Genomic DNA, 115,343 nt, shown 5'->3' with positions numbered 1-115,343 from the left:
TGCATTCGTAACTACATCGGTACCTGTAAGAACTGAATATTCTGCATTTACAGTGTAATCACCCGCTGTATTGATAGCCAGAGTATTACCATTTCCAGTTTTAGGGCCAGTCCAAGTCGGAGAAAGTACGATATTGAAAGAGCTTTTAAGAGCAGCCAAATCAACATTCGCTTGTAAGGTCAGCTCTGTACTAAACGCACCAACGCAAAAGTTATCTTTACCGCCAGTCGTTGTGATGCTCAACTGAACTTTGGGAAGTACAACAATTGTGTGTTCCACAACCTCGGAAATACAAGTTGATAACTCTTCAATTACGCCCAACGTCAAGGTATGTGTTGCAGGAACAAGGTTATTGTTAGTTGGCAGGTTAAATGTTCTTGTGAACTTACCAATTTTATCGGTAAGAACTGGTAGAGCGACACCATCCACGGTCCATATGATGGATGAGAAAAGATTAGTTCCAACCTGAGGTAACAGATTAAACTCTTGTCCGTCTAAAACATAGTAGGTTGCCGCTTTTGAAGGCATAGCAGCAAAAATTAGCATAAAGCCAAGGCACAAAGAAGTAATGATCTTTTTCATAAAAGACTGCGTTGAATTTTTGTTTAAGATTTTTGATTTAAAATTTAAAGTTTTGGTTCTGACATTTAGCAGACACACCTCTCCCGGAACCGATTTCGGCTCAACAGTAAAACAGTATGTATACCACGCGTTCTGACTAATCTGTCAAAACGATGTCCGGTAGATCAGAACAAATTGGATTCTGGTTGTTTTAATAACATATTACACTGATTTGATTAGAGGAATTATTAATTTTTTAGGGTTCTTTAACGTAATGCAAGCTTTAATTTTCCAAAATTCAGAAGGAACGATAACGAATAAACGTTAGAGAAATTCACCTTCTTATTCTAAGTAATTTTCTTCTGATAAAATCCGGGACATACTTATCCCAGCTCTGCTTTCCAAAATCACGTTCATTTCAGAAGGAGAAAAATTCATTTGAAAATATTCCGAGCACGACTTTTGCCCAATATTAATTTTGGATGATACTACTGCCATTTCAAAGCTCCTGTTTGCTCATGACATTGAAGACTAACCGACTAGCCGATCGAAGAGTACATTTTGATCATAGAAATAAATTAAGTGGTGAGAAATATTTAGAAAAGTGAGTTTATCTTTTAAGGTGCTAATGCAACGGGCGGCGATACGGGTGGATTTACAACTGATATATTGACTTTTATCCTACTCGACGGATCTCCATTCGTAAAGTTAGCTGTAACACAATTCGTTTTTTGAGTATCAACATAGTAAGATCGCTGCCCTGCTGATGAAAGATTATTTACAGAATAAGTCGATCCGGTAGCAACTGCAGAGCCCCCTGTTAAAGCTGTGTACCATTTATAGGTAAAGGCTGTAAGTACTCCATTAATATTTGCCTGTGAAGTTAAAGCATTGAGAGCTGCGGTACCTATGTTTGTGCAAGCTGTGGCATCACTTGAAGCCGGTGCACTCGGCACTCTGCGAACATCGTAAACATTTAACCCGTTTCCATTTAATCCCGTTAATCCATCCAGTGACAGGTTTGTTGCTAACGTAAAACTCACAACCACTCTATCGAATACGGCAGGACTATTTCCATTTTTGGGCGTCAGATAAGCCGTTATAACTGTTCCTCCTGCACCTCCCAGCAAATCGGAAGACAGCAAATTAAGTGTCAGCAGTGAACTAAACGGCGTAGCAGTTCCAACTTCTGTGTTCCCATTGAAAGCCTGAATTGTTAAATTTGAGGCGATATCAACATTACCAAGTGCTGCTGCGGTACCTTTGGAGAACATGATCCTCACAGCGTCACCCAAATTTGACGGTCCATTGAAATAATATGTTTGGGTCATCTTTCCAAGCAATGCCAATGTTGTCGTAAATGCCGTGGCTGTACTTATCGAATTATCAATCGCGTAGGATGGATTTACGAATGAAGACAATGTAACAGCGCCAGACGTGTTTACTTCACTTACATTTGGAAGGCCGCAATCAGCTATATTGAACGGAAACGGATTTGTATTATTTAATGCATTCCTTCCATAAAAAGCATAAAAAACATCTATTGTACCTAATCCGGCTACGGCTGCTGACACTAAACTTATCTTTATCGATTTAAAAGCACTTGCCGGAGTAACTGCCATATAAATGTTTCCATCAGCAGTATAATAAGTTTTAATTCCAGCTGGATTAAGCGCTATTGCCGAACCAGTTGCTGTTGTATTGAGATATGGTTCAACTTTAATCGCTGCTCCGCCAATTAAATTTAATAATCCAAGGGCACTGGTTGTTGTTTTAATATAAACAGTAGTGCCTCCGGGAATAACCGGGTCGGAGCTTGTTGCCAAGCCAAGTTGCAAATAAGCTGTTGATACCCCGGTTGTACTTTTTACATATAATGTGGTGGAATTGCTATTCGGTTTTACATTCGTGCTTGAATTCGCCGCACCAATGGCATTAGTTACCTTGTGATCACCGCCTACTAAAGCATTGTCTCCCCCACTTCCAATGTAAGTTCCATAAACAGCATCCGATGGCTGGCTGAGAGCCTCCAAATTCACAACGCTAACGATAAAAAAAACTGATAAGTAAAAAATTCTTCTCATAAACACTTTCAAGAACAAGAGAGCGTAGAACTATTTCTAATTCGATACAATATTATAGAATATTTACTACGCTACAAATTTTTTTTAAATATTTTTTTCGCTGATTTAACTTCGATTTTTTTTATCAAAATCCTTTATGTTAAAACCAGGTAATTTTACGTAGTCAGTTTATTTAATAGAAACACGCCTATAAAACAATATTTTATAGAAGTAAGCGTGAGAATTACCGTTAGATTGTATCAAACTTCCAATTTAATTATTTACTTCCCGAAATCTGGATCAGCTGTCTTTGCTAACAAAACGACTACTACATGATCTGGATATTATAAAATTAAACCTAAAATTGATTCGTAGTATAATACCGTAACAATATATGCATAAAATAAATATTTGTAGAATTGTTTCTAAATATTTTTTAGTAAAAAAGCCTCAATCATTCGATTGAGGCTTCGATTATTTGTTTATACAGTTAACGGCTTCCGCCAGCATCCTTAATTCTTGCCAACTCTTCTGCCATCAGCTTTATTTTGGCAGGATATTGAGATGCCACATTGTTACGCTCTCCGGGATCTTTGTTTAAATCATAAAGCTGTGGCTTAGGGTCGTTCCCAAGCTCCGTACCAGTAAGTTTGTTAAAAGGTTGATTTGTGCTTGGTTCAATATATTTCCAATTTCCTTTTGTATAGGATAAAGCTCCTCCCTGTTTGACGATACTTTCCCGGCCGATTTTCGATTTTCCGATCAGCGCATCCATAATTGCAAAGCTGTCGGTAGCTTCCGTGTCTTCAATCTTTTGCTGGAAATATTGCGCGAAAGAAGACAATAGGTCAATCTGACACACCAGTGCGTTAGAAACAGTTGCCGGTTTGATCGTCCCGGTCCAGCGGACCAACCAGGGAACCCTGCTTCCACCTTCAAAGGCGCTGTATTTTCCTCCCCGCAACACGCCAGCTGGCTTGTGTCCTTCTGATAATTCAACCGCCTTATCCGCGTAACCATCATCCAGAACCGGGCCATTGTCGCTTGAAAAAATGATCATTGTGTTCTCTTCCAGGCCCAGCGATTTCAATTTTTTAAGGATCTCCCCGACCGTCCAGTCCATTTGCAGGATTACATCACCTCGAAGTCCCATTTTGCTTTTTCCTTTAAATTCCGTGCTTGGCATGCGCGGAACATGTATGTCGTTCAATGAGAAATAAAGAAAAAAAGGATTTTTCTGGTTTTCTTCAATAAACTGTTCGGCCTTATCTAAAAATACATGTGCGATTTCCTCATCTGCCCAACGGGCACGTTTCCCTCCGCTCATCCAACCAATTCGCCCGATACCATTTACAATTGTATTACTATGTCCGTGATCCGGCGAAGCCAGCAATTTCAGCAACTCAGGATTCTCTTTTCCAGTTGGTTCCTTTCCTATTTTTTCTACGTAATTAACTTCAATAGGATCTTCTTTTTCATACCCGACAATGTCATGATTTTCAATAAAAACTGTTGGAACACGATCTGAGGTTGCAGGAAAAAAGTAGGCGTAATCGAAACCAACCTCATTCGGACCAACTTTTAACGGTTTGTTCCAATTAATATCCTTTCCAGGACTTCCCAGGCCAAGATGCCATTTACCAACAACGCCGGTCTTATATCCTGCATTTTGAAAAACCAGTGGCAACGTAATTTTATCAGTCGGAATAATCAGCGAAGCATTGCCGGGTAAAACTCCGGTGCCCTTTTTTCGCCAGGGATAATTCCCTGTCATCAGCGCATAACGTGATGGCGTGCAGGTTCCCGACGTTGCATGTGCATTTGTAAATTTCAAACCTTCCTTTGCCAGTCGGTCTATATTGGGTGTGCTGATTTTTGTGGCGCCATAAGCACTCAAATCTCCATAACCCAGATCGTCGGCATAAATAAAAATTACGTTGGGTTTTTGAGATTTCTTTTGCCCGACAACAATATGCCGTGTAGAAAGTAAGAGAAGGATTACAAAAAAGAGTTTTGTACAGTTGTTTATGGTGTTGAATAACAGGCGAATCATGGTTCAGGAAAATTACTGATGATGGGTTTAGTTATATAGATTTCAACGTCTCATCAAATATAGTGGTAAACTGTTTGAGAATTTCTGTGCTGAACTGTACAAAAAATCCCGAAACAGTCTCAAGACCGCTTCGGGATTGAAATTACTTCTGTACAGATTATTTACGCGCAGTCAGTTTTTTGATCAGATCCACCTCTGCTTGCTTGTAAGGCGTTCCGTCTTTTCTGAAAATATCGTGAAACCAAAGCGGTGGTTCGCTGGTGTAAGTTTTTTTCCAGCTATCCCAGGGATAAATTGTCTGCGATTTTCCATCCACCAGCCCCCAGTTAATGGCGCCAACATTATATTTTTTTGCGATCGGCAATGAGCCTTCAAAAAAACTTCCATTTCCACGCGACATATATTCCGTGCAAATCATCGGGCGGTCGTATTGCTGCAGTTGCTTGATCCGTTTTTCAAATTCCTGCGCACTGTCGTAATTATGGAAAGAAATCACATCAGACTCATCGATACTAGCTTTTTCGATTGGTTTCAAGGTTTCGTAGGAAGTCCAGTCGCCAGCCCAAATACCAGCCGTAAGTGGTTGCTCTGGATTTTCTGTTCGTGCCCATGCAAATGCTTTTTTCATCAAGGGCAGAACGTAATCAACTTTATTGGGAAGCTCTACTTTGCCGTAAGAACTGTTATTGGTATTGTCCGGTTCATTCCAGATATCCCAGGCAAGCACGCGGTCATCATCAGCGAATTTGCCGACAACACCTTTCACATACCGCTCCAGACGTGGATATTGAGTACTGTCTTTTAAGGCATTAAATCCTGGACTTTGTACCCAGCCAGAATTATGAACCCCGGGTTTGGGTGCGCGCTGTGTCCCTAACTTTGGAAAAGGATCCCAGCAGGAATCAAAAAGTACAAGAACGGGCCTGATTTTATGTTTATCAGCAATAGAAAGGAAAGTATCCAAACGTTTTAAAAATCCGGTTGAATCTTGTTGCCAGAGTAAGTCGTGCAAATAAACGCGCATGGTATTCATGCCGATTCCTTCTGCCCAGCCAAGTTCTTTATTTATCGTAGCCGTATCAAAGGAAGCTTCCTGGAACATTTCAAGCTGGTTGATGGCCGTGCTTGGCAAAAAGTCAGCACCAACGATCCATTCCTGTTTGCCATACCAGTCTTTTGCCTGCTCTTTTGTCCAGATTTCCCTGGCTGCTGTTTTCTCTTCTGTGCTTGTTTCTTCCTTTTTGTCCTCCGCTTTCTTGGCACAGTTTTGGAAGGAAAGGCCAATAAGTAATGCCCAGACTGTTTTTCTTAAATATTTCATTTATTAAGGTTTAAAGTTAAGCTTTGTTTTTTTCACGCAAAGAGGGGAAGACAAGTGCAAAGAACGCTAAGCTTTTTCCTTGCGAACTTAATTTTAACTTCCCTGCTTTGCGTGGAAAACCCTGTTATTTGAAAAAAGGAGCTTCCCGCTCATCCATACTTGGTTCTGCATTCAAAATTTCCGGCCAGCCGTTTTTCCAAGAAACTTTATCCAGCATTAAAAACCGACGGTTAGCTCCGGTTGGTACCTTTGGATTTTTGACATCTATCGCGTGATACAATATCCAGTCGTTTCCATTTGAATCTGTTATCAATCTGGAATTATGCCCCGGACCGGCGATGGTTTGAGTACGTTGAAGGAGGACGGACCCCGACTTTCTTTCGCGTAAATCTTTTCCGTCCTTATCAACATAAGGCCCAAACAGATTTTTTGACCTTCCGACACGGACATTGTATTTACTATCGGCAGCTTCGCAGCAACTTTCCTTGGAGCCAAGGAAGTAGTAAAATCCGTCGCGTTTGTGAATCATGACCGCTTCAAAATCCCCGGCTGCTACTTTTATTTTTTTGCTCGGATTTGGTACGGATTTTCCGTCCTCCGACAGTTCTACACCATAGGTACCTTGTGTTGGAGCATCACTGAAACTTCCCCAAAAAAGATATTTCTTACCTTGGTCTTCAATATAAAATGGATCAATGGAGTTGGGTACATTTATTTCTTTACTTGAAAACAATTTCCCCTGATCAATAAAAGGCCCGGCTGGCGCATCTGCAACTGCCAATCCTATTCCCGGATCAGGATCTCCCCAGGTAGAAAACGCATAGTACATATGGTACTTACCATTCACCTTTACAACTTCAGGCGCCCAGATACCCCCTTTTTCTTTCCAGCTTGGCTTGGTCAGAAATGCGTCTTTTTCATAAGTCCAGTTAACCAGATCTTTGGATCGGACTATCGCAACCAAATGGGCAGGATTTCCATCTCCCCAGTTATCCTGCGTTCCATATGCATAAAACCAGCCATCATCCGCTTTCACAATCGTCGGGTCTGCGAGGATCGGTTCAAAAACCGGGTTATGATATTTGTGAGAACTGGTCCTGGCCCTCGGGCTTTTTTCCCTGACTTCTACTGTCTGAGCAAAAGCATTTGCCCAAAAAATAGTTAGGAAAGTCAACAATGTAACTTGTAATCTCTTCATATCTAAGTTTATCAATTCGTTATTCTAACCAGATAATTTGCGAAAATGCGCCATTCACGGCCACGTCCCAAACTTCCACCCTCACCCATTTTCTATTTTTAAGATTTTGAGAAAAATGGAAAGTCTTTTGTCCGAAAGCCTGCGTATCGTGCAGATTGACCACTTCCCGAAAAACTTCCTTTCCATCACCGGAAATTATTTCAGCCTTATTTAATGGAAACGTCCAGCTTGTTTCCAGCGTTATGTCAGCGACACCATTCGCATCAAGTTTCGCAGTTTCTCCTGATTTTTTGTCATTTACTTTAAAAGTGGGAATGAGAATTTCTCCGGTTGTCGAAAAAAACTTTCCGGTTTCCATAGCAGTTAACACCGGTTGCCAGCCCTTTTTAAATTCCGGCATTTCGTCGAGCTGCAGATAATTGACATTCAAGTGACCGTAAAGTTCATATCCAGGTTCAATTCTGAATAAATCTGCCTCAGCGATTACATGTTTTTTCTGACCCCAGTTTGCCATATCGTCCATTAAATCCAGTACGCGTTTCCCCAACTTATCTTGTGAAAGATCCGCAGGCATTGCTTTCCAGGCTGAACCTAAAAAACGATCTGATTTATAAAAAGCTTCATCCTTATACTTGTCAGGAAAACCGGTGGAACCTTTGGTTCGCGCATGTGCTGTCCAGGCAAGGCCTTTTTCGATTTCAAGTAATCTGAGCATATCCTCCTTACTTCCAACTCTGTACAATTTTCCATAGATCGGATGATCTTCGACAAAAGGTTCGTCTTTGCCTCTTGTCATAATCCAATAAACAGGTTTGGGGAAAATATTCATCCAATGTCCGCCGAAGAAATTGTTTGGTTCCTCGCCCGGCAACAACAGAAAATTACCGCCGGAAAGTCTTGCACATTCTTCAAACAGCGTTTTTTGCTCCGTCCATCTTTTCACTTCAGGCCCTTTCGGACTGCCCGGACCGTGGAATTCACCCAAGTGAACAATGTTGACTCCCGTATTTCTAAACGCTTTTACAAAACCCGGCATTTCCGGCATTGGTTTATGCGTCAAAACATCGTCCACATGCTCCTGATGAAAATGGCTCGCCATCGTATAATAACCTTCCACAGGTTTGTAGACATCATTATGCGTAAACGCTTTCACTTTTTCCAAAACCTTCCCGTCTTTTTCTGCACTGATCAGACAGAAAAAATTCAGATGTTGCTCCGTACCGGGAGGTGAATTGAACCACGGAACCCAGCGTCTGTCGCCCAGCATATCATTCCGAATTCCGATCCCATAACCGGGAATAAGTTTTCTGTAATTATTGCCAAACCAGGTGTGATTTAAATTATAGCAATTATCCAGCGGATAAAAATATTGATGCGGCGCAGGAAAAACGGCCATACTCCCCTCTTTACTCTGTCCAATAATTGTTCGGTATTTCACTTCAAGTTCCTGTCCCTCCTCTTTGCCATCCAGCTTTTTATCCTGAACATATTGCTGCGTATCCGACCAGAATATTTTTTCCCAGGGAGTCTGTTGACTCACTAATCCTGCGTCATAAATTATGGCAACAGAATCGCGCTTTGTTGTCAGTTCAGCAGCAATATTCAGCAACGGACTTCCATTATACAAGGTGATATCGATGGAGCCTGAAAATGGTCCGGCTGTTGCTCCTTCCATTCTGATTTTGGTATGCGTTCCTGAGGAAATAACTTTCACACCGCTTTTTACCAGCTTCACCGTATAGGTTTCATAGGGCAAATAGGCCGTTTTGTCAAAGAAAATATTCCAGCCATTTTGTGATATAAGATCACGCTTACCAACATTGACGATAAATGCCGGATCCATATCTTTCGAAACAATATGTGAAATATTATTTTCAAACACTTGAATCGTACTGAAAAGAGGTTTTTCGCCCCGAAGATCAAATGAGATTTTCCCGTTTTCTGTTGTTCCGGTGGGCCAGCTGACATTCAGCAGATTGTCTTTTACTTCAACCTGTACATTACTCTTTTTATCAAAACTTTTAAGGTCGACCGAGACCTGGGCAAAGGCTGCGCCGGAAATCGTGATCAACACAAAAAGGATCAAATTTTTCATGGCTAATAGGTTTTAGTTTATCTTTTAGGTTCCGACGAAGTGATTTGTAAATGACTCTTAAAGCAAAGGCAGTTTTTACGAAAAAATACGCTTGTAAAATTCAAGTCCTTCGATAGCCAGCTCATCCGCACTGTTTGCCAGCGGCCGCCAGATACAAGCCGCTCTTGCCAATTCTTTGGAAGGTTGTCCAAAAGTTTCGATTACAACCGCTCCGTCGTAACCAATTTGTTTCAGTGCTACACCGATACCATCCCATTCCAGATGTCCGGTTCCGGGAGTTCCCCGATCGCTTTCATTGCCCTGTACATGGCAAAGCAGATCCTTACCGATTTTCCTGATCGAAGCCGGAATATCTTTTTCTTCAATGTTCGCATGAAAAGTATCCAGCACGATTTTAAGGTTTGGGCTGGAAACTTCATTGACAATTGATAACGCCTGATCCACAGTGTTGACCATATCCGTTTCAAAACGATTCAATGGCTCCAAACCGACATCGACGCCATAATCTGCTGCAACGGTTCCAATTTCTCTTAATGTCTCCACACACCAGGCCCGTTCCTGTTTTTTCTGTTCGTCCGCAACCAGTCGAGTTTTTCCAACAGCCGAATAAACAGGTCCGCCGAATATAGGACTTCCTACATTGGCTGCAATTTTGATACAATCAATAATATATTCTTTTCCAAGTTTCCGGTATTTGGGATCAGTGCTGGAAATATCACGTTCTATGCCAAACGCGCCGCTGATGGTGATTTTCAGATCAAGATCCCGGGCTACGTCTTTTATTGTATCCCAGTCGATAAGGCTGGTATCTTCCACGGCTATTTCAATAATGTCATAGCCCATATTTTTCACTTTGATGAGCAGATCAACGTTTTCTGTTGAAAATGGAGATACCCATATAAATGTACTTGCTCCGAATAACATGGTTTTTGAGGATTGACATGATATATTAATAACCATGGGCGGTGCCCATGGCTAAGATATTTGAGCCGTTGGGCTCATGGCACAAATTCATTTTTTCGCAAAATTTGCAAATTTGGCAGGATGAATTCTCTGTCTGTTTTAGTCGAAAGTTGGAACGTTTACACGGATACCACCATTCATTGCAGACTCATGTGCACAAATTCCGGCACAGGTATAGTTGGCTGCCAGTGCTGCGTCTACTGCCGAATCTCGTCCTTCAATAATTGCCGCCACGAATTCCTGCACTAAATGCGGATGGGAACCGCCGTGGCCTGCTCCCTGCAAAAATGAAACGTGGTTCGGATCGTCTATTTTTTCACGTTTTGTAAAATGTTTGATTGGCTCGATAAGCAATTCATCGGTATCCGGCACGTCGATTCGGACAGCGTTTTCACCGCCATCAAAAATCACGTGACTTTCATCCTGCAACTGTTCCCATTCGAAGGACATTTTGGTACCATAAACATCGTAGCTTTCGCGGTACTGACGCACTACATCAAATAATGAACGAGTGGCTTCTGCAACAACGTCGGAATTTTTCAAGGTGAAAGTTGCAGTTTCTACCGCAAAAGGAGAACCGTAACGACTTGCCAAATCCTCAGAAAGACGACCAGATCCGTGGCATACTACGGTTTCAGCTTTTGTGTTGTTTATTTTTAAAAGAGGCGAAATTGCATGTGTTCCGTTCAACATCGGTGGATATCCTTTCCAGTATTCTCCCCATCCCTCCATACTCATATCCTGAATATGCGAACCGCGAACGAATTGAATTCTTCCCAGATCACCGTTTTCAGCCAGTTTTAATCCGTACAAAAATTCACGAGTATATAGTGCTGTTTCCATCATCATATACACTTTATTGGCTTTGCGTTTTGCTTCGACAATGGCTGTGCAATCTTCTACTGTCATTGCCATCGGGATGGTACAGGCGGTATGTTTTCCTGCATTTAATGAAGCGAGGGTCATTTTTGCATGTTCAGGAACGGGGGTTACGATATGGATGGCGTCTACATCTTCTCTTTTGGGAATGTCTTCGAAATGTTCAAAAACCAGATTTTTGTCCAGATTAAATTTAGCAGTCAGCTCATCACGGGTTTCTTTGCTGCGTGTGCAGATACCGACAGCTTTTATATTCGGGTGACTTTGATAAATAGGAATAAATTCTTTTCCAAAACCCATTCCTACGATAATGACTGTGATTTGCTTCTGACTCATGATTTGCATTTTTTATAGTTGATAATCGATGGGCGCTGCCCACCGTTGAGATATGGCGCCCTTTCAGGGCTTTTCGGATTTTTGCTTCTCTATTTGCCGGCGGCCCATTTTACTGAGTTTCGCAGGATTGTTTTGTAGGGTTCAATCGTATGTGATTCTGCGTCGTGGCCCAGGGCAATTCCTACAATTCTTCCCTTAGGATATTTGACGATGAAAACACTTGGGAATACTTTTTCAGAATCTGCTGCTTTGGCAGTTGCCAATACTTCGATAGGTGTTGCTTCCGGCGCGGCGATATAGTAATATAACTCGTCTTTTAAGCCGAACGTCACTGGAACACCTTTCATAACAGGATGTTTTGTATTGGTGATCGTCACATCGAACGGGCCATATTTATTATGGCCTTTTGATCCTCCGCCTACAAGTTTCTGGTTGTATTCCGGCCAATCATTCCAGTTATACCACAAGGCTGGATGCGCGAGTACCAAGCCTTTCCCTGAATCTACAAAAGCAAAAATCGCTTTTCGTGTTGCCGGATCGCTGATGGGTTGATTATTGCTTAAATATAAGACATCGATATTCGGTAATTTTGATAGAATCATCGATGAATCGCTGGTATATTCCACAGCCGCAAATCCATTTTTTTGTAACGTTGCAACGTCCTCCTGCTTATACCAGCGGTCGAAATCATGGGAATTTCCTCCGCCAACAAGCAGAACACGAATTGCATTCTTTTTAGATAAACTAGCGTCATGATTTTTTGCAAAGCCGAATCCAAAAAAGATTAGCAGCAGAAAACTCAGACTGGTTTTGAAAATTGAATTGGTCATCGGTAATATGTTGAATTGAAAAATGGATAGTTCGATTATTTTGTCACCCGCATGATTCCGTTCATTCCCCGCCAGTGGCCCGGAAATGTGCAGGCATATGGATAATCCCCTGGTTCATTCGGTACCGTAAATTCAAGCGTCGCAGTTTCACCGGTATTGATTAATTTAGTCGAAAATAAAACCTCAGGTATTTTGGGCACATACTGTTTTTCCGCCGCCTTCGGATCTGACAACATTTCATCAGCTGCTTTCCCGACTTTTTGCAATGTTCCCGGTATCAGAATTAACATATTGTGCTGCATGCCATCCGGATTTTCCAGATTAATAACCACCTTCTGGCCCGCTTTTACTGTGATCAGTTTTTTATCATACTGCATTACCTCCTTTTCAACTTTCAGATCAATGACAAGTGCATTTCCAGATTTTGGACTGGAAGCCGTTTTGGCTGTTTTCACTTCGTCTACTTTGTTTGCATCCGGATTACTTAATTCCAGACTTGCTTTCTGAAAATTGCCTTCGAAGCCGTAACGTCCGTCATAATTTCCGATCTTGTCATCACCTTCGCCATCTTCGCCTGTCCTCACCGTACCAGAAAGCGGAGCATTAAACAACATGTGGGCTTTTCCCTCTGCTGCAAGTTTTCCGTCGATCTCAATAGAAATTTTTCCTGTTTGAGTTAAACTTGCAACAACGTCAAATTTTTCAGGAAGTGGTTCCGTGGTTGCTGCCTGGCTCCAGGAACCATGTTGTTTCACAGCCATGATCAACTTCCCATTCTGAATATATAAAGCATATCCACCGTCTTTCCCTCCTTGTCCTGCGATAAAACCTTTTAACTCACGGTCTTTTGATTTCGTAAGGCTGGCCCGGATAATAATTTCCTTGCCAGTAACATCCGGTGGAAACTGCATCGTATTTCTTCTTCCCAAAGGATAAACTTCTTTACGCAAAGCTGCCTCGATCTGATCTGAAAATATTGATTTTGCCGACTGTTTTTCAGCGGCTTCTAAAAATCCCTTTTCATGAACGATGGCCGCCGCAAGTATCGCTTTAGACAACCAGCCGTCTTTCGCATTTTGCTCGTCGAGAGATGCCTGATATAGTGCAGCACCAATTTTTGCAGAAGCTGGAAATTCTACCAATGACGCAAACGCGGTCAGGCGCGTATTCAGGTTCGGGTCTTTCATCAATTTTTCAATTAATTCGAAACTCTGATCGTTTTTCGGCAAAACGTTAGCAGCTGCTTTTCTTACACCAGCTGCCGGATGCGTAACTGCTTTGCTGGCTACCTGCAGGGCTTCTGCATCAGCCCCATTCAGTAACCCCAAACCGTGCAATGTCCACAATGCGTGTACTGCAGGACTATTCAAGCCAATTTCGTCAACCTTTTGATTGTTGATAATTTTATATAATGCCGGAGCGACAGATACATTTTTTGATTCTACCAGTAAACGCTGCGCCGTCATACGCCAGAACATGTTATCGTTTTCAAGCGCAGCAATCAATCCCGGCAAATCCCTTTTGGAAAGTTTTATAGCAGGAGATTTTTTTCCGTTTTTATAAACAACACGATACACACGACCGTGATTTAAGTCCCGCATCGGGCTGCTGAATGCATTACCCGGACCATGTGGTTGTTCTTTAAAAGGCATAATAAATTCTGCGGGAGACTGAGCCGGGACGAAGACATTATGCTGGATAATGAAATTGTACCAATCCGCGATCCAGACCGCTCCATCCGGACCCACTTCTGCCTGCACCGGCCCAAACCATTCGTCGGAACTGGCCATCAGATTCCATCCATCTTTTTCTTTGAAACCGGCTCCATCAGGTTCAACAATGGCATTATGTACCAGACGAATTGTCGGTTCGGAAACAAAGGCTACGCGGTTCCAATATTCTTTCGGGTAATTTCTCGCCGTGTAAAAGTGGTGACCAGCCGCCGAAGTAAAACCGCCTACAACATCCACCTGCCTCAAATTCGGTGTCATCGAGTGAGCGTCATAGTGGCCGTCAATTTTCTGGACAGCCAAAATTGCTGGTTCCTCTGTTGCGATCGAACGCTGAAGATATTTCGCAGGCATCGAATAAAATGCACTGTGTGTGTTGTTGGCGGTTGAAAGAAATACGTTGGCATCCTCAGAAAAGCCTAAACCCCAGGTATTGTTGTTACTAGCCCCCAGATATGCAAAATCTTTTCCGTCTGGTTTGAAATTATAAACGCCTTGTGAAAAATTCAGTTTATCTCCGTTGATCGTTCCCTTAAAACCTGAATAACCATTGACGCCCCAGATTTTATTGTCAAAACCATATTGCAAATTGGATGGTCCGGCGTGCGTATCATTTTTCCCCCAGCCCGTCATGATGACTTCCCTAACATCAGCGACATCATCTCCATTAGTGTCTTTCATAAAAACAAAATCCGGAGCCATGGACACGATGATCCCGTCATTTGAAAAAACCATACTTGTTGGGATATTGAGTTTATCAGCAAAAACGGTGAACTTATCCGCCTTCCCATCATCGTCGGTATCTTCACAAATTTTAATCCGGTCATTTGCGGCGCCGTCCGTTTCCTTGAAGGTATTCGGATAATCCACGGACTCGACAACCCAAAGCCTGCCGCGCTCATCCCATGCCATTGCGATCGGGTTTGTAATATCGGGTTCCTGCGCAAAAAGCTGTATTTCGAAATCAGCCGGAACTTGCGTTAATTTATTCGATTCAGCAGGTGATAAAGCGTCCTGCATTTTTGGAACAATATGCCGTTTTGTATACTTTGAAATTGTATCAGCATTGTAAATGTCAGAATTTGGAATGTTCAACGCAGCGATCTGATTGTTAACATTTTCGCCAACAGCCCATAACACGCCGTTTCTTACGAGATCTAGAAATCCTTTGTTTGTCCAGGTTGCATCATCGTGACCATAGGCAGTATAGAATACACGCCCTTTTCCCTGATTTCTGACCCAGGTATATGGTTCATGATGGTCACCCTCCACCCTTTCTCCCAAAATGATTTTGTCAGGATTCAGATTTTTGTGAACATAGGTTTCATCAAAAGTTTCAAAATCTGTGATCCCTTTCATCACCGGATGGTCAGGTTTCAGGATTGTATTTTCAAAAGTGCCCGTTTTATGGGAAGCGAATTGTCCTCCAATTGTTTTGATATACCAGGGAGAATTTTTAAAACAACCTGTCGCTGAATGCAGCGGAATCAATCCTTTACCACCTTCGACAAATGCCTTCATCGCACTTTCCTGGGACGGAGATAAGGAATCGTGGTTTGCATAGATGATCAATCCGTCATATTTATTTAAATTTCCAGGATTTAAATCTTTGGTATCAACTGTATAAGTCATATTGATCCCACTTTGAAAAAGCTTGATTGCAAGCCAGGGAGCATACTTTCCTGAATCATGATGTTTGCTCGTGTGTCCAAGAAAAAGCACTTCGCCCCGTCTGCCTTTATTTTTCACGCTTCCGGTTTTTGCACTGAGGGAAGTTGTTTTATTGTGCGCGCAGCCAAGTGCAAATAATCCAATAAAAAGCACGCTGATATATTTCCTCGTTACTCCATTCATTTCAATCTGATTTTCATTAACGTGATTATTTCGCGGACCCGTCTTTATCGTTGTCTGCGATTGCTCTTTTTGAGATGTTATTTATTACAGTTACCGAGCCTTTGTTTTGCAGAAAGGGAATTGATAAATGTCCCTTTCTGCAAAACATTTTTTTATAACTGCACCTTTTCAACCGTTGAGAAGACCATATCCTCTACGTCTCTGATTTTAACACCGACACGTGCATATACGTAGTTCTGCGCCGTTGGCAACGCCGGCACTGTGGTGATCAGACTTATTGTATTTAAATCTTTGATATCTGATCCGTTTACGTCTTTTACGGAAATATTAACTCCACGCGAAACAAACTGGGAAGTATTTACATAAAGGGAGACGCGCTCAATCTCTTTCGAATCCACCCCAGTAATAATCTTCTCAAGTTTTAATGAAACTGAAACTTTGCTTTCTCCTCCGCTGAACTTTGTATTACGGATCATGTAATAAGGCAAAACTTCCAAATCCAGTTTTTGATTTCCGGCTACTTTTACAAATAGCGTATCCATTACGGCTGCATCTTTAACAATGGTTTTAAACGGTCCGTCTCCTTTCGGAAAAACTAGTTTGTAGTCGCCGTTAAAAAGCAGGGCAGAATATGCTCCGTCCTGGCTTACACCTGCGTCAATTGCCGCCAGTTTTCCAAAGCCAGGCTGCCAGAGCTGGACTCTTACCTGAGCGAACTCCACGCCCACAGGTTCACCTTTGTAGACGATTTGACCAGCCAGCTCAGATTTTGGAGCCGTATAATTATCTTTATCACAGGAAAAAAACAGCGAAGACAACGCCAGCGTGTATATCAAATGAAACTTCATTTTCATAATATCGTATCGTTTGAAATTGATGATCTAATGATTAGGATTTCTTACAATCCTGGGATTGTTATTAATGATATCATCAGCGATGTAGGAATAATAATTACCCAGCTGGAAACGGTCAGCTCCGGTGACCCGGCTTAACTTTGTTACCTTATAAATCCATTTCCCATTGTTCGCAGAGCCCGGATCATAAATTTTATAGGACCACAACCCCCACGGCTGCGTATTTCTCTTCGTAGCCTTCCCAAGATCTGTTGACAACTCACTGGCAGAAATAACATTTCCATCCATGATCAAATGAGCAATTCTCCACCGCTTCATGTCGTACAGATAATGTCCTTCAAATGCCAGCTCTACACGGCGTTCATGCACGATACGGTCAAATGAGATTTCGGAAGCTGTAAGCGGAGTTAGCAGCCCTGCCCTTGCCCGGACCTGATTCATATACAAAGCTGCGTCAGCCAGGTTTCCAAGCTCAAAAGCAGCCTCTGCAGCATTCAGAAGTACCTCTGCATAACGGTAACGCACAAACCAGACTTCGCTCTGAACACCGCGCTGCCCCGACCCTACAACAGGGTCAAGATATTTTCGGATATAAAATCCGCTTTGGGCTGTAAATTCAAAACCATCAATCGGCCCGTCAAATCCGACTACTTGTTCCGGTACCGTTTTGCCTGGCAATGTTTTTTGCCCACCACGATCGTCGCCGCTGATTATGCTTCCGTTTGCCAGTTGAAAACCTGCCCAGATGTCAACAGGCCGCCCTTTGAAAGATGTACCTGGCAACAACACTGTTCCACCCAGACGAGCATCACGACCGGCAAAAATATCAACCTGATTCGTATAATAAATCGGCGCTCCTGAACTATTAACTGTCGGTATTGGCGCAAAAGTATTATCCAGTTTTTCGAATGCTTCTACAAAATTAAGTGATGGATTGATACGCCCTCCTTCCTCTTCCTCAGCTCCGTACCTAGGCTGATTCGAAATCGTGAACCCATGTACTTTTCCACTTTTCAACTTAAAATCATCAGCAAAAATGACTTCTGAATTGTTCGATTTATCATAGAAAATACTTGCAAAGTTTTCCGACAAATCAGGCTTTTTTGTGTAGAGAGCATATGCACCAGCACTTCCGCTGATGATTTCCCTGGCTGCGGCAAGTGCTTTGGTATAGTAACCTGTTGCTAATGTGGCAGGTATACCAACCTCTCCGCCAGTCAACGCCACCTGCGGCGTGTTAACCCCATATTTTGCAATGGAACCCGCATATAGTGCAGCGCGAGCCTGCATAGCTAACACAGCAGCTTTTGTCACTCTGGATTTTTCACCTGCATTGACGGGAAGTTTAGTTTTTATTTCTTCAGCCTCTTTGATAACGAAATCATAAATCTCGGATTCTTTCGCTCTTGGACGACGCAAATAACTGGGATCTCCACTAAAATCATAAGTTAGCGGTTCCAGAATTAATGGAACTCCGCCCATGCGTTTAACAAGTTCAAAATAGTAGGAGGCCCGTAAAAAACGTGCTTCCGCTAGAAAAAGGTCCTTAACATCTGCGTTTAATTTGTCAGCTGCTGTACATTTTTCGATGAACAGGTTGATATCCCGGATGTATCCATAGTCCCAGGTGCCCCAGTTGCTCACTCCCCATCCGTTATTTTGAAATTCTCCATAACTACCTGCATTCGAGAAAAAAGCCTCATTAAATCCAGCAAGCGAAGCCCAGTCTTTAACCGAGGCGATGTCATAATAGCGGTTATATAAATTCCCGATTAGTGACAAAACCTGACCTTCGTCTGTCCAAACCTGATCATCCGAAAGAAGGCTTGTCGGCGGACGATTAAGAAATTTATCGTCATTACAACCCACACTTAGTGTAAGCATAACTGTCAGTATGCTATAAAATATTCTTTTCATTGTCAGTTCTGATATTTTTATATTGACAAACTAATACCAACGTTAACAAACTTATTCTGAGGGTATTGCAGACCATTCCCATCGGCAATTTCAGGATCAATCCCGAACTCCTTCATATTATCAATCGAGAAGAGATTATATCCGTTGATATACACTCGTGCACGTTGAATTTTCAGTTTTTCCAACACCGATTTTGGTAGTGAATAACCTATTTCAAGGGTTCTGGCCCGGATATACTTTACATTATGCAGCCAGAAAGTTGAATTTCTGTTGTAGTTGCTATGGCCACCATTGTTGTAGCGTAAAGCAGGATATTTACCAGGAATCCATTCGCTGTTCAGGTCAAAAGGATCTTTGCGATGCCATCTGTCCAGGAACATTTTATTTAGAGCACCATCATTCTGGTAGGCCCATCTTTGCTCGTAATCCTGGTTCCAGGAATAAAGTCCACCGCCGGAAAAATCCGCATTAACCGAAAACCCCTTCCAGGTTGCAGACAAATTCAAACCAAAATTGATATTGGGCTGTCCGGCAACTGTATAACCGATTGGCCTGCTGTCTGCATCTGTGATCACATTATCTCCGTTGACATCTTTATAAATTAAGTCTCCCGGAAGTAACGTCCTGTTCCCCTGGCCATCAATACTAACCGGATATTCATTGATCTGCTGCTGCGACTGAAACTGACCAATTGCCTCCAATCCCCAGAAAATATCTTTATAGCGACCCTCCCCCGAGTTTCTGTATTGGTCAAGCGAGTTGTTAAAGATCGGTTTGTATGATGAAACGAATTTACTTCTTGAAAATGAGAAGTTTCCCCCGATCGAATAATTTATATCCCCGGATTTCCCATTATAAGATAACGCGCCTTCCCAGCCTCTTTGGGAATCACTGTTAACGTTTTCATCAGGAAGGTTGTACCCTAATTCACTTGGTACCAGAATGTCGTATTTACGCCCTCGAAGGCCGGTTCTCAATCTCTTGAAATAATCGAAAGATCCCGATAATTTTGTCCCAAAAAATGAGAAGTCTGCTCCAACGTCAGTGATCTTGCTTTTGAACCATGATATGTTATTAATTATCTGGCCTTTATTGACAGATGTCACGACTGCATTTCCGCTTAAAATAGCATTTCCCTGGTTGTAATTGTAACCTGGCAAATAGTCATACGGCCCGATCCCGATATCGTCATCACCAAGTACCCCATAGGAAGCTCTCACTTTAAGATCATCCAGGAAGCTATGATCTCCGATCAGATTCTTGATAAAACCTTCCTCTGTCAGTCTCCATCCGGCAGAAGCGGACGGAAAATAACCGACGCGTCTGTCCGGAGCAAATTTCCAGGAAGCATCACGACGAGCAGAAAATTCAACATAATATTTTCCGCCATAATCGTAAGTCAACCTACCGATATACCCTATACGAGCTTCCTGATCATCCCTGTCTGAATAGGTATCCATATTGGCAAAGTACATCAGCGGCAGCACATTTGTCGATGGTACCGAATGTACCCATTGCTCCTGATCTCTCTGTTCCTGACGTTCGGCAACAAAGGTTGCGCCGATATTATTTTTGCCAAAAGTATTGTTGTAGTTCAATTGTCCCTGGTAAACATTACGCATTATTTTTCGCGTCCGTCTTTCTCTCCATGGATTTGTACTGCCGCCAGTGACTTTGTAACTATCGTCGGTCGGGTTGTAGGTATATGCTTTGTAAGTATACTCATGACCATTTAAAACCTGATCAGCAATGTAATAAGAATACATACCTTTGGCGACCAAGCCTTTGATACCCGGTATTTTATACTCAGCATTCATATTACTCTGCAAAACACGCCAGATATTGGTTTGATAACCACCTAGCTTTTTGTTGTTGTAGGCCCAGTTGGTTTCATTATGTTTGATGTCATTGAGATAGTTCGGGTTGTCATTTGCATAGGGACGTTCGAACGGGCGGTTTCTCAGAATGGCGAAACGTGGCAGCCAGTAGTCGTCACCGCCAGGAATACCCGGGTTGTCCCTTGTTTCGATACGGCCGTTAATTTGTACACCGATTTTAAGATTGTCCGTAATTTTCGCGTCTACGTTACTCTGAATATTATTTCTTTGAAAAGTAAATTCACGGCCTAGAACCGAATTCTGGAACATACGTGACGCGGAAATATAATAAGTAATTTTATCGGAGCCGCCGGTCATATTTAAATTAACAGAGTAAAGCGGTGAATTCTTTTTGACAATAAAATCTTTCCAGTTGAAGGATTGATAACCCATTTCCGTACCTGCTTTATACTTTTCAAGCTCATCCTGCGTGATAGCGGTCTTACCATACTGGTTCATTTCCGCTTCGGCTTTGCCCAGCATCCACTGGTACGAATCGTTCACTACATCCGGGAAGCGCGACCAGTTTTGCCAGCCTGTATATGCGTCGAGATTCACGGTATTTTTTGTACCGTTTTTACCTCTTTTTGTGGTAACAACAACCACGCCATTTGCTGCACGTACTCCATAAATGGCCGCAGACGCATCTTTTAACACGGTAATGCTTTCAATATCATTTGGGGAAATATTATTAAACTGGCCTGCATCCTGCTGGATACCATCGATCACAAATAAAGGGTTACCCATATTACGGATCTGTATGTTGGCGCTTCCGCCCGGGCGTCCGTCAGCCATCCGAAAGGTCACTCCCGGAATTTTGCCAGCTAAACCTGAACTTACCGTTGAACCTCCGTGCACTCGTTCCAGATCTTTGCTGGTTACAGTCGAAATTGCACCAGTCAGAGACTCTTTCTTTTGCGTACCATAACCAACGACAACCACTTCTTCAAGCGCCTTGTCATCCACTTTAAGAGTAATATTTACAACACTTTGATTCACCAATGGCACTTCCTGAGACAGATAACCAACAAAAGAAAAAATCAGTATCGCAGTATCGTCAAATACTTTTAGCGTATATTTTCCATTCTCATCGGTACTGGTTCCGATCTGTGTTCCTTTAACAACAATACTTACGCCCGGCAAACCTGAGCCAGTATCGTCCGATACAGTGCCGGAAATAGTTTTGTCTACGACTTCCGACTCAGAACTCGCAATTGGATTTTCTGTTAAGCCGGACAACTTTTCCGCTTTTACAGGTTTGATTACAATCAGGTCACCACTGACTTTATAAGTAAGTTGTAACGGAACCAACAATTCATTCAGGGCGTCAGAAAGCGTTTGGTTACGGACTTTTAGCGAAACCTTCCGCTGCGATTGTATTATTTTAGAACTAAAAACAAACTTTGCATTGATCTGTTTTTCAAGTTGATTCAATACTTTTTTAATATCCTGTTGTTCAATGCTCAGAGTTACCTTCTGATTCAGTGCAGATTGCGCACTGGTTTCATATGCCAGGGAAACACCCACAAACATGCAGGCTAAAAAACATTGAATGACTGTTATACGCATGAGTGTAAAAAGTAAGTCATCAATCGGTCGATTTTTTTTCATATTTTTGATCAGATTTGTTGGTTAACGAGATTTATTCAACATAATCCTCCCCTGTAGTCCATTTTTAGAAATGGACAGATTTTGCCTGCGAAGCGAATTTTTCGGGGGAGTAATCTGAGATCAGTCGTGCGTCAACATGACTGATCTTTTTCCTTCAGTAATCTTCTATGCCATAGATAAATGTTAGGTTTAACAAGCGTGGATGATATAAGTCGCATCCCGGTAATCCAACTTATATTTTCCCTTTAACTATTTACATCCTTGTCCTGTAATAGTTACAAGGTTGTCTTTAATTTCAAACTCTGCGTCTAAGGCATTGCAAATGACCGACAGCTTTTCATAAATCGGCTGACCAACCAGGGTTGCATTCAGCGGACAGCTTCCCATCTGTTCCCTATTATAAAAAATCCTGATATTATAAGCTTTTTCCAATGCGAGAAAAACCTCTGAAACAGGCGTTTCATCGAACATAAACGATTGGCTGGAAATATCATTTTCCTGTTTCTTCTCATCCACACCTACGACTGTTTTCGTCAATTTTCCATCTTCACGTGAGAAAGTGATTTTTTCAGTAGGGTTAATAATAAAACCTTTTAGCTCTGTTGAATTTATCCTATTTTCACTAGTTTGGGAATCATCCAATGAAAAAACAGAAACCTTACCGGTTGTCACCTCTACTTTTATATCCCGACCGTTTTCCGGCGCATCTATCAGAAAACTGGTACCCAGAACTTTCGTTGCCAGGCCGAATGTGTATACCAGAAAAGGTTTCTCAGGATTTTTTACGATCTCGAAAAATGCCCTGCCTTTTAAGGTCACTTCCCGCGTTTTTGCATTGATTGTATTAACATAACTCAGGCTGCTTTCTGGCTGCAAAACCACAGAACTCCCGTCAGGTAGTAATACCAGCATAGGTTTATCTGTATCGTTATTTTTTTCAATCAATTTTTCGATAGATCGCTCATTTGCATACAAACTGAACTGATCACTATGCCCGGGCTGATTTGTGTAATACCAATAACTGAAAGATGCCATTCCCGCAATAAGCGCCGCCGACGCTGCGATACGTACCCACCGCCAGCCTGATATTACGTTTCCGGGCTCAGGCTCCGTATCCTCTTCGTTTTCTTCCTGCTCTTCCACCAGTTCGCCACGCAAATGTTTTTCAACTGCTTTCCACATCTTTTCGCTTTGCTCAGATGTCGGCTGTGCTTTTCCGGTATCTTCTCCCATGAAAATGATGTAACGTCTGGCAGATTCGACGGTTTGCTTTTTCTTCGGATGTTGTTGAAGAAATTGCCGCCAGCGGGCTTCATTCATTTCATCGGGCTGTCTGACCCAGGCAATAAAGTCATCGTTCCGGATCAGTTCCGTCAGCGAGTAAGGGTCATGCTTCATAGTGGACAGAATTCAGTCTATTGCTCTTTCAAATATAAAGAGTGACGAATTTTGAAAATGACCTCTTTAAAATGTAATTATTTTAGAAAAAAATTTTACAAAATAACTAACAAGCAGAAAATCAAGACTGAAATCAGAAAATTCTGTGGAGATTGGCGGAAGGAAGTGATGGCTTTATAGATAAGGTTGCGGACGGATTTTTCATTGATACCCATAATCCCCGCAATTTCTTCTACGCTGAAATCCTCGAAATATCGCAGGGTAATTACTTCCAGCTGTCTTTCCGGAAGTTGTGAAAGCATTTCCTTTACTTTTCGCGAAATCATTGAATTCGACTCGCTTTGGATCAGCATTGTTTCAGAATTAGAGTAAGTCGAAGGAATTTCCTGATCCGGCAGCATCGTTAATTCTTCAGTGACAGGAAACTTGTCAGAGGCGACGTGAATCCTTCTGCGAAGTGCACGGTAAAGATAAAATTTTACAGAAGTGACGTTTTCAGTAAGATTTGCCCGGAGACGCCAGACATCGATAAATACTTCCTGGACTGCATCTTCGACAATCGCTGAATTACCCGACAACTTACTCCCATAATTATACAAGGTCCGGTGATAGCGTTCAAAAAGTCTGGTATAAGCCTGCTCATTTCCATACCGGATACCCGACCAGAGTTGCTGGTCCGTTGGCTCCAAGATGAAGGTATCCGAAGTTATCACTGCGTGGCTGTTTTTCTAAGAAAGCATAAAGCTAATTATTTATACTTAAAATCATATTTCAATGGTAAAATTAAATAATTCATATCAATAACATTAATTAGAATTTAGTTTGAAAAAGGGACACATTTTGGAATCGATTGGAAAACTGTATCTGTTAACAAATTATTTCAGAACCAATTTTTGTATATTTTTTAGAACCGTAAACAATTGATTTTCTTATGGAGAGGATAGTATTTGAAGTTGACGACGACACCGCAAAAAAAAATGGCATTATACCAATCCCAAAATTAAACAGCGTATTGAAAAAGAAGTAGATCAACTATTGAAGGTGATTCTTGAAAAAGAGGAAGACACACTATGGCCGTTATTAAAAAAAATAAGATTAGAAGCAGAACAGAAGGGTTTCAATGACGAAATATTAGAACAAATACTGAATGATGGGTAATTTTGTATTTGATACTAACACACTCATCAGTACAGCATTATCTCCATTTTCAAAAAATGCCGAAGCAATTATAAAAGCTGAAAGTTTAGGAATAATTGTATATTCTGAAAACACATTGGAAGAATTTCAAAATGTACTCTTTAGACCAAAGTTTGATAGGTATTTCTCTGTTTCCTCTTAGAAGATATTTCCGGTGATTCCGATTTACTTTCTCTTAACCAATTCCGAAACATACCAATTATTAACGCATCCGGATTCCTTGAAAGTTTAAACTTTATTAATCCGGAAAACCTCAGTAACTGAGACTTTCCGGAACAAAATATCTATTCTTCACAGTACCAATTCCCAGCCTTCGCGGTATTCTCTTTTCACAAACTGATTAGCCAGATCATAATTTGTAACTTTCATATTCGCTGCGTCCCATTCCAGTTTTTTTCGGCCATTGTATTTGTCTACGGTTTTCAAAGCTGTTGGATTGTCTCTCAACATCCAGCTTCTAAGTGCCAGATTCCCGATCAGAATACTCTCTGTAAAAGGTCCCGCATATTCGAACGGCGAGCTCGTTTCACCTTTTCCATATCCGGCGATGCAGGCGTCCACCCAGTTCAGATAATGATCCTCATTCGGCACTCGTTTAATCGTCTCTTTTACTTTCAAATTTTCGTTTTTCTTCAACGGCAATAATCTCGGATTTGCTCCGTAGCAATCTGCCATCAATTTCCCTTTTTTACCGATAAAAAGAACTCCTCCATCTGAGTTTCCGAACATTTCTCCCGGTTGTAATTCCGAGGGAAGCTCCGGCAAAATACCGCCATCATACCAGCTCACTTTGATATTTCCTTTTCCGTCATTTCTTGGATAATCAAGGTGAATGGAAGTTGAAAAAGGTGTCCAGTCCGGATTATTATCTTTTTCCCGCAATGTAAAAGTCCAGGTGTTGGCAACGCTGCATTCGACCGAAACAGGATACAAAATCGGCAGAATTCTGTAAACCGGGTCCATAATATGACAGGCCATATCTCCAAGCGCTCCTGTTCCATACGGCCACCAGCCCCGCCAGTTCCATGGTAGATATGCTTTGTTATAACCGACTTTCGGCGAAGGCCCAAGCCACAGATCAAAGTCAAGCTCTTTGGGGATCGGGTCAACATTATCGGTCGGAACTGCTTGCGGCCAAACCGGCCTGTTTGTCCAGCAGATAACCCGATCGACTTTTCCAATTACACCAGAATCATATATTTCTTTCATCCGGCGTACGCCATTTCCTGAACCGCCCTGATTTCCCATCTGGGTGATTACCTTATATTTTTTCGCAGCCTGACCTAAAATCCGGGCTTCATAAATATCATGTGTCAGAGGTTTTTGCGTGTAAACATGTTTGCCCATCTGCATCGCAGCTAGCGTCGCCACCGCATGCGTATTATCCGGTGTGGAAATCGAAACAGCGTCTATACTTTTGTCTTCCTTTTTCAGCATATCCCGGAAATCCTTATAGTATTTGGCGTTGGGGAAATTTGTTCTGGAAGCAACCGCCTGACGGTCATCAACGTCACAGAGCGCGACAATATTCACATTCGGACTTTTGGCGAAATTTGCCAGATCACTTTTTCCTTTTCCACCGACACCGATTCCGGCGATATTCAGTTTGTCGCTGGGAGCAACAAAACCTTTTCCCAGAACATGCCTTGGTACAATAAAAAATGCAGATGCTGCCAATGAAGATGTTTTAATAAATTCCCGCCGAGAAGAGTCTTCAGGTGTTTTTTGCTGATCTTTCATCATGTAAAAATTAAAGGTTCGGTTAAGAAAAGTACGTAATGACCTTTTGTATACTCTTTATCAAAGAAATAGTACCATTTGCTTATGTTAACAATAAATAAAAAGGCACGAAACCAATATCAGATTTCGTGCCTGCAACTATTTTTTCAGTTTTTTAAAGTGCCTTCAACGCGTGAAGTAAAGACTGGATTTGTTCAAGAGATGTCGCCGGGAAATTTGCAATCCGTAATTGTGACGCCTTATATTTACCATAGCCGCTGCCGATAACCATTCCCTTTTCTTTAATGGCTTTGATAATATCAGCCGACGGAGCTTCGGTATTAGCAACCACGACGGTTTGTGAACGATATTTTTTCTCAGTAACAAACGGAGAAAATCCGCTGGTGCTTTCGATGAACTTATAAATAAGATCTGCTTTCTGCTCTGTTTCCTTACGCATTGCTTTAACGCCGATCCTATTAAAATCTTCAGCTACTTTTCCTAACAAGTAAATACCCATAACGTTTGGCGTCGCCGGAGTTTCGTTATTTAAAGCATTTTTCCAAAGTGTAGGCAAATCGTTGTGCGCGCCGATCGAATATTGGTTACGGATATATTCTGCTTTTTGAAGACATTTTTCATTTACAATCCAGACACCCAGACCAGCCGGAAGACCAAATGCTTTCTGAACTGAAAAGAAAGCAGTATCAATCAGATTAAAATCCAGTTCAGGATAAGGCGCAGACGAAACAATATCAACAGCAATAAATTTGTCCGGATATTTCTGCTTCAGTTTGTGAATTTCAGAAACAGGCATTTGAACACCTGAACTTGTCTCATTATGCGTCGTGGCAATCAATTCTGCGTATTCCGGCACAATAACCTCCGAAGCACTGAAACCCTCTCCCATAGGTTTTTCCTGCAAATGTGCGTATTTGCAAAGACCCTGAGAATAATCGTGGAATTTCTTTGAAAAAGAACCATTCACTAGGTGAAAACTTTCCAGTTCTACACAACTGAACAATATCCGCTCCCACGCTTCTGATGCCGAGCCAAGGAAAAGAACCTGGTGCGTTTCCGGAACATTCAACAGCGTACGAACCTGCTGAACTGTAAATTTATGCAGATCACGATATTGCTGACTGCGATGCGAAATTGAACCCAACTGCTCGCTTACGAAAGTCTGCAAATGTTTTTCAAATGTCGGATAAAGCTGTGCAGGGCCCGGCGTAAAAAAGGTTAATGACATTTTTATATAGCTATAAGTGGGGACAATGAATCTTGAAGGCGCTGTCTGGGATGTTCATTTGTGGTCAAGTGTCGTCAGGGATTGTCAATTATCGCCATGTGCTGACTATAAATGACAATTCCTGACTATTTCCTGACAACAATTGACAATCCCTGGCACTTTACTAGTACAACATTCTGAAACGAATCGTACCTTCTACTTCTTTTACTTCCTGGATAAATTCCTCTGTATATCCTTTTGCAATATCAACGATCACATAACCGATTTTTTCGCTTGTTTTCAGGTACTGGCCGGTGATGTTAATGTTATTTTTAGCAAATATATTGTTCAGTTTCGCTAAAACCCCCGGTACGTTTGCATGAATATGCAGCAAACGGTGAGAATCTTTCAGTTTTGGCAACTGCACCTCAGGGAAATTAACGCTTCCGTAAGAGCTGCCATTGTTCATGAATTCCAATAATTTGGAAGGAACGAAATGACCGATATTTTCCTGCGCTTCTTCTGTACTTCCACCGATATGAGGAGTAAGAATTACATTTGGCAAACCACGTAGCGCGCTTTCGAAAGATTCGTCATTTGTTTTTGGCTCTTTCGGGAAAACATCCACACTGGCACCGGCAACTTTTCCGCTTTTTACAGCATCCGCCAGCGCTTCAATATCGACAACATGTCCACGGGAAAGGTTCATAAAAATAACACCGTCTTTCATCAGATCGAACTCACGTTTCCCAATCAGATTTGTATTTTCCTTACGGCCATCCACGTGCATACTGATCACATCGGCGATCGATAGAAGTTCTTCCAAAGAATTCACTTTACGTGCATTTCCTAGAGAAAGTTTTTCGATACCATCATAGAAATATACTTCCATTCCCAGAGCCTCGGCTACCACAGAAAGCTGGGTTCCGATACTTCCGTAACCTACCATACCTAGTTTTTTCCCACGAACTTCAAAACTTCCGTTCGCAGATTTATCCCAGATCCCCTGGTGCATTTGATTACTTTTTGTAACAATGTTACGGATAAGTACGATCATTTCACCAATGGCAAGTTCTACAACAGAACGTGTGTTGCTGTAAGGCGCATTGAAAACAGCAATTCCGCGTTCAGCAGCCGCTTCCAGATCAATCTGGTTTGTTCCAATACAGAAAGCACCGATCGCCATCAGGCGATTTGCATTTTCAAGAACACGTTTGGTAATATTGGTTTTTGAACGGATACCAATAATTGATACATCCTTGATACGCTCGCAAAGCTCGTCTTCGTCAAGCGCACCCTTTACAAATTCAACGTTAAAACCTTGTTCCTCAAAAGCACGTAAAGCTACCGGGTGAACATTTTCTAATAGAAGAACTTTGATTCTGCTTTTAGGATATGACTGGCTTCTGCTTAATTTATTGTCATATAAAAAATCATCGAAAGAAGTAGCGATATGGTCGGCCACAGCAACAACTTTCGGACGCTCAACATTTTCTGTAAACGCATAGAAACGGTTTGCAAAACCTGCCTCTTTTATCTGATAATCGGTATATCCGTCACCAATTGCGTAGACATCGCCTTCAAGTTTCAACGAAGAAAGTAATTTAATTTTGCCTCCATCAGTGGACAGCACATTTTCTTCATCAATCCCTATGATATTTCCTGCTTCATCAAAACGAAATTCATTCGCATAAACATGATCAGCACGAAGACCAAATTCAGTAACAACAGGAACAATAAATTCTTTAAATCCGCTTGAAACAATAAAGATATAGTCGGCGTTCTCTGTCAAAAACTGTTTGTTGCGCTTGAAAGAATCCGAGACCTTCGTTTTCAAAAAAGAAATCAGTTCTTCAATGTTGGCACGGCTAGCCTTCAAAAGATCAATACGCTGGCGAAGTCCTTCTGCAAAAGACATCTCGCCGTTCATTCCCTTATTCGTCAGGTCAACAATTTCCTGAACAATTTTTTCGCGTTGCGGATGCCCGGTTAAAGCAATGGCAGCCAGTTCGTCAAGTCCTTCTACTTTCGTAAATGTACTATCGAAATCGATAATGATATGCGGGGGATTGAGTGTTAATGTCGGCATGAAGCGGGAGATAACTGAATAAGTATCAAATTAAAATGTTAACGATCAGACGGTATATTTTGGTTGCATTCCCAATTTTTGCACAAAATTACGAATCTGTTTTCTATGACCCTAAAAAAAAGTGCGTCTGACGCTTTTTAATATTTTTTACAATGTATTTTCATTTATAAAAAACTGAAAAATGTATTTGAAAACACAGTACAAATATCGTAATAAAAAGTCTTTTAAGGACTATAAACCGATCAGTTTATAAACCTGAAACCGGCATATAATCAATTCAATGACAATTAATTATAGGCAAGAAATTTCAAAGCGCGGGATTCTGACCAATAGGCACCGTCAACGGAAACAGCAGGCCGAAAACCGCAGTGCCCCCCGGACGAAGTTATTTCCAGAAACACCTGGTCAAGTTTTTCAATTGTTTCTATCGGCAGGCTTGCCACTGGAACAATCGGATCGTTTGCCGCATTTACGATCAACGTTGGAATAGCAATACCCTTTACAAAAAACATTGAGCTGCAAGATTCATAATAATGATCAGCGCTATGAAATCCGTGTAGCGGCGCCGTAAAAAGATGATCGAAATCATACAAGGTATTAACGAATTTGAAATCACCAGCATTGATATCCATAGGAAAATGGATGGCTTTCCGGTCCACTTTGGGCTTTAGGGTTTTTAAAAACCGGGATTGATAAATTCTATTTTCCGGTCTGATTATCGCCAGGCTACATGCTTTCAAATTCATTGGCACACTGAATACAACCGATTTTTTAATTTTTTTATCAATAGAATCACCTCGTTCTCCGAGATATTTAAGCGTAAGGTTACCGCCCAGACTAAAGCCTAAAAGCTGAATATCTTCGTATCCTTTAAGTATTGCTTGTTTAACGACCATATCCAGATCCTCCGTGGCGCCGCTATGATAAAACCTGGCCGTATTGTTCATTTCCCCGCCACAGCTCCGGAAGTTCCAGGCCAGACAGTCATAACCGTGTGCATTCAACAGCCGGACCATACCTAATATATATTGCCGCGAACTGTCGCCTTCAAGTCCATGCGAGAGAATAACAAGTTTCTTATTTATCTGTCCAGCTATTTTTCCTTCTGAAAGGGACCAATCCAGATCGAGAAAGTCCAGATCCGGGGTTACGATTCGCTCGCGCTGGTATTTGACTTCCTTAATTATTCTAAAAAGTGCGGGATATATGGTTTGCAAATGTCCATTAGGAAGCCAGAATGGAGGATTATGGGAATTATTTTTTAAAACAGGCATGTACTTCACGGATAGCTTAACATGAAAACAAAGAAACACAAGAAACGTTTTCCTTGCCGTAAAAAAAATCGTTGTAAAAAGTCTCGGTTAATGCATGTTTAAACATCCGAGAAGGCAGTTTTAAATACTCTACAAATTCTATGGAATTCGATTAATTTTTACTTTTTCTAAATAATTAAAATCTTTTCTCTTGCATATCCAAAAGACGTTCGTATATTTGGTCTTCAAAATATATAAGAACAATACTAATGGCAGAAGGTACAGTAAAATTTTTCAATGATTCCAAAGGATTTGGTTTCATTTCTCCATCTAATGGAGACCAAGACATTTTCGTTCACGTTTCAGGTCTTCAAGACGATATCCGTGAAAATGACAAAGTGTCTTACGAAGTAGAAAATGGCAAAAAAGGTCTAAACGCAGTTAACGTTAAAGTTATCTAAGTTTAATCATAATATCATTTGGAAAGCCTGTTACCGAGTAGCAGGCTTTTTTTGTGCCTTAATTTTTCTTTTTATTACGTTCTTCAAAGGCACTCTGAATTTCCGGATTAAGTGGCTCGCTCTGCATCATTTTTCTTCTCAAAACTACATCAGGAATCCATCTGTATATCCAGGAAAAACCAGCTTTCCCATAATAATAAAGCTGAAATTCATAAACCGGATCGCTCATAGCTTGGTCGAGACTGATAAACTGGTATTCCTTTTTCTTTAATTCATCAATTATTCTTGGGAGATAATCCGCGTTTAAACTGTTGTCATGGCAAAGATAAATCTGTTTGATCGGCCGGTTATAAAGTTGCGTAGAAAGACTGTCGAAATAGGAAAATAACCTGACAGTGAAATCGACATATTGATTTCCAATCCATTCAGCCCTCTTTTTATCCTTTGCTGAGATGGCATCTTCATATAAAATCGCGTACAGCCAATCTTCACTTTCAACCGTAAAGGGCGTCGATATATAATTTCTATCCGCAAGAAAATTTAGAGCAGTTACTTGTTCCAAACTATCATTCCCGGCTCCATTAAACGGAAATCTAAAATATTTTGATTCTTTATTCAGCTCTTTTGCAAACTTCCTGGTTAATAATTCACCTTGTACTACATCGTTTTTAAAGGCTTCAAACCCGACTTCCGCATAATTCTTATGCTCAAAACCATGATTTCCCGGGGTCACGTATGGCTTGGAAATCCATGTTTTCAGTAAATCTTTATTCTTGTCAACTTCATTCGTCAACTGCAAATTTCCTTCATTAATAAAAATAGCAACCGGGATTCGGAGTGAATCCAGTTTTCTTTGGAGAAAAGAATTAAAATTTTGCTGCTTGTAAAGATGTGTATTCGGAACGTCGTCAATAGTAACAGAAACACTGCGTTGCGCGAATGACGAAGTTGTCAGAAAAAATAAAGTACAAAAAATGGCTAGATTTTTCATTTAACGGCTAAGGATATCTGATTTAGGAAGTAACCAAGATACTCAAATCGAAACTATTTTCTGTAAAAAGAAAAAGGATCGGGAAGTTGCGAATAATTTCGCTATTGATTCTTCAATTGTTCGCGAAGCCATATTTTGTCGAAGGTTTCGTCCTGCCAGGCAAAAGGCAAATTGACATTTGCAATTTTTTGCAAAATTTCTGCTTTGTAGGGCTCCATCCGAGGATCATTATCTTTCAATAATTCTTTTAAATAAGGAAGTTTAGTTTCATCCAGACTCAACAGATAACCGATATCCAGGAATTCTGCATAATTTGGATTATACCAGGTTATGAGCCTATCCCAGTCGACGAGACAGTAGCTGGAAATCGCGAAATACATCACCCAGGTATTTTGGCGAATCAAGTACCAGTTCGTTTTTAATTTATAGATTTTCACAAGTGTCAAATAGAGCCCGATTGTAGTCAGAAACATACCGATGAATACCCAGATACGCTTGTAAGTCAGACCAAACGAAGTAATGTACAATGTATTTTTATAACATGTAAACAAAATCAGAATACCGTTCAAAGCAATCCAGATTACGGCAAGACTAACAAGTTTTCCCTTTCTAACATAAAAATTCTGATTGCCTCTAAAATAGAACATAATCAATAATATGGCTACTACCACGCTGATAACCAGCGTTTCAAAACCCTGATGAACCTGTTGAGAATAGCCTGCCGGGGAGTGATTCAGCGAAGGCAAAAAGACCTGAAAAATATTAAAAATTAAAAACACCACAATCAGCAGATTAAGCATAGAGAACATAATCACACCTTGCATATTCTCATAAATCAATCCAATTGGTTTTCCAGGATTACTTTTCCGTCTGATTCGCGACAGTAGATCAGGTTCTTCCAAATCTCGCTCTGTAAGATTTTTCAATCCCCGGGAGAAGAATAACGGACAAATAATGATCGCGCCAAAAAGTGTGTAATTGATTAACCCAAAGTCCAGCTCCCAATCAGGTAAATTAATTTCCAGGAAAAAATCGGGGTTTGCCGCCCTGTACAACATATAAAAAATGGCAGTAACCGTGATTGGCGCAACATATAGTGGTATCTTTTTAAAAGACCAGACAAAACTCCTACGTTGTGAAACCTCATCTCGAAAAAGTTTGTATCCGTTAGCTATCGTTCTTAGAAACCCAAGTAAAACTGTGCCGTAAACTCCGTTAGCAAATGCGACAAGCAAACTGCTGCGAGCAGAAAAAACATAACCCGCCAATACAACGAAAGTCAGATTATAAACAGCGGCAATCCCGAAAGTCGAGTGCCATGCGGCGCTTACCGCAATGATTAAATGTCCAGTCACCGCCATCCGCCAGAACTTTTCCCGATACAATCCATGATACCAGGTAGTCAAACCCACAACCATAACGGAAAAAATCAACGCATTGATTCCCGTATTATGACCATAAAATAAAAATGTGTGAACAGCGGTTAATGAAAACCAGAGAAGGCAAGTACGAATTTTGTCCATAATCTCAATATTAAAAGTACTTTGAATTACAAAGTAAATAAATTTAAGATTAGAAAAACAAGGGAACCGAGAACTTATTTTAAAGCACAAAAAAGCGGATAAGATTCCGGGAGAATCCTATCCGCTGCTAAATAGTGTTACCTGTTACTTACCGCGCAACCTCTATTTTAAATTTCTTTCCTTTCATTTTCTCATCGGAAATTAGTCCGAGCATTGATTTTACCTGATTTTTTCTTACTGCCGCAAAGGAAATATTATCCTTCACCTCAATCAAACCCAGATCTTGTTTTTCGAGCTTTCCTTTTTGTAAAAGGAAACCGACAATATCCATTTTGTTCAATTTATTCTTTTTCCCTCCGCTGATATAAATCGTTGTCCATTCTGATGGCTCCGGTAAATTTAGCTTCGCCGGAAGATCGAGAACGGGTGGCTTCCGATCGATATAATTAGGTAATACTTCGTCAGAATTTAATAATATATAAGCCGTACCTTCTGATAACATTCTTGCCGTCCTGCCATTTCTGTGCGTAAACTCATCACTGCGCATCGGCAATTCAAAATGTATAACGTGCTTCATATCAGGAATATCAAGCCCTCTTGCAGCAAGATCCGTTGCAGCAAGATATAACACTGAACCATTCCGGAAGCGAATCAATGTCCGTTCTCTTTCTTCCTGTTCCAGTTTGCCGTGAAAGAATGCACAGTCGATACCTTCTTCTTTCAAGATTGTACTTATCTTCTCAACACTTTCTCTCTGATTACAGAAAATTAAGGTAGATTCTGATCCCAAGAAGCTTAGCAACTGGATTAATTTCTCGGTTTTATCCTTTTTATCCGACAATACAAGCTTAACCGACAATCCGCTGTTTCCTTTTTTATTCTCTATAAAATCAAGCTCAACCGGATTTTTAACACGTGTAAAAGCGGGGACCTTCGTACCTGCCGTTGCGGACACAAGAATCGTTTTTTTCAAGGCACGCAGGTTACTCATGATCTCGGTCATTTCATCCTGAAAACCAAGTTCGAGCGACTTATCAAATTCGTCCAGGATCAGTGTAGCGATTTTGCGGGTTGTAAAAGTTTTACGGAAAATGTGATCCATAAGTCTGCCCGGCGTTCCAATAATCAACGCCGGAGCCTCACTTAAACTTCTGATTTCCGTTTGCATATCGTGGCCTCCGTAACAGCAGGTAACTTTGAATCCGGTTGACATTTTACGCCAGACTGTTTCAATTTGGAGTGCAAGTTCCCGCGTTGGAACAATGACAACAGCCTGTACATCAAGCACATCTTTTTGAAGAATTGACAACAATGGCAGTAAAAAAGCCAGCGTTTTTCCTGAACCCGTTGGCGACAACAATAGTATTTCAGCGTTCTCCTGAATTGCAGTATTCGCTTGCTGTTGCATTTCATTTAACGCAGTTATTCCCAGCGATGAGAGCGTGGTCTCTAAATTTTCGTGATTTGACATAATACAAAGGTACTCCGTTCTGTGACCAAAACCGTATGGCAGAAATTATTTGATTTTTATAGTACCCTTAAACGATTCAGCAGCACTGTGCAAAGTCAAGCCCAGAAATTTCCATTCATGTATTCCATCAGCTTCATATTGTTTTAACCCAGCCTTATCAAAAACGTTGGTCCGTGTGGGGAGCCATTCATGACCGATTACAAAACCAGATTTAATCGTTGTAGCATAAAATCCGGCGTTATTCAAACTTTCACTTTCAAGATAAAGCAGATCCAGGTTGAACAACATTTTATTGTCTACATTTTCCATCACGATAACCTGCTTATTAGCGTCCGTAGTTTTACCCAAATCCGATTGGCTATTGGTAACAGAAGTCTTGATAAATGATAAGCAACAAACCACAAAAATGGCGGCAGAAAGTGTTCCAAGATTTTCCCGAATCGATTTCAAAACGCTGAATGAGATAAAAAGGAACCATACCAGTGCTCCAAGATTCAAAAGCGACCATAAAAAATATATCATTGTAAATTTTAATTAGTGGTGATAAAAAGTGAAAGCAGCCAGATTCCCAGCTGCTTTTCACTTCAAGAAATTTTTAAATTTATTGCGGAATCCGGTCTCTTCCCTGACGCTCGAACATCCATTGCGGGTATTCCGTATTCAGCAGACTGATCTCATAAAGCTGCGCCAGATCAGATTGTGACAGAGAAACCGTTGTGGCAGCGATATTATCTTTTAACTGTTCAGGCTTTTTGGCACCGATAATTACGCTTGTCACGCTTTTTTGACTTAACAACCAAGCCAAGGCAATTTGCGCAACCGATACTCCATGCGCTTCTGCAATGGGTTGTATCACCTCAACGATATCATAAGCTTTTTCTTTGTCAATTGGCGGGAAGTCAAAATTATCGCGGCGATTATCTCCCGAAGTCTCATTACCCCGGGTATATTTTCCCGATAAAAAACCACCTGCCAATGGGCTCCAAGGCATTAAAGCAAGGTTTTGATCTTCCATCATCGGGATCAATTCCCGTTCCAGATCACGGCCGGCGATTGAGTAATAATGCTGACAGGCTACAAATTTTGTCCAGCCATTTTTTTCAGCAATACCGTTTGCTTTCATGATCTGCCAGGCTGCATGGTTACTTACGCCGAGATAACGTACCTTTCCCGAACGAACAATATCTTCCAGACCACGCATGGTTTCTTCAAGCGAGGTATAAGCATCCACACCGTGCACATAAAATAAATCAATATGATCAGTTCCTAAACGGCGCAGGCTGTCCTCTACAGAATCCATAATATGAAGCCTGGAAAGACCAATCTGATTGGCTCCCGGAGCCATTCTACCTCTGGCTTTTGTAGCTACAACAACCTCGCTCCTACTGATACCCAAATCTTTAAACGCCTTACCTAATATTTCCTCTGATTTGCCGTAGGAATAAACATTTGCTGTATCAAAGAAATTTATTCCGCTATCAAAAGCAGTTTTCACCAATGCATTTCCGTCTTCCTGCTGAAGCTTACCGATTGCTTCCCAATATCCATCTCCGCCGAAAGTCATTGTTCCAAAACAAAGTTCCGAAACCAGGACACCGGTACTCCCTAAAAACTTATACTTCATAAAATAGTTTGTTTTTGAATGAATACTATAATCGTCCTTAAATTTAAGGTTTATTTCAGCAGACGGAAATTATTATTCAAACAAATCTTCGGAGCGGTCCAGCATCAAAATTGAACCCTGCGGAACGATCACATATTTTTCTCCATCATATTCCAGGTCGATTGCATTGCGCTGAAGGTATATGGCGATATCCCCTTCCTTGGCCTGCAAAGGCATATATTTCAACTTTTCTTCTGTTTCTTTCCATGGCTCGTCTTCTGAGGCAGAAGGGATTGGGTATCCGGGGCCAACTTTGATCACATAACCACTTTGTACCTGTTCTTTTTCGGTGACTGTTGGCGGCAGATATAACCCGCTGTTCGTACGGTCAGTAGGACTTTTTGGCTTAATCAAAACACGGTCTCCTACAATGATCAATCTTCTTAATCGGTTGTCAGCTGTAACTTCGTACATATATAAATCTGTCGCAGGGCGACTTTATGGTTGATTTGATAAAACCTGGTCTAAAAAATAATACTCGCAGATTTTTCTGTCAGGTTGGCAGAAATTAATAAATACAAGAATCCACCCCTCAAAAAAACTTTGAATTTCTGACAGATGTTTCCGGAAATCAAAACTGGAAATAGATAAACTGATTTGTGATAAACACGCCCAGGAAGTAAGTCGCGAATGAAAGCGTGACAAAAAGAACAAAAAACGCCGTTGTGTTTTTTGTAGGGATATTTTGGTAATAGTGTTCCTTTATCAATAAAAACAAGATCAAAAATGCACAAAACCACATTTCAACATGGTTGAAGGGTGTATTGATTTTATCACTCAGTGAGACAGTCGTTATTTTTTTTAAAATTGTGACTGACTTGGTAATATTATTCCTGAAAAACACCCAGGCGAGTGTCACTAGGCTGAAAGTGATCAACACATTGAATACTCTTATTATTGCATTATTTGGAATGGAAATCCCTGCGTTTTTCATCCATTTATCGCGCAAGGCAGCTGTTACCTGATAAGTCCCGTGAAGTCCTCCCCATACTACAAATTGCCAAAATGCTCCATGCCATAATCCGCTGACGAGAAAGACAATGAATTGATTTCGATACTTTTTAAGTTCTCCGTGGCGGTTTCCTCCTAATGGAATATACAGATAATCCCGAAACCAGGTCGATAACGAAATATGCCACCGCCCCCAGAATTCTGCCACAGATTTCGATTCATAAGGTGACCGAAAATTATCCATCAACGTGAAACCCATCACCCTGGCTGCTCCGATAGCAATGTCAGAATAACCCGAGAAATCGCAATAGATCTGGAAAGAATAAAAGACCATCGCAGTAGCCAAAGTCAGTCCGTTTTGATCAGAAGGCGTCAGGTAGGCATGATCCACAACCTGCGAGAGACGGTCGGCAATGACAATTTTCTTGAAAAAACCGAAAGCCATCTGCATCAATCCGGACTTTACCAGTTCAAAATCATACTTGAAATAGGAATGGAATTGAAACAGCATATTCTGCGGACGCTCAATCGGCCCAGCGACCAGCTGGGGATAAAACATCACATACAGCGCGTAAATCCCGAAATGACGTTCGGGTTTCTGATTGCCGCGATACACTTCAATGGTATAACTCATGGCCTGAAAGGTGTGAAAAGATAACCCAATCGGCAATAATACATGATTCGCGTTATCAACCATCCAGACTAAGACGGACTGAGGAATCACTCTTTCCAGGTTCGGAACTATTGGCCTGAGGCCTATACTTTGAACGACATGATTGACAGAATCTTCAAGGAAATTGTAGTATTTAAAAAAACAAAGTATACCAATATTGGATATCAAACTGATGATCAGTAAAAGCTTTTTCCTCTTTTGGTCCTGTGTTTGTGCGATCCAGATTCCGGCGTAATAATCGATGACAATTGTTCCAAACAGGATCAGGATGAAGACCGGTTTGAAAACCATGTAAAAATAACAACTTGCTGCAAGCAAAAGAATCCATCGTCCACGCCAGGACAAGCTGAAATAAGCCAGCGTAACGACAATAAAAAAGACAAGAAATTGTATCGAATTAAAAAGCATCAGTAACGAACGCGCATAGTGTTATTGAATAATTACTTTCTGGTCGGTTTTAAAAATCCGGGTACCATTTTTTGATACATTCCAAACGCCGACTTCATACGCTCCGGAGCGGATTGTTCCTTTCGGACCGATAGCACCAGAGTTGTTCAACGGAAAAGAGAAGAGATATAGGTTATCTTTTGATTCCAGAATCGCATAATTTCTTTCCCCAGGGTTAGTTGGCATTTCCTGCGTTATACTTAAAACATCAGGTGACAATTCGTTTACTGTAACCTTTGTTAAAACTGCCGAAGAATCTCTGAGTGTTAATTTATCCTCATCCAAATGAATCAGCGGCTTCGGCAAAGAATATATTCTCATTTTATCCACTTTCAATAAAGTCGTCGCCAGCATGGTTTCGAAAGGGTTGTTTTTTGTCGCTCCCAATCCGATTCCATTTCGTTTTTGATTAAAAGCAAAAGCGGTTCTGGCTATCGAAGTTTCCTCAACAATGGGGATATAATTAATCAGGGTCGAAGCCCATACCAGGATCGAAACAAACAAAGTTGCACCGAAAATGCTGAGTTTATTCCTTCTGTTGAATGATTGGATAACCAAAATATATATTACCGACGTCATTACAGCAGGATACATTTTATAGGTGCTCCACAGAATAATATGCGGATCGAAACGGGTCCGGAAAACAACAACGAGCATCATACTGATCAAAACATAAACCAATGTCCCAAGCCAGAAAGCATTCCAGCGATTATTATCGTTTTGAACTTTCGGCAAATGATGGAATCGCTTTGCCAGACTTTCAGGTATCCAGCTGCCCCAAAACGGAGAAGTGGACAATATTCCGATCAGCCAGATTATGAAAACAAAAAATAAACCGAAGCCTGCAAGTGTTGGAATAATCATTCTTTTTGCAAAAGCCGCATTGGCAATAACATCAAAATCTCCACCGAGCATTGTGAAAAATGCAATGAATGTTCGGAAAGGATATTGTAAAATGTAGTCAAAAGCTTTGTCATTTCCCTGGACAAAATCAAATCCATGGAAGTATAGATAAATAGCGATTGCACCTGAAAAGATCCACAAAACGGAATCCCGCCAGCGCGCCTGGAATAATAAGAGTACTAATCCGGAAGGCCATACCATCATGCCGTTTCCCATACTAAAGGTATCGATGTAAGCCAGAAAAATGGCCAGAAAAAATGGCCAGGCTCTTTTTTTTGCAAGAAAATATAAACTTGCTACGGACAACAAAATCACCATCTGATACTGCAATGACATGATCGTCATGAAAGTACCTGCGTAGGATTGAAAGTTGAATATAAAAAAAGCGATCGGGACAGCCAGAAACCATTTACCACCCTGGCGGAGGTAAGTGTATGTGATAAATCCAAATAAAACGAGTACACTCAGATTTCCACAAAATGCCAGATCCCTGAAATTCAGTTTGTTGGTAATGAGGTATTGTCCTAAAACAATCAGACGTGCGGCAAGAACGCGGTGTTCGTTATTCGGAAAAATGATGGTCTGCCATTTTTCAATCAGCGATGGTGCTTCAATCCAGTTGACCAGGAAATAAGGAATATTCTCAATATCATCAAACCACGGAATATTGATACTGTATTTCGCGCAGAGGTAGTAAAAAATCACGATTACGCCCAGCGGAAGCAAACCGAGAAGATACCGGACAGGAAGCGGAATTTCTTTATCGAGACTGTTATTCATGTTTATCAACCATAATTATAGCCTCTTTACCAAAATAACCCGCCATACACTTGTTCCACAAAAACTGTTTATTTTCCTGAATATCATCAAAATAAAGTGACAGCGGCCTTGTCTTGATTGGCGGCAAATATACAACGGCGTCTTTCGAACTTTTTATCAATGCATAACGCTCTTCCGTCTCCTTACTGAAAGCTGCTGCTCTGCCTTTGAATAAATCGCTGTAAATCATTTTTACATTTGTGCTCCTAAAGAATGAAAACGCGATAGAAACGACCAGCAAAGAATACAAAACGCCATAACGTAAGAATGACAGAGGAAACTGACCAGAATACTTTCTATTGCAATAGTGGAAAATTACACCAACGACATAGAACCATCCGATCAGAAAAAACAGATAAACACAATTTACCGCCCTCGACGACGGATCTATTCCGATACCATAATACGATGGAAAAATCTGGGCAGATAAAACACCGATATAAAGCAAAACGGCAAACCAGACCGGCATCGAAAAATATTTCCTGGCACCGACAGATATTTTGGACAGTACAATAAGCCACGCCAAAGAAAAAATCAACAATGGCGTTTTAAAAATCCAGCTGAAACTTGATACAGCCAGATATTTGAAAGACGAAATGAGAGAAAAACTAAAATTCCGGCTTAGGGGATTTCCATCCAGGCGTGCCTGATTGCCAGGAGCCATAAAAAAGAAATAACACGATATACCAGCCACGATCAGCATACTGATCATCAGACCGTCTGTCTTTTGATGAAATACGAGGCGATAAAACCATAATGCAGCGAGCAATACGATCATGATCAACAGATTAGTTTCGCTGCATCCGATAACGGCAAAAATGAAAAAGTTGGCCAGTACAGCCAGCAGCATTTTTTTCGTATCCTGACGGTACCAGTCCAGAACGACCGAAACCCATAAGAGCGTGAAAATATTTGGAACCGTGTAGGTTACGAATGAGGCCATCCAGTAAAAACCTTCCACGATACTCGCCATTTTCAAAATGTAAAGAAAGAAGACGATCCCGGCAAAACCCAGATGAGCTGCCCGGGACAGCGTAGGCGTGAGATGCCTGAATAAATTGTATAAAGCGAAAATCAATCCGGCAAATAAAATAACCGGCAAGACTTTAAATCCAATGATGGAATGAAATAAAAGCGGATTGGAATGATTTAAAAAAATTCCGAAATAACGTCCCGTCCATCCTGAATAGTAAAAATTCATAGCTTCCAGCCAGCTGTATTTAAAAACTGTATCGATGTAACAGTAATCGTCGGCGGGCGAAGGATGGTTGAAATAGGAAAGCGCCAGCAAAGGCAAAAGCACGCTTAACAGAAGCAGCATGTTTATAGAATTGCCAACGGTGCGGTATTTCTTGTAAAATCTATTCATTAACTGTTTTTTCAATAATGTAACGTGGACGGCCTTTTACCTCTTCGTAAATTTTACCGATATACTCTCCTATCAACCCCAGCGCCATCATGTTGGAGCCGCTGAAAAAAGTGAGAGGAAGCATCGTCGACGTCCAACCCGGAACAGTATGTCCGATTAAAAATGAAAAAAATATGTAGGCCACAATCACCATCGCGACCATAAAATTGAAAAAGCCAAAATAAAGCACCAATCGCATTGGGAACGTTGAAAAGGAAGTAATTCCATTCCAAGCAAAAAGCAGCATCTTACTCAGTGGATATTTTGTCTCCCCGGCTACCCGTTCCAGACGGTTATACACGACCTTGTCGTTCCGGAAACCGACCAGCGGCACAATCCCGCGGAGAAACATATTGATCTCCTTAAAATTACCAAGCTCCTGAAGTACGCGGCGATCCATCAGGCGAAAGTCGGCATGATTAAAGACAACCGGAACCCCCATTTTCTGCATCAATACATAAAAACCTTCAGCCGAAAAACGCTTGAACCAGCTATCAGAACTTCGGTCTCCCCGAACGCCGTACACAACCATTGCACCTTCACGGTGTTTTTCGATCATGGAAGTTATCGCATTGATATCATCCTGTAAATCAGCGTCGATTGTAATGAAGCAATCAAAATTATCTATATGCTTTTCAAGACCGGCCATAATTGCACTCTGATGACCAAAATTTCTTGAAAGTTTTACTCCAATAATCGTATCGTCCTGCTGGCACAAATCTTCAATAATGTCCCAGGTCTTATCCCGGCTACCATCATTTACAAAACAGATTTTGCTATTCGCAGCAATAAGTCCCCGTTCTTTAATACCAGCATAATAGGTTTTAAGCGTTGAGTAGGTAAGATTCAAAATCGCTTCCTCATTGTAACATGGTACTACTAAAAGCAGACGAGATGGATTCATGTTAAGTGTTTTGTTGACGCGACAAAAATAGTCGTAATATGTTAATTAAATAGTTTCCGGCCATTTTTGAGCATTCTTTCTGTCTTTTCCCGGCTAAAATTTACTATGCGGAACACGTCAGCGTGGTAATGTCTTGTAAAGCAATAGCCCAATAAAAGAAAAAACCATGTTCGGAAGCCATACCGCAAACAGCGTACTGACCGTCCCTGCTTCTGCCACTCCTTTTGACAGCAGGAAAAACAGGATATAAATAAATGCCAGCATAAAACCAAGGGCAATCTGCCAGCCGACTCCGCGTCTGCTTTTTCGCGCAGAAACAATCACCCCGATCGACGTCAGGATTAAAATGGCAAATGGCTGAGTAAAACGCACATACTTCTCGATCAGATAAACTTCAAGACCGTCCGCTCCTCTGCTTTTCAAGAGGTCGATATAAGCGTTCAGCTCAGGAAGTGTGAAGGTTTCGTATAAATTATAATTACTTTCAAAATCCTTTGGGAACAAATTGATCGTTGTGTCAATATCTTTCGGATAACTTAACTTTTCACTTAAACTGTCGATTGTCCTCACTTGGATATTCTGCAAAGTCCATTTCTGCTTTTTCGGCTGCCAGACGATTTTGTCCGCAGAAAGTTTCTGAGTAAGCTGATTACCCTTTATGGTTTCCATTGTGAATTTATTCCCTGTTTTTGTAGCGTTGTTATAGCTTTCAAGGTAAGCGTAAACGTCCGGTGCGATCGTGATATGCACATTTCGTCCGCTGAAAGTAAATTCATTTTTGACATACGTTTTTTCAAAAGTATTCCTGATTTTATTCGCCTTCGGCAAAATCCAGCCCACCTGAAGAAAAGTAACACCACCGAGAATCGTCGCGCCGACAAGGTATGGAAGCAATATCCTGCCAAAACTTATCCCGCTGCTCAACATCGCTACAATTTCAGTTCTTGCGGCAATTCTTGATGTGAAGAAAACTGTCGCGATAAATACCATCAGCGGACTGATATAATTAATCCAGTAGGGAATAAGATTGAGATAATAGTCAACGAGCACCTCGTTGATCGGCGCCTTTTTTTCGAGAAAGTCGTCAACCTTTTCTGTATAGTCGATCATACAAATGATCAGCACGATCACAAAGGCGACGAAAAAATAGGTAATCAGGAAATTCTTGATCAGGTAACGATCCAATATTTTCAATCTCATGGCTTGGCAAGTCTCATCGGCGTTGTACTAATAAATTTTTGGAAACCTCAAGACTTATAAACAACGTATGGTTTTCATTAATCTGTACAGATGCAGACTTATCATATTCGTTAATTTCTCTTATTTCTATCACCGAACCGAGCGTGATTCCCGCTCTGTCCAGATGCTGTAAAAATGATGGAGCATGATCCAGAACACCCATCATTCTTACTTTTTCACCAATTTGAACATCTGTCAAAACCAGATAATCCGGCTCAGTTAAATTTCCTTTGGCGTCCGGAATCGGGTCTCCATGCGGATCAAAACGCGGATGTCCCAAAAATGCATCCAGGCGCTCTACAAGATGATCGGAAGGGATATGTTCAAGTTCTTCAGCAATATCGTGCACCTCATCCCAGCCAAAACCCAGTTTTTCAACCAGGAAAACTTCCCACAATCTGTGTTTTCGTATCACATTGATCGCAACTTTCTCCCCGGCTTCCGTCAACCGCACCCCCTGATACTTTTTATAATGTATCAATCCTTTCTCTGCTAGCTTCCGCAACATATCAGTAACAGATGCAGCGCGCGTGGAAGTACTTTCTGCCAAAGCATTTGTACTCACTTCTAGCCCTTCACGCCCCGAAAGAGCATGAATAATCTTTAAATAATTTTCTTCTGTGAAGGAGTTCTGCATCATCAATTTATTCCAAAACCTCGATATGTCAGCAAAAGTACAATTTACAAATCGTATTTAAAAAAATTTAGATTAATCTAAAAATTATTTAAAGTTTTTCATATCTTTGTTTTCAATAAACCAAATTGTTTATTTTAGACATTCAAAAAATGTTTGACAATTTAATAGCGAAAGATTCCTTGCTTAAAAATATAACGGACGATACCGATAAACTTGCTTCTCTGTCGGAGGTTCACTCTTCTATAAACGTGCCAGAAGACGCCGGCTTCTGGAAAAAATTACTGGCTTTTACCGGCCCCGGCCTTATGGTGGCTGTCGGATACATTGATCCTGGCAACTGGGCAACAGACATCGAAGGAGGCTCGCGCTTTGGTTATACACTGCTTTCTGTTATCCTGATCTCGAATTTGTTTGCGATGTTATTGCAGCATTTATCGCTGAAACTGGGAATTGCGTCAGGCAGAGATCTGGCTCAGGCTTGCCGTGATTATTATTCCAGGCCGGTTTCGTTTGTACTATGGATATTGTCGGAAATAGCCATTGCCGCAACAGATCTGGCAGAAGTAATCGGATCTGCAATCGCATTAAATCTGTTATTCGGATTGCCGCTACCTGTCGGAATTTTATTTACAGCACTCGACGTATTATTGGTTTTGTATTTTCAAAAGCGAGGCTTTCGGATTATTGAAAGTATTGTGGGGGCTTTAATGGGAATAATTCTACTAAGTTTCATGTACGAAATGATCGTTTCCCAACCTTCGGTTTCAGGCATTGTAGGTGGATTGTTGCCAAAGATGGAAATCGTCACCAATCCAGGCATGTTATACATTGCGATTGGTATCCTTGGAGCGACTGTTATGCCTCACAACCTGTATCTTCATTCCAGCATTGTGCAGACCCGTAATTTCAAACGGGACGACGAGGGCAAAAGAAGCGCAATAAAATTTGCCACAATTGATTCAACCGTTTCACTTGGACTTGCCTTTTTTATCAACGGATCTATATTGATTCTTGCTGCCGCAGCATTCCATCACAATGGACACCGCGAAGTTGCTGATATCACCGACGCTTACCATTTGCTTGATCCGGTTCTTGGCGTCAGTCTTGCTGGGGTATTTTTTGCTCTGGCGCTGCTCGCTTCCGGACAAAGTTCTACCCTCACCGGAACGCTTGCCGGACAAATTGTTATGGAAGGCTTTCTTAATATCCGCCTTAAACCATGGCTGCGCAGACTGATTACCCGTGGTATTGCCATCGTTCCGGCTTTGATCGTAGCATCACTATATGGAGAAAAAGGCACTGCTGAATTACTGGTTTTCAGCCAGGTTATTTTGTCGCTTCAACTGAGTTTTGCGGTTGTTCCATTAGTGCTTTTTACAGCAAACAAATCCATTATGGGAAAATTTGCCAATTCAAAAGCAGTCACCGTTATTAGCTGGTTTGTAACCTTAATCATCATATTATTAAATGGTTATCTATTAATCAGAACACTTTTTTAAGTTCAGACACCTGCTCATAAATTAAATTTTCAGTAGACAAGTATCTACTTTGCCTGCGGTTTCCTAACTTTCGTCGATTTTAAGAAAAGAAATGAATGGAATCCAAACACAATTTTGACAAAATCTCTGCTGCCGGTATTCTTATTGCGTTCGGAATTATTTATGGAGACATAGGTACATCGCCGCTTTATGTAATGCAGGCCATCATCGGAAAAGAGGTTATTACCGAGGAAATTATCTACGGCGCACTCTCCTGTATCGTATGGACACTCACACTGCAAACGACGGTAAAATATGTAATATTAATCCTGAGAGCTGATAACCGCGGTGAAGGTGGAATATTTGCACTTTATGCTTTGGTGAGAAAACACGCACGCTGGCTCACAGTTCCTGCCATTATTGGCGGAAGTACGTTGCTGGCGGATGGTATTATTACTCCACCCATTTCAGTTTCGTCAGCTGTTGAAGGCCTTCGGATACTTTATCCTAATATCCAGACAATCCCGATCGTTATAGCGATCCTGACACTGATTTTCCTGATCCAGGCTTTCGGCACAAAAATCGTTGGCCGCGCTTTTGGCCCGATAATGATAACCTGGTTTTCTATGCTCGGGGTTTTGGGTTTATACCAGATTTTGGAGCATCCTGAAATTTTTAAAGCACTAAATCCAATGTATGGATACGAACTGCTAACCAAACATCCAGGTGGATTCTGGATGCTGGGAGCCGTTTTTCTTTGTACCACGGGAGCAGAAGCACTTTATACCGACCTTGGTCATTGTGGACGTGCAAATATTCGTATAAGCTGGATTTTTGTAAAAATCTGTCTTGTGCTCAATTATTTTGGACAAGGTGCCTGGTTACTTTCTGAAATCGGCAATATGCTTCAGGATCGTAAACCATTTTATGAGGTAATGCCCGACTGGTGGCTTTTACCAGGAATTACCATCGCGACATCGGCCGCCATTATTGCGAGCCAGGCGTTAATATCAGGATCTTTTACTCTAATTTCAGAAGCGATCCGTTTGAATTTCTGGCCAAAAGTAAGGTTGGTTTATCCAAGTGATCAAAAGGGCCAACTGTATGTCCCAAGCGTAAACTGGCTGTTATGGCTTGGCTGTATGGTGGTGGTATTCTATTTCAAAGAATCCTCACACATGGAAGCTGCCTATGGTTTGGCGATAACGCTGACCATGATCATGACAACAATTCTTTTCTCTTATTACCTTTATCTGAAAAGAGTAAATCTATGGATTGTTATAGGATTCATGCTTCTGTATTTGTCAATAGAAGGACTTTTCCTTGGCGCCAATCTTTTGAAATTTACCCACGGTGGCTGGTTTACGATTATGATCGGGGTTTTGGTCGCAGGGTTAATGACCGTTTGGTTAAGAGCTTTTTACATCAAATTACGTTTGACAGAGTATACAAAACTGGCATCATATCTGCCGGCATTGCGCGAGTTGAGCAGGGATATCAGTATTCCCAAATACACAACACATCTGGTTTTTATGACCAACGCTTCACGTGTTTCTGAGATCGAGACAAAGGTAATTTATTCGATCTTCCAGAAACGGCCAAAACGCGCTGATATTTACTGGTTTATACACGTCGATACTACCGATGATCCGTACACAATGGAATACAAAGTGAATACCATTGACGACGATGAAACGGTGATCAAAGTAAATTTCAAACTTGGATTCCGCGTGGAACAGCGCATTAACCTCTTTTTCCGGAAAGTGGTTGAAGATATGGTAATGAATAAAGAAGTTGATATTACCAGTCGTTACGAATCATTAAGCCGCCAGAATGTGACGGGTGATTTCCGTTTCGTAGTACTTGAACGCTTCCTTTCTTTCGAAAATGATCTGCCTTTTTTCGAGCAAATGATTATGAAAGCGTATTTTTTCGTCAAAGATTTTACCACACCGGAAGATAAATGGTTTGGTCTGGACAGTAGTTCTGTTAAAATTGAAAAAGTACCGCTTATTATTCGCCCGGTTGAAAATGTCAAACTAAGACGGGTTTACAGCTAACTTCGCATTAAGTATTTGTTGAAAGGATCAATAACGCAAGGTAAAAAAGCGGTTATTGATCCTTTTATCTTTTCATCAGTTTTTATCTATAATTTTAATTATTGTGCATAAAAAAATTTTCTACTCCCTACTTTTTTCTGCTATGGGAATCGGATCCTTCGCTCAAAATTCGCCCGTTGTTATTCCGATAGAAACAAGCCAGAATGCGTTGGTACTACAAACCGATAGCGAAAATCATCTTGGAATAACTTATTTCGGAAAGAAATTAAGTCAGCCCGCTGAGTACAAATCCATCCCTTCCCAAAGCCGCCAGCGCGATAGTAATGCCGGGATCTACAATTCGGCCTATACGCCCTCAGGAACTTGGAGCGTCTCTGAACCTGCATTGCAATTGACACACAGCGATGGAAATAAGTCGCTGGACCTTATTTATGTAAGCCATTCGACTACGAAGCAAGACAACAATGTGAGTCTTACAAGCATTATTTTGAGAGATCCGGTTTATCCTGTTGAGGTTACACTTTTCTACAAAATTTATATAGCTGAAAACGTTGTGGAACAATGGACCGTTATCAAAAGCCAGGAGAAAAATCCTGTTCTGATGCAAAAATATGCTTCTGCAAACCTGTATTTTGTTGCAAAAGATTATTATTTAACCCATTACAATGGAAGCTGGGCAAAAGAAATGAACCCGGAAGAAGAACTGTTGACAGCGGGAATTCGCGTGCTCGACTCAAAATTGGGAACACGTGCCAACCTTTTCCAGCCACCAAGCTTTTCTTTATCATTTGACAAACCAGCGACAGAAACCGAAGGGAAAGTTTTATTAGGGACACTGGCCTGGTCGGGAAATTTCCGTATGGATTTTGAAGTGGATTCGCACCATAACCTACGCCTTATTGCAGGAATTAATTCATATGCATCCGAATATCCGCTAGCCTCAAAACAAGAATTTAAAACGCCGTCTTTTATCTACACTTTCTCGGAAAATGGAAAAGGTGAAGCAAGTCGGAATCTGCATAATTGGGCAAGAAAATACAGAGTCCTGGATGGTGAAGGCTCACGATTAACTTTACTTAATAATTGGGAAGCTACTTATTTTGATTTCAACGAAGAAAAACTTTCCGAGCTTTTTAAAGACGGAAAAAAGCTCGGCGTTGATTTATTTTTATTGGACGATGGATGGTTTGCTAACAAATACCCCCGAAATAACGATAAAACCGGCTTGGGTGACTGGCAGGAAAATATCAAGAAACTTCCTCACGGGATTGGCTATCTGGTAAAAGAAGCGCAAAAAACCGGGATCAAGTTTGGAATTTGGGTTGAGCCCGAAATGGTCAATCCTAAGAGCGAACTATACGAAAAACATCCGGATTGGGTTATAAAACAACCGCAGCGTCCGGAACATTATATGCGTAACCAGCTTCCGTTGGATCTTTCAAATCCGGAAGTACAGGACTTTATTTATGGAGTTCTTGACAAACTATTTACTGAAAATCCTGATATCGCATACATCAAATGGGACTGTAACGCGATCACTTTCAACGCCTATTCAGCATATCTTGAAAAAAGCAAGCAGAAACAATCGCAGCTTTATGTGGATTATGTAAAAGGACTATATAAGGTATTGGAAAAAATGCGCGCCAAATATCCAAAAATTCCGATGATGCTCTGCTCGGGCGGAGGTGGCCGTGTGGATTATGAGGCGTTGAAATATTTCACCGAATTCTGGCCAAGTGATAATACCGATCCTATGGAAAGAATTTTTATGCAGTGGGAATATTCTTACTTTTTCCCGGCGATCACGCAGAGTGCTCACGTGACGGACTGGGGAAAACAGCCTTTGAAATTCCGCACAGATGTAGCGATGATGGGAAAACTAGGTTATGATATTGTGGTTAGCCATTTAAACGAACAGGATTTAAAATTCAGTCAGCAGGCAGTTGCCGCTTACAATTCCATCAAAGATGTGGTTTGGCAGGGAGACTTGTACCGCTTGGTTGATCCAAAGAAAAATGAATATTCCGCGCTGATGTTCAGTGCGAAAAATAAGAGCAGGGCGGTTCTTTTCTCATATCTGGTCAGTAACCGATATGGTGCAGGTTCAGACACCCCGTTCAGATTACAAGGCCTGGACCCCGCCAAAAAATACAAAGTGAAAGAATTAAATCTGTATCCAGAAACCAAAACCTCACTAAATCAGGAGCAGGTTTATTCAGGAGAATATCTGATGACTGTCGGTTTTAATCCGGCGGTAAATGCAAGAAGAACAAGTGTGATTGTTGAGCTTAATGTTGTGGAGTAAAAAAAATGCAGCATACTTAGCCCAAGTGCTTAGTATGCTGCAAATAATATGTTTAGAATCTAATTTCTACTTCAAATAAACCCCTTCGTCAGAACTGCGGCTTAAAATCACTTCCACCCTTTCACTGATTGTGGTACTCAACGAATATCCGACGTAATCAGCAGATATCGGGAATTTATGATGTTCGCGATCGACAATCACGGCAACCTGTACTTTTTTCATCTGTACTTTAAGAAATGGTTCTAGCGCAAAAGCCAGCGTACGTCCTGTATTCAGAACGTCATCAACCACGACAACAACCTGATTTTCAACCTGAACTGTATCATCATCAAAATGAATTTCACTTTGCTGATTGATCGTTTTATCAAATCGCAATTCAATAAGTTTAACATCCAACGGAGAAATCGATTTTAATTCCTGCGACAGTACTTTGGCAAACTCATATCCTTCCCCAACGATCCCCGCAAGGATAATCTCTTTTTCCTCAAAATTCTGTTCATATATTTCAAATGCAATCCGGCGGATTTTCTGCCTTGTTTGCAGTGAAGTCAATATTTGGCGGTGTGTGGTTATGCTGTTATCCATCATGTGGCTTTGGGTTCAAAATCTAAAATCAACTTCTGACTTATTATTCTTATCTTATTCTTTTGTAAAAATCCTATAATCTTGGATGACAACAAAAAAAATTAGAAATGTTTTGTCATTATTTATTTGCCTGAACAAAATTGACGATCCATCGCGCGATGCTTTTCTCAGCCGTTGGCAGTTCCAGACTCATGATACCAAATTCAACTTTACGTTCGCCTATCCTTTGCACGCGCAATTCCATCAATGCTTTATTGTAATTTTTCGGGAACTCCGGATGGGCCTGAATACCGAGCATCTTCTTCCCTACCCTAAACATAGCAACCGGACAATCCGGCGTTTGCGCTAATAGCGTACTGTCTGGCGGAAGCGCAAGAACCTGATCCTGGCACATCATCAAAAGATTAAAGTCCGATAACGGAGGATTCATCCAGTTTTCAAAAGCGAGCATTTCGAAAGGATGCACACCAACACACCAGCCAACATCAGATTTCTGAACCTTTCCTCCAAGTGCTTCTCCCAGCATCTGATGTCCAAAACACACACCGACAAAGGTTTTATCTGCAGCATACAAATCATTCAAAAATGCTTTTAACTGATGAATCCAGAGTTCGTCATCGTAAACCGAAAACTTGGATCCTGTGCAGATATAAGCATCGCATGAGTTAACCGAAGCTGGAAAATCACCATTGCAAACATCAAAAAACTCAAACTCCCACTCCGGAGCGGCGAAAGCAAACAAAGCCGGGAACATTTGTCGATAGTCGCCCGCGATAGGAAGTAATTCCTCGCGAACATGATCGCACTCTAAAAGACCTATTTTCATTTAACTTTAATATCAAAATGGATTTACCGTAATTTTAAGCGGTAATATTTTGTTAAAATTAAGAATAAAACGAAAGACAATTCACATGCTCATAACGGGTTTTACTACCCCTTGAAGGAAACTGACGTTTTGACGTATATTCGTTATATTATCTTTTGAAACACGACATAATTTCCGATTTACTATCCGGGCACACTGTTTGACGAATATATAATGTTATCAAAAATCAACTAAATACCGCCATGAACTTTAACCAATATACCATCAAGGCGCAGGAAATTATACAACATGCAGCGCAAATGGCTCAGGGCAACCAGCAGCAGGCCATCGAAACGGGACATGTTGTTAAATCCATTTTGGAGGAAGATCCAAATACGTCGCAGTTTATTCTTAATCAATTAAATATAAGCGCAGACATTTTAAATAACCGTCTGCAAAAAATACTTGACAGCTATCCGAAGGTTACCGGAACCAGTCAATCTTTTCTTGGAAATGATCTGGCAGCTGCAACTGCGAAAGCGCAAAACTATCTGAAAGAATTTGGAGACGAATTCATCAGTATCGAGCTTCTGTTACTTGGAATTTTGAGTGGAAAAGATTCCACAGCCTCCATGATGAAGGAAGTCGGGTTTAAAGAAAAAAATCTTATTAATGCCATTAAAGAACTCAGAGGTAAAAACAATCCCGTGAAAGATCAAAATGCAGAAGCAAAATATCGTTCTCTGGAACGGTACAGCAAAAACCTGAACGAGCTTGCCAAAGCAGGAAAAATCGATCCTGTCATCGGCAGGGACGAAGAAATCAGGAGGGTTTTACAGATATTAAGTCGACGGACGAAAAACAATCCTATTCTCCTAGGAGAACCCGGAGTTGGTAAAACAGCTATTGTGGAAGGACTTGCCCAGCGAATCGTTCAGGGCGATGTTCCTGAAAACCTGAAATCCAAAATCATAGCATCCCTTGATATGGGTTTGCTGATTGCAGGTGCAAAATATAAAGGTGAATTCGAAGAACGTCTGAAAGCTGTTATCAAAGAAGTGACCGATTCAGAAGGTGAAATCGTGTTGTTCATTGACGAGATTCACACATTGATCGGTGCCGGCGGCGGCGGAGAAGGCGCGATGGATGCGGCAAATTTGCTAAAACCAGCACTTGCACGTGGCGAATTGCATGCAATCGGGGCGACAACTTTGAAAGAATATCAAAAATACATGGAAAAGGATAAGGCCCTGGAACGTCGCTTTCAGGCTGTTATGGTGGATGAACCAACCATTCCTGATGCCATCAGTATTTTACGCGGTATTAAAGAAAAATATGAATTGCACCACGGTGTAAGAATTCAGGATGATGCGGTGATTGCTGCGGTTGAACTTTCAACACGTTATATCAGTGACCGTTTTTTACCCGATAAAGCGATCGACCTGATGGATGAAGCGGCGTCAAAACTTCGTCTGGAAATGGACAGCGTTCCGGAAGAACTGGATGAGCTTAATAGAAAGATTATGCAGCTCGAAATTGAACGCGAAGCTATCCGGCGGGAAAATAACAAGGAAAAGGAAACCGTCCTGAACAAGGAAATTGCGGACCTAAGCGAAAGAAGGAACAGTTTGAAAGCGCTTTGGGAAAATGAAAAAGGTAAAGTAAACGAAGTGCGTTCTTTGAAAGAACAAACGGAACAATTACGTCTCGAAGCTGAGCAAGCGGAACGTTCGGGAGATTTTGGGAAAGTCGCTGAAATCAGGTACGGACGCATTCCCGAAGTGAACAAACGTCTGGAAGAATTACAGGCTTCGGAAAACGCTGAAAGTTTGATGCAGGAAGAAGTAACGCCGGAAGAAATTGCCGAGGTTGTTGCAAAATGGACAGGCATTCCGGTAAGCAAAATGCTTCAAAGCGATAAGGAGAAACTGCTTAATCTGGAAAGCCATCTGCATCAGCGCGTTGCTGGCCAGGAAGAGGCGATCACATTGGTTTCCGATGCCGTTCGTCGCAGCCGTGCAGGCTTGCAGGATTCCAAGCGCCCATTGGGCAGTTTCTTGTTCCTTGGCCCGACAGGCGTTGGTAAGACTGAGCTCGCAAAGACCTTGGCGGAATATTTATTCAACGACGAAAATTCGATGGTCCGGATTGATATGAGTGAATATCAGGAACGTCACGCCGTAAGCCGTTTGGTTGGAGCACCTCCGGGTTATGTTGGTTATGACGAAGGTGGACAATTAACAGAGGCAGTTCGTCGGAAACCGTATAGCGTAATTCTTTTGGACGAGATCGAAAAAGCGCATCCGGATGTCTGGAACATACTTTTACAGGTATTAGATGAAGGCCGTCTGACTGATAATAAGGGACGTGTTGCAAATTTCAAAAACACGATTATCATCATGACCTCAAATATCGGAAGCCATATCATTCAGGAAAAATTTGCCGAAGACGAGGGCTGGAACCATACTTTGATCGTTGAAGAGGCGAAGAAAGAAGTTCTTGATTTGCTAAAAGCTTCGGTTCGTCCTGAGTTCCTTAACCGGATTGACGAGATTGTATTATTTGAACCACTTTCAATGAAAAATATCCGGAAAATTGTGGATATCCAGTTTAAAGGAATTCAGAAAATGCTGCACGAGCAAGGCGTTACCCTGGATGCAACGGATGAAGCACTTAGTAAACTTGGCGAAGATGGTTTCGATCCTGCATTTGGCGCCCGGCCATTGAAAAGGGTTTTACAAAGAAAAATCCTTAATGAGCTTTCAAAGGGAATTTTAAGTGGGCAGGTTGCAAAAGATTCAGTGATTATGATGGAGTTGAACGCGGATGGCGATTTAGTTTTTGAAAATGTCGGAAGCGTTGAGATTTAATTAATAGCAAAATCAGTAAGAAAGGGTAGGTAGAAAAATTTCTGCCTACCCTTTCTTTTTCAATCAATTATTTGTAATTTAACAATAGAAAATCACGTTATAATCATGTTGCTTGCTCGCCTCTAATTACCAGAGTTTCTATTTCCCCCGAATTTGTTTTCCCGTTGGCATATTTTTTGTAATTATTATTTTTGTTAAAAAATTTCCAGTTATAATTCAAAATAATCCACAGTATGGACTCGACATCAAATATAATGAAGGTTGCTATTTTGGTAGCGGACGGATTTGAGCAGGTAGAAATGACTTGCCCACGTGAGAAACTGAATCATAATGGTGCGACAACCCATATTATATCACCAAATAAAGATTCTGTAAAAGGTTGGAACCATGTGGATTGGGGCGAAACCCATAAAGTCGATGTGCCCCTTGATAATGCCAGAGCAGATTATTATGATGCACTGGTTTTGCCTGGAGGAGTTATGAACCTGGATGCGCTTCGGGCAGACCCGAAAGCAGTTCGGTTTGTGAGATCATTTTTCAAAAACCATAAACCGGTCGCAGCAATTTGTCATGGACCGCAGATTTTAATTGATGCTGATGTTGTTCTCGGTCGCACGATGACTTCGAATGCTGCCATTAAGATTGATCTGGAAAATGCCGGTGCAATATGGGTTGACCAGGATGTGGTTACTGATAATGGCTTAATAACGAGCCGAAAAACGGATGACCTGCCATCTTTTATCAGTCAGATGATAAAAGAATTTAATCTTGAACTTCATCAATAAAACTAATAGCTGGCAAATCTGATTGCCACCACGCCTGAAATTCAATGCTATTGAATTTCAGGCGTATTTTTTTATCCTGAATTCGCCTTTTGATTCCGATCAAACTTCACAATCTTTGTCGTATAAGATGTAACCGGCGATCTCCCGGTTTTTTGAATTTGATTGGCGTAATTGATATGACTCAGATAGCACTTGACGATGTTTTTGTAAGGAAATATGATTCAACCGTTTTAAGCGGTATTACCTGGAAGATTAACGCCGGCGATCATTGGGCGATTGTTGGACCCAACGGCTCAGGAAAAACTACCTTACTGGATATCTTAGCAGGAAAATGGCCGGTATGGAAAGGCAAGTTGCATTACGGTTTTGATGTACCTGTCCGTGAAGCGATCGAGTTTGTCCCAAACGACTACTCTTTTAACAGGATTGTAAGTGCCGGAGCAGAATATTATCAACAGCGTTTTCACGCCTACGAAGCTGAACGCGCACCAAGTGTGCGGGCAATTTTAACAGATCAATTAAGACCGGTTGGTACTGTGAATGAAAATTCTGTTCACCTGGAACCTTCCAAAGTCGATGCCGCGCAGCTTGAAAAAGTCAGCGGATTACTTTCAATTACGCACCTGCTCGATCATCCGTTTGTGACGCTTTCCAATGGAGAAACGCGTAGAATGCTGTTAGCAAAATCATTGTTAAAACACCCTAAAATTTTATTGCTCGATAACCCATTCGCCGGCCTGGATGTGCATTCACGCGAGGTGCTCCGGAATGCATTAGGCGAACTGGCTAATTCAGGAGTGACTGTCATTATCGCGACGATAGCTACTGAGATCCCACCCTGCATTACCCATGTGCTGGAAATGAATCATGGCAGCATAGAAAAACTTTCTCCCGTTAATTCCTTCGAACTGGTTAGTCAAAATGCCGAAGCATTTCCTCAGCCCGATCCTCAAAAACTGGAAAGTTTTGGTGTACCCAATTTTGTTGATTTTGACACCGCGATCGAACTCAGGAATATTAATGTAAAATATAACGAAGATCAAATCCTGAAAGGCATTAACTGGAAGATCAGGAAAGGGGAAAAGTGGGCTTTGTCAGGAGCAAACGGCTCTGGAAAGTCAACTTTGCTGAGTATCATCACCGCGGACAACCCACAACGTTTTGCGAATGATTTTGATTTATTTGATAAAAAACGCGGCGGTACCGGGGCTTCGATCTGGGATATTAAACAAAAAATCGGACATGTGTCGCCGGAGCTGCATTTATATTTCCCGAAAAATACCACCGTTTTCAAGACTATTGCCTCAGGATTTTTTGATGCAACAGGAATATTTTTCAAGAAATTAAGTGAGACGCAGATCGAGCGCGTGCACGAAGTTGCAGAATTGCTGCATGTGCATCCGCTTATCGAAAAGGATTTTTCACAGCTTTCCAAAGGTGAACAACGTCTTGTGTTATTAGCGAGAGCGTTGGTAAAAAATCCTCCTCTGCTGATACTCGACGAGCCTTGTCAGGGACTGGACCCAGTTTCCATCGAATATTTCAAATCCGTTGTTGACGCAGTGTGCAAGACGCAGGAAAGAACTCTGATCTACGTTTCGCATTATTTAAATGAAATTCCGTCCTGCGTGACTAAGTTTTTGAAATTGGAAAAGGGTGAGGTTCTGGAGAATCAGTGACGCTGCGGACCCATACTTACAAAATTCTCTTAGTCACCTAAGAAAGCTTGTCTATGGAAGATGAAAGTATGAATGTTTGATATCTTAAATTCAATCTGACAAATTAATAGTTATTTTGAGCATGAGTCCAGAGACTTTACCAAATATCAAAAAAACCTCCCAACTAAAAGAGTTTCGAGCGAAATATTAAAATTATTGCTGAAGCTATGAGCAGTGTTCTCAAACGAGATCAATAAATATATCAAACCCTGGGAAAGTGCAGACAAAAGAAATCGAGTTATTCATGCTTAGGATGCCGTTTCTGATGAAATTATCTGTAGTATTGTAATTGGACATTTACCAGCATTAAAGGTTGAAATTGAAGAAATTCTATATGGGAAGTCGTTATAACATACCTTAAACGTTACAATCAAAAACTTTCAAAATTCTGGTATCAACACTATTTCCCATCCGTCAACCCTTCCATGAAATCAATAACCTGCTCAATTTCCTGCTGCGACAAATTCAGTTTATCCGAAGCAAGCGTTTGATTTGGCACAGCTAGACCGAGACCAGCACCTCCTCCTTCGTTATAAAATTCCATAACTTCCTGCAAACTGGTGTAAACCCCATTGTGCATATACGGCGCCGTTTTTGCAATATTTCTTAAAGAACTGGTTTTAAAAGCATTTTTCCACTGGGGAAACTGATCGTGGATTCCTCTGCCCTTATCATTATCAAGTTTGGGATTTTTCCAGTCTGCATTCACCGTAATTCCTAATACCTCGGATTCAGTTTTTTGATAACCCGGAGGGACTGTTCCGTTAAATAACGGCATAAAGTGACAGGTTCCGCAACGCGCCTTTCCCATAAAAACATTAAACCCAGCGACCTGATTATCCGTTAAAGCTTTTTTATCTCCGCGCATATATCGGTCAAAAGGGGAAGAAAAAGGGCTCAAAGAACGTACAAATGTGGCCAGTGCATTCTGAATGTAAACGGGCTGAATACTATCCAGTTCCGGATATGCCTTTTTGAACAAACGCTGATAATCCTCATCAGATCCGACGAGCCTGGAGACTGATTTTAGCGAACCATGCATTTCATCTTTATTATGAATCACATCTACCGCCTGATCTTCCAGGGACGGCGATCGCAAATCATAAAAAAATGACTGTTGCAACGCTGCATATGTAATCGTCGGAGCATTTCGGGTTATCGATTTTTGTATACCCTGACTTGTTTTAAGACCATCCGTGTAAGCAAGAGCAGGTTGGTGACAACTGCCACAGTTCGTTTTTCCATTTCCTGAAATCCGGCCATCGTAGAAAAGCTTTTCCCCGAGGGCAACCCTGTCTGTTGTGGAATTAAAATCAGTATTGGACAAAAGTGCATCTGCATCAAAAGCTTTGGCATCAAATAAAGTTGCAACATCGGACCGCAACAATCTTCTGTCATTTATAAAAGGAATGGAAGCCAGATCCTGATTTTTTTTCAGAGATTTCGTCAATGGATTTATATAATCAACAATAAATGCCGCGCGATCAAATTTATTAAAATCCTTATTTTTTCTGATAAAAACCATTGCCGATTCAGCGCCATTATACAAAGAAGCATACTCAGGCAAAAGCGATTTGTATGCTTTGATATATTTTTGAAAAGAAACCAAAACTTCTTCACTTTCGGCCAATGCATTGCCGGAAACAGGCGTATCAAATCCTGAAATACCTAACGTGATCATGCGAAATATTTCCAGACGCAGGGCATCAAACACGTGAGAATCCGTTATTTGAATATCCGCCCAGAGTGAAAGAATACGCTTGGTATTCATCTGCATTTTACGAATTTGTCTTACGAGTTCTTCTTCTTCAATTCGTTCGTCGGTATAAATTAATTCTTCAATAACCTGTAATCCACCAGGTTCAAAAACAGCATTTTCCTCTTCTTCAATCTCATCCAGTGGTGCACCATTGACAAGTCTTACGGTGGTTGGCGTAAAATATTCTGCAAATGCCTCCGTTTTTTTAAATTGTAGCCGCAGCCCCAAAAATTCCTTTTGCAAAGCCGTTTTGCCTTTTTTCTCCTTTACAGAATTTAAAAAATGGTCATTCAGCTTCACCAGTTCGTCAACATCAGATTTGAAAAACTGATAAACCTTTTCTGTCGGAGTTTTCTCAGGTTGACAGGAAAAAATAGTAGCAGCAAAGAAAAAGATGGAAGCGAGAGAAAATATTCGATTCATATATAATGTAAAAAAGTGTAGAAGGCTCTTTACAAGCCTTCTACACATTCAGTTCCAATTACAATTATTGCTTGATACCTCTTACGATCACTGTTTGTCCGCCTTCTTTGTTTGAAGAAAGTCCACTTCCGTCCGCGCTCAGATATTTATTATCCTGCCAGGTGTGCGGGTGGAGATTGATCATGAATGTTTCGGGAATTCCCACGACATCAGAAATGTCGATCATTGCACCGTACTCCCAGGTACTTAATGAATTGTTATTTACAGAGTTATATTTCGCATTGAAAGTAGGATCCGAACGGCGGTGATTCATTTGCAGCATCGCTTTGCTTTCCTTCGTCACGATATTGTATTGCCAGATCGTACCGTCGTGATCATTCATTTTGTAGAATGAATCACCGTCTTCCTGCACATAAACGTAGTCTTTCGTCACACAAATATTGTCAGGATTTACGATAAAATTACCCGGACGATCCTCTCCATCCATAACGATCTGCAACTTTCCTTTTAATGGATCAGCCGCATCAAATTTCAATTGATACACACGTCCCCACATATTTTTACCTGTAACCGGCGTCACCTTGTCCGCTTCACTTACACCTGTTGCTGTGAAATAGATTTCTCTGCCAACTCCATTGCCTCCCTTACGGTAATCGATATCTTCAACGCGGGCAAACTGGATCATTTTCTTTGCAACCGTCTGTGCCTGCAATTGAGCACCTGTGCTTGTTTTTACATCATCAAAAGGTACAAATTCAACATCGTAAACATTTCCTTTTGTCATATCCGTTTCAACCGGACTTGGATTATTACCCGCACGACGAAGTGCATATAATTTACCTGTCAACAAATCTCCTACCGTTTCAGTGACATAGGCTACCAACTGTCCATTCGTATCATCTTCTCCGATGATGATCACTGTTTTGCCAGGAAATGCATCCTTCGGAAGCGGAACGGCATTTTCTGCACTCCATTTTCCGAAAGCACTTACTGTTCTTGACTTGTTCTTTTTATCCGCAGGAGCAAAAATGTCGATTGCATGCGTCATAGACTCTGCACCACTCTCTCCAGCCGTCAAAAACAAGGGGCCAAATCCGTGTTCCTGTGGTGTAGCCAAAGTTGCAGAGCACAAACGCCACTGCCCGCCTTCATAGTCAACAATATACTCCCCTTTCACAGGTTTGATGTCCTTATCAAGAAATACCCGTGAAACTGACTGATGGATTTCATGATTATTGATCATGATGAATCCTTCGCCATTTGGGTTTTTCACAAACGCGCCACCATCTGGCTGTGCACCGTAAATAAAACCAGGAGATTCAGGAAGAACATCATCTGAACTGATCAAGGTTGTGATCTTCAGATCTTCAAACCCTGGAAGTGCTTTAAGAAGTGATGGATTGACAGATCTGTCAACTAATTTTGCAGTATTATCCGGCTCCTGATTGTGATCCGTACATGCATTCAGCGCCATGGCACCGCTTAAAAAAACAGCCAAAGCTGCTTTCCTGTTGAAAAGGTAATAGTTGTTCATGGTGAGTAGTTTTTTGAACAAAACTACCCCATTGTCATTATGTCATCTTTACCTGAATATTAAGCAATTGTAAACAAGACTATTGATAATCAATCTATTCTAAATGTGCTCTGGTTCATAGCTTTCGCCTGGCACGTTTCGTTTAATAAATGTTTTGTACAGGAATGGATTTCAGCTTTAGGTTTAGGACTCCGGTAGCTTATTTTGTAGTTTACTTCATAAGATAAGCATGGAAAGAAAGGTAATTTTATACATTGCAACCAGCCTCGACGGCTATATCGCATCGCCAGACGACAATCTTGATTTTCTTTCTGTAGTTGAGCAAGAGGGTGAAGATTATGGTTATACTCAATTTACTGAAACAGTTGATACCGTTATTGTTGGCCGAAAAACTTATGACAAAGTATTGTCGATGGGATTTGATTTTCCGCATAACGATAAGGAAAGTTACATTATCACCAGAACACCGAAACGTGCAACAGGGAAAGTTCAGTTTTACACAGAAGACATTAAAACCCTGATCCTGAAATTAAAAGAACAGGAAGGCAAAAATATCTTTGTCGATGGTGGAGCGGAAGTTGTCAACCTGCTTCTACGAGACAATTTGATCGACGAATTCTGTATTTCCATTATCCCTGTTTTACTTGGCAATGGCATCAGACTTTTTCAAGATAACCGTCCTGCATTACCACTGAAATTTGTCCGATCTGAAACATTCAAATCTGGTCTGGTGCAAGTTTGGTATAAGAAAGCTTAGGTATCAGTTCGCCTTTTTCAAATTCATCACCAGCGACAAAGAGCTGCTCCCAAAACCGGGTGTATACTGCGCCCGGCCATAACTGATCTCAAATCTTTTTACACGAAGCCAGACACCAAACGAAAATCCCGCCAGTCCGCCTGCGTCGTTCAGCCGTAATTCCTGCCGGCGAAGATGGTCATATCCTAATAGTATCCGGAAATTTTTGTGAAGCAATAATTCCGCTCCGAGCGAAATATGACGGGCCAGCTTCTCTGCAACACCGACTTTCCTGGGAATTCTCAAACCATTGATATCATAAGTAAAAAACAGGTTCGGGTCATTGTAAACCATATCAAAACGGTTCAAATGATGAATGGTTCCGGAAAACCTTATCGGCATATACTTCGGCTTAAATGTCAATCCAATTCTCAGATCCAGTGGTAAGATTGGTGTATTGGCGCCTGTAAAATTTTGTTTCAGGAAACCGAAGTTTTTGGCGACAAAACCGACTGTAAAATCTTCGCGTGGATGTTTAAAAACACCTCCCCAGTCAAACGCCATCCCCCGAACATGGTAAGATTCGATGGAAGAACCGACAAACTTGACCGTTCCGCCAAGTGTAAACGCGCCAATCGTCTGCCCATATCCGGCGGAAATGCCATAATCTGCCGCTCTGAATTCCCCGACCACATTTCCAATTGCATCGGTCTCCGTTATATTTCCGTAGTTGAGATATTGCAGCCCCACGGCCCATATGCCGCCCGTGCGTTTTACGGCGTTGGCATAAGCAAGATTAACAAACTTTGTGTCGGCGAGATAGGGCATTAAATTCAGCGATACCTGATCTTGTTTTGAAGAATCCAGCAAGGCCGGATTTTGTAAAAATAAGCCAGGATCATTTCCTGAAATAGTCATATGGCTTGATCCTAGTGCCGTGCTTTTTGCCTGTGCCGGAAGTTGCAGAAAGTTAAGTCCGCTCCTTCCGCCGGTCGTTTGAGCATTAATTTCTCCATTGAAAAGAAAAAGAAACACCATTAAAAAAATAAAGCCCGTACCATTCTGCCTCATAGAAATGCAAAAATTTCCTGAATCTGTTAAAATGACATTATATTTAGGAATCATTTCAAAAACAAATGTAACCATATCGTCCGTATTACATGGAATCAAGATTCGCCGCAACTTCGAAAAAAGACCTTTTAGATAAAAAAAATGCAGAAGCAGATCTTGGAGGCGGAGAAAAGAGAATTAAAACACAGCATGCAAAAGGAAAACTTACCGCGAGAGAGCGGGTTTCTGTTCTACTGGATGAAGGTTCTTTTGAAGAAATCGGGAAGTTTGTGATGCACAGAAGCCGCGATTTCGGGCTGGATAAGGAACATTATCTGGGCGACGGAGTTGTCACGGGATATGGTACCGTGAACGGCAGACTGATTTACGTTTTTGCACAGGATTTTACGATTTTTGGCGGTTCTCTTTCGGAAACACACGCTGAAAAAATCTGCAGGATTATGGACCTCGCGATGAAAAACGGAGCTCCGGTGATCGGATTAAACGATTCGGGCGGTGCCAGAATCCAGGAAGGTGTGCTTTCCCTTGCAGGTTACGCCGATATATTTTATAAAAATACGCTGGCTTCCGGTGTCATCCCCCAAATTTCGGCGATCATGGGTCCCTGCGCTGGCGGTGCAGTTTATTCTCCCGCAATCACCGACTTTATTTTAATGGTTGAAAACAGCAGTTATATGTTCGTTACCGGGCCAAATGTTGTTAAAACCGTAACGCATGAGGACGTAACTTCCGAAGAACTTGGCGGAGCAATGACACATGCAACAAAATCCGGCGTGACCCATTTTGTTTCAGCCAACGAAGTTGAATGTATTTTATATATTAAAAAATTATTGAGCTATCTGCCGCAAAACTGTGAAGATGATGCACCACGCCTTCCATACCAGCCGGCAAACGAATCACGCCCAATTTTAAATACGATTATTCCCGAAAATCCGAATCAGCCTTATGATATTCGTGAGGTGGTGGAAGAACTTACAGACACCGATACTTTTTTTGAAGTACATAAAAATTTCGCAGAAAATATTGTCGTTGGTTTTGCTAGAATTGCCGGGCGAAGTATCGGCATCGTGGCAAATCAGCCGGCTGTTTTGGCAGGTGTTCTCGACATAAATGCGAGCCAGAAAGCCGCTCGTTTCGTTCGTTTTTGTGACTGTTTCAATATTCCACTTTTGGTGCTTGAAGATGTACCTGGTTTTTTGCCGGGAACGGACCAGGAATGGAACGGCATTATTACAAACGGGGCTAAACTTTTGTATGCATTTTGTGAAGCAACCGTCCCCCGGGTAACTGTCATTACGCGAAAAGCATATGGCGGAGCTTATGACGTGATGAACTCAAAACACATAGGCGCCGATATGAATTTTGCTTGGCCTACCGCAGAAATTGCAGTTATGGGCGCGAGCGGCGCAGCAGAAATTATTTTTAAAAGAGAAATTGCCGAGGCTGAAAATCCACAGGAAAAACTGGCTGAAAAGATTGAAGAGTATACCAAAAAATTTGCAAATCCATACCGGGCGGCCCATCGCGGGTATATCGACGAGGTAATTTATCCGGAACAAACCCGCGAGAAACTAATCCGGGCCTTTGGAATGCTTGAAAATAAAGCAGCAACACTTCCAAGAAAAAAACACGGAAATATTCCACTTTAAATACCTAATCCAAAAACTCTGCAGTGACAGTTGGTTGAAGCAATTTTGCTTTAACCAACTGTTTTTTCATATCAAAACTATTTCAAAATCAGTTACTGTAACCGTTAACTAAGAATCGGTGTTCATTTAACCTATTTTTATTGACAAATATTGGCAGAACTACTAGTTTCGAACCTCGATCATCAACATCTTCCCCGCCGTCACCCATTCGGACATAGTCTCCTCCGAATCTGGGTATCAGACTCATATGCACGATTGTTCACCTATAATTGTTTCGATATGTTTAGTAAGATTATCAAATGGTCAGGAATTGTAGTGGGAAGTTTAGCCCTTATTTTATCTGCCGTCTATGCCTACATTTATTATGACACCGAATCCCGGGCCAAAAAAATCTACGATGTAAAACTTCAATCCTTAACGGTTTTGAATGATAGTATTTCAATTGCCAAAGGAAAACATATTGCTGAAATTCGTGGCTGTACAGGCTGTCATGGTATGGATTTATCGGGCGGGATGGCTTTTGCTGATGAACAGTCTCCGATCGGAATATTATACAGTTCAAACATTACCTCAGGCAACGGCGGAATTAATTACACCGACCAGGACTGGATTCGGGCGCTTCGTCACGGACTGGGGAAAGACGGTCGCTCGCTTTGGTTTATGCCATCGCATGAAATTTACCACATTTCTAACCAGGACATGGCGTCGCTTATAAGTTTTGTGAAATCGCGCCCGCCTGTCGACAAAGTCGGCCATCAAAAATCTTTGAAGCCACTGGGACGTGTTCTCACTTTCCTTGACGAATTCCCGCTGTTTCCAGCAGAAAAAATCAATCATAATGCTGTCTATGTGGACGACGTAGCTCCGTCATCCACACCTGAATACGGCGAATATCTCGCGATCACGTGTACCGGATGCCACAGCCCCACGCTAAAAGGCGCCGCTCCTCACGGCCCGAATGAGCCGCCGGTTCCGGATATCAGTTCGACAGGAAACCTTGGAAAGTGGACCTTGGAAGGATTCGCGACAACCATCAGAACAGGAAAAACGCCAGACGGAAAACAGCTGAGCGATGCAATGCCCTGGCGGCATCTTACTTATACAGATCAGGAGCTGAACGCTATTTATTCTTACCTGCACGGACTCCCGTGACCGAATAATAATAATATCAAATATTCCTATTATCCAACATCGTAGTTAAGTAATATCGTGTAATATTCTCCAAATCAACATCGTATAAAAATTCAACATTATGAAAACTTCATTTTTATTAAAGTTTGCCCTTCTATTATTGATTTTCGCAGCTGGTTGTGTGGATCACGACATCATCGAAGATCCTCAGAGTTTTAAATCGGAAGAATTTGCCAGCGGATTAATGGCACCCTTAGGGATAACCCAAGGTTCTAATGGTTACCTGTGGGTCACCGAGCAAGGAGATGGCAATGGCAACACGGGAAGAGTTTCGGTTATCACACCAGACGGAAAAGTTTGGCCTGCAATCACAGGATTTCTATCTGTGATCAACCCTGAAAATTCCCCCAGCGGACTTACACACCTCTCCTACAAAGACGGAAAACTTTATATACTGCACGGCGTTTTGGGTAAACTTTTTATTGCAGATGTTTCCAACTTTAAACCAGGTATAACAGATCCAATGCTTGCGGCAACTTTGCCAAGTGAAACAATCAATTTATTTGTCCTTGGATCCAGTTTTAAAAACCACAAACATGAATCGAACGTCTATAACCTGACCTGGGGACCAAATGATAATCTTTACATTACAGACGCGGCGGCCAACGCGATTGTGAGAAGAAACCCGAACAAAGCACTTAGCATTTTCGCTGAATTGCTTCCTTACGAGGGCAAAGACGGACCGATCGATTTCGTTCCAACTGGTATCGTTTACGATGGAAATAAATTTCTTGTTTCTTCTCTCAGCGGATTTCCGTTTATCGAAGGAATTTCTACTATCCAGCAAATTGATAAATCAGGAAATATTTCGTTATATAAAAGCGGATTTACAACGATCGTCGATATCGTGCTCACGGCATCTTATCAGCCTCTGGTAGTTTCATTTGCGAATTTTGCGCTTCCCGACGGCTTCAAACCTTTCACAGGCAAAATTTTAAATGCGAGCGGCGGTACTATAATGGACGGACTGATGATGCCGACGGATCTGGAAAGAATTGGAGACAAATCTTATGTGGCAGTTTCGATGGCGTTGGGAAAAGTATATAAACTATCTTATTAAAAATTTAGTCAGAAATATTATCAAACTAGCTAGAAGCGGAGCTGTAATGGCTCCGCTTTTTTCTGTTACGCATATCCCTTTATTCAGTTGTATTCAGTCCGCTGATTTTGGCTATCCGCCAACGAATTTCCTGCGGTATCAATAAACCTTTCATCTACATATAAACCGTCCAAGTACCGTTAAATAAGATCAGTTTAAATAATTGATATATAACGTTTTATATCATTAAATTCGATAATTACCCTCTTAAATTTTTTTCCACGCTAAACGTTTGAAAGATGGAAAGTAGCACTACTGTTGAGGTACTGACGACTGAATCTGCCCTTGCTCCAGTTTCTGAAAAGGAACGAATTCAATCGATTGACGTATTGCGGGGCATTGCACTTCTCGGAATTCTGCTCATGAATATTCCCAGCTTTTCGATGCCGAACTATTTTTCAGAATCGTTCAGGAGTAATCCCGGAGATATTAATTTCTGGGTCAGAACAGTTATCATAATCTTTTTCGAAGGCAAAATGAGAGCCTTATTTTCCATGGTTTTTGGGGCGGGAATTCTCCTTTTTATTTCAAAAAAAGAAAAAACCGCAATGTCGGCAACCTGGCTATTTTACAGGAGAATGGCTTGGCTGGTCGTGTTCGGATTAATTCATGCACATATTATCCTTTGGAGCGGAGATATACTCTATTCGTATGGGCTGATCGGGATGATAGCCTTTCTGTTTCGCAAAGCGGCGCCAAAATATCTTGTCTGGGGTGTGCCAATTGTTACAATTATCGGCTTTTTTACGAGTACTCAGTTTTATCAGGAAATAAGAACGAAACGGCTGGACTATCTGAAAGTGACAGCGGAAAAAAACGCAGGAAAAAAATTGACTGCTGCACAACTCAAAATCCTGACCGAATGGCGGGAAATAGAAAAGGAATTTATTCCCAATAAACAGGACGCCGTAGAAAATACCCGGATCATGAAATCGGATTATAAAACTATTGCTGCCAAAATCAGAAAAGAAGCATGGAAAGGGCAGACAACTTATTTTTTGTACCAAATTTCGGATCCCCTTGCACTGATGCTGTTAGGGATTGCCTTGTTCAAATGGGGGTTTCTGACGTGCCGATGGACAAGAAAGCAGTACATAAAAGTCGCACTGATCGGATACGGAATCGGCTTGCCGTTGGTGTTGTATGACTCTTATTACGCGTTTTATAATTTTCCAACCATGGCCGCAAGTCTGGCACATATGGACAGCCACCCGATAGTCTGGATTGACCTGATATACCCGGCGCAGCGAATATTTTTAGTTATGGCGCATGTCTCGGTCATTCTGGTTTTGTATAAAACCGGAGTTATCAGAAGTTTTCTGAATAGATTAGCTGCTGTCGGTCAAATGGCTTTCACAAATTATATCACGCATTCCGTGGTTTGCACGTTGTTTTTCTACGGTTATGGTTTAAACCAATTTGCCACATTTGAATATTATCAGATATTTTTTGTCGTATTCGCAATCTGGATTTTCCAGTTAATCATCAGCCCGATATGGTTACGAAATTTTTATTTCGGACCGCTGGAATGGTTATGGAGAAGTCTGACTTACTGGAAAATACAACCTATGAAAAAGCCGGCTTAGCCGGCTCCTACTATCCATAAATAACAAAACCTGAGGGCGGGATGGTGAGGCGAACTGCCTTGCCGTTCCTGACTTCAACATTTACCTCAACCGGACTTGGTCCCGACGCATACAGACACTTCATTCTGGAATTGATAGTGTGCAGTGTGCCGTCAATCGTCACATAAGCAATCAATTCATTTTCCGGATCGGTATTAAAAGCACAAAGAATTTCCTGATCATTGAAAATTCTTGACCACGCTACGATCGATTTCATTCTATCACCAAACATAACAGGAAAACCGAAGTCAGTACCGTTTCCTGAAATTTGTCTTAAATACTGGCGGCCTCTTCGCAACGGTATATGTTTGTTTCTGACGTCAATTATCTTGGCTATTTCAGGATACCATGTATTATTTTCCTTAAAAAAGTGAGCATTTTTGCTCCGAAAACCTCCAAAAGCACCTCCAAACATCGCTTCCCGAATATACCGGTCATTCCCGCCTTCACCATCAAAAGCTTGTTCGGTGCCGTAGTACAAACATGGAATGCCAAGCGAAGTAAGGTTAAGCCCGATCACTGCGATCAGAGAATCTGCTCCGGAATCATTGGCACAATAACGCGCCTTGTTATTTCCCTTCCTTACCTGGTCATGATCATCGAAAAGGGTAACTACTTTATTCCGAAACCAGATATGCGAATCCTTATGAACCAGCTCTGAATTCCTGAATAAACTAAAATATTCAGACGGATTCCGGTATCCCTTTACCATATATTCCATCTTGTCGGGTATGTCATCGATGCCAAGGGCGGCGTCCAAACCGGTTATTTCCAACGTATCAAAAGCTCTTGACCTTCCCCCGGTGATTTCACCGATCAGATAAAAATTCTCCTTGCCAACGGCCATTGTAAATTCTTTAATCACGGAAGCAAAATAACGGGTAGCGCCGGTTTCCATGTGTTTGACAGTATCAATTCTGAATCCGTCAATATCCGCAACGGCGATCCAATATTTATACGCTTTTGTCAGTGCGACCAATGCTTCGGAAGGGTGGAAATTATCGGTACTGCCGTTGCCATGATGGATATCTTTTAACGATTCAAAATCACCGTCGAGAAATTCCGGACTATCGTCCCAGTGAATTATTTTTCCTTTTCTGGTAAATGTTTCAAGCGTCTGAAGCTCCGACGGCCATATACCTGCATCCGGAAATTGATCTTCATCCATTGCAGAAAACGGAAGATTTGCAGAACCCGCCGCGTCACGAAATCCCTGGACAGGAAATATTGTTCCGTTTTGGTAATCTGGCTGACCTTTTTCGTAACCAAAAACATCACCGGAATGGTTTAAAATTATATCCAGAATTACATAAATACCATTGTCGTGTGCAGTTTTCACAACATCGATCAAATCCTGCGTGGTACCAAACCTGGGCTCAATTTCAAGAAAATCCTGAATTCCGTACCCGTGAAAAGTTTCCAACGATTTGACCTGCTTAAAAACCGGGCTAATCCAGATCGCAGAAATTCCTAATCGTTTTAAATATCCGATCTTACTTTCCAAACCTTTTAAAGTTCCGCCGACAAATTTATTTCCCGCTTCATTCCAGTTCGTCGCATCCGCCGCGTTTTGGATTGCATTTTCAAAATTTTCCGTGATAAAAGGCGGCGTCGTTCCTGATATAAAAACGTTTCCGGTATTATCAATAAACTCTTTCTCCTTTCCGTCCGAAAAGCGGTCGAGCAGCAAAAAATACAGTACCTGATCTTCCCAGGCTTGCGGTGAAGGAAAATAGTCAGGCTTGACCAGATTTTTAAAATCAATTTCTTGTAAAGATTTGAAATTCCCCATGTTGCTATGACTTTTTTAGTTCTGGCATATAGTCGTTTAAAAAAGGAAAAAAGAAAACATTTGAGTACATTCGAATTGGGTAAAAGAAAGAGCAAAACAACACTTTACTTAAATATACAACTTTTTGTACTACAATTACTTATAAAGAATTCACGAGAGATTAAGGAAAATTATTAGCCAGAAACACATGAAAAAAATACCACTTTCATTTGCAGCTTTGTTCATCGCCGCAGTAAACTGTCTTGCTCAGTTGCCCGTACCGACGGACTATCTCAGCAAAGATTTTCACAAAGGCCGCAGGGACGCGCTCAGACAAATGTTACCGGCAAATTCGGTCATGGCGATCTTCGCGTTTCCAACCCGGAATTTTTCCAATGATGTGGATTACAAATACCACGCGAATCCGGATTTGTATTATTTCAGCGGTTACACCGAACCAAGCTCGGTGTTGTTGATTTTTAAAGACATACAAAAGGATTCTGCCAATCAGCCGTATAATGAATTATTCTTTGTTCAGAAAAAGAATCCTCAGCGTGAACAATGGACAGGCAAAAGACTTGGTATCGAAGATGTTAAGGCGATGGGATTTTCTCATGTATATAACGCTGAGGACTTTGAGCGACACGTACCGAATCTTTCAAAATTCAACAAAATTATTTTCGAATTTCCGAAAGAGATTTCTGATAAAATAACACAAACAGATGATACTTACGATCTTGTAAAAATATTCCGCAAAAAATCTTCCCTGCCCGAAGATTTTGACGGAGAAGTGATGACTGATATTATGTCAATTTCGCAGTTTCCAATGCTGCTTAATTCGATTCCGCGTTTAACACAGTACTACAAAAATCTGGCGGATGAAAGTGAGCAGTACAAGAATAATACGTTCATAAAAAAGGTAATTAATCTCAAAGATTCGACGGAGGCAAAAGCGCTCTTGAAAGAAATGGATGATTCAAAATGGGATCCTGCGCTTTACAGCCTGTATACTAATAAGTTGAGACAAATCAAGACACCGGAGGAACTGAAGCTGATGCGTAAATCAATCACAATTTCTGCGCTGGCGCACAACGAGGCTATGAAAGCAGTCAGGCCGGGGATGTCGGAACTGGAATTGCAGGGCGTGCAGGAATTTATTCATAAAAAACTAGGTGCAGAATATGTCGGTTATCCGTCAATTGTCGGTGCAGGCGCGAATGGCTGCGTGCTGCATTACATTGAAAATAACGCAACCAACCTTGGCAACAAAATGGTGTTGATGGATGTCGGCGCCGAATATCATGGTTACTCTGCTGACGTAACCAGAACCTTTCCCGCGAATGGAAAGTTTACAACAGAGCAAAAACAGATCTATGATATCGTATTTGAGGCGCAGGAAGCCGTTTTTAAAATTTGCAGGGAAGGAACTACTTTTCAGGAAATCGAAAAAACAGCGCGTGATGTCATTACTAACGGGTTGGTGCGGCTTGGGATTTTGAAAGATGAAAAACAGAATCGACTTTATTACCCGCACGGATGTTCTCATTTCCTCGGTCTTGACGTGCACGACAAAGGACTTTATCACAAGCTGATTGAGAATATGATCATTACGGTTGAGCCGGGAATTTACATTCCTGAAAACAGCGACTGTGATAAAAAATGGTGGGGAATCGCAGTTAGAATTGAAGATGATGTTTTGATAAAAAAAGATGGTTTTGAAAATCTATCTGTACAAGCACCAAGAAAATCAGAGGAAGTTGAAAAAATGGCAGCTCAGAAAAGTTTTATTGATGGCCTGAAGATTGATTTGGTAAAATAAAGTTTTAAATCATACTGTATTAAATGAACAAAGCTGCAATCCTGGCGATTGCAGCTTTTATATTATTCTGCCAAATTTAAGATCAATACGCTGAAAAATAACACGTAAACAATTACGCGAAACAATTGTCGGATTATAAGTTCGCCCATAAAATTCGCGTGAATCGCGCCAACGTCATTGTTACATTCTAAATAATGTCATAATTTCACACGTATTTAATAAATTTATTTACAATCCTAAACATTTACATTTCCTAAATATCCCTTAACTAATGAAAGAAAAGAAAGGCACCTCTTCGTCCCGGCGGAACTTTATCAAAGGTTCGCTGGCGACGCTCGCCACATTTTCCATTGTACCCCGCCACGTCTTGGGCAAAGGCTTTATTGCTCCAAGTGATCAGCTGACAAAGGCAATTGTTGGTGTTGGTTCTATGGGCCGGGGCCACATTCCGTATGCCGGAACCAAGGTGGTAGCACTTTGTGATGTTGATAAAACCCATTTGGAAAAAGCTGTGGGTATGGTTGAAAAAGGAGTAAAAACTTTTTCTGATTACCGTGAATTAATCCAATTACCGGAAGTTGATATCGTACACGTTGCAACCCCACCTCACTGGCACGGGATCATTGCCGCAGACGCTGCCCGTGCCGGAAAGGATGTTTGGTGCGAAAAACCGATGACTCGTACCATTGGCGAAGGAAAACGTTTAGTGGAAGCAGTTCAGCAGCATGGAAGAATATTCCGTTTGAATACGTGGTTCCGTTTTGAGGATAATTTTTACGGTATGAAAACAACCGTGAAACCGATAAAAAAATTAGTTCAGAGTGGCATGTTGGGCTGGCCGTTGAAGGTTACGGTGAGCAAGCATACCGGTTTCGACTGGAAATTTTACTGGGTTGGAAAAACTGTCAACGAACCGCAGCCTGTGCCGGCAGAACTTGACTACGAAATGTGGCTTGGCCCAGCGCCGTACAAACCGTACAGCGCTCACCGCGTTCACCAGACTTTCCGTGGTTATTGGGATTATGATGGCGGCGGATTAGGTGACATGGGCCAACACTATATTGACCCGATCCAGTACTTCCTTGGTAAAGATGATACATCTCCAGTCAGTGTGGAAGTGGACGCACCGCAGCAGCATACGGAGGCAGTTGGAACGTGGAGACGTATTACCTACACCTATGCAGATGGTTGCCAGATCGTTCTTGACGGCGAAGCGAAAGATGAAAATGTAGCTTATATCGAAGGTCCAAAAGGTAAATTATATCCAAATTTCAGGTCGGATATTCCTGACCTTGAAAAGAAACTCGCTGCTTTCCCGGATCCTGAACCACAGGTTACCGACTTTGTTGAAGCGGTAAAAAGTCGTCAGAAATTTGCTTTAAATGAAGAAAACGGACACCGTTCCTGTACGCTGGTAAACATGGGCTTGATCGCACTTCGTTTGGGCCGTTCATTGAAATTTGATCCTGTAAAACAGGAATTTATTGATGACGAAGGTGCGAACCGTTTAATCGATCAGCCTATGCGCGGACCTTGGACTATGTAACTATTCAGATGTAATGATCTCAAAAAGAGAAAGCTACACCGTTTCATTCATTTAAAACAAATCATGAAAAAAATTATATATGCGCTGCTTGCAACCGGTATGTTCAATACGGGCGCAATGGCTCAATTAGATAAAAACAGAACAACATCAACCCGGATCGCTGACTTACTGGCTCAGCTTCCGGCTGATAATGCCACACAATTAAAGAAAAGCATGGATGAACTGGCTGAACTTGGAAAACCAGGTTTGGTTCAGATCGCAACGATGCTCGCAGCTCCGGGAAAAGGCGATGACAGCAAAGTACAGTATGCTTTGGGTGGATTTACATACTATTCTGCTCAGGCTGGAAAAGAAGCCTGGCGTAAAACTGCGGCCGAAGCTTACGTGGAAGCGTTGGCGAAAGTCGAAGCACCGGAAAGCAAACAATTTTTGATATATCAACTGCAAACTATTGGCAAAGACGAAGCAGTTCCGACTTTGGCAACTTTCCTAACCGACGAAAAATTATCAGGACCGGCAGCAAGAACACTGGCGAGAATAGGATCGGACGCAGCTGGAAAAGCTTTGCTGCAAGGTTTAACGAATGCAAAAGGAAATCCTCAGATTTTCATTACGGAAGCGCTGGGCGGAAGTCGCTATAAGGAAGCTGCTCCAGCTATAGAAAAAACGGCTACGAGCGACGATTTGAACCTTCGTAAAGTAAGTTTGTTCGCACTTTCTGAAATCGCAGTTCCTTCGTCGGAAGCAATTTTGGCGGCTGCCGCTAAAAAGGTAAACTATTTGTATGACGAAGCAAACTCAACCGCGGCGTATCTGAATTATCTGTCTCGTTTATCATTGACGGGCAACGCGCCAATCGCCGAAAAAGCTGCTTTATCGCTTGCGACTAACCTGGTTGATGCAAAACAAACGGATACCCGGTCTTCGGCTCTGAAAATTTATGCAGACAGCAAAAAAAGGGAAAGCGTCCCTGTCTTGGTGAAAGCTATGGAAAGCACTGATCCTGAGTACCGCGCTGCGGCTCTGAAACTGGGTCAGAAATATACGATGGCGGACGGAACAACACCCTGGCTTAATGCTTTGAAAAAAGCAAAACCAGAAGTTCAGGCAGAAATTATTTATATGCTGGGGCGTGCGGAATCAAAAGACGCATTATCAACAATTACTAAATCACTTGCTTCAAAAGATGAGAAGGTAAAATTGGCTTCGATCTGGGCGGCCGGAAAAATTGGCGGAGAGAGCAGCTTGCCTGCCCTACTTCCGATTTTGAAAAAAGGTAACGTGGAAGAAATCAAAGCAGTAAAAAATACGCTTCTTACTTTAAAAGGAAATTCTGTCGTTGATCAGCTTGCCACGGCGTTGCCTGGTATGCCGGTTACAGCGCAGCCAGCGGTAATTGATGTCTTGGCTGCGAGAGCTGCCAGTCCAAAGATGAGTACGGTTTCTAAGTTGCTGACAAGTGCTAATCCTGATGTGAAAACAGCTGCATTCAATGCGTTAAAATCATTGGCAACTTCGAATGATCTGCCACAGTTATTTACGCTTCTAAATTCAGTAAGCAGTGCAGAAGAAATTTCGGCTGTGCAAAAAGCTGTAATCACCGGTGTTAAAGGCTCAGGGAACACAACAGCGCAAAGTGATCTTATTCTTAAACAAATCACTGCATCTCCGGCCGACAAACAATCGCGTTATCTGGCAGTTCTGGCAAGTATCGGTGGAAATAAGGCGTTAAACGCGGTCGTTTCATCATATAATTCGGGCGATGCAATTTCGAAAAAAGCGGCGATCGCCGCCCTATCCAACTGGACTGATGCAAGTGCCGCGAATGAACTTTTGGCAATCGCTAAAAAATCTTCGGACGCTGACGATTTTAATCTTGCATTAACGGGTTTCGTGGCTGGTATTTCCAAATCGACAAAAACGCCCGTCAACAAAGTACTGATGCTTCACAATGCGATTGACATTGCAAAAACGGACGCTCAAAAAGAACTGATCCTAAAAGAGCTTGTGAAATATAAAACGTTCAATGCACTGCTTCTGGCTGGAAAATATCTGGACGAAGCAGGCGCAGTTCAGCAGGCTTCTGCCCAGGCTGTCATGAATATTGCTTTGGCAAACAAGAATTTTACCGGAGAAGAAATTCGCTCGTTATTGACAAAAGCCTCATCGGCGCTAAAAGGTCAGGATGCCGAATATCAGAAAGAGTCAATCCGCAAGCACTTATCAGAAATGCCGACAGGGGAAGGTTTTGTTTCTTTGTTTAATGGAAAAGACTTAACGGGCTGGAAAGGTTTGGTAGAAAATCCGATTGCACGTTCGAAAATGAGCGCTGATTCGCTGGCTTACAAACAGAAGAAAGCTGACGAAATAATGAAGTCGGGCTGGTCTGCAAAAAATGGTGAGCTCGTGTTTTCAGGCCACGGGGATAACCTCTGTACCGTAAAACAGTATGGCGATTTTGAAATGTTCGTAGACTGGAAAATCGAGTCAAAAGGTGATGCAGGAATTTATCTTCGCGGCACACCTCAGGTTCAGATATGGGATACCTCGCGTGTAGAAGTTGGTGCACAGGTTGGCTCCGGCGGTTTATATAATAATGCAAAAAATCCCAAAAACCCAACCAAACTCGCCGATAATGCGATTGGTGACTGGAATAATTTCCATATCACCATGATCGGCGACAGAGTAACGATTGAGCTGAACGGCGAACGCGTCGTTGACAATGTAATTCTGGAAAATTATTGGGATCGTAAATTGCCGATTTTTGTAAAAGAACAGCTGGAATTGCAGGCACACGGAAACATTGTTTACTACCGTGATATCTACGTACGAGAAATTCCACGCCCTGAACCTTTCGTACTTTCTGACGAAGAAAAAAAAGAAGGATATAAGGTTTTGTTTGATGGTACAAATATGCACGAATGGACCGGAAACACTACGGATTATACTAGTCAAAACGGCGAGATGGTTTTGGATCCAAAAGGTGGTGGAAAAGGTAATTTGTATTCAAAAGACCAATACAGTGATTTCATTTTCCGTTTTGAGTTCCAGCTTACGCCGGGTGCGAATAACGGTTTGGGAATTCGTACACCGATGGAAGGTGATGCTGCTTACGTAGGAACAGAGATTCAAATCCTGGATAACGACGCTGACATTTATAAGGATTTGAAAGAATATCAATATCACGGTTCGGCTTATGGAATCATTCCCGCAAAACGCGGATACCTGAAACCACTTGGCGAATGGAATTATGAAGAGGTATATCTGAAAGGATCAAAAATAAAGGTGACTTTGAACGGAACAGTAATCACGGAAGGCGACCTTGCAGAGGCCAGCAAAAATGGAACAGCTGATCACCGCGATCACCCGGGTTTGAAAAATACATCCGGATACATTGGATTCCTTGGTCATGGTTCGCCATTGAAATTCAGAAATATCCGTATCAAGGATTTATCCAAAACAACCGAAGCACCGGTTCAGAGCAAGAAAAAGGCAAAAAAGAAAAAGTAATATAGTTTTGCAGAAAATTTAAAAAAGTCCGGCCGCCTTTGTCCGGACTTTTTTCATGTTTTTTTATTTAGTTTTGGTATAACAATTTTATGATCAATTAGTATCAACGAATTATTCAACCAAAAGCTAATTCAAGACGAGCGTATGAAAACCAAAAACATTCTTTTCGCAGCATTATTATCTGCCATTGCATTTTCGACCCAGGCGCAAAATACATTAACCGAAATCTGGGCGACGGAAGCAACGATCCCCGTGCCTGAATCCGTATTTTACAGCGCGACTGACAAAATGCTTTATGTGGCACAGATTGATGGAAAACCAGGCGAGAAAGATGGAAAAGGTGCTATCGGTAAAGTCGGACCGGACGGAAAAATTGTAAATCTTAATTGGGTAACGGGACTTCACGCACCGAAAGGTATGGGCAAAATCGGCTCGAAATTTTATGTTGCCGACGTGACTGACATAGTGGAAATTGATTTTAAAACCGGAAAAATTTTAAAAAAATATCCCGTTGAAGGCTCCAAATTCCTGAATGACCTGACGATTGATTCCAAAGGAAATATTTACGTATCAGATTCGGATCTGCATAAAGTACATTTGCTGAAAGACGGAGTTGTTTCTACTTATTATGAAACGCTGACACGTCCGAATGGTCTGCTTGCAGTCGGTTCTGACTTATTGATTTTAGATAGCGGCGCACTAATCAGATTGGACGCTAACAAAAAACCGACAACTATTGTGGAGGGATTGGACAAAAGTACAGATGGAATTGAGCAGGTAAAACCGGGAGAATATATCGTGTCTTGCTGGGCGGGTGCTGTGTATTATGTGAAGGAAGGATCAAAGGAATTAATTCTTGATACCAGACCTCAAACCAGCAACACAGCGGATATTGGATATGATCCGGTGAAAAAGATTGTATATGTGCCAACATTTTTCAAAAATAGTGTAGTAGCATATCAGTTAAAATAAATATATTTAACAGAACAAAACAAAATTTAAAAAACAGGCATTTCTATGGACATTTTTGTTGGGAGTCTTTCTTTTAAGTTAAAGGAAAGCGAGTTGCGTGAAGCTTTTGAGAAATTTGGTGAGGTAAGCTCCGCAAAAATTATTATTGACAAAATTACACGTCAAAGCAAAGGGTTTGGGTTTGTAGAAATGCCTGATGAAGAACAGGCTAAACTAGCCATAAGTGAGTTGAACGGGGTCGAAATGTACGGTAGACCATTGGTTGTGAACGAATCGCAGAAAAAAGAAAGAACTCCTGGCGATCAGCCTAGAACGAATAGCGGCGGAGGTGACAGAAGTTCAAGCTTTGGAAGAAACAAACCAGCCGGCGGTGGATACAGCGGTGGCGGTGGAGGATATAGTGGTGGCGGAAACAGCGGCGGAGGATATGGTGGTGGAGGTTATGGCGGCGGAAGCGGCGGATATGGCGGAAAACCAAAATCTGATTACGGCAGGGGCGGTAGAGACGGAGATTACAAAAAAGGTGGCGGATCTAAAAGAGGTGATTCCAGAGACAGAGATGATTGGTGAGAATATCGAAATTCTTAAATATTAAAATGAAAAAGGTCACGGAGCGAATTCCGTGACCTTTTTCATTTTCGAAAACTTAATTTTCACGTTAAAGTAAACTTAAAAATTAGGTTTTGGCTCCTTGGGAGCATCCCAGATTTTTGACTCCTTGGGAGCCGCTTGTTTATAGAAACGAGGTTGCAGCTATGCTGCCGGCTCCGTAGGAGCCTCCTGGAATGTGCATAAATTTTTCATTCATTTAGCTAAAATAGACGGTCTCCGACAAGTTGAGAATTAATTTAAAAAAAATTGATTCTCTAAACTGAATATATCTGTGTCATCACTCATTTATCCGAAAGCACCTTGCTGTAAACAACGAAGACCGCGAAGTTATCTCCGCAGTCTTTGCCTTAAACTATTATTCTTCGCGTTAAACCAGAATTTTAAGCTTCCGCCTTCACTTTATTATCCTTAAAGAACAATACGAAAAGAACAAGTACCAGAGCTGCGATACCCGCCGGGACCATCCAGATGCTCGTCCAATCTTTGACACCATTCACAGTGTAAGTATCCGCTACAATACCAGCTATCCAGGATCCTATACCCATTCCGATACCGTAAGTAGCGATTGTAATAAGCCCTTGTGCCGACGAGCGATATTTTTCGCCTGCTTTGCTGTCTGTGTAAATTTGCCCTGTAACAAAGAAGAAATCATAACAAACACCGTGTAGTACGATTGCCATATAAAGCAGCCATTCGCTGCTTGCATCGCCATAACCGAATCCGATGAAACGTACGATCCAGGCGATAAGTCCTACGATCAATATCCACTTAACACCAAATTTTCGGAAAGCCAGTGGAATAAGCAACATGAAAACAACTTCTGAAACTTGCCCAAGCGACATTTTATTTTCAACATTTGTCATACCGGAATCAGTCAGAGACGGGTTTGCCATGGCATAATAAAATGACAACGGGATACAGATCAGCAAGGATGAAACAAAGAAAATAGCAAAAGACCGGTCTTTGAAAAGTTTGAATGCATCCAAACCTAAAATATCAGAAAAGGAAGTACTTGTATTTGGTTTTGGAGGCGTATTGGGAAGGAAAAAGGAATAAACACCAAGTACTGCGGCAGCGACCATCGAGATTTTAAAAATCATGACGCTGTCTCCAAATCCATAATATCCAATAATATTTGAAACGACGATCCACGCCACAGTTCCCATCACACGAATGGTTGGAAAATCTCTTTCGGTGTCCTTCACATGCTGCATAGCGATTGAAGTTGTCAACGCCATCGTCGGAGCGAATGTGATACAATATGCCAAAATTACCCAAAAGAAAGTATCTGCGTCTTTAATTCCAGTAATTACGTACAATAACGCAGCACCCGCCAGGCTTAACACACCAAGAACTTTCTGCGCTGCGAAATAACGGTCAGCGATCATGCCGACAAAAAATGGCGCGATGATCATCGCAATTGAAAAAGCTGCATAGGCACCACCCACTTGTACACCTGTTGCACCCAATTCATTAAACATGTACTTACTCATCTGGCCATACCACGAGCCCCAAATAAAATAGAGCAGGAACATCATGGCCATCAATTGATAACGCGTTAAATTTTTCATAAAAAAGATTAGGAGTTATTAAATTAGAAAGGTTGCAGCAAAGACTGCCGGTATTATTTTTTTTGAATCATTTTCTGGAATTCATTTAATTTTAAAAGTGCTTCAATCGGCGATAATGTATTTACATCAATCAGCGACAGGCTTTCTTTTAATTGTTCAAGCCTCGGATCTGTGGGCTCGAAAATGCTGAGCTGGAAATTGTTTTTTGGCATTTCCTTGATCTTTTTGGTATGCTTTTCTGCAACGTGATCCTTCTCAAGGTGATGCATAATTTCACTGGCTCTTAACACAATCGGTTGGGGCATTCCGGCAATTTGCGCCACGTGAATACCAAAGCTATGCGCACTGCCTCCCGGTTTTAATTTCCTTAGAAAAATCACTTTGTTATCAACTTCCTTTACGGCAACATTAAAGTTTTTGATGCGTGGAAAGTCCTCTGAGAGCTGATTTAGTTCATGATAATGGGTTGCGAAAAGCGTTTTCGGCTTTACCAACGGCTGGTTATGCAGATACTCTGTGATCGCCCAGGCTATCGAAACGCCATCGTATGTACTTGTCCCACGCCCGATTTCGTCCATAAGTACCAGACTTCGGTCACTTAAATTGTTAAGAATACTTGCCGTTTCTGTCATCTCGACCATAAACGTACTTTCCCCACGGCTCAGGTTATCACTCGCTCCTACCCTTGTAAATATTTTGTCAACAATCCCGATTGTCGCAGCTTTAGCAGGAACATAACAACCCATTTGCGCCATCAAAACAATTAATGCTGTCTGACGTAGCAAGGCCGATTTACCTGCCATGTTTGGTCCGGTAATGATGATAATCTGCTGCGTCTCATTATCCAGATAAACGTCATTCGGAACATAACTTTCACCCAGCGGCAGTTGCTGTTCAATCACAGCATGACGGCCGTCTTTAATATCCAGTATTTTTTCATCGTTAATAACCGGCTTGACATAGTTATTTTTCTTCGCAATGGAAGCAAAAGAGCCAAGTGCATCCAGTGACGAAATAATGATCGCGTTTTGCTGGATTGTGCCGACATATTCAGCAGCAGTCAAAATCAGAGCTGAAAATATGCGAAATTCGATCGCTGAAATTTTATCCTCAGCATTAAGAATTTTCTCCTCGTATTCCTTCAATTCCGGCGTGATGTAACGTTCGCAGTTAACAAGCGTTTGTTTGCGAATCCACTCTTCCGGGACTTTATTTTTATGTGAATTGGTAACTTCAAGATAATAACCAAAAACACGGTTGTAAGCTATTTTCAGAGAAGGGATACCGGTGCGTTCCATTTCTTCATTCTGCAGTTTCAAAAGAAACCCTTTTCCTTCACGGGAAATCGCGTGCAGTTCATCCAGTTCCGCATCGATACCATCTTTGATCATGCCGCCCTGATTAATCAACAGGGGCGCGTCTTCTCTTAATTCATTTTCAATTTTATCAATCAAAAAAGTACACAGATTGAGCTGATCGGCATATTTGCTCAACACAGCATAACTGGTATGCGTTGAAGCGATTTTGCTAAGGATCTCTTTAATCGGTCCGATTTGTTTCAGTGACTTTTTCAACTGTACCATTTCACGTGGGCTGATCCGGCGAACGGCCACTTTTGAAATCAATCGTTCCAGGTCACCGATCTGTTTCAGATGTTGGGTAATGGATTCATGCAATTCATCGTTTTGAAGGAAAAACTCAACGGTATTCAGTCGCTCTTCGATAGGTGACTTTTCTTTTAACGGTAAAACAACCCAGCGTCTCAATAACCTGGCGCCCATCGGTGTTACCGTCTGATCTAAAATCTGGATCAGTGGAACGCCGCCTTCCTGCTGAGGAAAAACCAGTTCAAGATTTCGGACCGTGAAACGATCCAGCCACACGTACTTTTCCTCTTCCAGCCTGGTTACACGGCTGATATGACTTACTTCCTTATGTTCTGTTTCTTTTAAATAGTGAAGAATGACACCGGCAGCGATGATACCCAGAGTTAAGTTTTCAATACCAAAACCTTTTAGCGTAGTCGTATTGAAATGTTTGGTAAGTTGCTCATACCCGTAATCATATCCAAAACACCAGTCTTCCAGCTGGAAAGTATGAAACTTACCGCCAAAAAGCTGATTGAATTCCTGTTTATGTTTTTTACAAAAAAGCACCTCCGACGGAGTGAAACCTTGAAGCATTTTATCCACATAAGCAGCATTGCCCTGCGCAGTCATAAATTCTCCGGTAGAAATATCCAGAAACGCAATTCCAAACGAATCGTCAGAACCTACATGCACCGCAGCCAGATAATTATTTCTGCGCGTATCAAGCACATTGTCATTCATGGAAACTCCCGGTGTTACCAGTTCCGTAACTCCGCGTTTCACAATTCCTTTCGCTGTAGATGGGTCTTCCAGCTGATCACAAATGGCAACACGTTCGCCCGCACGAACCAGTTTTGGAAGATAATTATCCAGCGAATGGTGCGGAAAACCGGCAAGTTCCTCGTGCGATCCGCCGTTGTTGCGACGCGTCAAAACAATACCAAGAATTTTGGATGCACGAATCGCGTCTTCTCCGAATGTTTCGTAAAAATCGCCAACCCGAAACAGAAGTAACGCGCCGGGATACTTGGCTTTTATCTGATTATACTGTTTATTAAGCGGAGTTTCTTTTTGTTCCTTTGCCAACTAATAATTATTTTGAAAACAGGATAACTACAAAATTAACCCTTCTATCCGGTTTGGCAAGTCCAAATAGTTGTTTTATCAAGTAAGTTTTTAGCTTAAAGTGTGAGTCTCCGGACTTCTTTTTCCGTAACTTCCCATACGTCCCCTGGTTTAGCTCCTCCGCTTTCAAAATCTGCCAGCGAAATTTTTCCAATCGCCCAGCGTACCAGACGTAAAGTCGGAAATCCGACAGCGGCGGTCATCCGGCGAACTTGTCGATTTTTGCCTTCATGAAGCGTTATGGATACCCAGGAAGTCGGAATGTTTTTTCGGAAACGTATCGGAGGATTACGTTCCGGCAATGTTGGTTCATCAAGTGATGAGGCAGACGCCGGCAAAGTCAGATAAGATTTTCCGTTGATCGATATTTTCACACCGTCTTCTAGTTGCTGACAGGCTTCATCGGTAATTTCGCCTTCCACCTGCACATAATAAGTCCGCTTATGACGGTTTCTGGGTTCGAGCAGTTTTGTCTTGAGATAATTATCATTGGTCAGCAAAAGCAAACCTTCACTGTCAGCATCCAGACGGCCAACCGGATAAATGTCCTTTGGAAAAATAAAATCCAGATCAGCCAAAGTAGCATGTTCGCCTTCACGACTGAACTGTGAAAGCATTCCGAACGGTTTGTAAATGAGGAAGTAACGAAACAAAATTGGTGTTTATTATGGACGACTTTACGCCTAAATCTTAATTAATAATTGATTCCAGATCAAGCAAAAACCCAGGAAGTATTGGGTCTCCCGATAGTTTTACTTTTAAAGAGTGCAATGTTTGAACCGGTTCATCTGCTTTATACAGATAAACTTTATCATCAAAACGGTCAATTAACCATGCTAACTGAGTTCCATTTTCAATATACTCAGCCATTTTCTCTTGCAGGTATTTTATTTCGTCAGATTTAGAACGGATTTCTACAACGAAGTCGGGACAAATCGGAGCGAATTTTTCCTTTTGTTCATTTTTCAACAAATTCCACCTCTCATTTCTTATCCACGATGCTTCCGGAGAACGTACTGCCCCATTTGGTAAAGTAAAACCAGTGGATGATTCAAAAGCTATACCTAACCTGGAATTTTCGTTCCAGACAAAGAGATTACTTAATAACCGAAAATTAAGACTTCCGTAAAACAGCCAGTTGGTGACATAAGTATAATATTTCCATGCGAGTCTCTCTCGAACTCTAGCGTGTCATTCATTTGGCAAAACTGAAAAAAGTCTTCATCACTCATCAGTTCTCCCATTTTTAAAGTTACAGGCATGGAGATATTCATAACTTACTCTTGTTTGCGTCTTTCTCAAAAATACAAAATATTCGCATATGGCTCAGACCTAAACTTAGCGCTTACTCAATTTCTAACCAAACCGGACAATGATCCGAGTGCACCGCGTCATTAAACTGCCGGCTTCCTACAATTCTATCTTTTAAGGTATCCGCCACAGAAATATAATCGATACGCCAGCCTTTGTTATTGGCCCTTGCGCCAGACCGATAGGTCCACCAGGAATATTCTTTCAGATCGGGATTTTTAAAACGAAAAGCGTCGGTATAACCACTGCCAAACCATTTGGTCATCCACTCCCTTTCTTCCGGTAAAAATCCGGATGATTTTTTATTTCCCTTCGGATCGTGAATATCATTTTCGGTATGTGCAATGTTATAATCGCCACAAATAATGAGGTTAGGCCGTGCAATCCGCAGCATATCAACCCAGTTATTGAAATCTTCCAGGAAACTCATTTTTACACTTTGCCTGATCTCTCCGCTTGTTCCGGAAGGGAAATAGCAATTAAGCAAGGTGATATTTCCGAAATCCGCCCGAATTATTCTTCCCTCACTATCGTAGACCGGTAAATTAAATCCAAGCGAAACAAAGTCAGGCTTAATTTTAGAAAATATCGCGACACCGCTATATCCTTTTTTTTCAGCAGCATGCCAACCGATCAGCTCATAACCAAGCTCAGTAAATCCGGAAAGATCGACGACATCTGGTGTTGCCTTGACTTCCTGAAAACAAAGTATGTCGAACGATTTGTCTTTAAGCCATTCCAACAGGCCATTTTTCAAAGCCGCCCGAATTCCGTTGAGGTTATAAGTGAGAATTTGCATGCTGCCTTTACAATTATTTATTTATCCCTAAAATCATATCGCTTGTAACATCCTGATCAAATGTTATATAACCAGGGTAGTTGATTTGCTTCCCTGCAAGGTCCAGCGTTGGTTTTACTTTTAAAGTGAGCTTAGTAGGCTTGGATCCGGATTTGCCCGACAAAGCTAAAACCATATTGATAAACTCATCCCTGGTTGCATCATTTGTCAATAATTTATAGACGTTAGCGCTTAATTTTACAGGCACACGGGTACTTCCAGTCCCGGGATAAACTTCTATTTTTTCATTCAAAAACCCGTTAAAGATTTCTGTATTGGTAAGCAAAACTTTATATTCCATCTGATTGATTGCTGCTTTTTTTCGCGTCGGATTATTAATATCCAGGTTGACACGCAGATCAAGAGGAACATCTTTACGTAAAAGCGCAAGTCCCAGTCGTGGATACCTGGCCAAGTCGAGATCACCCATACTTTTAATATTTCTAAATTCGCGAATGTCAATACCTGCGAGATAAACGCTGTCAGCAGACGCGATTTTATATTTACAATCTCCAAAAGCTTTCGCCTCCGAAACCTGACGACTTACACCACAGCTCGTGAACAATCCAACCGTAGCTAAAATCGCGATAACCCAAATTTGTTTTTTCATTGTGTGTTTTAAAATTTTTTGCAAGATAAACAGTAGCTACTACAACGCCCATACCTGTTCGGCATTATTCTTTTGTTACGACTTTTTTGATTAAATGCTCATTCAAGGATTTTGGCTCATAAATTGTTTACAAGACAATAAATCTTGAAACTTTCCTTAACCGTCTGGTGGCGAAAAATCCATCAGACGGGCCGCTCCGTCCGACGGTTTTTTTGGCCGTCGGACGGATAAGAAAAAGAATAACCAATCCCTGCCATTCAAAAAATACCCATAATAATTTTGCAAAAAATCTTGTTGCAAGCCTTGGTTCCAGCGCATACCTTTGCAAACTTTTACAACCACTTTAATTCAAAAACAGACTACAATGGCAAGCTGGTATTTAGGAAAAATACGTTACCAAAAGGAAGACGAAGCAGGAAGTCTTAAAACGATCAATGAAACATACCTTGTAGATGCAATTTCCTACACAGAATCGGAAGCAAGGCTCTACAAACAAATCGTTACTGGTGCGAGTGATTTTAGTGTAATGGCGATTTCGAAAATGCGTCTGGCCGATTTGTTTTCTTATGAAGACGGAGAAAAGTGGTTCAAAGCCAAAGTGGTTTACTTCTCAGTGGATGAGAAAAGTGGCAAAGAGAAAAAAGTAGTGAATTATATGCTTGTAAATGCGGATGGAATTGATCAGGCATTACAACGTATCACAGAAAGTTTACGCACAATGCTGATTCCTTACGAAACGACGGACATAAATTTGACACCGATTCTTGATGTATTCCCTTATTCAGCAGAAGAGGAAGAAGTTGAAATTCCGGCAAATTTACGCCCTCTTTCCGAAGTAATGGCGGAAAGAGAAGCGATACAATAATTTTCTAATGAGCCTAATCCGCCACTTTTACTTCCGGATACCCCCTAGTAACTGCCAGAAACGGATTAGGCTCATAACTTTTTAGCTTCAGCACAACATCCTTGGAATTCATTTCGGTCAACAACTGGCGGTTTCCGAAAATGTAGGTGTAGTCAAACGAGACCGGCAGACTTGCCACATTTTCGATCAGCTCGAAACCATATAAAGGATAAACTCCAAAAGGAGTCGTTGTCAGCCACAACTTATCTTTTTCTTCTGATCGGGCGTAGGATAACTCATACTCCGTGCTTTCCCAGCCGAAATCCTTTCTCTTGTTTCCTGTCGGCAGGCAATAGGTGTTAAAATCTTCTTTTTGCTGTTTAAGCGTCTCTGCATCAGGTTTTACCTCTTCTACTTTTTCGGTGATCTTCATCTTTTTGCCTGCCTCGTCACTTCCGCAGTAGATATATTTCCCGTCCTGAAAGGCAATAATAAAATCGAAGTTTTTACCCGTTTCGCCGTAACTGTTTTCTTTTTTGAAACACATCGTTCCCGTTACCGGATCGACATAGATTACCACTTCGCCTTTTTTCTTATCAGCTTTATTTTCAAACTCATACGTGAGCGCATGCGTAAAGTAGTATTGCCCCTTTTCGGGCTTCCATTGCGTCGCCCTGGACAGTACCGGTTTTTTGGTGGCCTGGGCCATCACAACACTACCAGCAGATAAAAAAGCGAGAATCAGATAACAGGATATTTTTCTAAGCATAACAATAATTATTAATGCCTGCAATCTAAAAAGAGACTACCGAAAAACATAATTCCTTTACATTTTGACAAACTCAACACGGCGGTTATTCGCTTTCCCCTCGGCCGTCGTATTCTGAGAAGCAGGTTCGCTTTCGCCCTTTCCGTCTGTCTCCAACCTCGATTTATCAATTCCAAAATCTTTGGATAAAGCTTCTTTCACCGATTCTGATCGTTTTTTAGACAAGGCAAGATTACTGCTATCATCACCATCTGAATCAGTATGGCCAATAATTTTAACTTTCACCATAGCATTTTCGGTCAACACGCCAGCGATATCTTTTAACACCCCAAAAGATTCCGGTTTAATGATCGCCGAATTGATATCAAACAAAATTCCAGTCGTAGAAAACTTTCCTTCGGTAATCAATTTGCTTCGTGTATCCGGCGCGCCAATGGCCAGTCTTAAATCGGATATATAAAACCGGTCTGTTTCCTGACTATATCCCTGGTTACTGAAAGCGATGAAGTTGTAATTTGTATTAGGGTTAAAAGCTCTGGGTAAATCCCAAACTTTATAATCATCCACATACAGTCGTAATCTTGTTTTTTGACGCCAGATGGAAACTTTGACAACATTGTGGTCAGGTACTGTAAAAGCTGGAATGCTTTTGTCATTCTTCATTATGGACTCTGCCTGATTTTCAAAAATATCAAACGAAGCGAAGCCTTGTTTTCCTCCTGCTCCGTTAGGATGGAGCCCAAGTTCTATACCTTTTGCTTTATTTCCATCGTACCATTGCCAGTAAGAAAAATTTTTAACGGGATCCGCCAGTTCGGCGAACACGGTTCTGAGCGCCCCCGAATAAAAGCTGAATTCAGAAGTTGTGGCCAGGTTAAATTCCAGCGTAAAATTTTCGGGCAACTGTTTGACAAATTCAGGATAAAAAACACCTTCCGGACCAAGCATCAGCCATTTTCCGTCATTACCAGCAATAGTCACAATTTCGCCTGAGGAATTCGTGTTCCACTTTGCCGGGAAATCTCCGATTGCATCCTGGGAAAAATCTTCTACCGCCACCACCTTTTCCCCTGGTATAAAATCAAATTTGCTATACGATTTAAGCGTTGATTTAACCACGGGCCTGGTTGCGTCACTCGCAGATACGGGGTCACTCGCTTCTGTTTCATTATTTTTAAAATCACCCGAAGATTCGCTATTCTGAGAATTTGTTTGCTCTTTCGATTTTTTATCTTTTTTCTTGAAAAGGCTGCCGATACCTTCTTCCACCTTATCGAATCCCCGGTCTACGGCCTGGTCTACTTTCCGGTTTGCGCGATTTTCCGCTTGTCTTTCAATAACCCGTGAGGGTTCATTAATGCGAATCTGTGATTTTGAAATCAATGCACAACAACTCAAAACAATTGAGAGGGATAATTTTTTATACATGATAATCAACCGATTAAAGTATGAACGCTGAACCCAACTCTTATAAAATTACAAAATATCATTCTTTAATTCTACACGAATTGAGTTATCGGTACAAATAGATTCGCTACCGTCAGTCGTGCCATTTACGTGGAAGATTGTAAATTGCAGCGCATTTGTAAACATCGCATGAATTTTAATTTCGAAACCAAATCTGTATCCCTGCACGCAGGACGTCGTGTCTATTTTTCTTCTGATTTTCACTTGGGCGTGCCGTCTGTTGAAAAGAGCAGAGACCGCGAAAGATTGATCGTAACGTGGCTTGAATCTATCGAGCACGATGCGCAGATTATTTTTCTGGTTGGCGACATCTTCGATTTCTGGTTTGAATATGGCCACGTGATTCCAAAAGGTTTCACCAGACTCTTAGGAAAACTTGCTCAATTGGCTGATCGGGGAATTGAGCTGATCCTCTTTACCGGAAATCATGACATGTGGATGTTTGGTTATCTGAAAGATGAAATAGGTGCAACGATTTATCGCAATCCTGTCAATTTTAATTTCACCGACGATAATGGAAACAAAACGTCAATTATGGTTGGACACGGGGACGGCCTGGGGCCTGGCGACAAAGTTTACAAGATTCTGAAACAGATTTTCGAAAATAAGTTTTTTCAGGGCGTTTTCAGGTTTGTCCATCCTGATGTCGGGATGTGGATAGCTTCCGAATGGTCGAAACGAAGCCGAATTGCCAATAACAACAAGGGCGAGGAAAAATTTATGGGCGACGACCAGGAATGGTTGCTGGTCTATTGTAAAGAAGTCGAAAAAGAACAACACCACGATTATTATATTTTTGGACATCGTCATCTCATGCTCGACCTCGCCGTAAATGAACGGAGCAGATACATCAATCTGGGCGAATGGGTGACCAGGCAAGCCCATCAGGCCTATGCTGTTTTTGATGGAAAAACAGTTAAATTAAATCAATTCAAATAGAGTAATACAGACTGTTCATTCAAATCATTTTAATACATCCTGCTTATTGATGCTTTCCATTGGAGAATCATTCAGCTCCTTGCGCCATTCTTTGGGCTTCAAGTCGCCATTTTTAACAGATTTGATAAATTTCGCCCAGGCAAAAGGATTCAGGAATTGAAATGTCGGCGCGAAGTTTTTGCCCGCAGCAGACTCACGACCAAATAATTGCTGATCCATCGTTTGACGATAATTGGTTTGTGCGTTATTTGGCACCTGTGCTGCCAGCTTTTTTATATATTCTGCATCCGTGCTTTTTGCCAATGCATCCCGATCTGCCTGATCCGGCAATTTTAGTGCTAAAAGCGCTCTTTTGAAATCTTCTTCGGTAGAATATGGGTAGATTTTAACTTCCGAAAGCATTACGACATCCTCATGCAGGGAAATAATCGCCGAATACATACCCGCATTATAATTTCTGGGAATCACCTGATACTGCTTTTTATAACCGACATGGCTATATACGATACTATCACCTGGGAATACGTTGATGGTAAAAGAACCGTCACTTCCGGCCAATTTGCCTGTTCCGGCTTTTGGAATGTAAACATAAGCTCCTGGCAAACGGACAGTTGTTTTGCCTCCAACCACGACACCCGTAAAAATAATTGCCTTTTGCTCTCCCTGCGCATACAGATTGTGGACACCTATAATGCAGACGAAAATCATGCAATATTTTAAAACTGTGTCTTTCATATTTTTCCGATTAATGATTAGGATGTGACTTACGGCAGTCAGTATTTTTCTTCAAACTTAATCAATCTATATCCTAAAAACTTGTAACAAAAAAATCCAGACCTTTCGGCGCTGGATTTTAAGCTTTTTTAACAAAAATCTGTATTATTTATCCTGCTTATTCGGATTTTCAAATTCTTCGTTTTTCTTTAATATATCCTGGCGGGTAATACTTTCCCTGGGCGCATTATTCAATTCTTTACGCCATTCTTTTTGTTTTAAATCACCTTTTTTAACGGATTTTATAAAATTCGCCCAGGCAAATGGATTTAGGAAAGGGAAGGTTGTAGCAAATCCTTTTCCAGCAGCTGATTCACGCCCGAAAAGTTGCTGATCCATAGTATAACGATAATTCGTCTGTGCGTTATTTGGCACCTGAGCTGCCATCCTGTTAATATAATCGGGGTCAGTGCTACGCGCCAAAGCGTCCCGATCTGCCTGATCGGGAAGTTTAAGCGCTAAAAAGGCTTTCTTAAAATCCTCCTCCGTTGCATAGGGATATATTTTTACTTCTGAAAGCATAGTCACATCCTCCTGCATGGCCACGATAGCTGAATACGTCTCCGCATTATAGTTTCTTGGAATTACATGAAACTGCTTCTTATAACCCACATAGCTATACACGATACTATCACCCGGAAAAACTGGTATAGTAAAGTTACCCCTACTGTCTGCCAAAGTACCTTTTCCTGCTTTTGGGATAAAAATATATGCTCCGGGTAAACGATCTGTACTTTTTCCACCAACTACAACCCCGCTGAAAATAATCGCTTTCTGTTCTCCCTGTGCAAAAATTTCCTGTCCAAAAACAACGCTTGCCAGTATTACAAAATATATTAAAAATCTTTTCTTCATTCTTTCAGATCGTTAGCCAGCATTAAATTCAACTCGAAATGCTGCAAAGGGTTAGTATTGATTAAATCGACTTTAATATATTTATAAATGTCTTTCAAGTAAATCTCTAAAAAAGCATACCTCTTATTCAAAAACGTCAGGAACCGGGAAGCATTGCCCCAACTAAAATTAAATCCCTTCGCTACGAAAACAATTTTAAAAACGTCACGATAAATGGCGCTGAAAGCAGCAATCCATCGAAACGATCCAAAAATCCACCATGTCCGGGAATACTGTTTCCAGAATCCTTGATTGCGATACTACGCTTAAAAAGTGATTCAACCAAGTCGCCATAGGTACCAACTACCACAATAATAGCGCCGATGCAGTACCACTTCCATGGTTCGAAGGTACGGAAATAATGGCCGAGCACAAAAGCGATTACCGCTGCAAATGCCGCGCTTCCCATCGCACCTTCCCAGGATTTTTTGGGAGAAATTCGTTCAAAAAGTTTCCTTTTCCCAAATTTTGTACCTGCAAAATAACCTCCGATATCAGATGCCCAAAGTAGAAGTAAACTTCCCAAAACGATCTCATAGTTATATACTCCACCGCGCATTGCCATTACGATAATCAAAGAAAAAGGCAGCGCTACGTAAATTATCCCTAAGAAAGTGAAACCAATATTGGTAAAAGGTTTCAGGTCATTTTTTTTATAAAGTTTGATAAAAAAGATCATCGACAGCAATGGGCTGATAATGAAATAATTCTCGAACGAAACAAGGTCCTGTTCTATAAGGTACGCCAATAACATCATAACTGTGCCACAGAACGTACCATAATATGTCAAAGGCTGATTTCCGTCAAGTCCCAATAACTTGTAAAATTCGAGTTGAGTGAGCGAGCTGATCGTGCAAAACAGTAATAAGAAACTCCATTCGCTGTAAAGTATACAGCCTAGAATTATTACAAATCCGATAAGCCCGGTAATTGTCCGTTGTTGTAAATTACTCAGATTCTGTAAGGGAGTCTTCATTCGATAAGATGGTTTGAGCCCGCACAAAATCTGTCATAGGAACATGCACTTCGCACATTCCAAAAATCGGATAACTGCTATCCTGTTTATTGACAATGACAGCGGCAATTCCGTTTTGCTCTAATATTTCTCTGGCAATTTCAGCCCGGATCATCTGTTTGGTATTATATACCCTTCCCCAATTTTCGTCCATAAAATTTTTCCCTGCAAGTACTATGCCTTCGCCCGAGTGTTGTTATTGATTATGATAAATTCTTAAACCAAAGTTTTTTCTTTGGAGCCTGACCTTCTGATTTCAAATAAAATAGCGGTCGTCAGAACAATTGAAGCCAAAATAGCCGTCAAAGGCATTACTTTAACCTCTTCAATATTGGTGTCCAGCACCTTGATGTTATAAAGGAACATCATGACAAGGACAAATCCGTTGTTAACAAAATGAGCCAGAATTGCTACGGAAAGGCGACCCGACCAGTAATAAAGATATCCAAAAAGCGCGCCCAGAATCATCCGCGGCAAAAATCCGTAAAATTGAAAATGTATTGCGCTGAAAATGGCAGCTGAAACCCAGATTGCAATATGTACGTTCGCCCAATGTTGTGCAAGTTTACGCTGTATAATTCCACGAAACAACACCTCCTCACCCAAAGCCGGCAACAATACCACAACAGTAAGTGCAATAATCAGCTGTCCGATTTGCTGATAATTGGTCATAAACTGGGTGAGCATCGCATTCTGATCTTCCTTTTCACGCATCCATTGCTCCAGCCAGGACCATGATTCCGGAAAAACCATGCTGGAATTCCATTCAATAAACTGGCTGTTGACCGGTATAAAAATAAGGACAACAATAGCGGCAAGAAACCACACGGTTGGCGCAGGCTTTCTTCTAAAATTAAAATCGCTGAGATCCTTCCGCTCCATATAAAACCAATAGAGAAGCGACGGAAGAAGATAGGAAAAAAAGTGGACTGTCCCCTGCAGAATCATCATGGAGATCCATCCATTCGGGACACTTTCTGGATCAGCAAATAAAGTTGTTAATAAACCGGTAATACTATCTGCATCAGAACCAGATAACAAAGCGAGGATCAGAATCGCCAGTACATTACCGACAGCCATTCCAATAAGCACGAAACCAACCAAGACCAACAAACCTCCCAACGTACCGGGCACTCGTGTATGTACCAAATTTGAATAACTTTTTTGCATAATTGGTGTAAATTTACAGCTAATTATGAATTTAAAAATAACGAGTGACTGTTGAGAGATAAGAATAGCTTAATAAAAGCGTTAAAAATTCTGTTCCTGATTGAATCTCGTCCCATAATAAATGGTAAAAATAGGTAAAATAGAACTTGGCGATTTCCCGCTGTTGCTTGCGCCGATGGAGGATGTAAGCGATCCGCCTTTTCGGGCTGTGTGTAAGGAAAATGGTGCGGATTTGATGTACACTGAATTTGTTTCATCAGAGGGATTAATCAGGGATGCGGCAAAAAGTGTCCAGAAGCTGGATATCTTCGAATATGAAAGACCTGTAGGAATTCAGCTCTTTGGAAGTGATGTTGAAACAATGGGCTCCTGCGCCGAAATTGCATCAAGGGTAAATCCTGATCTGATTGATATCAACTACGGTTGTCCGGTCAAACAGGTTGCTTGCCGCGGCGCTGGTGCCGCTTTGCTTCAGGACATCCCAAAAATGGTAAGAATGACGGATGCTGTCGTTAAATCTACACATTTGCCTGTGACCGTCAAAACTCGTCTGGGCTGGGATGAAAGCACAAAAAATGTTCAGGAAGTAGCAGAAAGATTACAAGACATTGGAATTCAGGCGCTTTCGGTGCACGGCAGAACGCGAGTCCAGATGTACAAGGGCGAAGCGGATTGGACTTTAATTGCCAAAATAAAAGATAATCCCAGGATCACGATCCCGATTTTTGGGAATGGGGATGTGGATACGCCTGAAAAAGCTGTGGAATATAAAAACCGCTTTGGGGTAGATGGAATTATGATCGGAAGAGCTACGATCGGAAATCCATGGATATTCAATGAAATCAAACATTTTGTTAAAACCGGAGAAAAACTGGCACCTCCTACCCTTGCAGAGCGTGTCGCCGTATGCCGTCGCCATCTGGAATTTTCGATCCGCTGGAAAGGACCAATCGCAGGTGTCTTTGAAATGAGACGTCACTACACAAATTATTTTAAAGGACTGGAACATTTCAAACCATTCCGGATGCGCCTGGTTCAGGGTATGACTTTTGAAGAATTGGATGAGATACTAAATGAGGTCGTACACGAATTCAGTGAAGCTATATGCTAAAAGTTAAAGTAGGTGGCAAATCAGGTGACGAAGGAATATCTGACGGTGTTTCTTATGAAATAAAACAAAAAGAAGATCAATGGTGGATCGGCGACAATATCTTTGACGGTGATATTGTCAGGATCAGTGAAAAACTATATCACGTCATCTGGAAAAACCGCTCCTTCACTATCGAAGTCGTGGAATCGAATGTCGCCGAAAAAACTTTCAAATTACTTATTAACGGACAGCCCTATGAAACTTCTGTGAAAGATCAGTTTGATCTGTTGCTGGAAGGACTGGGGATGCAGGCATCTTCTGTTAAAAAAATTAATAATCTTAAAGCGCCAATGCCAGGCCTTATACAGTCCATCGCAGTCGAGCCTGGGCAGCAAGTTCAAAAGGGTGATACACTACTGGTCCTGGTTGCAATGAAAATGGAAAATATTATCAAGTCTTCCGGTGACGGGGTTGTAAAAACTTTAAAGATCATACCGGGAGAAATTGTTGAAAAAAATCAGGTATTGATAGAGTTTCAATAAAATACTTGGTAATCTGAACTGCCTACGCTTATTTTTACAGAAAAAAACACCAACAAACAAATCATGCCCGAACCAAAATACAAACGTATCCTTCTCAAACTTAGCGGAGAAGCACTCAACGGTGGAGATAAAACTCAGGTTATCGACTTTAATATCCTTGACAGTTATTCAAGTGAAATCCGAAAAATTGCTGATGCAGGTGTGCAAATAGCGATTGTTATTGGAGGAGGAAACATTTTCCGTGGGGCATCAGTAGAAAAATCCGGTATTGATAGAGTTCAAGGCGACCATATGGGCATGTTAGCCACTGTAATCAACGGGATGGCTATTCAAAGTTCTCTTGAAAAACATGGTATGCGTACGAGATTGATGTCGGCAATCAAAATGGAGCAGGTTTGTGAACCGCTTATCCGCCGTCGTGCCGTTCGTCACCTTGAAAAAGGCCGTATCGTAATTTTTGGAGCCGGAACGGGTAATCCTTATTTCACAACGGATACAACAGCCGGACTTCGTGCGATCGAATCAGAATCTGAGGTTGTCTTAAAAGGAACACGCGTTGACGGTGTTTACACGGCTGATCCGGAGAAAGATCCTTTGGCGACAAAGTATACTCAACTTAGTTTTGATGAGGCTCTTTCAAAAAATCTTAAGATCATGGACCTTACCGCCTTTACGCTTTGCAAAGAAAATAATGTTCCGATTATCGTTTTTGATATGAACAAGCCTGGTAATCTTTACGACCTTGTAATGGGTGGACAAGTTGGGACTTTGATATCGAATTAATAGAAAACAATACCACCAAGTAATCATGGAAGAAATAGAATTATATCTGGACGACGCCAAAGACACAATGGAAGGTGCGATTAAGCACTTGATTATTGAATTAGGAAAAATACGCGCCGGAAAAGCATCTCCTCAAATGCTGGACGGCCTTCAGATTGAATATTACGGTTCAATGACACCTTTGTCAAATGTGGCGACGATCAATACGCCGGATGCAAGGACAATCGCGATCAGACCGTTTGAGAAAAAAACTATCAATGATATAGAGAAAGCGATCCGTAACGGAAACCTTGGATTTGCGCCTTCTAACGATGGTGAAATGATCCGCATCTCTGTTCCGCCTCTCAACGAAGAACGCCGTCGTGAGCTTGCAAAACGAGCGAAAAACGAAGTTGAAACTGCGAAGATCAACATCCGCAACATTCGTCAGGATGCAAATAATTCGCTTCGTAAATTGACAAAAGAAGGAGTTGCAGAAGATTTGGTGAAAGTGAGCGAAGACCGCGTTCAGCAGCTTACAAACAGCTATGTTTCGAAGGTGGAACAAATATTGGCTGCGAAGGAAAAAGAGATTATGGAAGTCTGATTTTGGCTATCAGCTTTCGGCGGTCGGCTTTCAACTTGACAACAAAAAATCCCGTAGAAGTATCTGCGGGATTTTTTGTTATAACTGATAAAGCTTTTTTATCGGCGTGTAGCTGACAGCCGATTGCTGAGGGCCGGCAGCTAAAAAACTATTCTTCCTTCTTAAATGTTTCGAAACCGCGGTGGTTTGATTCCTCATACAATCTTTCCTTAGGCAGGCTGCGGAAATAATCGTACGTAATTCTCAAACCTTCTTCACGGGAAACTTTCGGTTCCCATCCAAGAATTTCTTTCGCTTTCGTTATATCCGGCTGGCGTTGTTTCGGATCATCTTGCGGAAGATCTTTGTAAACAACTTTCTGATCAGTTCCAGTTAAGGCGATAATTTCTTCTGCAAATTCCTTAATCGTAATTTCCGAAGGATTTCCTATGTTAACAGGCAATGTATAGTCGCTTAACAACAGTCGGTAGATACCTTCAACCAGATCGTCAACATAACAGAATGCACGAGTCTGAGAGCCGTCACCGAAAATCGTGATGTCTTCTCCGCGTAATGCCTGTCCGATGAATGCAGGCAATACACGTCCATCGTTCAGTCGCATTCTAGGCCCGTAAGTATTGAAGATACGAACGATACGTGTTTCGACTTCGTGATAGCGGTGGTAGGCCATCGTGATCGCTTCCTGATAACGTTTCGCTTCATCATAGCAGCCTCTCGGCCCGATCGGGTTAACGTGTCCCCAATATTCTTCTGTTTGCGGATGAACCAAAGGATCTCCATAAACCTCAGACGTCGAAGCAATAATAAAACGCGCTTTTTTAGCCAGAGCAAGTCCTAACAAATTATGTGTTCCCATCGCGCCCACTTTCAAAGTCTGGATAGGAATTTTCAAATAATCTATCGGGCTGGCTGGTGAAGCAAAGTGCATGATGTAATCCAATTCTCCTGGAATGTGCACGTACTTCGTAACATCGTGATGATTAAACTCGAAATTTGGATTAGGCATCAAATGCTCGATATTACGCAAGTCTCCTGTGATCAGGTTATCCATTGCGATAACGTACATGCCTTCCTTTAAGAATCGCTCACAAAGATGCGACCCTAAAAAACCTGCCGCTCCGGTTATTAATACACGCTTCATGAATTATATTATTAGATTTTTGAGATTAAACTGCGAGATTCGAGATCTTAAAAAATTGAGATTCCTGAATCAAATTATGCATCAAACATAACTTAATTCAAGGAATCTCTATCTCAAAATCTTAAATTATGATACTTTTTCTCTACCAATACTGAAATAAGTATAACCCATTTCACGCATTGTACTTAGTTCGTAAAGATTACGTCCGTCGAAAATTACTTTGTTTTTCAACAATTTCCCCATCTTCTCAAATTCCGGCGTACGGAACTGTGGCCATTCTGTAAATATCATCAACGCATCAGCATCGTCCAAAGCTGCATAAGGCGTATGGCAGAAAGTAACTTTATCGCCCAAAATACCTTTTACATTTTCCATCGCTTCCGGATCGTAAACGGTTACCGTTGCACCTGCTTCAAGCAAAGCCTCGATGTTTTCCAGAGCAGGAGCTTCACGAATATCGTCTGTATATGGTTTGAAGGCCAAGCCCCAGACTGCAATCGTTTTTCCTTTCAGATCGTTATCAAAGAAATTATTTACCATCGGCAAAAGCTTTTTCTTCTGATCGTAGTTTACCTCCATAACTGATTTCAAAATTCTGAAATCATAGTCATAGTCGGCCGACGTTTTTGCCAAAGCCTGAACATCTTTCGGAAAACAGCTTCCCCCGTAACCAATACCCGCAAAAAGGAAACGTTTACCGATACGGCTGTCTGTTCCGATACCACGACGAATGTCATCAACGTTTGCTCCAACCTTTTCGCAAAGGTTTGCGATCTCGTTCATGAACGTAATTTTCATCGCAAGGAAAGAATTGGCAGCATATTTAGTCATTTCCGCAGAACGCTCATCCATGAAAATAACCGGATTACCCTGACGTACCAAAGGAGCGTAAAGTTTTTCCATTACCTTCTTAGCTTTCTCAGAAGTTGTTCCAACCACAACGCGGTCGGGCTTCATGAAATCTTCAACGGCTACGCCTTCACGTAAGAATTCAGGATTTGAAACTACATCAAATTCAACTTTTGCGTTTTTAGCAATTGCTGCATGTACTTTCTCAGCCGTTCCTACAGGAACAGTACTCTTATCAATAATAACGGCGTATTTATCTAAAATGTGGCCCAAATCATCAGCCACCTTAAGAATGTATTTCAAATCGGCAGATCCGTCCTCACCCGGAGGTGTTGGAAGCGCCAAAAAGATCACCTCAGCATCCTTAATACCTTCTGCAAGATTGGTTGTAAATTGTAACCGGCCTTCGGCCACGTTACGATCAAAAAGTACGTCGAGTCCTGGTTCGTAAATTGGAATTTCGCCGTTTAACATACGCTCAACTTTCTTAGCGTCGATATCCACACAAAATACCTGATTACCTGTTTCGGCAAAACAAGTTCCTGTTACCAAACCTACGTAACCGGTTCCTACTACTGCTATTTTCATAAAAATTTAATAATAATATAGCTGCGATGAAAAAGATTTCAATAAACCTAAAATTGCACTTTATTAAGCCGGGTTAATCCCAACAAGAACAAAAGTAATTTTTTTAAATGAATCACCCCCCTTCTTATTCGCATTTGTTTTTATTCGGCCAGAGAAATATTAGCATTTCTTCTTATAATTGAATAAAACAAATTTGTCATCAACAATTATCGTCATGAACACACCTAACATCATCGAAGATTCTGATTCAGACATGCGTTCTCTTATAGAACAATCTATACGAGATTTTGCAGGGAAAGAAATAAAACCTAATATCAGCCGCTGGGACGAAGAACAATTTTTCCCAAAAGACCTCTTTAACAAACTTGGCGAGCTCGGTCTTATGGGAATGCTCGTGCCCGAAGCATATGGTGGGGCCGGCTTGGGGTATGACGAATATGTTACCGCCATCATAGAATTGTCAAAGGTCGACCCGTCTATTGGATTATCCATGGCAGCACACAACTCGCTTTGTACGAATCATATTTTAATGTTTGGCAGCGATGCTCAGAAAAAAGAATATCTTCCAAAATTAGCTTCCGGAGAATGGCTTGGCGCATGGGGATTAACAGAACCAAACACAGGATCAGATGCAGGTAATATGCGTACCATTGCTGTTATAGAAGGCGGCGGCTGGAAAATAAACGGATCGAAAAATTTTATCACCAATGGTAAAAGCGGAGACGTAACCGTGCTGATCGCCAGAACGGGCGAGCCTGGTGACAAACATGGCGCAACAGCTTTTATCATCCCTCAGGGAACGCCGGGTTTTACAGCTGGACGAAAAGAGAACAAGCTGGGTATGCGCGCATCTGAAACCGTCGAATTGATTTTCGATGATTGTTTTATTCCTGACAGCCAAAGAATCGGCGATGCCGGGGATGGATTTATTCAATCATTGAAGGTCCTGGATGGAGGCCGTATTTCGATTGCCGCTTTGGGCGTTGGAACGGCCATTGGGGCTTATGAAGCCGCATTGGCTTACTCGAAAGAAAGAAAACAATTCGGCAAATCGATTTCTGATTTTCAGGCTATTGCTTTCAAATTAGCCGATATGTATACCGATATTCAGGCTTCATCTTTATTAACTTATCATGCTGCAATGCTGAAAGATCGAGGCGAAAAAGTGACTCTGGCAAGTTCAGTTGCCAAATATCACTCTTCGGAAACGGCAGTGCGCGTTGCTAACGAAGCAGTTCAGATATTTGGCGGATACGGTTTTGTAAAAGATTATCCCGTAGAAAAATTTTATCGCGACAGCAAACTTTGTACGATCGGGGAAGGTACCAGTGAAATACAAAAGATGGTTATTTCAAAAGAAATTTTAAGAGATTGAATCTTGCCATCCATCCCGTAAAATTACCGGCGGACTTATTAATTGTTCGTTGGTAATACATCCTTAGGAATCCCGCAAGTACAGGGTTATTTTCGTATTAAACCAAAATCAAACCTGTTATGACTCCTTTGTTAGTGTTGTTGGTTCTTGTAATTCTTACCATTCTGATGACGGTCAAAGTTGTGCCTCAACAAACTGCCTACATATTGGAACGACTTGGCAAATTTTATGGGGTTTTGCAACCGGGCATTAATTTTATTATCCCTTTCTTCGATCGCATTGCGTACAAGTACACGCTTAAAGAATCAGCCATAGATATACCGGAACAAATTTGTATCACCCGTGACAATGTGCAGGTGAGGATGGATGGGGTAATATTCATCCAGGTAATTGATCCTAAAAAAGCAGCTTACGGAATTGCAGATTATACTTTTGCGGTTATTCAATTGGCGCAAACGACAATGCGAAGTGAAATTGGCAAACTTGATCTGGACAAAACTTTTGAGGAACGAATGATCATCAACCGTGCAGTAGTTCAATCCATTGACGATGCTGCGATTGGCTGGGGTGTAAAAGTTCTTCGTTATGAGATTAAAAATATAACACCGCCGCAAAGTGTATTGATCGCGATGGAAAAACAAATGCAGGCTGAACGTGAACGCCGGTCTGTGATTTTACAATCAGATGGTGAAAAACAAGCTGCAATTAATGTGGCGGAAGGTCAGAAACAGAAAGCAGTTCTTGAATCTGAAGGTGTGCGTCTGCGTCAGATTAACGAGGCTGAAGGTGAAGCTGCTGCTCTGAGATCGGTCGCAGAGGCTACAGCTGAAAGTATCAGGCTGGTTGCCGCCGCAATTCAAAATGAAGGCGGAATGGAAGCGGTTCAATTAAAAGTGGCAGATAATTTTGTTGAACAATTTGGAAAATTGGCAAAGGCTGGAAACACATTAATTCTTCCGGCTAACCTGGCCGACATGGGCTCAATGGTTGCCTCAGCCATGACTATTGTAAAATCATCCGAACCAAAGAAATGATTATGGATTTGTCGTTGCCACAAATATGGATGATAATCGGATTGCTGATGCTGGTCGCTGAGTTGGTCAGCGTTGCCCTCGTGTTCGTATTTTTTGCTGTCGGAGGTTTATTCACAGCTTTGTTTGCAGCGATCGGTTTACTTCCAAGCTTAGAATATCAGATAATTGCCTTCTCTCTTATCTCCATCACAAGTTTAATGATCTTCCGCAGGCATGCGCAAAAATTAATGGAGATGAGACGTGAAAAGCATCAGGAATACAGAGAATTTGTTGGCGAAACTGCCATGGTCATACGAGACATTCCGTCGAACGGTTCAGGAAAAATTTATTATCGAGGCGCTGAGTGGAACGCAACTTCTGTTAATCATAATCCGATCGAAGCCGGAAGTAAAGTGATCATCCAAAGAACCGAAGGAATAACTTTGGTAGTGGAAGAATCTTAGGGCTTTATAAAAGAGATGGCCTGCAGAGTACTTCTGCAAGCCATTTCCTTATGCATTATTTCAATTTTATTTCCTCAAAGCTTCCTCTACCGGATTTCCAATATTTCCACTTGGCGGTAAAATGTGCAATAGAGAAGCAATTGTCGGTGCAATATCAGAAACCGAAGTGCGTCGTAAAGTCTCTCCCTTATTGATACCCCAACCGAACATAACGAAAGGCACCTGCGTGTCATAGTTATAAGGTGTTCCGTGAGATGTCCCCGTTGCGCTGCCATAAAACCATCCAGGCTGTGTAATGATCTGAATATCTCCGCTCCTCTTCGCATTGACGTTATTTTTGTAAAGTTCAAGCTGATAAGTGTTCAACGGCGCTCTGCCCATGTCCGTCAAGTTAAGAACGTCAGCGATACCATCTACCGGCAGGAGACATTCTTTAACAACATCAAAAACCTGAGCTACCGATATCTTCTTCTTTTTAAGCAGCGCATGGTTTAGATACAACTGATTGTTTTCAGTACTCGCGATATACACCCCTTCGCCAAAAGTTTCCGCCAGGTTCTTTTTAACGATATCACCAAGAACTGTTCGGCTGGCAAGTCCGGCAGGTAATTTATGTTCCCTGGCAAAACCCGGGACATCCACAACACCGTGGTCCGCCGTTAGAAATACAGTATAGTTCCCCTTTCCAGTCCAGCTGTCTAAAAACGAAAATAATTCAGCAAATTCTCTGTCAAGTTTCAAATAATCATCTTCCTGTTCAACTGAATTTGGTCCGGCCATATGCCCGATTTTATCTGGTGATGAAAAACTGATAGCCAGGAAATCGGTATCAGAACCTTTTCCAAGTTTTTCGCCCTTTACAGCTTCAATAGCCATTTCCTTGGTAATTGTATTCCCCCAAGGCGTACTTGTCACAGTTCCAAACGCATCGCCTGCAAAACCTGCCAGTTCAAAAGGGAAAACCGGTTTTTTAGCACCCGGTAATCTTCCCTCCCAAGCTACGTCATCAGCTGTGCTTTGCGTATAGGTTTCAATAGGATTCAATGTTTGCCAGCCTCGTTTCATATATTCAGACGGCATTTTCTTTGCATTATAGTCCTTTGCCCATTGCGGCAGTTCATCCATATAAAAAGTACTTGTCACCCAATTTCCTGTGTTCGAATCAAACCAGTATGAACCGTTCGCAGTATGCCCCGCCGGCAAAATAGATCCGCGGTCTTTGATAGCGACTCCAATTGTTTTCGAACGAAAATTTGTTGCGATTCTCAATTGATCCGTAACTGTACTGGTCAGAAGATTACGCGGCGACATTTTACCAACGCTTACGTTGTTGCTTCCGACCGTTTTCACTGTACTGTCTTCCACGCAATACACGCCTTTAGATGCATTCTGGTCATACCATTCATTCCCAATAATACCGTTTATAGCCGGAACTGAACCGGTATAAATCGAAGCATGGCCCGCAGCAGTAACCGTTAAAGCATAACTGTAATGATTATTCCGGCAATTGAAACCTTCATTCAAAAAGCGTTTAATTCCGCCTTCAACATATTTATCATAATAGCGATATAAATAATCATAACGCATTTGATCGACCACAATACCTACAACCAATTTCGGTCTTGCAAGCGTTTTTGGATTTGTAACGGTTGGTTTTTTAGGTGTCTGAGCAGCAACAGAGAACGTTGCAAGAACCCCCATAACCCAGAAAGATAATTTTCTCACGTTTCAGGAATATTTATTAATTGATGTCAAAAGTATATTAAAATTCAAAAAAGGGCATGTTTTTAATGGTATTTTAAGATTTCAGTTTTTCTTCAAAGCCTCCTGAACAGGATTTCCAACATTGCCGCTTGGCGGTAAAATATGGAGCAACGAAGAAATTGTTGGTGCGATATCAGCTATGGTAGTTCGGCGCAAGGTCTCTCCTTTATATACCCCCCAACCATAAAGTAGAAAGGGAACATGCGTGTCATAATTATAGGGCGTTCCATGATCTGTGCCCGTTCCAGTACCAGCAAACCAACCCGATTGCAAGATAATCTGAAGATCTCCGCTTCTCTTTGCATTGACATTATTTTTATATAATTCGAGTTGATATGCATTTAACGGTGCCTTTCCCATATCATTCAGATTAATTACATCAGCAATCCCCTGGATTTGCAGAAGCGCAGTTTTTGCTACTTCAACAGCGTTTGTCATCGAAATTTTCTTTTCTTTCAGAAGCTTACGATTAAGATACCACTGATAATTTTCATTACTTAAAACAAAATCCCCCGAGCCAAAAGCGTCAGATAAAGATTTCTTTATCGTGTCGTCAACCCGTGCCGCATCCAATAGTCCGGCTGGCAATTTGTGGTCATTCCAATAAGCCGGAACGTCTACCCCACCGTGATCAGCAGTCAGGAAAACGGTATAATTTCCTTTTCCAACCCAGCTGTCAAAAAAGGTAAACATATCAGCAAATTCCCGGTCCAGACGTAAATAATTATCTTCCTGCTCAATGGAAGTGGGCCCAAAAGCATGGCCGATTCGGTCAGGAGAAGAAAAGCTTACTGCCAGAAAATCAGTATCAGTACCTTTTCCAAGATTTTCACCTTTTACCGTCGCAATTGCCATGTCTTTCGTCATCGTATTTCCCCAGGGCGTGGTCGTTACGACGCCAAACGCGTCACCTGCCAAACCTGCAAGCTCGTATGGAAATACTGGTTTCAAAACACCAGGCAATTTACCTTCCCATGGCTCGTCGTCAGGTGTGCTTTCTATATACTGGCCGATCGGCAAAAGTGTTTGCCAGCCACGCTTCAAATATTCGGATGGCATTTTTTTTGCATTATAGTCCTGCACCCATTTTGGCAGCTCGCTGGTGTAAAATGTGCTGGTTACCCAGTTTCCGGTTTTGGAATCAAACCAGTAAGCACCATTTGCCGAATGACCCGCGGGAAGAATAGATGCTCTGTCTTTTATAGCGATACCTATGGTTTTAGAACGAAAATTCGTCGCGATACGAAGCTGATCTGTTACCGTACTTGTCAGAAGATTTTTCGGCGACATTTTCCCAACGGTAACATTGTTACTGCCAACAGTGGCTGCTTCTTTATCGTCCGTACAATATACTTTTTCACCCGTTGATCTGTCAAACCAGTCATTTCCAACAATTCCGTTTATGGCAGGCAGCGACCCGGTATACACAGCGGAATGTCCGGCAGCAGTCACCGTAAGCGCATAGTGATAATGATTGTTGCGGCAATTGTAACCGTCATTAATAAGTCTTTTGAAACCTCCTTCGCCATATTTATTGTAATAGCGATACAGATAATCGTAACGCATCTGATCAACAACGATACCGACCACCAATTTCGGCCTCGCAAGCTTTGTCGAATTCACAGCTGGCTTCTGAGCCTGAGCAAGTGTCGTTAAAAAACAGAACGTAAATAGCAGACCTTGGAATAATACTGATAAAGAAGTCATATAGAGTTTGAGGAAAGTCAATCGCGATTCACAGAGTTCACATATGGTAAAAAACAAAAAGTATCAACCTTCTTCAAAGATATACTCCTTAAACGTTTTTTCAGACTAATTTATCATCAACAAATAGTTACCTTCTCTTATCAAAGCAGAAACTCATAGCGTTTACTTTTATGTACTCAATATTTTAGCGACAAATCCTTATCCACGCCTTCTTAGAATTTTGCCACGTTCCGGGTATCAGCGGGAGTATATATAATTTGAAAGCAAACCGCTATCTTCATTTAATTTTTAAACCGATGGGAATTCAGAAATAAGATTCTCAGTTTTGTTACTATGATCAAAAATAATCTAATGGCGCACCGCGCGAGAGTAAGCGTGATTTTATTTCTTTTTGCGGGTTTTCTTGCTTCATGCAGTTCAGGAATTCCAATTTCGACAAGTAAGAAATACCCGATTGAAGTATTGTATGAAAATGAGTCTCTGGACCGCCCCTATTCTGAGATAGGCTGGGTGGAAATCAGCAGCGAAGATTCTCTGACGCCCCGGCAGACACAAAATAAAAAGATGATGTACCGCGGAAATGACGCGGATACAAAAGAACTTCTGGCGGCAAGACTTGTGATGAAGGCGCAAAAAATCGGTGCGAATGCGCTTATCAATGTGCAGTATAAATATTACACGTCTGTTAAAAAGGAAGGGTACATTATGAAAGGTTTGGCCGTTCGATACCGGGGCGAATAAGCAAATCCAGACCCCTTTATTTTTAAATTTTAATTATCTCAGCTATGCTTTTTACTGCCGACCTCGCTAATATGCCCGTTGAAGCAGAATCGCGGGTCATTGTTCGTTTTCAGGACTGCGATCCGCTGATGCATCTGAACAACTCAAAATATTTTGAATATTTTTTCAATGCCCGCGAAGACCAGGTTTCCAAACTTTATGGTTTCAGTTTTGAAGCCATGTTTCGGGAACTGAAAACCAGCTGGGTTGTATACCAACATCAAATCGCTTACGTTCGTCCGGCCCTGATCAGCGAATGGACACGCATTACTTCCCGTGTCATTTATTATAATGAAGATACAATGGTGACGGAATATTTTATGACGAACGATCAACGCACTGAATTGAAAACGATGCTTTGGACCACTTCCAAACACATCAGTATCGTGAATGGAAAACGTGTTCCGCATCACAAAGAAGTGATGGATTATCTGGCAGCAACTTGTGTTCCGGGTATCGATTTTCCAAATCTGGAATTTAACGAACGTATTCACCAGATTAAATATGAACTTTCGGCGGGAACTAACGCATAAGCTCTTTTCGTGAGATCAATTTATTTGCACTGGTATCCTTTTCAGTTGAATCAGCAACCGGGATGACATACGGCACTTGCAGCTCAACCGGTTTTGGCATAGCCTTAAATCGGTTGAAACTATGTGTAAACTGCATACTTACTCCTCCCGTTGTCAGCGTACTATTCAAATAAAGCGAATTTTGAATGTTTCTGTTATAAGCTTTCGCACGTACCGATCCGGACGGTGTCAGCCAATATTCCAACGTCCATTCTCCCAAAATACTGGTTGCGTCATATTGATTTGCGCCGGTTACGCCCGAGCTGATCCGCCCATCCCGTGTAATCCGGAAACGGTCGTTAAGAAAACGGTATGAAAATCGCAGCTGCAAATTATTAAGCGCATTCTGGTCAAGCGAAAGGCCGCTGACACCCACTTCCAGATTTTCATTGATCGTCGAAGCCCATCGGCTAATCTGATTGGAAACGAGTTCACTGATACTATTTCCAACAAAATTCTGGTTCGTAGTTACGTTTGCTTCTGGCAGCAACTGATTGACAACCAACAGACTACTTACTTGTCTGCTCAATTCCTGTTCATCCGATTTTAACTTCGCCTGGAAAGCTTCCAGCTGCCCGCGCAGATTACTGAGCGATGGATTATCCAGAATCTGCAAGTCGTACTTAATCTGCGGAGACATAAGCCGGTCGGATAATGCAATGGTAACTTCTACTGGATACCTGCGGGATAAAGTTGCAGCTTCCGAGTTGTTCAGACTTGAAGTATTCGGTAGTACGCCGGCAAGTGAAACCAATTGTTTATATCCGGTTTTTACGTCCAGCTGCGCACCGTAAGGATCTCCCGACCAGACAATCCGGCTGCCAGGTTTGATTGTAAATTTCTTGTTAATGATATTTTGCAGCGTGAAATTGTAGTCTCCCTTATCGATTTCATAAGTACCGACCATCGTGAAATCGCCTTTGGTGTCGATATTCAAATTTAGTCGTCCGCTCCCGTTTGCCCGGATAATATCTCCGGTCTGCCGGTCAAAAATAATTTCGCAGGTTGCGTCTGGCGTAAGATTGAAATTAAAATTCATTTTAATTCCACCCGCTACTTTGCTTTGCGGAGAATCTTTGTCAGAAGACGCACTGTCTTGTTTTGATATCTGACTGACAAACTGAATATAATCCTGGGTAGCGACTTCGGTAGCGCCGTCAAGCGGAATATGAATTCTTGTGTTTTTATTACTCGTTACGTTTGCCTCAACATTCATGTTGTCAATCGGGCCATAAATATTGACAGGGCCTGTAACATAAGCCGTACCATAAAACATATCATTGTCTTTGGAAGCGGTATTTAAAATCTTGAAATTTCTCAGATCCGCATTGAATCCCAAACTGAAGTATTTGAATCCATCATGAAAAACCCCACCTCTGAGTGAAGCCGTATTACCGTCAGGATCGGTCAGCGTGATATTATTTACCGTTATCTCACTTTCACTAAAATTAATTTTATCGCTGAAAGTGAAAACAGATTGCAAATAATCAAACTTCATCCGGCCTTTCTCGACCATTAATGAGCCATCCAAAACAGGCGCATTCAAAGAACCCTTTATCAAAACAGTTCCATGTGCTTTTCCGCTCACATCGGAAACGAGTTCCTCTGAAAATGGCTCAAGTGCTTTGAAATCCATATCATTAAAAATGGCTTTCAGATTTAAAGTATTGGCTTTGAGCTTGGGGCGATAAGAACCAACCAGGCTAAAAATCCGCTTTGCATCTTTATTAAGTTCTGCATCAATCTGCAGCTGACTATCCATCTGATCCCATTCCCCGGTTCCCAGGAAATTCCCAAACTCATAATTTGCATAACCAAGACTTTCAATGTTGAAATTTGCATCGAGTACGAAACTGTTGTAGGCATCCCGCATCTTGGCCGAGCCGTCCATGATACCGGCAAGTTTTGTGTTAAAAACAGGATTTAAAGTCCCGAGTTTGAAGTTTTTAATATCAAAAAGCAACGTACGATCCGGATTTGCTGACAGCGTTCCGTTTACGAACAAGCGCTGTTTTCCGTTGATCAGACCAAGATTATTAAAAGTAACATCTTTCCCGACGATCGAAATAAGGCTGTTTGCCGGCATATTCCATTCTTCATCCAGCAGATAAAGCTGTGAATTTTTAAATCCTATATCCAGACCAGCCGGCAAAAATCTGATTTCCCCTGCAAGATTAGCACGGTTAGTACTGCTTACTTGCCTGATTCCACCGTTAAAATCGATATGATCCACATCCCAGGTACCTTCCAGTTCAAGCTTTTCGGTAGGAACAAGCGAACTCATTTGCTGTTTGTCGGAAGTGACGAGCGCGGATGCCAGAACTTCCGCGCTATTTACAAATTTTGAAGTTGTAACGTCTACTTCTGAATTTACGAACTGATTGCTTCCGTAGCGCGCAGTATCTGCTTTTGCATTCATAGAAAGAAAAGCGGTGTTATCCATCTTGAATTTCCCTTCCGCTTTTGAGCCATGAGAAAGATAAACATCAGGGCTTAAAAACGCCAGAAACCGGCTTATATTTTTCGTTTCTACCTCATAATCAATCTCATACTTCCTGAGAATTGCTTTCTTTTCTTTCTTCGCGTAATAAATATTCCTGTCCGACTCGTTTTCGAAGAAATAAAGCTGATATTCAGACAAAACCTGATTAATATCTTTCCATGCCTGTGTTGGCACAAAATCACCCTCCACTTTTGCAGTCAGAAACTCACTTTCCAGGTTAAGACTTCGCTTGTCGAGTTTTTGACGCGATGAAAAAAGAAGTGTGTCCATGACGAGGTTTCTTTCCTTGCTCGACGTAATCAGAAAAGTATTCAGGAGTTTCGCATCACCGACAAGTTCATCGACTGTATTACCTGAAACTTTCACATCCAATTCGGTACGCAGTGTAATCTCTTCTTTCGTGAAACCTAGCGGAAGAAGGTTTGCCTTTTCAATAATACCCTGTAAGTCGAAAGAATTTTTTGGCTTCGACAAGTCGAATTCCCCTTCGAGGTTTACAACCAGATTCGAATCTTTTGAGCTTACCAATCCGTTAAAATATTGATTCTGCAGATTTCCTTTCAAACCGATATTCCGGTAATCATAATTTTTAAAACCTATTCTGGTAACAATCGCGTCCATGTTGGTTGAAGCGTAAGCAAGATCTAGACCTTTACCATGAATATTTCCGGAAAAATCCAATCTCTGCCACGTTTCCGGCTGATCAAGTAATTTCCCGATCTCAAAATCGACGGTTTCGATATCGCCGGAATAAGTCGTGGTTTTTTCGTCAGAAATATGAAAAACCAGATCGCCAGCCACTTTTCCCAGTTCTGAAGATGCTGACGCTTTCACGTCAAAATCTTCAATGGTTCCCTTGAAAGAACCATCCAGTAGCGTCGTTCCGAACTTTTGCAAAGTTTCATGCGACTTCCATTCAGGATAATATTGAACCAGATCCAGCGGCAGGACTTTGGATAATGACAGTTTGATATTCATCAATGGACTATCATCCGGCAGCCCTTTAAATCCTAAATCTCCCAATAACCGACTCCCCTGCCCAAACCGTACGTCCGCACCTGAAAGCTCAAAATCATCGACGCGACCATCAAAATTTCCGGAAACTTTCCACGTTTCGTTGAGCCTGTCCACATATTCTGAAAATAAGCCGAGATCGGCCGAGTGAATTTTCGTATCAACAAAATGGCCCCGGAGAAAAACTTTATGGTTAAAATCTCCAAGATCTCCCGAGCGGTTGTAGTGAAAGGTGATGTCGTCGCTGATATAAGAGTTGCCGATTTCTGCGCTCAGTTCTTTCAATTCCATCTTTTTCTGACAGAACAAAAACCGGGTATCCAGATCATGCATTTTTAACCCCGTTTGTTTGTCGACGGTTTTCATGTTGCGGGCAAGAAATGAAATTGTATCGCCCTGAGCCAGGAAATCTTTCAGATCAGCGTTGAGTTTATTCAGTTCAAAATGCGAATAATCGAAAACTCTCGGGCTCTTATAACGCGGTTTTCTTGGATCGTCATAGCGAAAAGTTCCGTCCACGATCTTTGATTTTCCAATCGTAAATGGCGTGTTATTTTCCGGAGCATTCGCCGGGCGCGGCGTGTTGGAAGATGTTAATTCGACGATCCGATTAATAAATCCATCAATATTCAAGTCTCCTGTTTTAGGAACGACGATCAGGTGTACATCCGGTTGATATAATGTAACTTCGTCGAGGTGAACTTCTTTTGCAGAATTTTGAATAATATTCTGCATATTCAGGTTGACGTCGATACGTCCAACATCGATCATTTTCTGCTGGCTTGTATCTTTTACTGAAACACCTTCCAGAGAAACTACATCAAACCATTTAATATTAACCCGTGTTATCTGAATGGGGTAACCCATTTTCTCGGAAACTCTGGCAGTAGCTGTTTTTACCAGAAAAGTTTGAACTGAAGGAAATTGTACGGCAATTGTAACGATCCCTAACGCCAAAAGCGCAAAAATCATTAGCACAACCAGGACATTGATAACCGCCTTCAGGGATTTTAACATATATAGCTTCGCAGCATATTCCTGCGTATCTTATCGTTAATTGCTTATTTTTGCGAATATTATTCAAAATTCATGAACATCCTCGCGATAGAATCGTCTTGTGACGAAACCTCGGCCGCTGTTTTATCTAACGGCAAAATTTACTCCAATGTTGTTGCCACGCAGCTCATTCACACACAATATGGCGGTGTTGTTCCCGAATTAGCATCAAGAGCGCATCAGCAACATATTCTGCCTGTGGTAGATAAAGCATTGAGTGATGCAAAAGTAACAAAAAAAGACCTGCATGCCATCGCTTTTACGAAAGGACCGGGATTATTGGGAGCTTTATTAGTTGGTACTTCCTTTGCCAAATCCATGGCTCTGGGCCTTGGCTTGCCACTTATCGAAGTCAACCACATGCAAGCGCACGTGCTTGCCCATTTTATACAAGATCCAAAACCTGAATTCCCATTTTTATGCCTGACCGTAAGCGGTGGTCATACTCAGATTGTTAAGATAAATAGTCCGCTGGATATGGAAATTATCGGGCAGACAAGGGACGATGCTGTGGGTGAAGCCTTTGATAAAACGGCGAAACTTCTGGATTTGCCGTATCCGGGCGGTCCGCTAATTGATAAATACGCCAAAACCGGAAATCCTCTTGCTTATACATTCCCCCTTCCTGAAATGCCTGAGCTCGATTTTTCTTTTTCCGGGATTAAAACTTCCTTTATGTATTTTTTACAAAAGCAGCTCAAAGAAAACCCGAATTTTATTCAGGAAAATATTGCAGATATTTGCGCCAGCATTCAATATACTCTGGTCAATATTCTTTTGAAAAAATTAAAAAAAGCTGCAAAAGAAACAGGAATAAAGGAAATTGCTATCGCAGGTGGTGTTTCGGCAAATTCAGGATTACGGAGTTCACTTCTTGAACTGGGAGAAAAACTGGGTTGGAAAGTTTATATTCCGGAATTTGAATATTGTACGGACAACGCGGCGATGATTGCTATGGCGGCCCATTACAAATATCTCGAAAACGATTTCTGTGATCAGACAGTTAGCCCAATGGCAAGAATGGAATTTTAAAACTGAAATAAATAGAGCAAAATGGTTCTTTCAGAAATCTGGATTTATCCGGTTAAATCTTTGGCCGGAATTCGTCTTACAGAAGCACAGGTCGAGGAGAAAGGTCTCCAGTATGATCGTCGATGGATGATCACGGACCCGTTCGGGCGTTTTATTACGCAAAGAGAATTTCCTAAAATGGCAATGCTGGAAGTTACGATACAAGAAGACTCTCTGATTATTTCAAATAAACTTAAACCCGAAAACCGTATCTCTGTTCCTTTTGAACCTGTGAGCGGAAAACAGCTGTCGGTTACAGTTTGGGACGATACAGTCGATGCGGTAACCGTTAGTGACGAGGTTGATAAATGGCTTGGTGCTGAACTGGAACTCGATGTTCAACTGGTGGTCATGCCTGAAAAAACGGAGCGGAAGGCTGATCCAAAATATGCTAAAAATAACGAAAACGTAAGTTTTGCAGATGGCTTTCCATTTCTGTTAATATCGCAGGCGTCACTGGACGATCTTAATTCCCGCTTGGAAGAACCTATTGTGATGCAGCGTTTCCGCCCAAATTTTGTGGTAACCGGAACAAGTGCTTTCGCGGAGGATTACTGGAAATCGTTTAAGATCGGAGATTTATCCTTTGAAATAGTAAAATCTTGCGCACGTTGTGTTTTGACAACAATCGATCCTGAAACTGCCGTGAAAGGAAAAGAGCCATTAAAAACCCTGGCAACTTATCGCAGAGTAAATAATAAAATTCTTTTTGGACAAAACGTTGTAACCAAAAATCAAGGCCTTATTAAACAAGGTGACGAAATCTTATTGACCGAATAAAAGCTTTTTGTGAAAGGAAATTTACTCAACTTCATCATCAACATAATCCAAAAATTCAGCCTGGCCCATATACACTGGCTTGGCTTTGATTTAGCTGCCGCGGCTGTCGTGACACAGATTGCCTTTACAAAAATACCTGTAGGAAAGGCAACTATCAACACCAGAACAACAGCAGTGCTCGCCTTGGGTATTTTTGTTATCTCTTCTTTAAATAAACTTCTCGACCATAGAAAACCTGCTAAAAGAGAGTCAAAAAAATTCTTAACGAATCAAAAGGAGCGAATTTCATTTCTGAAAATTTTAATCGGCGCTCTGGTTATTGCTGCTATCCTGGCTTTCTTCATACCTGAAAATATAGGAAAACTTGCCTTTTTTCTCACTATTGTATCGGCGGCAGGAATATTTCTTTTTTCGAAATTGCCGGAAAGGAGCCCGCTCCATGTTTTGCGCGAGCCATTTTCCGCAATCATTTTGACTGCTGTAATTCTTGGAAATACTTTCTTGCTGAATCAGGAAATAGTAAGAGAGAACAAGTATGCAGGCGTTTTATTATTTCTCATCATCTTACAGAATTTTTTGTTGTCATCTTATTTTTCGGCAATCGAGTTTCCCAATACTTCCAATCTTGCAACCCGGCTTAGCGCGCCAATGGCGAAACAGATTCTGCATGGAATAACTATACTGGTCGTCACCGGATGTATTATTATTTGTCTTAAAACAGAATTCCGGTATACCCAGCGCCTGATTGTAATACTGCTGGCGATGTCTGTTTTACAATCAATTATCCTTCAAAGAGCGAATTATATAAAGAATAAGAAACACAAAGAACTCATAATTACGATGATATTAACACTTCCTTTTCTGATCTTATAACAAGAAAAAGCTTACCCTTCGCAAGAAAGATAAGCCTTTGACTTCTTATTTTTAATTCCTTTTAAGCCTGTGATTCAGGATCTCCCGTACCGTAGGTCTGGAAAGGACTTTTCATAATTCCTCTTTCTGAGTTACGAATGAAATTCACAACTTCGTCACGTTCATTTGAAGGTGGTAATTCCAATTCTATTTTTTGCAAAGCCTCAGCATTGTTAAGGCCTCTCATATAAATGTAACGGTAAATATTCTGGATTTCGATGATTTTCTCATTACTGTACCCACGGCGGCGCAAGCCAACTGAATTGATGCCTGCATAAGAAATCGGTTCGCGGGCTGCTTTTGTAAAAGGAGGAACGTCTTTCCGAACCAACGAAGCACCTGATACAAACGAATGCGCTCCAATCTTAACAAACTGGTGGACAGCACTCATCGCACTTACGATCGCCCAATCGTCAACATGAACGTGGCCTGCCATTTGGACGTTGTTTCCAATGATGCAGTTATTTCCAACACGGCAATCATGTGCGACGTGAGCATAGGCCATAATCAGACAACCTGATCCAACCACTGTCTTCCAATGCTCTTCGGTACCACGACTGATCGTCGCATATTCCCGAACCGTTGTATTATCGCCAATGATTGTCAGTGTGTATTCATTGTTGTATTTGAGATCCTGAGGAGTCGAAGAAATAACGGCCCCTGAGAAAATACGGCAGTTTTTGCCGATACGCGCTCCCGCATTAATTACTGCGTGAGAGCCAATCCACGTCCCCTCTCCGATTTCTACATCTGCATGTATCATCGCGAAAGGTTCAATTTCTACATTCGGAGCGATCT

Annotated in this window: 88 protein-coding genes (2 of these 88 cut by a window edge); 32 read left to right on the top strand and 56 right to left on the bottom strand. The window is 41.5% G+C overall.

All coding sequences use genetic code 11. The features are described 5' to 3' along the window. The 15 genes from BMY70_RS24900 to BMY70_RS24830 form a co-directional block, all read right to left on the bottom strand. Positions 1 to 582 carry the 5' portion of a hypothetical protein gene (locus BMY70_RS24900; RefSeq protein ID WP_090339650.1) on the bottom strand. The gene continues 105 nt to the left of window position 1, outside the view, so the window shows 582 of its 687 coding nt (coding positions 1-582); it begins with the start codon at positions 580 to 582; its stop codon lies off the left edge, out of view. Positions 583 to 1,178: 596 nt separating this feature from the next. Further along, positions 1,179 to 2,645, bottom strand: a complete 1,467-nt coding sequence (locus BMY70_RS24895; protein ID WP_090339647.1) for an immunoglobulin domain-containing protein — start codon at positions 2,643 to 2,645, stop codon at positions 1,179 to 1,181. Between the two features lie 469 nt (positions 2,646 to 3,114). Next, the gene (locus BMY70_RS24890; RefSeq protein ID WP_090339645.1) at positions 3,115 to 4,677 is read right to left on the bottom strand and encodes a sulfatase family protein; all 1,563 of its coding nucleotides are present in this window, start codon (positions 4,675 to 4,677) and stop codon (positions 3,115 to 3,117) included. 157 nt (positions 4,678 to 4,834) lie between these two features. Then, positions 4,835 to 5,998, bottom strand: a complete 1,164-nt coding sequence (locus BMY70_RS24885) for a cellulase family glycosylhydrolase (RefSeq protein WP_090339642.1) — start codon at positions 5,996 to 5,998, stop codon at positions 4,835 to 4,837. 124 nt (positions 5,999 to 6,122) lie between these two features. Next, complete coding sequence (locus BMY70_RS24880; protein WP_090339640.1) at positions 6,123 to 7,196, bottom strand: family 43 glycosylhydrolase; 1,074 nt, start codon at positions 7,194 to 7,196, stop codon at positions 6,123 to 6,125. Positions 7,197 to 7,215: 19 nt separating this feature from the next. Then, positions 7,216 to 9,291: a CehA/McbA family metallohydrolase domain-containing protein gene (locus BMY70_RS24875; protein WP_090339638.1), complete on the bottom strand. Its 2,076-nt coding sequence runs from the start codon at positions 9,289 to 9,291 to the stop codon at positions 7,216 to 7,218. A 75-nt stretch (positions 9,292 to 9,366) separates the two neighbouring features. Continuing rightward, entirely contained in the window at positions 9,367 to 10,215 is an 849-nt protein-coding gene (locus BMY70_RS24870; RefSeq protein WP_090339635.1) for a sugar phosphate isomerase/epimerase family protein, read from the bottom strand. Positions 10,216 to 10,353: 138 nt separating this feature from the next. Then, entirely contained in the window at positions 10,354 to 11,469 is a 1,116-nt protein-coding gene (locus BMY70_RS24865) for a Gfo/Idh/MocA family protein (protein WP_090339632.1), read from the bottom strand. A gap of 89 nt (positions 11,470 to 11,558) precedes the next feature. Then, on the bottom strand, positions 11,559 to 12,299 hold the full coding sequence (locus BMY70_RS24860) for a ThuA domain-containing protein (RefSeq protein WP_090339630.1): 741 nt from the start codon (positions 12,297 to 12,299) through the stop codon (positions 11,559 to 11,561). Positions 12,300 to 12,334: 35 nt separating this feature from the next. After that, complete coding sequence (locus BMY70_RS24855; RefSeq protein WP_090339627.1) at positions 12,335 to 15,883, bottom strand: PVC-type heme-binding CxxCH protein; 3,549 nt, start codon at positions 15,881 to 15,883, stop codon at positions 12,335 to 12,337. A gap of 152 nt (positions 15,884 to 16,035) precedes the next feature. Beyond that, the gene (locus BMY70_RS24850) at positions 16,036 to 16,737 is read right to left on the bottom strand and encodes a DUF3823 domain-containing protein (RefSeq protein WP_229209768.1); all 702 of its coding nucleotides are present in this window, start codon (positions 16,735 to 16,737) and stop codon (positions 16,036 to 16,038) included. 27 nt (positions 16,738 to 16,764) lie between these two features. Continuing rightward, positions 16,765 to 18,654 (bottom strand): RagB/SusD family nutrient uptake outer membrane protein, encoded by a 1,890-nt coding sequence (locus BMY70_RS24845; protein WP_090339625.1) that lies wholly within the window; start codon positions 18,652 to 18,654, stop codon positions 16,765 to 16,767. Positions 18,655 to 18,671: 17 nt separating this feature from the next. After that, positions 18,672 to 22,142 (bottom strand): TonB-dependent receptor, encoded by a 3,471-nt coding sequence (locus BMY70_RS24840; RefSeq protein ID WP_229209767.1) that lies wholly within the window; start codon positions 22,140 to 22,142, stop codon positions 18,672 to 18,674. 249 nt (positions 22,143 to 22,391) lie between these two features. Further along, on the bottom strand, positions 22,392 to 23,540 hold the full coding sequence (locus BMY70_RS24835) for a FecR family protein (RefSeq protein WP_090339621.1): 1,149 nt from the start codon (positions 23,538 to 23,540) through the stop codon (positions 22,392 to 22,394). 95 nt (positions 23,541 to 23,635) lie between these two features. Then, positions 23,636 to 24,253: an RNA polymerase sigma factor gene (locus tag BMY70_RS24830; RefSeq protein WP_229209766.1), complete on the bottom strand. Its 618-nt coding sequence runs from the start codon at positions 24,251 to 24,253 to the stop codon at positions 23,636 to 23,638. A 434-nt stretch (positions 24,254 to 24,687) separates the two neighbouring features. Here BMY70_RS24830 and BMY70_RS31725 point away from each other — a divergent pair, with 434 nt between their 5' ends. Then, on the top strand, positions 24,688 to 24,879 hold the full coding sequence (locus BMY70_RS31725; RefSeq protein ID WP_374754725.1) for a PIN domain-containing protein: 192 nt from the start codon (positions 24,688 to 24,690) through the stop codon (positions 24,877 to 24,879). A gap of 149 nt (positions 24,880 to 25,028) precedes the next feature. Here the strand turns inward: BMY70_RS31725 and BMY70_RS24820 are convergent, their stop codons facing one another. From BMY70_RS24820 to BMY70_RS24805, 4 genes are all read right to left on the bottom strand, one after another. Next, complete coding sequence (locus BMY70_RS24820) at positions 25,029 to 26,477, bottom strand: Gfo/Idh/MocA family protein (protein ID WP_090339853.1); 1,449 nt, start codon at positions 26,475 to 26,477, stop codon at positions 25,029 to 25,031. A gap of 154 nt (positions 26,478 to 26,631) precedes the next feature. Beyond that, positions 26,632 to 27,705 (bottom strand): aminotransferase class V-fold PLP-dependent enzyme, encoded by a 1,074-nt coding sequence (locus BMY70_RS24815; RefSeq protein ID WP_090339615.1) that lies wholly within the window; start codon positions 27,703 to 27,705, stop codon positions 26,632 to 26,634. Positions 27,706 to 27,868: 163 nt separating this feature from the next. Then, positions 27,869 to 29,773, bottom strand: a complete 1,905-nt coding sequence (gene serA / locus BMY70_RS24810; RefSeq protein WP_090339613.1) for a phosphoglycerate dehydrogenase — start codon at positions 29,771 to 29,773, stop codon at positions 27,869 to 27,871. 287 nt (positions 29,774 to 30,060) lie between these two features. After that, on the bottom strand, positions 30,061 to 31,047 hold the full coding sequence (locus BMY70_RS24805) for a YheT family hydrolase (protein ID WP_090339611.1): 987 nt from the start codon (positions 31,045 to 31,047) through the stop codon (positions 30,061 to 30,063). Between the two features lie 248 nt (positions 31,048 to 31,295). On the opposite strand from BMY70_RS24805, the gene BMY70_RS24800 reads away from it, so the two are divergent. After that, positions 31,296 to 31,487 (top strand): cold-shock protein, encoded by a 192-nt coding sequence (locus BMY70_RS24800; protein ID WP_090339609.1) that lies wholly within the window; start codon positions 31,296 to 31,298, stop codon positions 31,485 to 31,487. Positions 31,488 to 31,545: 58 nt separating this feature from the next. Here BMY70_RS24800 and BMY70_RS24795 read toward each other — a convergent pair whose 3' ends face one another. The 12 genes from BMY70_RS24795 to BMY70_RS24740 form a co-directional block, all read right to left on the bottom strand. Continuing rightward, positions 31,546 to 32,478, bottom strand: coding sequence for a polysaccharide deacetylase family protein (locus tag BMY70_RS24795; RefSeq protein WP_090339606.1), 933 nt, complete (start codon positions 32,476 to 32,478; stop codon positions 31,546 to 31,548). A gap of 101 nt (positions 32,479 to 32,579) precedes the next feature. Then, positions 32,580 to 34,001: a DUF4153 domain-containing protein gene (locus BMY70_RS24790; RefSeq protein WP_090339603.1), complete on the bottom strand. Its 1,422-nt coding sequence runs from the start codon at positions 33,999 to 34,001 to the stop codon at positions 32,580 to 32,582. Positions 34,002 to 34,149: 148 nt separating this feature from the next. Then, positions 34,150 to 35,472 carry a DEAD/DEAH box helicase gene (locus tag BMY70_RS24785; RefSeq protein ID WP_090339601.1) on the bottom strand — a complete coding sequence of 441 codons (1,323 nt, stop codon included), beginning with the start codon at positions 35,470 to 35,472 and terminating at the stop codon, positions 34,150 to 34,152. 45 nt (positions 35,473 to 35,517) lie between these two features. Further along, positions 35,518 to 35,994: a hypothetical protein gene (locus tag BMY70_RS24780; protein ID WP_090339598.1), complete on the bottom strand. Its 477-nt coding sequence runs from the start codon at positions 35,992 to 35,994 to the stop codon at positions 35,518 to 35,520. A gap of 79 nt (positions 35,995 to 36,073) precedes the next feature. Next, positions 36,074 to 37,096 (bottom strand): aldo/keto reductase, encoded by a 1,023-nt coding sequence (locus BMY70_RS24775; RefSeq protein WP_090339595.1) that lies wholly within the window; start codon positions 37,094 to 37,096, stop codon positions 36,074 to 36,076. A 72-nt stretch (positions 37,097 to 37,168) separates the two neighbouring features. Then, a complete protein-coding gene (locus BMY70_RS24770; protein WP_090339592.1) occupies positions 37,169 to 37,549 on the bottom strand; it encodes a co-chaperone GroES in 381 nt (126 codons plus the stop codon). 157 nt (positions 37,550 to 37,706) lie between these two features. Further along, complete coding sequence (locus tag BMY70_RS24765) at positions 37,707 to 39,167, bottom strand: MBOAT family O-acyltransferase (RefSeq protein WP_090339589.1); 1,461 nt, start codon at positions 39,165 to 39,167, stop codon at positions 37,707 to 37,709. 21 nt (positions 39,168 to 39,188) lie between these two features. Next, complete coding sequence (locus tag BMY70_RS24760) at positions 39,189 to 40,889, bottom strand: hypothetical protein (protein ID WP_090339586.1); 1,701 nt, start codon at positions 40,887 to 40,889, stop codon at positions 39,189 to 39,191. Continuing rightward, on the bottom strand, positions 40,882 to 42,297 hold the full coding sequence (locus BMY70_RS24755) for a DUF6056 family protein (RefSeq protein ID WP_090339583.1): 1,416 nt from the start codon (positions 42,295 to 42,297) through the stop codon (positions 40,882 to 40,884). Before BMY70_RS24755 ends, BMY70_RS24760 begins: the two co-directional genes overlap by 8 nt. Further along, entirely contained in the window at positions 42,290 to 43,240 is a 951-nt protein-coding gene (locus BMY70_RS24750) for a glycosyltransferase family 2 protein (protein WP_090339580.1), read from the bottom strand. The genes BMY70_RS24755 and BMY70_RS24750 overlap by 8 nt, the downstream gene beginning before the upstream one ends. Before the next feature lie 117 nt (positions 43,241 to 43,357). Beyond that, a complete protein-coding gene (locus BMY70_RS24745; RefSeq protein ID WP_090339851.1) occupies positions 43,358 to 44,434 on the bottom strand; it encodes an LptF/LptG family permease in 1,077 nt (358 codons plus the stop codon). A gap of 19 nt (positions 44,435 to 44,453) precedes the next feature. Beyond that, on the bottom strand, positions 44,454 to 45,116 hold the full coding sequence (locus BMY70_RS24740) for a metal-dependent transcriptional regulator (protein WP_090339848.1): 663 nt from the start codon (positions 45,114 to 45,116) through the stop codon (positions 44,454 to 44,456). Positions 45,117 to 45,265: 149 nt separating this feature from the next. On the opposite strand from BMY70_RS24740, the gene BMY70_RS24735 reads away from it, so the two are divergent. The 3 genes from BMY70_RS24735 (at position 45,266) to BMY70_RS24725 (ending at position 50,959) form a co-directional block, all read left to right on the top strand. Continuing rightward, positions 45,266 to 46,615 carry an Nramp family divalent metal transporter gene (locus tag BMY70_RS24735; RefSeq protein ID WP_090339577.1) on the top strand — a complete coding sequence of 450 codons (1,350 nt, stop codon included), beginning with the start codon at positions 45,266 to 45,268 and terminating at the stop codon, positions 46,613 to 46,615. 95 nt (positions 46,616 to 46,710) lie between these two features. Beyond that, a complete protein-coding gene (locus tag BMY70_RS24730) occupies positions 46,711 to 48,654 on the top strand; it encodes a KUP/HAK/KT family potassium transporter (RefSeq protein ID WP_090339574.1) in 1,944 nt (647 codons plus the stop codon). A gap of 142 nt (positions 48,655 to 48,796) precedes the next feature. Further along, positions 48,797 to 50,959 (top strand): alpha-galactosidase, encoded by a 2,163-nt coding sequence (locus BMY70_RS24725; RefSeq protein ID WP_090339570.1) that lies wholly within the window; start codon positions 48,797 to 48,799, stop codon positions 50,957 to 50,959. A 66-nt stretch (positions 50,960 to 51,025) separates the two neighbouring features. Here BMY70_RS24725 and BMY70_RS24720 read toward each other — a convergent pair whose 3' ends face one another. Beyond that, on the bottom strand, positions 51,026 to 51,547 hold the full coding sequence (locus BMY70_RS24720; protein ID WP_090339568.1) for a phosphoribosyltransferase family protein: 522 nt from the start codon (positions 51,545 to 51,547) through the stop codon (positions 51,026 to 51,028). Between the two features lie 115 nt (positions 51,548 to 51,662). Next, the gene (locus BMY70_RS24715; protein WP_090339565.1) at positions 51,663 to 52,370 is read right to left on the bottom strand and encodes a glutamine amidotransferase-related protein; all 708 of its coding nucleotides are present in this window, start codon (positions 52,368 to 52,370) and stop codon (positions 51,663 to 51,665) included. A 242-nt stretch (positions 52,371 to 52,612) separates the two neighbouring features. Between BMY70_RS24715 and clpB the strand changes: the two genes are divergently transcribed. The 3 genes from clpB (at position 52,613) to BMY70_RS24700 (ending at position 57,683) form a co-directional block, all read left to right on the top strand. Further along, complete coding sequence (gene clpB, locus BMY70_RS24710; protein WP_090339562.1) at positions 52,613 to 55,219, top strand: ATP-dependent chaperone ClpB; 2,607 nt, start codon at positions 52,613 to 52,615, stop codon at positions 55,217 to 55,219. A gap of 233 nt (positions 55,220 to 55,452) precedes the next feature. Then, entirely contained in the window at positions 55,453 to 56,004 is a 552-nt protein-coding gene (locus tag BMY70_RS24705) for a type 1 glutamine amidotransferase domain-containing protein (protein ID WP_090339559.1), read from the top strand. 176 nt (positions 56,005 to 56,180) lie between these two features. Then, entirely contained in the window at positions 56,181 to 57,683 is a 1,503-nt protein-coding gene (locus BMY70_RS24700) for an ATP-binding cassette domain-containing protein (RefSeq protein WP_090339557.1), read from the top strand. Between the two features lie 439 nt (positions 57,684 to 58,122). Here the strand turns inward: BMY70_RS24700 and BMY70_RS24695 are convergent, their stop codons facing one another. Continuing rightward, the gene (locus BMY70_RS24695; protein WP_177197131.1) at positions 58,123 to 59,904 is read right to left on the bottom strand and encodes a cytochrome-c peroxidase; all 1,782 of its coding nucleotides are present in this window, start codon (positions 59,902 to 59,904) and stop codon (positions 58,123 to 58,125) included. Between the two features lie 64 nt (positions 59,905 to 59,968). Continuing rightward, a complete protein-coding gene (locus tag BMY70_RS24690) occupies positions 59,969 to 61,438 on the bottom strand; it encodes a PhoX family protein (protein ID WP_090339552.1) in 1,470 nt (489 codons plus the stop codon). Between the two features lie 229 nt (positions 61,439 to 61,667). Here BMY70_RS24690 and BMY70_RS24685 point away from each other — a divergent pair, with 229 nt between their 5' ends. After that, positions 61,668 to 62,195 (top strand): dihydrofolate reductase family protein, encoded by a 528-nt coding sequence (locus BMY70_RS24685; RefSeq protein ID WP_090339549.1) that lies wholly within the window; start codon positions 61,668 to 61,670, stop codon positions 62,193 to 62,195. 3 nt (positions 62,196 to 62,198) lie between these two features. On the opposite strand, the gene porQ is transcribed toward BMY70_RS24685, so the two are convergent. Further along, positions 62,199 to 63,320 (bottom strand): type IX secretion system protein PorQ, encoded by a 1,122-nt coding sequence (gene porQ / locus BMY70_RS24680; RefSeq protein ID WP_229209765.1) that lies wholly within the window; start codon positions 63,318 to 63,320, stop codon positions 62,199 to 62,201. Positions 63,321 to 63,334: 14 nt separating this feature from the next. Between porQ and BMY70_RS24675 the strand changes: the two genes are divergently transcribed. The 4 genes from BMY70_RS24675 (at position 63,335) to BMY70_RS24660 (ending at position 68,770) form a co-directional block, all read left to right on the top strand. Then, positions 63,335 to 64,894 (top strand): acyl-CoA carboxylase subunit beta, encoded by a 1,560-nt coding sequence (locus BMY70_RS24675; protein WP_090339547.1) that lies wholly within the window; start codon positions 63,335 to 63,337, stop codon positions 64,892 to 64,894. Positions 64,895 to 65,173: 279 nt separating this feature from the next. After that, positions 65,174 to 66,046 (top strand): cytochrome c, encoded by an 873-nt coding sequence (locus BMY70_RS24670; RefSeq protein WP_090339545.1) that lies wholly within the window; start codon positions 65,174 to 65,176, stop codon positions 66,044 to 66,046. Positions 66,047 to 66,146: 100 nt separating this feature from the next. Further along, positions 66,147 to 67,145 (top strand): ScyD/ScyE family protein, encoded by a 999-nt coding sequence (locus tag BMY70_RS24665; RefSeq protein ID WP_090339542.1) that lies wholly within the window; start codon positions 66,147 to 66,149, stop codon positions 67,143 to 67,145. Between the two features lie 278 nt (positions 67,146 to 67,423). Beyond that, positions 67,424 to 68,770: a DUF418 domain-containing protein gene (locus BMY70_RS24660; RefSeq protein ID WP_090339539.1), complete on the top strand. Its 1,347-nt coding sequence runs from the start codon at positions 67,424 to 67,426 to the stop codon at positions 68,768 to 68,770. A 10-nt stretch (positions 68,771 to 68,780) separates the two neighbouring features. Here BMY70_RS24660 and BMY70_RS24655 read toward each other — a convergent pair whose 3' ends face one another. Further along, entirely contained in the window at positions 68,781 to 70,601 is a 1,821-nt protein-coding gene (locus tag BMY70_RS24655; RefSeq protein WP_090339537.1) for an alpha-amylase family glycosyl hydrolase, read from the bottom strand. Between the two features lie 187 nt (positions 70,602 to 70,788). Between BMY70_RS24655 and BMY70_RS24650 the strand changes: the two genes are divergently transcribed. The 5 genes from BMY70_RS24650 to rbp all read left to right on the top strand — a co-directional run bounded on the left by BMY70_RS24650 (position 70,789) and on the right by rbp (position 78,997). Continuing rightward, the gene (locus tag BMY70_RS24650) at positions 70,789 to 72,399 is read left to right on the top strand and encodes an aminopeptidase P family protein (protein ID WP_229209764.1); all 1,611 of its coding nucleotides are present in this window, start codon (positions 70,789 to 70,791) and stop codon (positions 72,397 to 72,399) included. 271 nt (positions 72,400 to 72,670) lie between these two features. After that, on the top strand, positions 72,671 to 73,945 hold the full coding sequence (locus BMY70_RS24645; RefSeq protein ID WP_090339535.1) for a Gfo/Idh/MocA family oxidoreductase: 1,275 nt from the start codon (positions 72,671 to 72,673) through the stop codon (positions 73,943 to 73,945). Between the two features lie 63 nt (positions 73,946 to 74,008). Further along, positions 74,009 to 77,455 carry a DUF1080 domain-containing protein gene (locus BMY70_RS24640; protein ID WP_090339530.1) on the top strand — a complete coding sequence of 1,149 codons (3,447 nt, stop codon included), beginning with the start codon at positions 74,009 to 74,011 and terminating at the stop codon, positions 77,453 to 77,455. A gap of 144 nt (positions 77,456 to 77,599) precedes the next feature. After that, positions 77,600 to 78,427 (top strand): ATP/GTP-binding protein, encoded by an 828-nt coding sequence (locus BMY70_RS24635; protein ID WP_090339527.1) that lies wholly within the window; start codon positions 77,600 to 77,602, stop codon positions 78,425 to 78,427. Positions 78,428 to 78,472: 45 nt separating this feature from the next. Next, complete coding sequence (rbp, locus tag BMY70_RS24630; RefSeq protein WP_090339524.1) at positions 78,473 to 78,997, top strand: RNA-binding regulator; 525 nt, start codon at positions 78,473 to 78,475, stop codon at positions 78,995 to 78,997. Between the two features lie 422 nt (positions 78,998 to 79,419). Here the strand turns inward: rbp and BMY70_RS24625 are convergent, their stop codons facing one another. From BMY70_RS24625 to BMY70_RS24600, 6 genes are all read right to left on the bottom strand, one after another. Further along, complete coding sequence (locus BMY70_RS24625) at positions 79,420 to 80,610, bottom strand: nucleoside permease (protein ID WP_090339522.1); 1,191 nt, start codon at positions 80,608 to 80,610, stop codon at positions 79,420 to 79,422. Between the two features lie 53 nt (positions 80,611 to 80,663). Next, positions 80,664 to 83,285: a DNA mismatch repair protein MutS gene (gene mutS, locus BMY70_RS24620; RefSeq protein WP_090339519.1), complete on the bottom strand. Its 2,622-nt coding sequence runs from the start codon at positions 83,283 to 83,285 to the stop codon at positions 80,664 to 80,666. Between the two features lie 95 nt (positions 83,286 to 83,380). After that, complete coding sequence (locus BMY70_RS24615; protein ID WP_090339516.1) at positions 83,381 to 83,977, bottom strand: pseudouridine synthase; 597 nt, start codon at positions 83,975 to 83,977, stop codon at positions 83,381 to 83,383. 37 nt (positions 83,978 to 84,014) lie between these two features. Continuing rightward, entirely contained in the window at positions 84,015 to 84,458 is a 444-nt protein-coding gene (locus tag BMY70_RS24610; protein ID WP_374754726.1) for a Uma2 family endonuclease, read from the bottom strand. 211 nt (positions 84,459 to 84,669) lie between these two features. Further along, positions 84,670 to 85,434 (bottom strand): exodeoxyribonuclease III, encoded by a 765-nt coding sequence (locus tag BMY70_RS24605; protein WP_090339513.1) that lies wholly within the window; start codon positions 85,432 to 85,434, stop codon positions 84,670 to 84,672. 13 nt (positions 85,435 to 85,447) lie between these two features. Further along, entirely contained in the window at positions 85,448 to 86,083 is a 636-nt protein-coding gene (locus BMY70_RS24600; protein ID WP_090339510.1) for a hypothetical protein, read from the bottom strand. A gap of 364 nt (positions 86,084 to 86,447) precedes the next feature. Between BMY70_RS24600 and BMY70_RS24590 the strand changes: the two genes are divergently transcribed. Beyond that, on the top strand, positions 86,448 to 86,948 hold the full coding sequence (locus BMY70_RS24590; RefSeq protein ID WP_090339505.1) for a DUF4494 domain-containing protein: 501 nt from the start codon (positions 86,448 to 86,450) through the stop codon (positions 86,946 to 86,948). 13 nt (positions 86,949 to 86,961) lie between these two features. Here the strand turns inward: BMY70_RS24590 and BMY70_RS24585 are convergent, their stop codons facing one another. Together BMY70_RS24585 and BMY70_RS24580 are read right to left on the bottom strand one after the other, a co-directional pair. Continuing rightward, positions 86,962 to 87,696 carry a hypothetical protein gene (locus tag BMY70_RS24585; RefSeq protein WP_229209762.1) on the bottom strand — a complete coding sequence of 245 codons (735 nt, stop codon included), beginning with the start codon at positions 87,694 to 87,696 and terminating at the stop codon, positions 86,962 to 86,964. A gap of 57 nt (positions 87,697 to 87,753) precedes the next feature. Then, positions 87,754 to 89,124: an OmpA family protein gene (locus BMY70_RS24580; protein ID WP_090339502.1), complete on the bottom strand. Its 1,371-nt coding sequence runs from the start codon at positions 89,122 to 89,124 to the stop codon at positions 87,754 to 87,756. Between the two features lie 168 nt (positions 89,125 to 89,292). Between BMY70_RS24580 and BMY70_RS24575 the strand changes: the two genes are divergently transcribed. After that, positions 89,293 to 90,102, top strand: coding sequence for a UDP-2,3-diacylglucosamine diphosphatase (locus BMY70_RS24575; RefSeq protein WP_090339499.1), 810 nt, complete (start codon positions 89,293 to 89,295; stop codon positions 90,100 to 90,102). 24 nt (positions 90,103 to 90,126) lie between these two features. Here the strand turns inward: BMY70_RS24575 and BMY70_RS24570 are convergent, their stop codons facing one another. The 5 genes from BMY70_RS24570 to BMY70_RS24550 form a co-directional block, all read right to left on the bottom strand. Then, positions 90,127 to 90,837: a carboxypeptidase-like regulatory domain-containing protein gene (locus BMY70_RS24570; RefSeq protein ID WP_090339497.1), complete on the bottom strand. Its 711-nt coding sequence runs from the start codon at positions 90,835 to 90,837 to the stop codon at positions 90,127 to 90,129. 144 nt (positions 90,838 to 90,981) lie between these two features. Then, a complete protein-coding gene (locus BMY70_RS24565) occupies positions 90,982 to 91,731 on the bottom strand; it encodes a carboxypeptidase-like regulatory domain-containing protein (protein WP_090339494.1) in 750 nt (249 codons plus the stop codon). A gap of 181 nt (positions 91,732 to 91,912) precedes the next feature. Further along, positions 91,913 to 92,746, bottom strand: a complete 834-nt coding sequence (locus BMY70_RS24560) for a phosphatidate cytidylyltransferase (RefSeq protein ID WP_090339491.1) — start codon at positions 92,744 to 92,746, stop codon at positions 91,913 to 91,915. Continuing rightward, positions 92,718 to 92,939 (bottom strand): putative signal transducing protein, encoded by a 222-nt coding sequence (locus BMY70_RS24555; protein ID WP_090339488.1) that lies wholly within the window; start codon positions 92,937 to 92,939, stop codon positions 92,718 to 92,720. Before BMY70_RS24555 ends, BMY70_RS24560 begins: the two co-directional genes overlap by 29 nt. 62 nt (positions 92,940 to 93,001) lie before the next feature. After that, positions 93,002 to 93,955 (bottom strand): CPBP family intramembrane glutamic endopeptidase, encoded by a 954-nt coding sequence (locus BMY70_RS24550; protein WP_090339485.1) that lies wholly within the window; start codon positions 93,953 to 93,955, stop codon positions 93,002 to 93,004. A gap of 121 nt (positions 93,956 to 94,076) precedes the next feature. Between BMY70_RS24550 and dusB the strand changes: the two genes are divergently transcribed. From dusB to frr, 4 genes are all read left to right on the top strand, one after another. Then, positions 94,077 to 95,066 (top strand): tRNA dihydrouridine synthase DusB, encoded by a 990-nt coding sequence (dusB, locus tag BMY70_RS24545; RefSeq protein ID WP_090339481.1) that lies wholly within the window; start codon positions 94,077 to 94,079, stop codon positions 95,064 to 95,066. Further along, on the top strand, positions 95,060 to 95,587 hold the full coding sequence (locus tag BMY70_RS24540) for an acyl-CoA carboxylase biotin carboxyl carrier protein subunit (protein WP_090339478.1): 528 nt from the start codon (positions 95,060 to 95,062) through the stop codon (positions 95,585 to 95,587). The genes dusB and BMY70_RS24540 overlap by 7 nt, the downstream gene beginning before the upstream one ends. Positions 95,588 to 95,650: 63 nt before the next feature. Further along, on the top strand, positions 95,651 to 96,370 hold the full coding sequence (gene pyrH / locus BMY70_RS24535; protein WP_090339475.1) for a UMP kinase: 720 nt from the start codon (positions 95,651 to 95,653) through the stop codon (positions 96,368 to 96,370). Between the two features lie 25 nt (positions 96,371 to 96,395). Next, a complete protein-coding gene (frr, locus tag BMY70_RS24530) occupies positions 96,396 to 96,956 on the top strand; it encodes a ribosome recycling factor (RefSeq protein WP_090339473.1) in 561 nt (186 codons plus the stop codon). 148 nt (positions 96,957 to 97,104) lie between these two features. Here frr and BMY70_RS24525 read toward each other — a convergent pair whose 3' ends face one another. Beyond that, positions 97,105 to 98,097 carry a UDP-glucuronic acid decarboxylase family protein gene (locus tag BMY70_RS24525; protein WP_090339470.1) on the bottom strand — a complete coding sequence of 331 codons (993 nt, stop codon included), beginning with the start codon at positions 98,095 to 98,097 and terminating at the stop codon, positions 97,105 to 97,107. 126 nt (positions 98,098 to 98,223) lie between these two features. Next, positions 98,224 to 99,534 (bottom strand): UDP-glucose dehydrogenase family protein, encoded by a 1,311-nt coding sequence (locus BMY70_RS24520; RefSeq protein WP_090339467.1) that lies wholly within the window; start codon positions 99,532 to 99,534, stop codon positions 98,224 to 98,226. 214 nt (positions 99,535 to 99,748) lie between these two features. Between BMY70_RS24520 and BMY70_RS24515 the strand changes: the two genes are divergently transcribed. From BMY70_RS24515 to BMY70_RS24505, 3 genes are all read left to right on the top strand, one after another. After that, a complete protein-coding gene (locus BMY70_RS24515) occupies positions 99,749 to 100,909 on the top strand; it encodes an acyl-CoA dehydrogenase family protein (protein WP_090339465.1) in 1,161 nt (386 codons plus the stop codon). 119 nt (positions 100,910 to 101,028) lie between these two features. Beyond that, on the top strand, positions 101,029 to 101,943 hold the full coding sequence (locus BMY70_RS24510; protein WP_090339463.1) for an SPFH domain-containing protein: 915 nt from the start codon (positions 101,029 to 101,031) through the stop codon (positions 101,941 to 101,943). Positions 101,944 to 101,945: 2 nt separating this feature from the next. Continuing rightward, positions 101,946 to 102,386 carry an NfeD family protein gene (locus BMY70_RS24505; RefSeq protein ID WP_090339839.1) on the top strand — a complete coding sequence of 147 codons (441 nt, stop codon included), beginning with the start codon at positions 101,946 to 101,948 and terminating at the stop codon, positions 102,384 to 102,386. Between the two features lie 66 nt (positions 102,387 to 102,452). On the opposite strand, the gene pafA (BMY70_RS24500) is transcribed toward BMY70_RS24505, so the two are convergent. Both pafA (BMY70_RS24500) and pafA (BMY70_RS24495) read right to left on the bottom strand, forming a co-directional pair. Next, positions 102,453 to 104,087 (bottom strand): alkaline phosphatase PafA, encoded by a 1,635-nt coding sequence (pafA, locus tag BMY70_RS24500; RefSeq protein WP_090339461.1) that lies wholly within the window; start codon positions 104,085 to 104,087, stop codon positions 102,453 to 102,455. A 105-nt stretch (positions 104,088 to 104,192) separates the two neighbouring features. Beyond that, a complete protein-coding gene (gene pafA, locus BMY70_RS24495) occupies positions 104,193 to 105,857 on the bottom strand; it encodes an alkaline phosphatase PafA (protein WP_090339458.1) in 1,665 nt (554 codons plus the stop codon). Between the two features lie 333 nt (positions 105,858 to 106,190). Between pafA (BMY70_RS24495) and BMY70_RS24490 the strand changes: the two genes are divergently transcribed. Continuing rightward, positions 106,191 to 106,598, top strand: a complete 408-nt coding sequence (locus tag BMY70_RS24490; protein ID WP_229209761.1) for a hypothetical protein — start codon at positions 106,191 to 106,193, stop codon at positions 106,596 to 106,598. Between the two features lie 44 nt (positions 106,599 to 106,642). Beyond that, on the top strand, positions 106,643 to 107,170 hold the full coding sequence (locus BMY70_RS24485; RefSeq protein ID WP_090339450.1) for an acyl-CoA thioesterase: 528 nt from the start codon (positions 106,643 to 106,645) through the stop codon (positions 107,168 to 107,170). On the opposite strand, the gene BMY70_RS24480 is transcribed toward BMY70_RS24485, so the two are convergent. Continuing rightward, the gene (locus BMY70_RS24480; protein WP_090339447.1) at positions 107,160 to 111,743 is read right to left on the bottom strand and encodes a translocation/assembly module TamB domain-containing protein; all 4,584 of its coding nucleotides are present in this window, start codon (positions 111,741 to 111,743) and stop codon (positions 107,160 to 107,162) included. The two genes, BMY70_RS24485 and BMY70_RS24480, sit on opposite strands and share 11 nt — an antisense overlap. A 72-nt stretch (positions 111,744 to 111,815) precedes the next feature. On the opposite strand from BMY70_RS24480, the gene tsaD reads away from it, so the two are divergent. From tsaD to BMY70_RS24465, 3 genes are read left to right on the top strand one after another with little or no spacing between them, the layout of a single operon-like run. Then, positions 111,816 to 112,814 carry a tRNA (adenosine(37)-N6)-threonylcarbamoyltransferase complex transferase subunit TsaD gene (tsaD, locus tag BMY70_RS24475; RefSeq protein WP_090339444.1) on the top strand — a complete coding sequence of 333 codons (999 nt, stop codon included), beginning with the start codon at positions 111,816 to 111,818 and terminating at the stop codon, positions 112,812 to 112,814. A 21-nt stretch (positions 112,815 to 112,835) separates the two neighbouring features. After that, positions 112,836 to 113,633, top strand: a complete 798-nt coding sequence (locus BMY70_RS24470; protein WP_090339441.1) for an MOSC domain-containing protein — start codon at positions 112,836 to 112,838, stop codon at positions 113,631 to 113,633. A 9-nt stretch (positions 113,634 to 113,642) separates the two neighbouring features. Next, entirely contained in the window at positions 113,643 to 114,506 is an 864-nt protein-coding gene (locus BMY70_RS24465; protein ID WP_090339438.1) for a hypothetical protein, read from the top strand. A 61-nt stretch (positions 114,507 to 114,567) separates the two neighbouring features. On the opposite strand, the gene lpxA is transcribed toward BMY70_RS24465, so the two are convergent. Then, positions 114,568 to 115,343: the 3' portion of an acyl-ACP--UDP-N-acetylglucosamine O-acyltransferase gene (lpxA, locus tag BMY70_RS24460; protein ID WP_090339435.1), read on the bottom strand. It continues 37 nt past the right edge of the window; 776 of the gene's 813 nt are visible here — the last part of the coding sequence; its start codon lies beyond the right edge, outside the window — the gene reads right to left on this strand; it ends in the stop codon at positions 114,568 to 114,570.

Origin of the sequence: Dyadobacter koreensis (genome assembly GCF_900108855.1) — a bacterium.
Taxonomy (GTDB): domain Bacteria; phylum Bacteroidota; class Bacteroidia; order Cytophagales; family Spirosomataceae; genus Dyadobacter; species Dyadobacter koreensis.
This window is presented reverse-complemented; position numbering and strand designations above follow the sequence as displayed.

Excerpts from the sequence above, each read along its gene's own strand:
- BMY70_RS24895 (WP_090339647.1), bottom strand. The coding sequence starts at position 2,645 with ATGAGAAGAATTTTTTACTTATCAGTTTTTTTTATCGTTAGCGTTGTG.
- BMY70_RS24890 (WP_090339645.1), bottom strand. The coding sequence starts at position 4,677 with ATGATTCGCCTGTTATTCAACACCATAAACAACTGTACAAAACTCTTT.
- BMY70_RS24885 (WP_090339642.1), bottom strand. The coding sequence starts at position 5,998 with ATGAAATATTTAAGAAAAACAGTCTGGGCATTACTTATTGGCCTTTCC.
- BMY70_RS24880 (WP_090339640.1), bottom strand. The coding sequence starts at position 7,196 with ATGAAGAGATTACAAGTTACATTGTTGACTTTCCTAACTATTTTTTGG.
- BMY70_RS24875 (WP_090339638.1), bottom strand. The coding sequence starts at position 9,291 with ATGAAAAATTTGATCCTTTTTGTGTTGATCACGATTTCCGGCGCAGCC.
- BMY70_RS24870 (WP_090339635.1), bottom strand. The coding sequence starts at position 10,215 with ATGTTATTCGGAGCAAGTACATTTATATGGGTATCTCCATTTTCAACA.
- BMY70_RS24865 (WP_090339632.1), bottom strand. The coding sequence starts at position 11,469 with ATGAGTCAGAAGCAAATCACAGTCATTATCGTAGGAATGGGTTTTGGA.
- BMY70_RS24860 (WP_090339630.1), bottom strand. The coding sequence starts at position 12,299 with ATGACCAATTCAATTTTCAAAACCAGTCTGAGTTTTCTGCTGCTAATC.
- BMY70_RS24855 (WP_090339627.1), bottom strand. The coding sequence starts at position 15,883 with ATGAATGGAGTAACGAGGAAATATATCAGCGTGCTTTTTATTGGATTA.
- BMY70_RS24850 (WP_229209768.1), bottom strand. The coding sequence starts at position 16,737 with ATGAAAATGAAGTTTCATTTGATATACACGCTGGCGTTGTCTTCGCTG.
- BMY70_RS24845 (WP_090339625.1), bottom strand. The coding sequence starts at position 18,654 with ATGAAAAGAATATTTTATAGCATACTGACAGTTATGCTTACACTAAGT.
- BMY70_RS24840 (WP_229209767.1), bottom strand. The coding sequence starts at position 22,142 with ATGAAAAAAAATCGACCGATTGATGACTTACTTTTTACACTCATGCGT.
- BMY70_RS24835 (WP_090339621.1), bottom strand. The coding sequence starts at position 23,540 with ATGAAGCATGACCCTTACTCGCTGACGGAACTGATCCGGAACGATGAC.
- BMY70_RS31725 (WP_374754725.1), top strand. The coding sequence starts at position 24,688 with ATGATGGGTAATTTTGTATTTGATACTAACACACTCATCAGTACAGCA.
- BMY70_RS24820 (WP_090339853.1), bottom strand. The coding sequence starts at position 26,477 with ATGAAAGATCAGCAAAAAACACCTGAAGACTCTTCTCGGCGGGAATTT.
- BMY70_RS24815 (WP_090339615.1), bottom strand. The coding sequence starts at position 27,705 with ATGTCATTAACCTTTTTTACGCCGGGCCCTGCACAGCTTTATCCGACA.
- serA (WP_090339613.1), bottom strand. The coding sequence starts at position 29,773 with ATGCCGACATTAACACTCAATCCCCCGCATATCATTATCGATTTCGAT.
- BMY70_RS24805 (WP_090339611.1), bottom strand. The coding sequence starts at position 31,047 with ATGCCTGTTTTAAAAAATAATTCCCATAATCCTCCATTCTGGCTTCCT.
- BMY70_RS24800 (WP_090339609.1), top strand. The coding sequence starts at position 31,296 with ATGGCAGAAGGTACAGTAAAATTTTTCAATGATTCCAAAGGATTTGGT.
- BMY70_RS24795 (WP_090339606.1), bottom strand. The coding sequence starts at position 32,478 with ATGAAAAATCTAGCCATTTTTTGTACTTTATTTTTTCTGACAACTTCG.
- BMY70_RS24790 (WP_090339603.1), bottom strand. The coding sequence starts at position 34,001 with ATGGACAAAATTCGTACTTGCCTTCTCTGGTTTTCATTAACCGCTGTT.
- BMY70_RS24785 (WP_090339601.1), bottom strand. The coding sequence starts at position 35,472 with ATGTCAAATCACGAAAATTTAGAGACCACGCTCTCATCGCTGGGAATA.
- BMY70_RS24780 (WP_090339598.1), bottom strand. The coding sequence starts at position 35,994 with ATGATATATTTTTTATGGTCGCTTTTGAATCTTGGAGCACTGGTATGG.
- BMY70_RS24775 (WP_090339595.1), bottom strand. The coding sequence starts at position 37,096 with ATGAAGTATAAGTTTTTAGGGAGTACCGGTGTCCTGGTTTCGGAACTT.
- BMY70_RS24770 (WP_090339592.1), bottom strand. The coding sequence starts at position 37,549 with ATGTACGAAGTTACAGCTGACAACCGATTAAGAAGATTGATCATTGTA.
- BMY70_RS24765 (WP_090339589.1), bottom strand. The coding sequence starts at position 39,167 with ATGCTTTTTAATTCGATACAATTTCTTGTCTTTTTTATTGTCGTTACG.
- BMY70_RS24760 (WP_090339586.1), bottom strand. The coding sequence starts at position 40,889 with ATGAATAACAGTCTCGATAAAGAAATTCCGCTTCCTGTCCGGTATCTT.
- BMY70_RS24755 (WP_090339583.1), bottom strand. The coding sequence starts at position 42,297 with ATGAATAGATTTTACAAGAAATACCGCACCGTTGGCAATTCTATAAAC.
- BMY70_RS24750 (WP_090339580.1), bottom strand. The coding sequence starts at position 43,240 with ATGAATCCATCTCGTCTGCTTTTAGTAGTACCATGTTACAATGAGGAA.
- BMY70_RS24740 (WP_090339848.1), bottom strand. The coding sequence starts at position 45,116 with ATGCAGAACTCCTTCACAGAAGAAAATTATTTAAAGATTATTCATGCT.
- BMY70_RS24735 (WP_090339577.1), top strand. The coding sequence starts at position 45,266 with ATGTTTGACAATTTAATAGCGAAAGATTCCTTGCTTAAAAATATAACG.
- BMY70_RS24730 (WP_090339574.1), top strand. The coding sequence starts at position 46,711 with ATGGAATCCAAACACAATTTTGACAAAATCTCTGCTGCCGGTATTCTT.
- BMY70_RS24725 (WP_090339570.1), top strand. The coding sequence starts at position 48,797 with ATGGGAATCGGATCCTTCGCTCAAAATTCGCCCGTTGTTATTCCGATA.
- BMY70_RS24720 (WP_090339568.1), bottom strand. The coding sequence starts at position 51,547 with ATGATGGATAACAGCATAACCACACACCGCCAAATATTGACTTCACTG.
- BMY70_RS24715 (WP_090339565.1), bottom strand. The coding sequence starts at position 52,370 with ATGAAAATAGGTCTTTTAGAGTGCGATCATGTTCGCGAGGAATTACTT.
- clpB (WP_090339562.1), top strand. The coding sequence starts at position 52,613 with ATGAACTTTAACCAATATACCATCAAGGCGCAGGAAATTATACAACAT.
- BMY70_RS24705 (WP_090339559.1), top strand. The coding sequence starts at position 55,453 with ATGGACTCGACATCAAATATAATGAAGGTTGCTATTTTGGTAGCGGAC.
- BMY70_RS24700 (WP_090339557.1), top strand. The coding sequence starts at position 56,181 with ATGACTCAGATAGCACTTGACGATGTTTTTGTAAGGAAATATGATTCA.
- BMY70_RS24695 (WP_177197131.1), bottom strand. The coding sequence starts at position 59,904 with ATGAATCGAATATTTTCTCTCGCTTCCATCTTTTTCTTTGCTGCTACT.
- BMY70_RS24690 (WP_090339552.1), bottom strand. The coding sequence starts at position 61,438 with ATGAACAACTATTACCTTTTCAACAGGAAAGCAGCTTTGGCTGTTTTT.
- BMY70_RS24685 (WP_090339549.1), top strand. The coding sequence starts at position 61,668 with ATGGAAAGAAAGGTAATTTTATACATTGCAACCAGCCTCGACGGCTAT.
- porQ (WP_229209765.1), bottom strand. The coding sequence starts at position 63,320 with ATGGTTACATTTGTTTTTGAAATGATTCCTAAATATAATGTCATTTTA.
- BMY70_RS24675 (WP_090339547.1), top strand. The coding sequence starts at position 63,335 with ATGGAATCAAGATTCGCCGCAACTTCGAAAAAAGACCTTTTAGATAAA.
- BMY70_RS24670 (WP_090339545.1), top strand. The coding sequence starts at position 65,174 with ATGTTTAGTAAGATTATCAAATGGTCAGGAATTGTAGTGGGAAGTTTA.
- BMY70_RS24665 (WP_090339542.1), top strand. The coding sequence starts at position 66,147 with ATGAAAACTTCATTTTTATTAAAGTTTGCCCTTCTATTATTGATTTTC.
- BMY70_RS24660 (WP_090339539.1), top strand. The coding sequence starts at position 67,424 with ATGGAAAGTAGCACTACTGTTGAGGTACTGACGACTGAATCTGCCCTT.
- BMY70_RS24655 (WP_090339537.1), bottom strand. The coding sequence starts at position 70,601 with ATGGGGAATTTCAAATCTTTACAAGAAATTGATTTTAAAAATCTGGTC.
- BMY70_RS24650 (WP_229209764.1), top strand. The coding sequence starts at position 70,789 with ATGAAAAAAATACCACTTTCATTTGCAGCTTTGTTCATCGCCGCAGTA.
- BMY70_RS24645 (WP_090339535.1), top strand. The coding sequence starts at position 72,671 with ATGAAAGAAAAGAAAGGCACCTCTTCGTCCCGGCGGAACTTTATCAAA.
- BMY70_RS24640 (WP_090339530.1), top strand. The coding sequence starts at position 74,009 with ATGAAAAAAATTATATATGCGCTGCTTGCAACCGGTATGTTCAATACG.
- BMY70_RS24635 (WP_090339527.1), top strand. The coding sequence starts at position 77,600 with ATGAAAACCAAAAACATTCTTTTCGCAGCATTATTATCTGCCATTGCA.
- rbp (WP_090339524.1), top strand. The coding sequence starts at position 78,473 with ATGGACATTTTTGTTGGGAGTCTTTCTTTTAAGTTAAAGGAAAGCGAG.
- BMY70_RS24625 (WP_090339522.1), bottom strand. The coding sequence starts at position 80,610 with ATGAAAAATTTAACGCGTTATCAATTGATGGCCATGATGTTCCTGCTC.
- BMY70_RS24605 (WP_090339513.1), bottom strand. The coding sequence starts at position 85,434 with ATGCAAATTCTCACTTATAACCTCAACGGAATTCGGGCGGCTTTGAAA.
- BMY70_RS24600 (WP_090339510.1), bottom strand. The coding sequence starts at position 86,083 with ATGAAAAAACAAATTTGGGTTATCGCGATTTTAGCTACGGTTGGATTG.
- BMY70_RS24590 (WP_090339505.1), top strand. The coding sequence starts at position 86,448 with ATGGCAAGCTGGTATTTAGGAAAAATACGTTACCAAAAGGAAGACGAA.
- BMY70_RS24585 (WP_229209762.1), bottom strand. The coding sequence starts at position 87,696 with ATGCTTAGAAAAATATCCTGTTATCTGATTCTCGCTTTTTTATCTGCT.
- BMY70_RS24580 (WP_090339502.1), bottom strand. The coding sequence starts at position 89,124 with ATGTATAAAAAATTATCCCTCTCAATTGTTTTGAGTTGTTGTGCATTG.
- BMY70_RS24575 (WP_090339499.1), top strand. The coding sequence starts at position 89,293 with ATGAATTTTAATTTCGAAACCAAATCTGTATCCCTGCACGCAGGACGT.
- BMY70_RS24570 (WP_090339497.1), bottom strand. The coding sequence starts at position 90,837 with ATGAAAGACACAGTTTTAAAATATTGCATGATTTTCGTCTGCATTATA.
- BMY70_RS24565 (WP_090339494.1), bottom strand. The coding sequence starts at position 91,731 with ATGAAGAAAAGATTTTTAATATATTTTGTAATACTGGCAAGCGTTGTT.
- BMY70_RS24560 (WP_090339491.1), bottom strand. The coding sequence starts at position 92,746 with ATGAAGACTCCCTTACAGAATCTGAGTAATTTACAACAACGGACAATT.
- BMY70_RS24555 (WP_090339488.1), bottom strand. The coding sequence starts at position 92,939 with ATGGACGAAAATTGGGGAAGGGTATATAATACCAAACAGATGATCCGG.
- BMY70_RS24550 (WP_090339485.1), bottom strand. The coding sequence starts at position 93,955 with ATGCAAAAAAGTTATTCAAATTTGGTACATACACGAGTGCCCGGTACG.
- dusB (WP_090339481.1), top strand. The coding sequence starts at position 94,077 with ATGGTAAAAATAGGTAAAATAGAACTTGGCGATTTCCCGCTGTTGCTT.
- BMY70_RS24540 (WP_090339478.1), top strand. The coding sequence starts at position 95,060 with ATGCTAAAAGTTAAAGTAGGTGGCAAATCAGGTGACGAAGGAATATCT.
- pyrH (WP_090339475.1), top strand. The coding sequence starts at position 95,651 with ATGCCCGAACCAAAATACAAACGTATCCTTCTCAAACTTAGCGGAGAA.
- frr (WP_090339473.1), top strand. The coding sequence starts at position 96,396 with ATGGAAGAAATAGAATTATATCTGGACGACGCCAAAGACACAATGGAA.
- BMY70_RS24525 (WP_090339470.1), bottom strand. The coding sequence starts at position 98,097 with ATGAAGCGTGTATTAATAACCGGAGCGGCAGGTTTTTTAGGGTCGCAT.
- BMY70_RS24520 (WP_090339467.1), bottom strand. The coding sequence starts at position 99,534 with ATGAAAATAGCAGTAGTAGGAACCGGTTACGTAGGTTTGGTAACAGGA.
- BMY70_RS24515 (WP_090339465.1), top strand. The coding sequence starts at position 99,749 with ATGAACACACCTAACATCATCGAAGATTCTGATTCAGACATGCGTTCT.
- BMY70_RS24510 (WP_090339463.1), top strand. The coding sequence starts at position 101,029 with ATGACTCCTTTGTTAGTGTTGTTGGTTCTTGTAATTCTTACCATTCTG.
- BMY70_RS24505 (WP_090339839.1), top strand. The coding sequence starts at position 101,946 with ATGGATTTGTCGTTGCCACAAATATGGATGATAATCGGATTGCTGATG.
- pafA (WP_090339461.1), bottom strand. The coding sequence starts at position 104,087 with ATGGGGGTTCTTGCAACGTTCTCTGTTGCTGCTCAGACACCTAAAAAA.
- pafA (WP_090339458.1), bottom strand. The coding sequence starts at position 105,857 with ATGACTTCTTTATCAGTATTATTCCAAGGTCTGCTATTTACGTTCTGT.
- BMY70_RS24490 (WP_229209761.1), top strand. The coding sequence starts at position 106,191 with ATGATCAAAAATAATCTAATGGCGCACCGCGCGAGAGTAAGCGTGATT.
- BMY70_RS24485 (WP_090339450.1), top strand. The coding sequence starts at position 106,643 with ATGCTTTTTACTGCCGACCTCGCTAATATGCCCGTTGAAGCAGAATCG.
- BMY70_RS24480 (WP_090339447.1), bottom strand. The coding sequence starts at position 111,743 with ATGTTAAAATCCCTGAAGGCGGTTATCAATGTCCTGGTTGTGCTAATG.
- tsaD (WP_090339444.1), top strand. The coding sequence starts at position 111,816 with ATGAACATCCTCGCGATAGAATCGTCTTGTGACGAAACCTCGGCCGCT.
- BMY70_RS24470 (WP_090339441.1), top strand. The coding sequence starts at position 112,836 with ATGGTTCTTTCAGAAATCTGGATTTATCCGGTTAAATCTTTGGCCGGA.